At 59.6% G+C, this 114,890-nt stretch carries 96 protein-coding genes, 1 tRNA gene and 2 riboswitches (2 of these 99 running past the window's edge); of the genes, 57 read left to right on the top strand and 40 right to left on the bottom strand.

Annotated elements, in window-relative coordinates; genetic code table 11:
• Positions 1-118, top strand: the 3' end of a protein-coding gene (gene mtaB / locus ACP7AJ_RS04955) for a tRNA (N(6)-L-threonylcarbamoyladenosine(37)-C(2))-methylthiotransferase MtaB (protein ID WP_426059089.1). 1,217 nt of this gene lie to the left of the window's left edge; 118 of the gene's 1,335 nt are visible here — the last part of the coding sequence; its start codon lies beyond the left edge, outside the window; its stop codon occupies positions 116-118.
• Here mtaB and ACP7AJ_RS04950 read toward each other — a convergent pair.
• A complete protein-coding gene (locus ACP7AJ_RS04950; protein ID WP_426059088.1) occupies positions 115-936 on the bottom strand; it encodes a hypothetical protein in 822 nt (273 codons plus the stop codon). The genes mtaB and ACP7AJ_RS04950 overlap by 4 nt on opposite strands.
• Before the next feature lie 141 nt (positions 937-1,077).
• Positions 1,078-2,316, bottom strand: a complete 1,239-nt coding sequence (locus ACP7AJ_RS04945) for an ABC transporter permease (protein WP_426059087.1) — start codon at positions 2,314-2,316, stop codon at positions 1,078-1,080.
• A gap of 159 nt (positions 2,317-2,475) precedes the next feature.
• Here ACP7AJ_RS04945 and ACP7AJ_RS04940 point away from each other — a divergent pair, with 159 nt between their 5' ends.
• The 5 genes from ACP7AJ_RS04940 (at position 2,476) to ACP7AJ_RS04920 (ending at position 8,842) form a co-directional block, all read left to right on the top strand.
• Positions 2,476-3,777: an asparagine synthetase B gene (locus tag ACP7AJ_RS04940; protein WP_426059086.1), complete on the top strand. Its 1,302-nt coding sequence runs from the start codon at positions 2,476-2,478 to the stop codon at positions 3,775-3,777.
• Between the two features lie 325 nt (positions 3,778-4,102).
• Positions 4,103-4,909 carry a phosphatase PAP2 family protein gene (locus ACP7AJ_RS04935; RefSeq protein ID WP_426059085.1) on the top strand — a complete coding sequence of 269 codons (807 nt, stop codon included), beginning with the start codon at positions 4,103-4,105 and terminating at the stop codon, positions 4,907-4,909.
• 176 nt (positions 4,910-5,085) lie between these two features.
• Positions 5,086-6,939 carry a glycoside hydrolase family 2 protein gene (locus ACP7AJ_RS04930; protein WP_426059084.1) on the top strand — a complete coding sequence of 618 codons (1,854 nt, stop codon included), beginning with the start codon at positions 5,086-5,088 and terminating at the stop codon, positions 6,937-6,939.
• A gap of 536 nt (positions 6,940-7,475) precedes the next feature.
• The gene (locus ACP7AJ_RS04925; RefSeq protein ID WP_426059083.1) at positions 7,476-8,579 is read left to right on the top strand and encodes an Mrp/NBP35 family ATP-binding protein; all 1,104 of its coding nucleotides are present in this window, start codon (positions 7,476-7,478) and stop codon (positions 8,577-8,579) included.
• Positions 8,579-8,842, top strand: a complete 264-nt coding sequence (locus ACP7AJ_RS04920) for a NifU family protein (RefSeq protein ID WP_426059082.1) — start codon at positions 8,579-8,581, stop codon at positions 8,840-8,842. The genes ACP7AJ_RS04925 and ACP7AJ_RS04920 overlap by 1 nt, the downstream gene beginning before the upstream one ends.
• A gap of 319 nt (positions 8,843-9,161) precedes the next feature.
• On the opposite strand, the gene ACP7AJ_RS04915 is transcribed toward ACP7AJ_RS04920, so the two are convergent.
• The 5 genes from ACP7AJ_RS04915 to ACP7AJ_RS04895 form a co-directional block, all read right to left on the bottom strand.
• A complete protein-coding gene (locus ACP7AJ_RS04915) occupies positions 9,162-11,804 on the bottom strand; it encodes a M14 family zinc carboxypeptidase (RefSeq protein ID WP_426059081.1) in 2,643 nt (880 codons plus the stop codon).
• 39 nt (positions 11,805-11,843) lie between these two features.
• Positions 11,844-13,199, bottom strand: coding sequence for a RagB/SusD family nutrient uptake outer membrane protein (locus tag ACP7AJ_RS04910; protein WP_426059080.1), 1,356 nt, complete (start codon positions 13,197-13,199; stop codon positions 11,844-11,846).
• A gap of 14 nt (positions 13,200-13,213) precedes the next feature.
• Positions 13,214-16,246: a SusC/RagA family TonB-linked outer membrane protein gene (locus ACP7AJ_RS04905; RefSeq protein WP_426059079.1), complete on the bottom strand. Its 3,033-nt coding sequence runs from the start codon at positions 16,244-16,246 to the stop codon at positions 13,214-13,216.
• A gap of 496 nt (positions 16,247-16,742) precedes the next feature.
• A riboswitch (SAM riboswitch) is annotated at positions 16,743-16,839 on the bottom strand.
• A 282-nt stretch (positions 16,840-17,121) separates the two neighbouring features.
• Positions 17,122-17,250 (bottom strand): hypothetical protein, encoded by a 129-nt coding sequence (locus tag ACP7AJ_RS04900; protein WP_426059078.1) that lies wholly within the window; start codon positions 17,248-17,250, stop codon positions 17,122-17,124.
• A 60-nt stretch (positions 17,251-17,310) separates the two neighbouring features.
• On the bottom strand, positions 17,311-17,793 hold the full coding sequence (locus ACP7AJ_RS04895) for an SET domain-containing protein (protein WP_426059077.1): 483 nt from the start codon (positions 17,791-17,793) through the stop codon (positions 17,311-17,313).
• Positions 17,794-17,862: 69 nt separating this feature from the next.
• Between ACP7AJ_RS04895 and fahA the strand changes: the two genes are divergently transcribed.
• Positions 17,863-19,149 (top strand): fumarylacetoacetase, encoded by a 1,287-nt coding sequence (fahA, locus tag ACP7AJ_RS04890; RefSeq protein WP_426059076.1) that lies wholly within the window; start codon positions 17,863-17,865, stop codon positions 19,147-19,149.
• Positions 19,150-19,241: 92 nt separating this feature from the next.
• Here fahA and ACP7AJ_RS04885 read toward each other — a convergent pair whose 3' ends face one another.
• The 5 genes from ACP7AJ_RS04885 to ACP7AJ_RS04865 all read right to left on the bottom strand — a co-directional run bounded on the left by ACP7AJ_RS04885 (position 19,242) and on the right by ACP7AJ_RS04865 (position 24,966).
• Positions 19,242-19,838, bottom strand: a complete 597-nt coding sequence (locus tag ACP7AJ_RS04885; RefSeq protein WP_426059075.1) for a tRNA-(ms[2]io[6]A)-hydroxylase — start codon at positions 19,836-19,838, stop codon at positions 19,242-19,244.
• 10 nt (positions 19,839-19,848) lie between these two features.
• Complete coding sequence (locus ACP7AJ_RS04880; protein ID WP_426059074.1) at positions 19,849-21,843, bottom strand: putative porin; 1,995 nt, start codon at positions 21,841-21,843, stop codon at positions 19,849-19,851.
• A gap of 82 nt (positions 21,844-21,925) precedes the next feature.
• Positions 21,926-23,017, bottom strand: a complete 1,092-nt coding sequence (lpxK, locus tag ACP7AJ_RS04875) for a tetraacyldisaccharide 4'-kinase (protein WP_426059073.1) — start codon at positions 23,015-23,017, stop codon at positions 21,926-21,928.
• Positions 23,018-23,184: 167 nt separating this feature from the next.
• On the bottom strand, positions 23,185-24,156 hold the full coding sequence (locus ACP7AJ_RS04870; protein ID WP_426059072.1) for a ferritin-like domain-containing protein: 972 nt from the start codon (positions 24,154-24,156) through the stop codon (positions 23,185-23,187).
• 42 nt (positions 24,157-24,198) lie between these two features.
• On the bottom strand, positions 24,199-24,966 hold the full coding sequence (locus tag ACP7AJ_RS04865) for a ferritin-like domain-containing protein (RefSeq protein WP_426059071.1): 768 nt from the start codon (positions 24,964-24,966) through the stop codon (positions 24,199-24,201).
• A gap of 474 nt (positions 24,967-25,440) precedes the next feature.
• Here ACP7AJ_RS04865 and ACP7AJ_RS04860 point away from each other — a divergent pair, with 474 nt between their 5' ends.
• The 12 genes from ACP7AJ_RS04860 (at position 25,441) to groL (ending at position 39,068) form a co-directional block, all read left to right on the top strand.
• The gene (locus ACP7AJ_RS04860) at positions 25,441-26,133 is read left to right on the top strand and encodes a uracil-DNA glycosylase family protein (protein ID WP_426059070.1); all 693 of its coding nucleotides are present in this window, start codon (positions 25,441-25,443) and stop codon (positions 26,131-26,133) included.
• 83 nt (positions 26,134-26,216) lie between these two features.
• Complete coding sequence (locus ACP7AJ_RS04855; RefSeq protein ID WP_426059069.1) at positions 26,217-27,338, top strand: Nif3-like dinuclear metal center hexameric protein; 1,122 nt, start codon at positions 26,217-26,219, stop codon at positions 27,336-27,338.
• Complete coding sequence (locus ACP7AJ_RS04850) at positions 27,328-28,089, top strand: zinc ribbon domain-containing protein (RefSeq protein ID WP_426059068.1); 762 nt, start codon at positions 27,328-27,330, stop codon at positions 28,087-28,089. The genes ACP7AJ_RS04855 and ACP7AJ_RS04850 overlap by 11 nt, the downstream gene beginning before the upstream one ends.
• Positions 28,090-28,213: 124 nt before the next feature.
• A complete protein-coding gene (locus ACP7AJ_RS04845) occupies positions 28,214-29,773 on the top strand; it encodes a tetratricopeptide repeat protein (RefSeq protein ID WP_426059067.1) in 1,560 nt (519 codons plus the stop codon).
• 105 nt (positions 29,774-29,878) lie between these two features.
• Positions 29,879-31,132, top strand: a complete 1,254-nt coding sequence (gene pabB / locus ACP7AJ_RS04840; protein ID WP_426059066.1) for an aminodeoxychorismate synthase component I — start codon at positions 29,879-29,881, stop codon at positions 31,130-31,132.
• Between the two features lie 125 nt (positions 31,133-31,257).
• Positions 31,258-32,694, top strand: coding sequence for a tRNA (N6-isopentenyl adenosine(37)-C2)-methylthiotransferase MiaB (miaB, locus tag ACP7AJ_RS04835; RefSeq protein WP_426059065.1), 1,437 nt, complete (start codon positions 31,258-31,260; stop codon positions 32,692-32,694).
• A 65-nt stretch (positions 32,695-32,759) separates the two neighbouring features.
• Positions 32,760-34,055, top strand: a complete 1,296-nt coding sequence (locus tag ACP7AJ_RS04830; protein ID WP_426059064.1) for a sigma-54 interaction domain-containing protein — start codon at positions 32,760-32,762, stop codon at positions 34,053-34,055.
• Between the two features lie 88 nt (positions 34,056-34,143).
• Positions 34,144-34,617: an LptE family protein gene (locus tag ACP7AJ_RS04825; protein WP_426059063.1), complete on the top strand. Its 474-nt coding sequence runs from the start codon at positions 34,144-34,146 to the stop codon at positions 34,615-34,617.
• 219 nt (positions 34,618-34,836) lie between these two features.
• Positions 34,837-36,318: a hypothetical protein gene (locus ACP7AJ_RS04820; RefSeq protein ID WP_426059062.1), complete on the top strand. Its 1,482-nt coding sequence runs from the start codon at positions 34,837-34,839 to the stop codon at positions 36,316-36,318.
• A 27-nt stretch (positions 36,319-36,345) separates the two neighbouring features.
• Positions 36,346-36,792 (top strand): preprotein translocase subunit SecG, encoded by a 447-nt coding sequence (secG, locus tag ACP7AJ_RS04815; protein ID WP_426059061.1) that lies wholly within the window; start codon positions 36,346-36,348, stop codon positions 36,790-36,792.
• Between the two features lie 272 nt (positions 36,793-37,064).
• On the top strand, positions 37,065-37,355 hold the full coding sequence (groES, locus tag ACP7AJ_RS04810; protein ID WP_035563022.1) for a co-chaperone GroES: 291 nt from the start codon (positions 37,065-37,067) through the stop codon (positions 37,353-37,355).
• Between the two features lie 63 nt (positions 37,356-37,418).
• Complete coding sequence (groL, locus tag ACP7AJ_RS04805; RefSeq protein WP_426059060.1) at positions 37,419-39,068, top strand: chaperonin GroEL; 1,650 nt, start codon at positions 37,419-37,421, stop codon at positions 39,066-39,068.
• Between the two features lie 103 nt (positions 39,069-39,171).
• Here the strand turns inward: groL and ACP7AJ_RS04800 are convergent, their stop codons facing one another.
• The 3 genes from ACP7AJ_RS04800 to ACP7AJ_RS04790 form a co-directional block, all read right to left on the bottom strand.
• Positions 39,172-40,539, bottom strand: coding sequence for a TrpB-like pyridoxal phosphate-dependent enzyme (locus tag ACP7AJ_RS04800; protein WP_426059059.1), 1,368 nt, complete (start codon positions 40,537-40,539; stop codon positions 39,172-39,174).
• A gap of 275 nt (positions 40,540-40,814) precedes the next feature.
• On the bottom strand, positions 40,815-42,641 hold the full coding sequence (locus ACP7AJ_RS04795) for a peptide MFS transporter (protein ID WP_426059058.1): 1,827 nt from the start codon (positions 42,639-42,641) through the stop codon (positions 40,815-40,817).
• A gap of 84 nt (positions 42,642-42,725) precedes the next feature.
• A complete protein-coding gene (locus ACP7AJ_RS04790) occupies positions 42,726-43,667 on the bottom strand; it encodes an AraC family transcriptional regulator (protein WP_426059057.1) in 942 nt (313 codons plus the stop codon).
• A gap of 229 nt (positions 43,668-43,896) precedes the next feature.
• Here ACP7AJ_RS04790 and pckA point away from each other — a divergent pair, with 229 nt between their 5' ends.
• Complete coding sequence (pckA, locus tag ACP7AJ_RS04785; RefSeq protein ID WP_426059056.1) at positions 43,897-45,537, top strand: phosphoenolpyruvate carboxykinase (ATP); 1,641 nt, start codon at positions 43,897-43,899, stop codon at positions 45,535-45,537.
• Between the two features lie 158 nt (positions 45,538-45,695).
• Here the strand turns inward: pckA and ACP7AJ_RS04780 are convergent, their stop codons facing one another.
• Positions 45,696-46,811 carry an SDR family oxidoreductase gene (locus ACP7AJ_RS04780; RefSeq protein WP_426059055.1) on the bottom strand — a complete coding sequence of 372 codons (1,116 nt, stop codon included), beginning with the start codon at positions 46,809-46,811 and terminating at the stop codon, positions 45,696-45,698.
• Positions 46,812-46,963: 152 nt separating this feature from the next.
• Here ACP7AJ_RS04780 and ACP7AJ_RS04775 point away from each other — a divergent pair, with 152 nt between their 5' ends.
• Positions 46,964-47,674: a 16S rRNA (uracil(1498)-N(3))-methyltransferase gene (locus tag ACP7AJ_RS04775; protein WP_426059054.1), complete on the top strand. Its 711-nt coding sequence runs from the start codon at positions 46,964-46,966 to the stop codon at positions 47,672-47,674.
• Positions 47,675-47,834: 160 nt separating this feature from the next.
• On the opposite strand, the gene ACP7AJ_RS04770 is transcribed toward ACP7AJ_RS04775, so the two are convergent.
• The 3 genes from ACP7AJ_RS04770 to ACP7AJ_RS04760 form a co-directional block, all read right to left on the bottom strand.
• Positions 47,835-48,674, bottom strand: a complete 840-nt coding sequence (locus tag ACP7AJ_RS04770; protein ID WP_426059053.1) for a hypothetical protein — start codon at positions 48,672-48,674, stop codon at positions 47,835-47,837.
• A 177-nt stretch (positions 48,675-48,851) separates the two neighbouring features.
• On the bottom strand, positions 48,852-49,583 hold the full coding sequence (locus ACP7AJ_RS04765) for a hypothetical protein (RefSeq protein WP_426059052.1): 732 nt from the start codon (positions 49,581-49,583) through the stop codon (positions 48,852-48,854).
• Between the two features lie 80 nt (positions 49,584-49,663).
• Positions 49,664-50,254 carry a Crp/Fnr family transcriptional regulator gene (locus tag ACP7AJ_RS04760; protein WP_426059051.1) on the bottom strand — a complete coding sequence of 197 codons (591 nt, stop codon included), beginning with the start codon at positions 50,252-50,254 and terminating at the stop codon, positions 49,664-49,666.
• A gap of 176 nt (positions 50,255-50,430) precedes the next feature.
• Here ACP7AJ_RS04760 and ACP7AJ_RS04755 point away from each other — a divergent pair, with 176 nt between their 5' ends.
• On the top strand, positions 50,431-51,093 hold the full coding sequence (locus tag ACP7AJ_RS04755; protein ID WP_426059050.1) for a DUF4159 domain-containing protein: 663 nt from the start codon (positions 50,431-50,433) through the stop codon (positions 51,091-51,093).
• A 49-nt stretch (positions 51,094-51,142) separates the two neighbouring features.
• Here ACP7AJ_RS04755 and ACP7AJ_RS04750 read toward each other — a convergent pair whose 3' ends face one another.
• From ACP7AJ_RS04750 to ACP7AJ_RS04730, 5 genes are all read right to left on the bottom strand, one after another.
• A complete protein-coding gene (locus ACP7AJ_RS04750) occupies positions 51,143-51,718 on the bottom strand; it encodes a hypothetical protein (protein WP_426059049.1) in 576 nt (191 codons plus the stop codon).
• Positions 51,719-51,745: 27 nt separating this feature from the next.
• A complete protein-coding gene (locus tag ACP7AJ_RS04745) occupies positions 51,746-52,318 on the bottom strand; it encodes a 1-acyl-sn-glycerol-3-phosphate acyltransferase (RefSeq protein ID WP_426059048.1) in 573 nt (190 codons plus the stop codon).
• A gap of 100 nt (positions 52,319-52,418) precedes the next feature.
• Entirely contained in the window at positions 52,419-53,183 is a 765-nt protein-coding gene (locus ACP7AJ_RS04740; RefSeq protein ID WP_426059047.1) for a patatin-like phospholipase family protein, read from the bottom strand.
• A 117-nt stretch (positions 53,184-53,300) separates the two neighbouring features.
• Positions 53,301-54,149 carry an MBL fold metallo-hydrolase gene (locus tag ACP7AJ_RS04735; protein ID WP_426059046.1) on the bottom strand — a complete coding sequence of 283 codons (849 nt, stop codon included), beginning with the start codon at positions 54,147-54,149 and terminating at the stop codon, positions 53,301-53,303.
• 105 nt (positions 54,150-54,254) lie between these two features.
• Entirely contained in the window at positions 54,255-55,202 is a 948-nt protein-coding gene (locus ACP7AJ_RS04730; RefSeq protein WP_426059045.1) for an acetyl-CoA carboxylase carboxyltransferase subunit alpha, read from the bottom strand.
• A gap of 306 nt (positions 55,203-55,508) precedes the next feature.
• On the opposite strand from ACP7AJ_RS04730, the gene ACP7AJ_RS04725 reads away from it, so the two are divergent.
• Positions 55,509-55,582, top strand: a tRNA-Asp gene (locus tag ACP7AJ_RS04725).
• Between the two features lie 87 nt (positions 55,583-55,669).
• On the opposite strand, the gene ACP7AJ_RS04720 is transcribed toward ACP7AJ_RS04725, so the two are convergent.
• Complete coding sequence (locus ACP7AJ_RS04720; RefSeq protein ID WP_426059454.1) at positions 55,670-55,747, bottom strand: winged helix-turn-helix transcriptional regulator; 78 nt, start codon at positions 55,745-55,747, stop codon at positions 55,670-55,672.
• Between the two features lie 537 nt (positions 55,748-56,284).
• On the opposite strand from ACP7AJ_RS04720, the gene ACP7AJ_RS04715 reads away from it, so the two are divergent.
• From ACP7AJ_RS04715 to ACP7AJ_RS04685, 7 genes are all read left to right on the top strand, one after another.
• Complete coding sequence (locus tag ACP7AJ_RS04715; RefSeq protein WP_426059044.1) at positions 56,285-58,558, top strand: heavy metal translocating P-type ATPase; 2,274 nt, start codon at positions 56,285-56,287, stop codon at positions 58,556-58,558.
• A gap of 4 nt (positions 58,559-58,562) precedes the next feature.
• A complete protein-coding gene (locus ACP7AJ_RS04710) occupies positions 58,563-58,940 on the top strand; it encodes a cupredoxin domain-containing protein (protein WP_426059043.1) in 378 nt (125 codons plus the stop codon).
• A 9-nt stretch (positions 58,941-58,949) separates the two neighbouring features.
• Entirely contained in the window at positions 58,950-59,573 is a 624-nt protein-coding gene (locus tag ACP7AJ_RS04705) for a helix-turn-helix domain-containing protein (RefSeq protein ID WP_426059042.1), read from the top strand.
• A gap of 416 nt (positions 59,574-59,989) precedes the next feature.
• Entirely contained in the window at positions 59,990-60,469 is a 480-nt protein-coding gene (locus ACP7AJ_RS04700) for a DUF6122 family protein (RefSeq protein WP_426059041.1), read from the top strand.
• A 516-nt stretch (positions 60,470-60,985) separates the two neighbouring features.
• Positions 60,986-61,582, top strand: coding sequence for a sigma-70 family RNA polymerase sigma factor (locus tag ACP7AJ_RS04695; RefSeq protein WP_426059040.1), 597 nt, complete (start codon positions 60,986-60,988; stop codon positions 61,580-61,582).
• Positions 61,583-61,605: 23 nt separating this feature from the next.
• Complete coding sequence (locus ACP7AJ_RS04690) at positions 61,606-61,878, top strand: hypothetical protein (protein ID WP_426059039.1); 273 nt, start codon at positions 61,606-61,608, stop codon at positions 61,876-61,878.
• Between the two features lie 402 nt (positions 61,879-62,280).
• On the top strand, positions 62,281-62,997 hold the full coding sequence (locus ACP7AJ_RS04685) for a spondin domain-containing protein (RefSeq protein ID WP_426059038.1): 717 nt from the start codon (positions 62,281-62,283) through the stop codon (positions 62,995-62,997).
• A 318-nt stretch (positions 62,998-63,315) separates the two neighbouring features.
• Here ACP7AJ_RS04685 and ACP7AJ_RS04680 read toward each other — a convergent pair whose 3' ends face one another.
• Both ACP7AJ_RS04680 and ACP7AJ_RS04675 read right to left on the bottom strand, forming a co-directional pair.
• The gene (locus ACP7AJ_RS04680) at positions 63,316-64,383 is read right to left on the bottom strand and encodes an isochorismatase family protein (protein WP_426059037.1); all 1,068 of its coding nucleotides are present in this window, start codon (positions 64,381-64,383) and stop codon (positions 63,316-63,318) included.
• Between the two features lie 176 nt (positions 64,384-64,559).
• A complete protein-coding gene (locus tag ACP7AJ_RS04675; RefSeq protein WP_426059036.1) occupies positions 64,560-65,375 on the bottom strand; it encodes a DUF1223 domain-containing protein in 816 nt (271 codons plus the stop codon).
• 207 nt (positions 65,376-65,582) lie between these two features.
• Between ACP7AJ_RS04675 and ACP7AJ_RS04670 the strand changes: the two genes are divergently transcribed.
• The 3 genes from ACP7AJ_RS04670 (at position 65,583) to ACP7AJ_RS04660 (ending at position 67,976) form a co-directional block, all read left to right on the top strand.
• Complete coding sequence (locus ACP7AJ_RS04670; RefSeq protein ID WP_426059035.1) at positions 65,583-66,101, top strand: DUF417 family protein; 519 nt, start codon at positions 65,583-65,585, stop codon at positions 66,099-66,101.
• An 86-nt stretch (positions 66,102-66,187) separates the two neighbouring features.
• Complete coding sequence (locus tag ACP7AJ_RS04665) at positions 66,188-66,955, top strand: SDR family NAD(P)-dependent oxidoreductase (protein ID WP_426059034.1); 768 nt, start codon at positions 66,188-66,190, stop codon at positions 66,953-66,955.
• A gap of 100 nt (positions 66,956-67,055) precedes the next feature.
• On the top strand, positions 67,056-67,976 hold the full coding sequence (locus ACP7AJ_RS04660) for a carbon-nitrogen hydrolase family protein (protein WP_426059033.1): 921 nt from the start codon (positions 67,056-67,058) through the stop codon (positions 67,974-67,976).
• Positions 67,977-68,259: 283 nt separating this feature from the next.
• Here the strand turns inward: ACP7AJ_RS04660 and ACP7AJ_RS04655 are convergent, their stop codons facing one another.
• Positions 68,260-69,048, bottom strand: a complete 789-nt coding sequence (locus ACP7AJ_RS04655) for an SDR family NAD(P)-dependent oxidoreductase (RefSeq protein ID WP_426059032.1) — start codon at positions 69,046-69,048, stop codon at positions 68,260-68,262.
• A 16-nt stretch (positions 69,049-69,064) separates the two neighbouring features.
• Positions 69,065-69,829: a DUF6503 family protein gene (locus tag ACP7AJ_RS04650; RefSeq protein WP_426059031.1), complete on the bottom strand. Its 765-nt coding sequence runs from the start codon at positions 69,827-69,829 to the stop codon at positions 69,065-69,067.
• 255 nt (positions 69,830-70,084) lie between these two features.
• On the opposite strand from ACP7AJ_RS04650, the gene yjjX reads away from it, so the two are divergent.
• From yjjX to ACP7AJ_RS04615, 7 genes are all read left to right on the top strand, one after another.
• Positions 70,085-70,645: an inosine/xanthosine triphosphatase gene (yjjX, locus tag ACP7AJ_RS04645; RefSeq protein ID WP_426059030.1), complete on the top strand. Its 561-nt coding sequence runs from the start codon at positions 70,085-70,087 to the stop codon at positions 70,643-70,645.
• A gap of 168 nt (positions 70,646-70,813) precedes the next feature.
• Complete coding sequence (locus ACP7AJ_RS04640; protein WP_426059029.1) at positions 70,814-71,194, top strand: hypothetical protein; 381 nt, start codon at positions 70,814-70,816, stop codon at positions 71,192-71,194.
• 345 nt (positions 71,195-71,539) lie between these two features.
• On the top strand, positions 71,540-76,822 hold the full coding sequence (locus ACP7AJ_RS04635; protein WP_426059028.1) for a PAS domain S-box protein: 5,283 nt from the start codon (positions 71,540-71,542) through the stop codon (positions 76,820-76,822).
• A complete protein-coding gene (locus ACP7AJ_RS04630) occupies positions 76,819-77,472 on the top strand; it encodes a response regulator (protein ID WP_426059027.1) in 654 nt (217 codons plus the stop codon). Before ACP7AJ_RS04635 ends, ACP7AJ_RS04630 begins: the two co-directional genes overlap by 4 nt.
• Positions 77,473-78,342: 870 nt before the next feature.
• Positions 78,343-80,712, top strand: a complete 2,370-nt coding sequence (locus tag ACP7AJ_RS04625) for a TonB-dependent receptor (RefSeq protein WP_426059026.1) — start codon at positions 78,343-78,345, stop codon at positions 80,710-80,712.
• Positions 80,713-80,722: 10 nt separating this feature from the next.
• Positions 80,723-81,628, top strand: a complete 906-nt coding sequence (locus ACP7AJ_RS04620; RefSeq protein ID WP_426059025.1) for a DUF4249 domain-containing protein — start codon at positions 80,723-80,725, stop codon at positions 81,626-81,628.
• 264 nt (positions 81,629-81,892) lie between these two features.
• A complete protein-coding gene (locus ACP7AJ_RS04615) occupies positions 81,893-83,122 on the top strand; it encodes a multidrug effflux MFS transporter (RefSeq protein WP_426059024.1) in 1,230 nt (409 codons plus the stop codon).
• 277 nt (positions 83,123-83,399) lie between these two features.
• Here the strand turns inward: ACP7AJ_RS04615 and ACP7AJ_RS04610 are convergent, their stop codons facing one another.
• On the bottom strand, positions 83,400-83,759 hold the full coding sequence (locus ACP7AJ_RS04610; protein ID WP_426059023.1) for a hypothetical protein: 360 nt from the start codon (positions 83,757-83,759) through the stop codon (positions 83,400-83,402).
• Between the two features lie 177 nt (positions 83,760-83,936).
• On the opposite strand from ACP7AJ_RS04610, the gene ACP7AJ_RS04605 reads away from it, so the two are divergent.
• On the top strand, positions 83,937-84,551 hold the full coding sequence (locus tag ACP7AJ_RS04605; RefSeq protein ID WP_426059022.1) for a hypothetical protein: 615 nt from the start codon (positions 83,937-83,939) through the stop codon (positions 84,549-84,551).
• Between the two features lie 106 nt (positions 84,552-84,657).
• Here the strand turns inward: ACP7AJ_RS04605 and ACP7AJ_RS04600 are convergent, their stop codons facing one another.
• On the bottom strand, positions 84,658-85,083 hold the full coding sequence (locus ACP7AJ_RS04600) for a winged helix-turn-helix transcriptional regulator (protein WP_426059021.1): 426 nt from the start codon (positions 85,081-85,083) through the stop codon (positions 84,658-84,660).
• A gap of 79 nt (positions 85,084-85,162) precedes the next feature.
• Between ACP7AJ_RS04600 and ACP7AJ_RS04595 the strand changes: the two genes are divergently transcribed.
• From ACP7AJ_RS04595 to ACP7AJ_RS04560, 8 genes are all read left to right on the top strand, one after another.
• Entirely contained in the window at positions 85,163-86,008 is an 846-nt protein-coding gene (locus ACP7AJ_RS04595; RefSeq protein WP_426059020.1) for an SDR family oxidoreductase, read from the top strand.
• Between the two features lie 528 nt (positions 86,009-86,536).
• Entirely contained in the window at positions 86,537-86,665 is a 129-nt protein-coding gene (locus tag ACP7AJ_RS04590) for a hypothetical protein (RefSeq protein ID WP_426059019.1), read from the top strand.
• A gap of 69 nt (positions 86,666-86,734) precedes the next feature.
• Positions 86,735-87,013, top strand: a complete 279-nt coding sequence (locus tag ACP7AJ_RS04585) for an ArsR/SmtB family transcription factor (RefSeq protein ID WP_426059018.1) — start codon at positions 86,735-86,737, stop codon at positions 87,011-87,013.
• A gap of 206 nt (positions 87,014-87,219) precedes the next feature.
• Positions 87,220-88,287 (top strand): LLM class flavin-dependent oxidoreductase, encoded by a 1,068-nt coding sequence (locus ACP7AJ_RS04580; protein WP_426059017.1) that lies wholly within the window; start codon positions 87,220-87,222, stop codon positions 88,285-88,287.
• A gap of 199 nt (positions 88,288-88,486) precedes the next feature.
• Positions 88,487-89,554 (top strand): SDR family oxidoreductase, encoded by a 1,068-nt coding sequence (locus ACP7AJ_RS04575; RefSeq protein ID WP_426059016.1) that lies wholly within the window; start codon positions 88,487-88,489, stop codon positions 89,552-89,554.
• 43 nt (positions 89,555-89,597) lie between these two features.
• Positions 89,598-90,770, top strand: coding sequence for an efflux RND transporter periplasmic adaptor subunit (locus ACP7AJ_RS04570; RefSeq protein ID WP_426059015.1), 1,173 nt, complete (start codon positions 89,598-89,600; stop codon positions 90,768-90,770).
• 63 nt (positions 90,771-90,833) lie between these two features.
• A complete protein-coding gene (locus ACP7AJ_RS04565; protein ID WP_426059014.1) occupies positions 90,834-94,019 on the top strand; it encodes an efflux RND transporter permease subunit in 3,186 nt (1,061 codons plus the stop codon).
• Positions 94,020-94,060: 41 nt separating this feature from the next.
• Positions 94,061-95,452, top strand: a complete 1,392-nt coding sequence (locus ACP7AJ_RS04560) for an efflux transporter outer membrane subunit (protein WP_426059013.1) — start codon at positions 94,061-94,063, stop codon at positions 95,450-95,452.
• Positions 95,453-95,668: 216 nt separating this feature from the next.
• On the opposite strand, the gene ACP7AJ_RS04555 is transcribed toward ACP7AJ_RS04560, so the two are convergent.
• Positions 95,669-96,739: an LLM class flavin-dependent oxidoreductase gene (locus ACP7AJ_RS04555; RefSeq protein WP_426059012.1), complete on the bottom strand. Its 1,071-nt coding sequence runs from the start codon at positions 96,737-96,739 to the stop codon at positions 95,669-95,671.
• Between the two features lie 305 nt (positions 96,740-97,044).
• On the bottom strand, positions 97,045-98,277 hold the full coding sequence (locus ACP7AJ_RS04550) for a PQQ-dependent sugar dehydrogenase (RefSeq protein ID WP_426059011.1): 1,233 nt from the start codon (positions 98,275-98,277) through the stop codon (positions 97,045-97,047).
• A 326-nt stretch (positions 98,278-98,603) separates the two neighbouring features.
• A riboswitch (Fluoride riboswitch) is annotated at positions 98,604-98,676 on the top strand.
• A gap of 57 nt (positions 98,677-98,733) precedes the next feature.
• On the opposite strand from ACP7AJ_RS04550, the gene ACP7AJ_RS04545 reads away from it, so the two are divergent.
• Entirely contained in the window at positions 98,734-100,071 is a 1,338-nt protein-coding gene (locus ACP7AJ_RS04545; protein ID WP_426059010.1) for a voltage-gated chloride channel family protein, read from the top strand.
• Between the two features lie 99 nt (positions 100,072-100,170).
• Positions 100,171-100,659 (top strand): GNAT family N-acetyltransferase, encoded by a 489-nt coding sequence (locus ACP7AJ_RS04540; RefSeq protein WP_426059009.1) that lies wholly within the window; start codon positions 100,171-100,173, stop codon positions 100,657-100,659.
• Positions 100,660-100,706: 47 nt separating this feature from the next.
• Here the strand turns inward: ACP7AJ_RS04540 and ACP7AJ_RS04535 are convergent, their stop codons facing one another.
• Entirely contained in the window at positions 100,707-101,783 is a 1,077-nt protein-coding gene (locus tag ACP7AJ_RS04535; protein ID WP_426059008.1) for an NAD(P)H-dependent oxidoreductase, read from the bottom strand.
• Positions 101,784-102,119: 336 nt separating this feature from the next.
• Here ACP7AJ_RS04535 and ACP7AJ_RS04530 point away from each other — a divergent pair, with 336 nt between their 5' ends.
• Together ACP7AJ_RS04530 and ACP7AJ_RS04525 are read left to right on the top strand one after the other, a co-directional pair.
• Positions 102,120-102,716 carry a carboxymuconolactone decarboxylase family protein gene (locus tag ACP7AJ_RS04530; RefSeq protein WP_426059007.1) on the top strand — a complete coding sequence of 199 codons (597 nt, stop codon included), beginning with the start codon at positions 102,120-102,122 and terminating at the stop codon, positions 102,714-102,716.
• Positions 102,717-102,767: 51 nt separating this feature from the next.
• Complete coding sequence (locus ACP7AJ_RS04525; RefSeq protein WP_426059006.1) at positions 102,768-103,712, top strand: ketopantoate reductase family protein; 945 nt, start codon at positions 102,768-102,770, stop codon at positions 103,710-103,712.
• Between the two features lie 12 nt (positions 103,713-103,724).
• Here ACP7AJ_RS04525 and ACP7AJ_RS04520 read toward each other — a convergent pair whose 3' ends face one another.
• A complete protein-coding gene (locus ACP7AJ_RS04520) occupies positions 103,725-104,678 on the bottom strand; it encodes an alpha/beta hydrolase (protein WP_426059005.1) in 954 nt (317 codons plus the stop codon).
• A gap of 133 nt (positions 104,679-104,811) precedes the next feature.
• Between ACP7AJ_RS04520 and ACP7AJ_RS04515 the strand changes: the two genes are divergently transcribed.
• From ACP7AJ_RS04515 to ACP7AJ_RS04505, 3 genes are all read left to right on the top strand, one after another.
• On the top strand, positions 104,812-105,258 hold the full coding sequence (locus tag ACP7AJ_RS04515) for a DUF1810 domain-containing protein (protein WP_426059004.1): 447 nt from the start codon (positions 104,812-104,814) through the stop codon (positions 105,256-105,258).
• A gap of 296 nt (positions 105,259-105,554) precedes the next feature.
• A complete protein-coding gene (locus ACP7AJ_RS04510; protein WP_426059003.1) occupies positions 105,555-106,097 on the top strand; it encodes a GNAT family N-acetyltransferase in 543 nt (180 codons plus the stop codon).
• Positions 106,098-106,353: 256 nt separating this feature from the next.
• A complete protein-coding gene (locus tag ACP7AJ_RS04505) occupies positions 106,354-106,830 on the top strand; it encodes a hypothetical protein (protein ID WP_426059002.1) in 477 nt (158 codons plus the stop codon).
• 502 nt (positions 106,831-107,332) lie between these two features.
• Here the strand turns inward: ACP7AJ_RS04505 and ACP7AJ_RS04500 are convergent.
• The 3 genes from ACP7AJ_RS04500 to ACP7AJ_RS04490 all read right to left on the bottom strand — a co-directional run bounded on the left by ACP7AJ_RS04500 (position 107,333) and on the right by ACP7AJ_RS04490 (position 109,081).
• The gene (locus ACP7AJ_RS04500; protein WP_426059001.1) at positions 107,333-107,866 is read right to left on the bottom strand and encodes a GbsR/MarR family transcriptional regulator; all 534 of its coding nucleotides are present in this window, start codon (positions 107,864-107,866) and stop codon (positions 107,333-107,335) included.
• Positions 107,867-107,880: 14 nt separating this feature from the next.
• Positions 107,881-108,798, bottom strand: coding sequence for a TIGR01777 family oxidoreductase (locus ACP7AJ_RS04495; RefSeq protein ID WP_426059000.1), 918 nt, complete (start codon positions 108,796-108,798; stop codon positions 107,881-107,883).
• A gap of 127 nt (positions 108,799-108,925) precedes the next feature.
• Complete coding sequence (locus tag ACP7AJ_RS04490; RefSeq protein WP_426058999.1) at positions 108,926-109,081, bottom strand: DNA polymerase beta superfamily protein; 156 nt, start codon at positions 109,079-109,081, stop codon at positions 108,926-108,928.
• Positions 109,082-109,271: 190 nt separating this feature from the next.
• Between ACP7AJ_RS04490 and ACP7AJ_RS04485 the strand changes: the two genes are divergently transcribed.
• Entirely contained in the window at positions 109,272-111,011 is a 1,740-nt protein-coding gene (locus ACP7AJ_RS04485; RefSeq protein ID WP_426058998.1) for a M28 family metallopeptidase, read from the top strand.
• 144 nt (positions 111,012-111,155) lie between these two features.
• Here the strand turns inward: ACP7AJ_RS04485 and ACP7AJ_RS04480 are convergent, their stop codons facing one another.
• Positions 111,156-112,343: a hypothetical protein gene (locus tag ACP7AJ_RS04480; RefSeq protein ID WP_426058997.1), complete on the bottom strand. Its 1,188-nt coding sequence runs from the start codon at positions 112,341-112,343 to the stop codon at positions 111,156-111,158.
• 47 nt (positions 112,344-112,390) lie between these two features.
• Positions 112,391-114,890, bottom strand: the 3' portion of a protein-coding gene (locus tag ACP7AJ_RS04475) for a polynucleotide kinase-phosphatase (RefSeq protein ID WP_426058996.1). Its footprint extends 290 nt past the window's final position; only the last 2,500 of its 2,790 coding nucleotides appear in the window; its start codon lies beyond the right edge, outside the window; the stop codon is at positions 112,391-112,393.

The raw sequence follows: 114,890 nt of genomic DNA, 5'->3' as shown, positions 1-114,890 counted from the left end.
CATCCGCGTGGCCGCGAAATACGACCCGCTATTGGTGGGCGAAATGAAAGCTCTGCGACTGGCCGGCGTCAATGCCCTGGGGCTGATGGAGGCTGAAGAAATGGGCGTGCTGGCCTAAACCATAGCTTGCCGGGCCATGGCGAGCATTTCGCGCAGCATTTGTTGCTGTTCCAGAAGGTGCTGATTGCGCACTTCGGCCAAGGCTAGCTGGTGCTGCAGGTGCTGCGCATGCAGCGCTGCGGCCACATACGTTTCGGGGCCTGGCCCCGGTACCGCCGCCACAGCTGCCTGCAGGGGGGCGGCGGGGGAACTTGGTGCCAAAGGCGCAGCCGCAACAAAAGCGCCAGACTCCGAAGCAGCCGATGCTTGGGCAGGCGTAGCCACCTGGGGCTCGAAGTTGGGAGCGGGCGTGGCGGTGGCAGCCGCAAAAGCAGGCGCCTCCGCCACGGCGGGTGACTTCAGGACAGGCTCGGCAGGTGCTGCCTCAACGGGGGCCTGAGCCGCTGCCCGAGCAGGATGAGCTGCAGCGGCAGCCAGCGCCAACGTAGCCGCAATTTCGGTGGGCTGCAGGCGGGTACCCGCCACGCCGGGGCCCGAACGGCGATGCAGCGGCACTTCAATCTCCTCCAAATCGATAGGCTCGAGGGCAGGCTCCGCAGCCGGCAGAGTGGTTTGAGGCGCGACCTTAGGAACAGGTTCGCTGCTTACCAACATGGGGCCCCGGCCGAGCAGCAGCCAGTCTCTTGATACATTTGGGTAAATCTCGAAAACCTTGCAGAGCAGGTCGTAGCCCGGCTTATTACGGCCGTCAATGAGGTGTTGGACTACGCTTGCTGTCTTACCCAGCGACATCGCAAAGCTGTTTTTCGTCAAGCCAAACTGCTGGATAAGTTGGGCAAAGCGCTGGTCGATGGGAACGGGAATGGGGGCAGCCATGGTGTTTGCACAAATGAGTACTTGCGCAAATGTATAAAAATAGTTTTAGCCGCCTTTCAAATCTCGCATAAACGAAGCGGGCCCCGGCGTGCCTACCAACAATGGTAGTTCATGCCGGGGCCCGTAATGGCTGGGACTCCGCTACTCGTAGCGGAGCGAATCAATGGGGTCGAGCGCCGCGGCTTTGCTGGCGGGGTAATAGCCCGAGGCCAGCCCCACGCCCACACAGATAACCAGGCCCGCAATCATCCACACCCACGGCACCAGAAAGGAGCCGGAGCCCACAAACTTGGCCACGCCGTTACCGCCCAGCACGCCCAGCACTATGCCCAGCGTGCCCCCAAGCAGGCAGATTACAATGGCTTCGATAAGAAACTGCTGCCGAATCTGGACGGCCGTTGCTCCCAGCGCCTTGCGGATACCGATTTCGCGCGTGCGCTCCGTCACCGAAACCAGCATAATGTTCATGAGGGCAATGCTGGCGCCAAGCAGCGTAATAAATGCCATGATGCTGCCGCCGATTTTCACCTTGCCCGAAATAGCATCCAGGTCGGAAGCCAAAGACTCGCTGCTCTCAACCACAAAGCTGTCTTCCTGGCCCAGCTTGTCGTGGCGCACAGCCCGCATCACGCCAGTGGCCTGGCCAATGAGAAAGTTGAGGGTGCCCTGCTCGTCGGTTGCCGTTTTGATGTCATAGGTGAGGGCGCGCTGCCGGGGCATCTGGTTGCCGGTTTCCAGTGGCAGCAGGGCTAGGCGGTCGGCGCCCCCGCCGCCCATGCTGCTCCCGCTTTTTTCGAGCAGGCCGATTATTTGAAAGCGCCGCCCTAGGGCCGACACGTACTGGCCAATCGGGCTTTGCCGGGGAAACAGCTTCAGGCGAATCTCTTCGCCTACTATCATCACGTTGGCGCCGTTGCTGAGCTCGGCCTGTGAAAAGATGCGGCCGCTAGCCAGGTTGTACCCCTGGATTTTGAGGTAGTTTTCGTCGCCGGCCACCACCTGCATGTTGGGGTTGGTTTTGGTGCCGTTGGCCTTCATCTCCACGGCGCCGGCGATGAACGCGGACACCCCCACCTGGGCATCATCGCCCATGGCTTTCTTATAGAGCTTGGCTTGCAGATAATTGACGGGCGCGTATTGCTTGGCCTGCACGCCCCCGCGCCGCCCCCGGTTGCTGTAGCCCTTGGCACGAATGTCGAAGGAATTGGCGCCGAGGCTGGCAAAGGTTTCAGACAGCGAGTTTTTCATGGCATCGATACCGGTCAGAATGCCCACCAAGGCAAACAAGCCGATGCTCAGAATCAGCGCCGTCAGAATGGTGCGCAGCAAATTGGCCCGAATGGAGCGGAACGCTTCGCGGACGTTTTCGAAAGGACTCATGGGCTGGTATGTGGTGCGAAGCCAGAGCTTCGCGGCGTTGAACGGCCGTTGAAGTGGGAGATGGGGCCAAACACGAAGCCAAGGCTTCGCGCCACCGGTTCCAAAGTTCGGCGACCGAGCCTTAACTTGAACCACCGGCGCCGCAACCCCGTTGGGTTAATGCGTTTCTTTCTCTCAAAAATCATGTTGCTCAAGCGTCTTCTGTTCTCTCTGCTCGTGGCTGTGGCCGGTGTAGCGGGCCCCTTAGCGGCCCGTGCCAACCACGTGTTCATCCCCATGGATAACACCCAAAAAGAGTGCCTGAAAGCCTATGGGGTTGCTTTTTGGCTGCTCCAGCGCGAGGTACCGGTCGACTGGCTGCTAAACTACCGGGGGGGCGCTTTCGCGTTTGAGTCTACCGCCGGGGCCGAAAATGAGCTCGCCGTGCGCGGAGTTACCTTCCAGGTAATCAGTGAGGCCGAGTATACCAGCATTCTCCAGGAAATAGCCGACCCCAACGCCAACATGGACGTAATGAAGCTGGAGAAAGTGCCCAAAATTGCGGTTTATACCCCCAAGGGCAAGCAGCCCTGGGACGATGCCGTGACCATGGTCCTTGCCTACGCGGAGATTCCCTACACGCAGATTTACGACGACGAAGTACTGGCCGGCACCCTGCCCAAATACGACTGGCTGCACTTGCACCACGAGGATTTCACGGGCCAGTACGGCAAATTCTACGCCTCTTACCGCAACTATCCTTGGTATCAGCAGCAGCAGCGCGACGCCGAAGCCACCGCCAAGCGCAACGGCTTTGCCAAGGTGAGCCAGATGAAGGGCGCCGTTACCGTGAAGATGCAGGAATTCATTGCCGGTGGCGGCTTCATGTTTGCCATGTGCTCAGCTACCGATAGCTACGACATCGCCTTGGCCGGCCTGGGCGTCGACATGGTTGAAAGCATGTACGACGGTGACCCCGCCGACCCTGCGGCCCAGTCCAAGCTCAACTATAACCGCAGCCTAGCTTTCGAGAATTTCCAGCTGGTGCGCAACCCCTTCGAGTACGAGTACTCCAACATCGACATGCAGCCCAACGAGCGCGGCCTCGGTGAGCAGAACGATTACTTCTCGCTTTTCACCTTCTCGGCCAAGTACGACCCGGTGCCTACCATGCTGTGCCAAAATCATGAGAAGACCATCCACGGGTTTATGGGCCAAACCACGGCCTTCCGAAAGCGCCTCATCAAATCCGATGTGGTGGTAATGGGCGACACCAAGCAAACCGGCGAGGCGCGCTACATCCACGGCACCCTGGGCAAAGGCACCTGGACTTTCTACGGCGGCCACGACCCCGAAGACTACCAGCACCTGGTGGGAGAAGACCCCACCGATTTGTCCCTTCACCCCAATTCGCCGGGCTACCGGCTGATTTTGAATAACATTTTGTTTCCGGCAGCCAAGAAAAAGAAGCAAAAGACCTAAGCGGCCTAGTGGACCTGTACTTAGCTGGCTCCTGCCATGCCTTCCATATGATTGGCAACACCTATTCGTTTGCTTATTCTCGGTATGCTGACGGGGGTGCTGTACGGCTTTTGCTGCATGCTGATGATGAACAGCACCCATAAAGCTGTTTTAGCAAAACAACCTAAATTATGTTAAAAAAGCCCGGCCACGATTATTGCTAATCGTGGCCGGGCTTTTTTAACATAATTGAAATAAAAAATTTATTCATTCCACCACTCTACATTAAATTATTTCCAATAAATGCATAACTTTCATGGCCACAACTCTGGTCAAATTATAATTTATGCATATCCGCAGCATTTTGCTCTTGTTGTTTCCCTGGTCCGTTTTTATCTCGCAAGTACAACTTGCTAAAGCGCAGGTACGCATTCCTCTCTCTGCTGCCGACTCCGTAAAAATTATTGAGCACAAGCAGCACCTGCGCTCGGCTGCTTTGCGCGTGTTGGTGCCTTCGGTTGTGTTGGGAGTGGGCATATTAGCCCACAGCCCGGTGTACAGCTACACCCTATGCCAAGCCAAGCAAGACATGCAGTTGCGCACGCGGCAGTTCTTTCCAAAATTCGACGCCAGAGGCTTGGACGACTATACCCGCCATGCGCCGCTCGCAGCTGCTTACGCCATGCTGGCCACCGGCCACAAGGGCACGCGCACGGCAGCCGGGTTCACCATTATCTACTTGCTTGCGCATGAGCTGGACGGGACGGTGGTAAGTAACATGAAGCGCATCACTGCCTCGGCCCGCCCCGACAACGCCCGTGACTTAACGTCATTTCCGTCGTCGCATACCTCGCAGGCATTTCTGACTGCCACCCTGCTGCATGAGCAGTACGGGCGCCAATACCCGTGGCTGAGCGTGAGCGGCTACGCTGTGGCCGCCGCCACCGGCACCATGCGGGTGCTAGGCAACAAGCACTGGGCTACCGATGTGCTGGCCGGAGCAGCCGTCGGATTTCTGTCGGCAGAAACGGTTTGGCACATTTACCCCGCCCTTACCAAGCTATTGCCCCAGCGCCTGGCGCAAAAGATGCTCCTGATTCCGACCTATGTGGCGGGGGGTGGCGCAGGGCTAGCAATGGCCATTCAACCCTAGCGGCTCAGCGGCCCTTATACAGGTCAAATAAACAGCTCTTTTTCGGGGGAGGTCACTTAATAGGGGCACAATTTGGGCTTGTTGCATCATTCCGGCCGTTTGGGCCGTTAGATGCTTTCAGGCTGAGCTTTGAATCTGTCAAAGCATTGCTGCCCTCTCACCCTCCTTCGCTCCGCATGGAAGACCTGCATTCATCCAACTACTCACTCTCTGCAATTCGCACCGAAGAGGTTCAGACTGAAGAGCCTGCTGTAAACCCCTTGCCTCGAGCGGTTCTGCGCATGAACAACCACGTGCTGCTTGATGGCACGTGGCGCTTTGCCCACGACGATGCCGACGTTGGATTAAGCGAAAACTGGGCCCTGGGTCATAATTACGAGCACACGGCCCAGTGGCCCGGCTCGGTGGAAGAGCACCTCGCGCAGGCGCGCGGCCAGCAAGGCTCCGCGGCTTGGCAAGACCAGGTTGTGGTGTGGTACGAGCGGGAGTTCAACCTGCCCGAGGTAGACGAGCCCCAGGCCCGCTCGATGCTACAGCTCACTTTTGGTGCCTGCGGCTATGAAACCCGGGTGTGGCTTAATGGACAGCTCCTTAAAACCATCGAAGGCGAAGACGTGCACTACGGTGAATACACCTCTTTTACCTACGAGCTCGACGAAAACAACCTGCACCTGGTAAACCGGCTTACCGTGCGCATTGCCGACACCATGGATGCTGAAACGCCCCGTGGCAAGCAGGAGTCGCACGTGTACAAGCGCGGCGGCATCTGGTACCAAACCTATACAGGGGCCGTGCGCAGTGTGTGGCTGGAAGTGGTGGAGCGCAACCGCCTCCGCTCCCGTGTGGGTGTGGTCAGCATCGTGGAAGACCAACTGGTGCGCTTCAACATGACGCTGCGCATTCACGACCCAGGGCACTACACCATTCGCCTGCAGGTGTTTGACCCGCAAACTCACGGTCGGACAGAGCCGCTGGCGTCTTCCGACTTCCCTTTGTACCTCGAACCCGGTCAGTGGCAGCAGCGCCTGGTGCTGGAGGTGCCCAGCGCCGAGCTGTGGTCGCCGGAGGCCCCGCACCGGTACCGACTCGTGGCCCAGCTCATCGACAGCGAAGGGTACGAAGCCCAGATTGAAACACTGTTTGGCCTGCGCAAAATTGAATCCCGCGGGCGCTACGTGTACCTGAACAATGAGGCCGTTTACCTCGACGGCATCCTGTACCAGCCCGGCCAGGCCACCTTTGAGGAGATGCAGCGCCACATGCACGCTATGAAGGCACTAGGCTGCAATCTGGTACGCGTGCACATTGCGGGGGTCGACCCCCGCATCTACAACCTGGCCGACGAGTTGGGCCTGCTGCTGTGGGTGGAGGTACCCAGCCCGCACAGCTCCACGCCCCGCAGCCGCGAAAATCACCGCGCCGAGTTGCTGCGGCTCGTGACCTTGAGCGAAACGCACCCCTCCATTATTATCTGGAGCTTGTACAACGAAGACTGGGGTGCCCAGGACATTGCCACCAACCCGGAAACGCGCCAGTACATTGTGGACGCCTACCACTTCATGCAGATTTCGTATCCGCAATTCCTGGTAGTCGATAACGACGGCTGGCACCACATTTCTTCCAGGGGCCGCCTGAAGTCGGACCTGCTCACGGCCCACCTCTACACGCCAGACCTGGCCCGGTGGAAAGAGTTGCTTGACCGCCTGGTGGGTGGCGAAATGGAAGGCACGGCCGCGTTTCCCCTGGTCGTGGGCGACCCGTTCTTCTACCGGCGCCAGGTGCCCCTGGTAGTGAGCGAATGGGGCGGCTTCGGCTTCCCCGATTATGGGGGACCGCAAGACGCCGAGTCGCGCACCAACAGCATTCGCGCGTTCAAGCAGGAGTTGCGCAGCCGCCCCATCGCCGGCGACGTGTACACCCAGGCCACCAACATCGAAGACGAGCGCAACGGTCTAATCGACCCGCACACTGGCGAACTCAGTGTGCCGGCCGGCCTTCTGGCTTCGCGTCAGATGCAATACCTGAAATAGTGCAACCTTCCTTACAAGACAGTCGGCTCGGAGCTACCGGGCCGACTGCGGGGCGGTCAGTGTAGCAGTAACACACCACGCTGCGCTCATTGCCGTGTTATTAACCCGAAGCGGGGCGGCAGCTTTAGCGGGTACGGTGCTAGTTATAGAAGTCTGGGAAACGACCAGCTTTGCCATTTCCACGTGCTGGCGGGGAGCCGGAACTTTGGCACCTACGGGTACCACAAGCTCGAATATGACTAATTGCTCCTCCTCGGCGAACATATCAATAAGACAGCTTAGCTCTTCGTGGCTGATGCTTGGATTTTTGTCAACGTGCTGCATATAAGGACGGAGTAAAAAAGAAGTAGAGATAGAATGCAAATGTTATAAAAAATGATGACTACAATGAGACGGTAAAGATGGGGGGCAAAACTGGATTTATTGCAATTAATTGAATGAGTTCATAAAAAAGCAATATCCATGCCGTGCGAACCCGGCCGGCGCTTCCGGGGTTATCTTTGCACCGCGCCATTTCCGGGCGCGATGCTTGCAACATGACCATAACCAAAGAAGCAGTTCTCAAAGCACTGAGCTACGTGGAAGAGCCCGACCTGGGCCAAGACCTCGTTACGCTCAATATGATTGAGAACATAGAGATTAGCGGCCTGACCGTCGCGTTTACGGTGGTACTGACCACTCCTGCCTGCCCGCTTAAGCAGCTCATTCACGACGCTTGCGAGCGCGCCATACACACGATGGTGGACAAAGATGCGAACGTCGTTATCACGATGACATCGCGTGTGACCACGCTGCGGAACAACCGCGGGGACCTTTTGCCCGGCGTAAAAAATATCATTGCCATTGCTTCGGGCAAAGGCGGCGTGGGCAAAAGCACGGTTACGTCCAACTTGGCGGTAGCCTTGGCGGCTACCGGTGCTAAAGTGGGTTTGGTGGATGCCGACATTTCCGGCCCGAGCATGCCCGTTATGTTTGGAGTCGAGAACGAAGCGCCCCATGTGTTTCAGGGTCCGAATGGTAAAAATCTAATTCGCCCCATTGAGAAATATGGAGTAAAGCTGATGAGCATCGGCTTTCTGGCGCCGGCCGAATCGGCCATTGTGTGGCGCGGCCCTATGGCTTCGTCGGCGCTAAAGCAGTTTATCACCGAAGTAGACTGGGGCGAGTTGGATTACCTGCTGCTCGACCTGCCGCCTGGCACTTCTGACATTCACCTCACGCTGGTGCAAACCGTGCCGGTAACAGGAGCCGTCATCGTGACGACGCCGCAGAAAGTAGCCCTGGCCGACGCCCAGAAAGGTCTGCAGATGTTCCGCCAGCCGCAAATCAACGTGCCCGTGCTGGGCATTGTTGAGAACATGGCCTGGTTCACGCCCGCCGAGTTGCCCGAGAATAAATACTTTATTTTTGGTGAGAACGGCGGTCAGCGCCTGGCTACCCAACACGATGTGCCCCTGCTGGGCCAGTTGCCGCTGGTGCAGAGCATCCGCGAGAACGGTGACCAGGGCCAACCCGCCGTACTGGACCCCGAGTCGGTGGTCGGCCGCCTTTTCTCTGACTTGGCTGAGGCAGTAGCCCGCCAAGTTAGTATTCGAAACAACGTGGCCCCTAAAACGGCCGTCGTGCAAATGAATCCATAATGTCTCTGGACATCCCAACCTCCGCCCCTGTTTTCGACCACCCGCTGATGCCCCGTGTTGAGGCAGCTCTGGACACCCTGCGCCCCTACCTGGCCACCGACGGCGGCAACGTGCGCGTAGCCAACATCACGCCGGAAGGCGTGCTCCAACTTGAATGGCAAGGGGCCTGCGGGGCTTGCCCCATGTCGACCATGACGCGAGCTGGCCTTGAAGACACGGTGAAGAAAGCCGTGCCTGAAATCATAGCAGTAGAAGCCCGGTAGTAGCTTACTAACTTAAAATTTAATGCCTCCGAAACAGGCCCCTTCTCCAATGAGAAGGGGCCTGTTTCGGAGGCATTAAATTTTAAGTGCTAGCGCAAAAATATTAATACCGAAAAGGTGGTCATGCGGAGCTTGTCGAAGCATCTCTACCTCACATTTGAGTTACTCTCGTGGCAGAGATGCTTCGACAAGCTCCGCATGACCGTTCTGTTTTATTCGGTTACTTGTGCACGAGTATGCTGGCTATTGCGCTAAAGCCTATACCCATGCGCAATTCAAGTTTGCGCGGCTGATGCCGACCAGTTGCTTAACCGGCTGCCTATTCTTCCTCGGCCGAGATTGCGGCGGGGCCTTCCGGCAAATTCACCAGCGAACCCAGCAGCAGGGCATTTATGAACAGGCGGGAAGTACCGTGCCAGTAGTGCCGGAAGTTGGGGTCGTCGGCAAAAAGCACTACGCGCCCGGCCCCTGTCTTGCTTACTACTACCGCAGCGGAGTTGCCAATTTGCCGCAGGTTAGCCTGAGAAACATATCCACTCACCAAGGGTTTGGCGTTGTACTGCACCACGGTTGCGTAGGGGTTGCGGCTGGGCTTTAGGAAGGTGGTGCCGTTGCGGAATACGTACAAGCGGCGGCTCGTTAGTCCGAAGCCGATGGGGTTGGTGATGTCGATATCGGCCATGTAAATGGAGCCAGCAATAGCGCGGGTCCCCTCCTGCTCCTGCTGCACAAAGTCGGCCCGGCGCGGAGCAGCTGGCTTGCCATTGGCGGTGGCGGTGGTATCGGCCCAGCCAGCATTGGCAGAAGTCAGCAGCTTTTCTTTGACAATGCCCTGCTTGATGGCCCACTCGGAAGCGTTTTTTAGGGTGATAAGGGTGCCTCCCTCTTGCACCCAGCGGCGCAGCTTGTCCACGGCGGCTTTGTCCAGGGTTGCATAGTTGCCGCCTACCAGCACTATGCTGGTGTAGCGGCCCAGGGGCGCCCGCCCAAAATTGCCGACCTCAATCCGGCTCAGGGGCAGCCCGAGTTGCTGGCTGGCCACAAACCAGGCCTCGCCTACTTCCGAAGCATTAGTGCCTTGCCCCACCAGTATTGCCGCTTTGGTTTCGGGCACGGTGCGCACGTTGTTGGACCCCAAATCGATGCCACTCAGGCTGAAGCCCGTGCCCACGCTGGTAAACGCAACCTGATTCTGCCGGCTCACGCGGCTTACAATCTGAAACACTGAGTCGGCTGGGAGTTGCTGAGTGGCCACGGGAATCACCAGCGTTCCATAGCCGAAATCGGTATGGCTCTCGGCCGTGCCCGCGCTGAAGGGCTTGAAGCTGACTTTGGTCACGAGGCCGGCCCGTTGCAGGGCAGTGAGAGCACGGGGCGCGTTGTAGTCCGACCAAGGTAAGAGGTAGGCATAGCTGCTTTGGCCACCGCGCACAGTGCCGGTCAACGTTTTGGGAGCCTGCACCGCAGCCCCCTGCACCAGACTGGCATTTTTCTGCTTTGACACGGCCAAGCCATAGGCGTGGGCCTGGCTCCACCCCGTGACGTCGTAAAACACGCTGTCGTGAAAGGTGGTCAGCTCTTCAAACAGGGAATTCACAATGCGGTACTGCGGCTGGTTGGTGGGCACCACGTAAGCCTTGACCTTTTCAAAGCGCTGCTTATCGAGGGTCACGTTCTGGCTCAGCTCGTGTACCTGAATTTTGTGCTGCAGCAGGAGCTCCAGAAACTTGTTAGTCAGCGTTTCATCCTGGGCGTTGCCGAAGACATAGGCTTTGGTCGGAAACTTCCGCGCATCGGTCAGAGCCGAGGTAAAGAAATCGCGTTGATGACGCAGGTAAAGCTCTTTTTCTTCCACCGCCCCACGCACGGTGGCCAGGCCCGTAGCCACGTGGTTGCGAATAGTGAATGGGAAAGTCACCACGCCGTTTGTGCCTTCCTGGGCCAAACCGCGCGAGCTGCCCACCTCAAATGTGATGCCCACGCCACCCTGAAAATCCGGATAAGTAGAGCCATAAATGGGCGAAAGATTATCGAACTGCTCTTTGGTCCAGTACAGGGAGCCCAGGTTGTCCAGAGCCTTGGCAAAGTACTTAGCCATGTGCACGTTCAGCACCTCGTAGGTAGCCCGTGGAATGAGGTCATTTTCGGTACTTAAGGGCTTGGATGGCTCAAAGTAATAGGTGCCGTTGGTGCCCATTTCGTGAAAGTCTATCATCACGTTGGGATACCACTCGTGGAAGAAAGCCATGCGGGCGCGGCTTTCGGGCTGGGTTAGGGGCAGCCAGTCGCGGTTTAGGTCGGTGTAGAAGTGGTTGGTACGGCCGCCGGGCCAAGCCTCGGTGTGCTCCCGGTCGAGCGGGTCGGTCACATTGGGCCACGACTTATTCTGGTCAAACCAGTGCGAGGCGCGGTCGCGGCCGTCGGGGTTTTCCAGCGGGTCGATGGTGATGACGGACTGCTCCAGCCACTGCAGGGTTTCGGGGCTGGTAGACGCCGTGAGGTAATATGCCAGCAACAAGGCTGCTTCCGAAGAAGAGCTTTCGTTGCCGTGCACTCCAAAGTTCAGGCTCACCACCACGGGCAGCTTGCGGTAGTCGGGCGCCGCCAGCTTGGGGTCAACGAGCGCGCGGCGGGCCTGCTGCAGCTTAGCCAGATTCTGCTGGTTCTCGGGCGTGGTGATAGTAGCTACCACCTGGGGCCGCTCCTCAAACGTGGTGCCGAGCACCCGCAGGCTCACTCGGTCCGACACGCGGTCCAGCTCGCGCAGGTAGGCTACAATCTGGTCGGTGCGGGTGTAGTGCGAGCCAATAGGATACCCCAAAAACTGCTCTGGCGTGGGCACCTTGGCATCGAAGCTGCCGGCTTGGGCCGTGGGGAAGTAGTAGCTGGTCTGGGCCACAGCCGGTGCCGTGAAGCCCAGGCCAAGCGACAAGAGAGCAATTGCAAAAGAAGATTTCAACATGAGAATGGGTGCTCAGAAGAAGTACTGGGGCATTAAGAATTAATACCCGGGGTTCTGTTCCAGGTCGCGGTCGGCAACTAGGTCGTTGAAGGGAATGGGAAACAGCCAGCGGCGCTGGTCCGTGACGCCGAGCACCTCGCCGGCGCGGCCGGTGCGCACCAAATCGAACCAGCGGTCGGCCTCAAAGACAAACTCTATTTTTCGCTCGTTTTCAATGGCCAGCAGGAGCTGGTCAGCGGTAGTGGCGGTGGTTGAGGACAGGCCGGCCCGGGCGCGCACCGCGTTCAGGTCGGCAATGGCCTCGGGCAGTTTGCCTAAGCGGGCACGCGCTTCGGCACGGATGAGGTATTGCTCAGCAAGACGCAGCACGTAGCTGGGGTCGTCGCGTTGGGCCGAACGGCTATAGAGGTTGCCATAGGTGACACTGGACCCGGCAATAATTGTGGAAGCTAACAAAGCGGAGCGGGTGCCGCCCACGGCGGGGTCGTTCAACTGCGCTATGGCAGCGGGCACGGGCTGGAAGTTAAACTGCCCGCCCAGCGCGCTGGGAAACCAATTGTTCCACATGGTGTTGGCGTCGGAATTGCTGAACGTAAGCTCAAATACCGATTCCTGGCTCAGGAAGGGCGCCGTAGAGAAAGCCCGATAAGGCGTAACCAGCCGGTAATTGCTACTGCCAATAACCTGCGTTGCATAGGTTTCGGCGGGGGCCCACTGCTGGCGGTAGAGGTGCAGGCGGGCGCGCAGGGCACGGGCCGTGGCTTTCACGGCACGGTTGCGGGTGGCACCGTCGGGCAGCAAGGTTTCGGCCTGGGTCAGGTCGGCCAGCACTTGGTCGTAGGTCTGGGCCAGGGTGCTGCGGCGGATACCCTGCCCATTTTCCTTGGTGCGGGTAGGCGTAAGCACTAAGGGCACGCCGCCCCAGCCGCGGCCTAGGTCGAAGTACACCAATGCCCGCAGGAAATGGGCTTCGCCCAGCAGCTGGTTTTTCTCGGCAGCAGGCAGCAGCGGGTCGTTGATACCCGGCAGGGCAGCAATCAGGTTATTGGCGCCGTTCACGGCCTGGTACATCTGCGTCCAGGCTTCGGTAATGAGCACGTTGTCGGCGCTGAGCTGGTTTTGGTCGATTTGTAAAAACTGGTTCAGCGTGCCGTTGAAGCGCACGTTTTCGCCGGGCAGGAAGCCGAGAACGGGCCAATTGAGGCGGTAGTAGGCCTGCACCTGGTCGTAGACGCCAATGGTGGCGGCGCGGGCACTGCCGGCGTCCGTTATCGCCTTATCGGCCGGGAGCTGCTGGGCCGGCGTGGGCTCGAGCAGGCTGTCGCAGGCCGCGAGGCCCAGAGAAGCCGCAGCCAGGTGCGAAACAACAAGCAGGCAGGTGATGGTCTGTTTCATCTTGATTGATAGGATTAAAGTCCGACGGTCACGCCCACCTGCACAGTGCGCGGCTGGGGCACGGTGGCCCAGTCGAAGTTTTTGGTATTGCTTACGCCGCTTTGGGAGTTCACCTCCGGGTCGAGGCCCGAGTAGGGCGTGAAAGTGAATAGGTTAGCGGCCTGCACGTACACCCGCAGCGAATTCAGGTGCACACGGGCAATGGTTTCTTTGGGCAGGGTGTAGCCTAGGGAAAGGGTGCGCACGCGCAGGAAAGAACCATCTTCTAGGTACCGGTCGCTCAGGTTCTGTACTACGCCGCCGTAGTTGTTGCTGGACGCTACCGAAGTCAGGCGCGGGATTTCGGTGACATCGCCGGGCTTCTGCCAGCGCTGCAGCTGCTCGCTTAGGTAGCCAATGTTGCTTTGCGTGCCGCCGTGCACCAGGAAAAAGCGGTTCATATTCATGATTTTCGCTCCTTGCTCGAAGTTGAGCGTGAAGCCAAAATCGAGGCCTTTGAAGTTGACTGAGTTGGTAACTCCGCCGAAATAGTTGGGCCAAGCATTGCCCACCAGCTTGCGGTCGGCCACGGTTATGCGGCCGTCGCCGTTCACGTCTTCGTACTGGGCGTCGCCGTTTTCGCGGCTCACGCCGGTCTGGTTGTACAGCCAGAACGAGTAGAGCGGGGCACCCTCTTCCAACCGGAAAATATCGCGCGAGCCCGTGGTGATGGGGGCCGCCAACTTTTCAATCTTGTTCACGTTGCGGGCCACGTTGAAGGTGGTGTTCCACTGCACGGCGGTGGTTTTGGGTAGCCAGCTAGCGGTAAGTTGTACTTCGATGCCCTTGTTGCTCACAGCGCCGAAGTTTTCTACTACCGAGGAGAAGCCGGTTTTGCGCGGCACCGGCACGTTCAGCAGCAGGCCTGAGGTGTACTTGTCGTAATAATTAAGCTCCAGCAGCAAGTGGTTTTGCAGCACCGCCGCGTCGAGGCCCACGTTCCACTGCTGGGTCGATTCCCAGCTCAGGTTGGGGTTGGCAAGCTGCAGCGGGGCCGTGCCCGGCAGGTCGAGGTAGTTGGCTCCACCCTGCACCAGGCCCAAGGATGCGAAGTCACTGATGCCGGCCTGGTTGCCCGTACGGCCTAAGCTGCCGCGCAGCTTCAGCTCCTGGAAAATATTCAAATCTTGAATGAAGCTTTCTTCGCCCAGGCGCCAGCCCAGGCCCACAGCCGGAAAATAGCCCCAGCGGTTGTCGCGCCCGAAGCGGGATGAGGCATCGGCACGCACGCTTACATCGGCGGTGTAGCGCTCCTTAAAGGAATAAGTGGCTTTGCCGAAAAACGAAACAAGCCCAGCCTGTGAGCGCGCCGAAGAACCCGTTTGGGTAGCGGCCGAAGCAATGGTGGTCAAGTCATTGCCGGGAAACTGCTGCCCCGCCAGGCTGGTCCGCTGGAAGGTGTTTTGCTGCAGCGTATTGCCCACCAGGGCTTGCAGCGAGTGGTTTTCACCAAAGTTGACGTTGTAATTCAGCGTCTGCTCGTTGAGCAAGGTGATGTCGCGTGACAGAAACGAGGACGCCGTGCCCCGGGGCTGACCAGCCAGTATCAGGGTGTTGTTGAAGTTGTTCTCGTACATGTCGTTGAAGTCGATGCTCCAACTGCTGCGCAGGGTCAGGTTCTTGAGCAGCGCATACTGCCCGTACACATTGGAGATGACGCGCGAGCCCACAGCGTCATTGTTCAGGTTGTTGATGAGGGCTAGGTGGTTGTCGAACGAACCGTATTTGGCATAGCTGCCATCGGGGTTGTAAATCGGCAGATTGGTGCGCGGAAACAGAGCCGAGTTGATGACGCCCACGGGGTTGTTATCATTGCTGCTCACGTTGCGGTGGGTGCGGGCCAGCGCGGTGCTGGTGCCGATGCGCAACTTGTCCGTCACCGAGTTATCCAGGTTTACGCGCAAGCTAAACCGGTTGAAGGCGCTGGGCCGGGCGATGGATTCCTGGGAGAAGTACCCCGCCCCTATGTAAAACTGGGTTTTGGCTGAGCCCCCGGCTGCCGACAGCTCGTAGCTGTGCGTTTGGGCCGTGCGGAAAACGTCGCTGAGTCGGTCGTAAGTCTGCTGTTCTTCTGGTAGGCCCCGGCCGCCAGCCGCCTTGGCGCGGAAAGGCAGCTGCGAAGGGTTGCCGCCGTCGTTCAAAAACCGCTCATTTTCCAACGCTGCCAGCTCTGGCCCGGTCACCAGGCTGTACTGCTTCGCCGCCTTCGACAGCGCGTGGTAGGTGTTGAAGGTGATGCTGGTTTTGTCGCCGGCTTTGCCACGCTTGGTGGTGATGAGCACAACCCCATTGGCGCCCCGCGAGCCGTAGATGGCGGTGGCGTTGGCATCCTTAAGAATCTCAATGCTCTCGATGTCCTGCGGGTTCAGGTCGGCCAATGGGTTGGCGGATACCTGGTTGCCCAACCCCGTAGCAATGAGATTGGTGTTGTTGATGAACACGCCATCGACCACATAGAGTGGGTCGTTGCTGGCATTCACAGAGTTGCTGCCCCGTATGCGGATGAAAATGCCGCCGCCCGGTACTCCCGAATTGGCCGATACCTGCACGCCAGGCGCCTTGCCCTGCAACAGCTGGTCGGGGCTGGCGGCGGGAATGTCCTTGAGCGCATCGCCCTTCACGGAGCTAATGGCGCTGGTGAGCGTTTTGCGGTTTTGCTCGCTGTAGCCCGTCACTACTACTTCGGCGAGCTGCTGCAAGTCTGGGGCAAGGTCAATGGCGAGTGGCGTGCTGCCAGCTTGCACTTCCTTTTTGGCATAGCCTACGTAGCTGAAAATGAGTGCAGAGCCTGCCGAAACGTGCAGCGCAAATTGGCCATTCGCGTCGGTGGTAGTGCCGGCACTGCTGCCCTTGGCCATCACCGTAACACCGGGCAAAGGCGTATGGCTGGAGGCGTCAGTAACAATGCCGCTCACTTGCGGCCCGCCTTCCGACTGTGCGTAGCTGGTGGCGGTGGCCCCTCCCCAGAGCAGGGTAATCAGCACCCGCCGAAGCGTATTTGGTTTCATCAGATTTATAAGTTGGGGGTGGTGGGTCCCGCGCTGCCAGCCGTCACGTAGTGGCGACGCGGAAGAGACCCGAGAGGATTAAGGGGAATAGAAAGGGTCGCTGGCTTCCAGCGCCTTCTCTCCCGAGCAGGAGACAGAAGGCAGCCTTAGCAGCATTCCGCTGCTGGGCCGGGCTGCCATTGGTGCACAGCGGCGCTCGGCCCAAAGCCGCAGAATTACCCGGAAAAAGAAAGAATTGACCTGCGCCTGCCACCTGGCAGACACTAACACGTTGGCCCGCAGCCGCAAACGGCCAGAACAAACGTGCGCGACCCCGCTGCTACTTTGCTGCGGTAGTCACTACGGCCGGTGAGGAATCTAAAAGCTTACTAAGCCCAACATCCCCGACCGGCCCGCCGCATACACGCGGCTGCGCTCGACGCACAACAACACTGCTTTGCAGCAAGTGAGGTGGTTGGTGAAATGCGGAGGGGACGTAATAAGTCCATGGCTTTTGTTTTTATATGGTCAGGACTTGGCACCGTTTCGGGGCGGATGCCCCGTTGGTTGCCGGCGTTTCGTCGAGCCTGTCTCTCCACGCCTCTGTATAAAAACAACCCTTTGGTTGGAAGGAATTGTGGGACAAATGTAAAGGAGCTTTTTTTAGAATTGCTCATTACAGGCCCGAATTTTATTCAAATCCTAGAATAATCTAGTCGTTAAACCAGTATTCAAATACCCGCTAAACATGAATAAAAAGGGCATTTCAAACGATATTGTTTGCCTGGGATTAAGGACATTAAAGTCTTCCCTAAACCCGGAATTTTGCAATTATTTTTTTATTGTGTTTAAGCACTGCCACCCAGTGTTTCTCACGATTTCCCTTTGCTTTGGTATTAGCCAAGCACCTGGCCGCTCAACTTTAGCTCCTGGCGGGCATCGTAGTAGCACTGCAGAATGGAGTCCATCGGGGCGGTGCCGGCAGCTACGGCCTGCACGCGAGCTCGGTACTCGGGGGCCAGCAAGCGCAGCAGCGGCTGCGCTACCCCGGTGAAATGCTGAAAGGCATCCAGCAGCTGCGCGTTTCATTCAGCATGGTAATTCAGCAAATCGTCGGGCAATACCTGGGTGCGGGCACAGCCCGGCTCGGGCACGCAGTAGAACGGCTCGCTGGGATTGAGGTACCCGTAGTCGTCGGTCAATTCCTCACCAAGAAAACTGTCGCGCACGGCCAACTCGCAGTCGTAGGCGGTGCTCATGCAGCTCGAGCGAAAGCTGTAATTGACAAAACGGGCATGGTCGCCGCAGAGCGCATAGTTCCCGTGGTGGTCGCGGTAACAATACTTATCCAGAAATACTCTTTGGAGTGGGTCCATCCTTTCAAAGCATGGCGGCGAAATAATTTGGTCCAAAGAGTCGAATATCCAAGCGATAGTGCCCTTGGGAATAAGCTTGGTGGCGACCACGCCTAAGCCGATTTCGGGGCTGATGAAGCGCAATTCGGTGTCAGGATGAATCATGTGAATTTGGCCGATAAAGGAGGTGGCAATGTTAGAAAAAACGGGCACCAAACAAAGCAGAACAGCGCACTAGCGGCCTACTGCCCTACTTTTGCCAGCACACCCCACCCCACCCCCATGGCTACCTCCCCGAACTCGCCTGCACTTCGCTCTTGGATTGACATTCCGCCCGGCAACGACTTTCCTATCCAAAACCTCCCCTTTGGGGTGTTCGAAACCGACGAGCGGGGGCCGCACCTGGCAGTGGCCATCGGCGGCTATGTGCTCGACCTTTATGCTGCCAGCCAGTACGGCTTTTTTGAGGACCTGACCGAGTTGGGGGAAGCCCAGCCCAAGGTGTTTCGCCGGCGTTCCCTCAACGCCTTCTTGCGGCTGGGTCGCCCCGCGTGGCGCGCTGTGCGCCAGCGTGTGAGTGAGCTGCTGCGCCACGATGCCCCCGAGCTGCGCGACAACGAAGAAGCCATGCGCAGCTGCCTATTGCGCCAAACCGAAGTGCGCATGCTCCGGCCCGTGAAGCCCAACAACTACACCGACTTTTACAGCAGCATCGAACACGCCACCAACGTGGGCACCATGTTCCGCGACCCCGCCAATGCCCTGCTGCCCAACTGGCGCCACCTGCCCATTGGCTACCACGGCCGCACCAGCAGCATAGTGGTATCAGGCACCCCCATCCGTCGCCCCAACGGCCAGCGCAAGGCTCCCGACGAAACGACCCCCACATTTGGCCCTAGCCGCCAGCTCGACTTTGAGCTGGAAATGGCCTTCGTGGTGGGCACCGGCACCGCCCTGGGCAGCACAGTGCCAATTGACGCAGCTGAAGACCACATTTTTGGCCTCTGCCTGTTCAACGACTGGAGTGCCCGCGACCTGCAAAGCTGGGAATACGTGCCCCTGGGCCCGTTCCTGGGCAAGAACTTTGGCAGCAGTCTGGCCCCGTGGGTGGTCACGCTCGATGCCCTGGAGCCCTTCCGCATGGCGGGCCCTGTGCAGGAGCCCACGCCCCTGCCCTACCTAAACCACGGCGGTGAGCACAACTTCGACATCAACCTCGAAGTAGGCCTTGCGCCGGCGGGCGGCCCCGAAACCACCATCAGCCGTTCCAATTTCAGCCTAATGTACTGGAGCATGGCCCAGCAGCTCACCCACCACGCTTCCAACGGCTGTAACCTCGAAGCTGGCGACCTCTACGCGTCCGGCACCATCAGCGGCACGACGCCCGACTCGCTGGGCTCGATGCTGGAGCTGGCGTGGCGTGGCACCCGTCCCGTGCCCCTGGCCGACGGCTCAGAGCGCAAATTTCTGCTTGATGGCGACACCGTAACCATGCGCGGCTACGCTGAGAAAGATGGCGTGCGCATTGGGTTTGGGGAAGTGCGCGGCGCCATTCTTCCGGCTGAATAGGGCAAGGGTGCGCCAAGCAGAACGAGGTTTCGCAAGGGTTGATTAATTGTCAACCCTTGCGAAACCTCGTTCTGCTTGGCGCACCTCTGCTTTTAATGAATTCGGTCGTCCCGCACGGGCAGGTTCGTCACAATTTCGCCCTCTATTTTCAGCAACTCCTGCAGTCGCTCGTCAACCAGTTTTGGGTCACAATATTCCTTGGCTAAATCAACGTAGCTCACGAAATGCGCTGCTTCCGAGACCATTAATTCGTAATAGAATTTACTCAGTTCCTGGTCGGCGATATTTTGCCATAGCAGTTTAAAACGCTCGCAGCTGCGTGCCTCAATTAAGGCCGAAACCAACAGTTGGTCCATGAGCTGGCGCTCGCGGGCGCCGCCTTTGCGCACGTGGGCCAGCAGTTGCACCACGTACTCGTCTTTACGGGGCCGGCCCAACTCAAAACCGCGTTTGCGCAGCTCCAGGAGCACTCTTTCGAAGTGGCTCCATTCCTCGGCCACCAGGTCTGTCAGCTCATCAACCAGCCGGGTTTTCTCCGGATAATGGATAATCATGCTGATGCCCGTGCTCGCGGCCTTCTGCTCGCACCATGCGTGGTCAACTAAGATATCTTCAATATTTTTTCCAGCAATATCTACCCAGCGCGGGTCAGTATTCAGCTTTAATTTCAGAATGGTTTTCTCTTTCATTTTCGTGTTTCTAATTAAAGAAGTCCCATCTCAACCCTAATTGAAAACGGCGCGGATAGCCAGTATAATAAGGCGTAGTGAAATAGCCGTCGCCCATAATTCCCTGATTGACATAAGCCACCTTTAGAAATACAGTTACGGCTTTGATGTCAGCCGAGAAAAACACGTCTACTACCGGGTAATTGCGAATAGTGAAAGTGTTTTGTTGGTAAAACTGCTGGGTGCTAGGGCTGTAATTAAACGCCCGGTATCTGGACTGATAATACATTTCGGCGCCGACTTGGCTAAACAGCGCTTTGCGGAATATATAGCTCTCATAATACACACGGGTGTTAGTTACGAGCGCGGGTATGCGAATACCATCGACGTCGCCGCCGCGGGTGTAAGTGGCTTCGTTATCGAAGTTTACCCGCCCGAAGCGCACCTGGTGCCGGGCTCTGCCGATAAGGAGGTTGCGGGCAGTTTCCGTTTCCTGAACTGGCTTGGCATCGGTGCCATAATACACCAGATTGCTAATATTCACCCCACTGACACTGGCTTCGAAACGTTGCTGCGTGAGGCGCCCCAGGCTGGGCAATTTTAGGCGCAAGCGGCCGGTAAGCTGCGTGGTATTGGTATTATCAAAGTCATTGTCGCTGCCGGGGAGGTGGTTCCACTGGTAGTGGTTGCCCACAAACTGCTGCTGGGTGAGCGTGGGTGAATAGGAACTGCGCAAAAGCTCGCCTGAAAGCGGCCCCGTGCGGACTGATGCCCGCAGCCAGTATTCCGGAAAGTTGGGGTAGGGATTGCCAAAGGAATAAGCCAGCACTTCGCCGGCCGTTTCCACGGCATATATGGTGCGGTAGTTAAACGCGGCAGTGCCCCCAAAAAAAACCTGGTTGAAACTGCGTGGGCTGGCAGCCTGCGTCAGGTTGATTATTGGATTTCCAACCACGGTTGAGGAATCGGCCCGCTTGGTGTTGAGGCCCGCGATGCGGTCGCGGGCGTACAGGCGGTATTCCACGGCATTGGTGCGGCCCAGTACCCCCACTGTGTTTTCGACCTGCCGAAACTCGGCCCGGTCGATGGTGGCGTTCACGTTGTATGGCGGTGTGTTAGGGTAAAACAACAGCGCGCCGTTTTCCTGCCGCCGCAGCTCCGAGTCGGAGTAGTTGTTGTACTGACGCTTGGCGTCGAAGGTGTGATAAACGGTAAGCCCACGCCCCAGCAGCCGGTAGGTTTGGGTGAAGTATACTTGGTCGCGGTCCTCGTTGTTCACGGCATTATTGAGGTACACCCGCTCGCGGCCGTAGTTGAACAAGTCCTCGGGGCTGGTCTGGCCGGGGGCTGTGTCAGTAGGCGGCACCGGCCAGATTCCGCCCTGCTCGATACCGCGGTGGCGCACGTTGGTAAAGTTGAACAACAGATGGTACCGCTCGTCCTCGGTCTGAAACCGGCTAAAGAATAGCAGATTGGAATGCTCGACCAAGCCATCGCGGGAAGAGCGAGCCGCCAGAATCTTGTTCGACGCAATCCGCTCGTAGGACACGCCTACGCTGAAGTTTTTGCGCAGGCTGCGGCTGTAGCTGAACTCAAAGACCTGCTCGCCAGCACCCGACTGCAGCACTCGAAAAAACGAGTACGGCGACCTCGTGTCGTAGTAAGGCACAGTAGTGGCATCGCGAGCGTACTTATCGAAGACATTGCGCCCATACCGGGCTCCGAGCTGCAGATTGGGCCGGTAGAGCAAGGGGCGCGAAGCTGTGCCCACGGCGCCTAAGTCTTGCTGAAACGTGGTGTCGTGAAACCAAAACCGGTTCTGTGGCCAGCGCGTGAGCGTGGTATCGAGGGGCGTGCCCGAAGTAGAATCACGCAGTATTTCGGCCTCGTAGATGATGCGCGTGGTTTTCGGGCCGTACACAACCTTGGTGGAATCGTCGAGCACCTGGGCAGCAGCACGAGGGCCTGCCAACCACCCAACCAGCACCAACAGTCCGGCTAGCGCCTGGAGCCGCGGCCAGGTCATCAAAAATCCTCGTTGCAGAGCCTTCAAACGGGTAGTGTATAAGCCGCGGCACACAAAAAGCACGGCTGAGTCAAAGTAAAAATCAAGTTCCCAGTGCTGGCCTGCTGGGCAGAAGGTGCTGCAAAACCGCACCGCCATTGCCCAAAAATGCCACCAGCACCGGAATGGTATAGAAAGGCAAGCCCGCCCGCACGTCCCGTAGTTCGGGAGCCATCAAACGGGTTGCGTCCTTTTCGGTGGTAAAAATAGGCCAGCCCGGCTGCCAATGCGCTCGCAAGGCTACCAAGTCGGCGGGCCGGAAGCTATGGTGGTCGGGAAATACAGCATGGTGCTGAATGGCGTAGCCCTGGCTTTCAAGGTACTCATGCAGCGGACCAGGCTGCGCAATGCCAGTAAGCAGAAGCGCTGGCAGACCCGCGCCCCTCTCATAGTTGCCCGCCGCTAATTGGGCAGGCACAGCAACTGGCTCGGCCGTCAGTGGCTGCGGCTGCCCATACCCATAGGCGGAAAAAAGTACGGGCGCCGCTGGGCGGCTGTAGCGCCGGACACGCTGTGCTACTTCGGCCTGGGCTGCGTCCGACAAATCGGACGGGCATTTGGTCACAATGACTACATCGGCCCGGCGCGCACCGTGCCGGCTTTCGCGCAAGCGGCCCGCAGGCAGTACGTGGTCGGAGTAGAAGGGTCGGGCCAGCTCCGTGAGCAGCACGTTGAGTGTGGGGCGTACGGCGCGGTGCTGGTATGCATCATCAAGCACGATGACGGTAATTTCTGGGTGGGCCTGCTGCAGTAGCTGCACTCCTAGCCGACGCGCCTCGGCCACTGCTACCGGCACAAGCTGCGTAGCAAATTGCTGGAAGTAGTACCACGGCTCATCGCCCACGGTGGCCGCCGAATCGGTGGGTCCGGCCAGCCGCGGGCCGTGGGTGCTTCGGCCGTAGCCTCTGCTCAATATGGCCGGCCGCTGGCCCTGGCGCAACAACTCTACTACCAGCCACGCTACATGCGGAGTTTTGCCAGTGCCGCCTACTCGCAGGTTGCCCACATTGAGCAGCGGCACACCGAAAGCATCTGACCGCTTCCACCCGACGTCATAAAGCCGGTTGCGAACAGCAAGCACTGCCGCATAAAGCCAAGAAAAAGGCAACAGTAAAAAAGCCAGAACGGACTGCATACGGGGCAAAGAGCCAAGGCAAGGGCGCGTAAAAGTACGGCTTAAGCTGGGCAGGCTACGCAGCAGCAAAAGCTGCCCGGCGCTGGAGGACACCGGCCGCTTCTCGTAGGCACTAAAAAAGGGCAACCCGGCTGGGGCTGCCCTTTTCGTGACTAGCACGGCTAAGCCTAGTTGAACAGTGCCGCGGGGTTGGTGGCGAAGTTCTTGCCGATGGCCTTCACCGTAGCCGCGTCCAGCGGTTCGTCGAAGGCTTCGGCGCCGGCCGTAGCCGAGCCACCCGAGGGCGTTAGCCCCTGCACGTTTACTCCGGGCGCTGCGCCTTGTGTGGCATTGTTTTCGGCCGGGAAAGCCACTGCTGGCGTGGCGCCGGTGGCGGGGTTGCCAGCAAGGTATGGGCCTACCGAAGCCGGGGCATTGGGCACGCCGTTGTTGGGCAGCGGCGGGGTGGTCGTCGTTTCATTGGGCATAATCCAGCTTTTGGGAGCCCCCACGTTTTGTACGCCGCCCCGCAAAAACGAACGGATGCGCGAAGAGTGTCGGGCCTCCACCGAGTGAATGTTGAGGGCCACTTCCAGCAGGTCTTTGGTGGTGCTCGTGTTCAAGTTGGGGGCGCCGCCTTTGTAGGCCCGCACGCCGGTGTCGACAAAGTTTTTGGCTGCCAGCAGAAACTCGCCCGTGTTGGTGAAAGTGTTGCCCAGTGAGGGGAAAAGTGCCGCCCGCCGGCCGCCCTGTGAGCCGGTGTAGTCGAAGCCGGCGCGGGTGGGGTCGGGAATGGCTGCTGTTCCGAGCGCCCCAGTCAAGGTTCTGATGTGCAAGTTCTCGTCGTTGAGAATAATCTCAAATGCCCGGGTTTGCTCGGCGTTAAGGATATTGGACGCTAGCACCGTTTGGTAGAAATACTTTTCGAGGTACTCCAACTGCAGGGCCAGGTTCAGGGTATCGCGCACTGGCGCGGGCAAGGTGGTGGTTTGGCCGTAGGCCTTGGTAAACAAAGTACTCACAGCCAAGGGTAGGGCACTGGCGGTCACTTTCTTGCCGAAGCCCAAAAAATTGCGAAAAGCCGCGCGGCGCGAATCGAACCGGTCATATACTTCGGGGTCGACTTTAGCGATGTCGTCGATAATTTGAAAAAAATCCATGATATAGCGGAAGTTGAAGTTGGGAGAAAAACGGCGGCAGCTCTACACGAAGCTGTTGGCGCTGAGCTTGGAGCTAGCGGCCAGGAAATTATTGGCGGTTTCGAGCACGGCCTGCGGGCGCTTCGAGCGCTCGGTGCCCTTCGCATTGGTCCCACTGATTTCCACCACGTCGTCGGCCACAAACGTGTTGGGCGCGATTAACTCCCGAATGAGGGCGGCGTGCCGGGCTTCTACCGAAACGATTTTGCCGGCCAGCACTAGGTTGTCGTTGCTGCTGATGAAGCGTCCGGCTCCGTTATAGGCAGCCACTCCCAAGTCTTCAAATGCTTTGGCAGCGTCAAGCACGCCCATGCGGGTAGCCCCCGTAGCAGCGGCGCGCACGTTAAAATCGATGCCGCTGAAGTCTGCCTCCAGCGTCTTGATGGCTGCAGACCCCAATGCCGCCTTGAAAAAATCGCGGTGGATGACTTCGTGGTCGCGCAGGTCGGTCATAATGGCTTTTTCAGCCGCCGAAGCCGAGGCGAAGTACGAGCCCGCGCCGCCGGCCACCACCTGCGTGTAGAAGGCCGCCTCCAACTGCTCTAGCGCGTAAGCGTAGTTCAGGATGCCGGTGTCGCCCGAGCCTACGTCGAGGCGGTTGGCATTGGGGTCAATTTGCGGGTCATCGTCGTCGCACCCGGCCAGCAGGAGGCCGCCCAAGGCGAGGCTGGTACCCGTGTAGCGCAAAAACGAGCGTCGCGCTACCGGGCTAGTCAGCAGGCGTGCGGTTGCGTCCGCATCGGCCAGCGGAGCAGTTGGTTGGTTTTTCATAAAATATGGAAAGGGGGGTTGAAAAGGCAGATAACTTCCTCCCCTACGCTGGCTTTTAGCTCACCGCTTTAATGTCCGACGACAAATAGGTATTAACCCGCACGCATTTAAGTACTAACCCTTAATCACTAATTATGAGGCATATACACCAAACTCAACCGTAAAAACTTTAACTCTTTTGGCCTGTTTTGGCGTGTTCGGCCAGCAGGATTTTCTCATCGGAGACAAGTCGGAAATTGGTAGCGTCAGGCTCTTCGAAACACTGGCTGAATACTGAGCAACCACGCCTGTTAGCAGGCAGTATTTTGTTTAAATTTCGACGTGTGCATTCTTCGCCCGCCATCGGGCACGGACGCGGTCTTCAACCCACGGCTGAGCTACCTCAATATGGGCCCGTGTGCGGTGGCTTTTGTTGTGCTGCCACTGGTTGTGGTTTCGCGGCCACCTCGGCCACTCCCTCTCCATCATAAGTTTATGCCTGACCTCGCCCAACAGCTATTTCGCTTTCTCACCACCTTCCCCCTACCAGCAAACCTGCCCGAAGGAGTGGAGACGCTAAGCCCATTCCGCGAGCCGCCAGTGCAGGAGCTTTTCGAGCAGTTTGGCAAAAAATTTTACGCCGATAACGCCCCTCGCGTAGCCCTCCTAGGCATCAACCCCGGCCGGCTGGGCATGGGCCGAACCGGCGTAGCCTTCACCGACCCCGCCGCACTAACTGAGTTTTGCGGCATCAACCACAGCCTTCCCCGACAGCGTCCCGAGTTGTCGACTCAGTTCGTTTACCGCGTGGTAGCAGCGCTGGGCGGCCCGGAAGTCTTCTACCGTCACTTCTATTTGAGTTCGATATATCCGCTGGTTTTGCTGAGGCAGGGGCTGAACTATAATTATTATGACTCCCCAGTCCTCACCAAAACTCTTTGGCCTGACATGCAGCTTTCCCTAAAGCTACAGGTAGCGGAGCTGGGCCTGCGCACCGATGTAGCTGTGAGCTTGGGCCAACGCAATGGCACTTACCTAAAACGGCTGAACGACGAGTTGGGCCTGTTCGACCGCATCATCGTACTCGACCACCCGCGCTATCTCATGCAGTATCGGCGCGCCCATTTAGAGGCAAATGTGGCCAAGTACGTCGCCGAGCTCGGCCGCTTGGTCAACGCTGAAGATTGAGTATTAAAACGCAAGAACTAGAGGGCAAGCTTTAAATGACGGTTATTTGCAGTGTCCTTCACCGCCAACCGTTCCCTGCATCCATGCCCACCGTTCAAGATTTGGCCCGCCTGCTGGAAGCCGCCGCCCCCCTCGCCTACCAGGAAAGCTACGACAACGCCGGCCTGCAATGCGGCGACCCCCAGGCCGAAATAAGGGGCGTGTTAATTGCGCTCGACTGTACGCCCAACGTAGTGGCCGAAGCGCTGGCCCGGGGCTGCAACGTGGTAGTGTGCCATCATCCGGTCATTTTTCGGCCCATCAAGCGGCTCACCGGCGCCAATGAGGTCGAGCAAACCATCATCGCGGCGCTTAAAAACGACGTGGCTATCTACGCCGCTCACACCAATCTCGACAACGTGCGCGGTGGCGTGAACGACAAATTAGCCGAGAAGCTCGGCCTTACCAAAACCCGCGTGCTTGCCCCTCAAAGTGGCACCCTGGCCCGGCTTATCACCTACGTGCCCCATCGCCCCGAAGACCAGCAAGCCGACGTAGCCAGCCGCGTGCTGGCCGCCCTATATGCAGCGGGAGCCGGCCAGGTTGGGCAGTATTCGGAGTGCAGTTTCCGGGCCGAAGGCACTGGGACTTTCACGCCTGGCACCGGCACCATTCCGGCCATCGGCACCCAAAATCAGCCCGAAACCGTGCCCGAGCTGCGGGTGGAAGTGTTGCTGCCCTTGCACCGGCAAGCAGCTGTGTTGCGTGCCCTGCGCATCGCGCATCCTTATGAAGAAGTCGCTTACGAGTTAGTTAAACTGGAAAACACGCACCAGGATGTTGGGGCTGGACTGGTGGGCGAACTGCCCGCTCCCATGTCGCCAGCCGCGTTCCGGGCCATGCTAAAACAGCAGCTGCTGGTGCCCGTGGTAAAGCACACGCCATTTGAGAAGGACATCAAAACCGTGGCCATCTGCGGCGGTGCGGGCGCCTTCCTCATTGGCGCCACGCGGGCGGCCGGGGCCGATGCCTACGTGACCGGCGACGTGAAGTACCACGAGTTTTTTGGGGCCGAAGGGCGGCTTATGCTCTGCGACGTGGGCCATTTTGAGAGCGAGCAGTTCACCTACGAGGTGTTCAGGGATTTGCTAACGGCCGGATTTGGACGTACTTTTGCGGTCTTAATCGCTGAAACCCCTACGAACCCCGTTCAATATGACTGCTAATAGTGCCGCCGTGGCTCACGCCGACGTTCCCGTAGCCGCCAAGCTCGAAGCCCTGCTCACCTTGCAGCACCTCGACTCGCAGCTCGATGAAATCCGGCGCGTTCGTGGCGATTTGCCCGAAGAAGTGCAGGACTTGGAAGATGAAATTGCTGGCTATGAAGTGCGCGTCAAGAAGTTTGACGAAGAAATTCAGGGCCTGAACGACTTCATCAAGAGCCGCAAGCAAGCCAGCAAAGACGCTGAGTCGCTCATCAAAAAGTACGACGAGCAGCAGCAGAACGTCCGCAACAACCGCGAGTTCGAAGCCATTGCCAAGGAAATTGAATTGCAGCGTCTGGAAATCCAGATTGCCGACAAGAAAATCAAAGAGGCTCAGTACCAGATTGACGTGAAAAACGCCGAAATCAGCGGTACGAAGTCGAAGCTGGAAGAGCGTCGCAAAGACCTCGACAACAAGAAAAGCGAGCTTGAAACCATCGTTTCTGAAAACGAGGAAGAAGAGCGCGGCATCATGACCCAGCGCGAGGAAGCCACCAAACCGGTGGAAGAACGCCTGCTCACGGCCTACACCCGCATCCGCGGCAACGTGCGCAACGGCCTAGCCGTGGTGCTGGTGCGGCGTGACGCCTGCGGCGGCTGCTTCAACACGGTGCCCCCGCAGCGCCAGGCCGACATTATCTCCCACAAGAAAATCATCGTGTGCGAGCACTGCGGCCGTATTTTGGCCGACGTGGAAGCCCGCGCCGTTTAAGCAAGGCCTTTGGCTAGTCCAAACACCAAGCTTACCGATTGAAATCATGAAAAAGGAACGGCCCGGTGTCGTTCCTTTTTTTGTTGAATAGCTAATGGCAATTGTGGCTGAAACAACATCGCGTGTGCATCCTTTCAAACGGACGCTGGCCCTTAGGCGCTGGCGCCGAGCAATGGCGTGTGCAGGTGGTTTTCTGGCTTTCGCGTCCTTTGCCCCTCCTGCACCGCCCCAAGCTGTCAGCCAACCAGAACAAGTAGCGAACACTGAGGCCAGTGCCGGTCAGCTCACCGCCGCCAGCCGCCGGGCTTACGCCGAAGTGATGAAGCTGCGCCTGGGCCCAGCGCGGGAGCTGCTGCGCACGGAGCTGGCTGCCACTCCTACGGCCCCCTCGCCCCTGTTGGTGGCCAACTGTGCAGATTTTGCCGAGCTCATCATTACACAGGATGCCGGCCGATACACAGCCCTAACCAATGCCCAGGAAGCTCGCCTATCGGCTTTGGGCCGGGCCCCGGCCAGTGCCATGCGCGACTATGCCCGGGCCGAAATCACCCTGCACCTAGGCCTGAGCCAGCTGTTGTTCCGGCATCTGGTGGCCGGTGGGTTTCACTTGCGCAGCGGTTTTCATCAGATGCAGGCAGTGGTGAAGCGGTACCCTTCGTTTGCGCCGGCTCGCAAAACCTTAGGGATATGTCAGTTTGCAGTGGGCTCATTGCCGGAAGGCTACCGCTGGCTTCTGACCCTGCTGGGGTTGAGCGCTGATGTAGGCGTGGGACTGAAAAATCTCACGCTGGCCGCTTCTCAGCCCAACGACTTTCAAACCGAAAGCCAGATTTACCTCACCTTGATTCGGGAGAGCTACTACAAAAAGCCCGAAGAGGCCTTGCGCTTGGTTGAGCGTCTGCACACGCAACACCTCGACAACCTGCTGTATTCTTACCTGCTCATGAGCGTGCAAAAGCGACAGCGGCACGGCGAGGCGGCCTTGGCGGCCTACCGCAGCCGCCCCACCGGGCCTGAATACCTGCCGGTGGCCTACCTACACCACATGGCGGCCGACTTGCTGCTTTACAAAGGCGACTACGCCAATTCAGAGCGCGAGAACCTGATTTTCCTGCGTGAAAACAAAGGCCAGCACTACCGCAAGGACACTGCTTTTAAGCTGTACCTGGCGGCGTGGCTGAGCGGACAGCCTGCTGCCACGCTGGCCCGGTACCGCGAGCAAATTAATCAGCCCGGCCCCACCGATGTAGAGGAAGACAACTACGCCCAACACTACTACCACCAGGCCCAGGCCCTTCACCCCATCCTGACCCGCGCCCGCCTGCAGATTGATGGAGGCTACCACCGGGCGGCGCTGGCCACTCTTCGCAATTTCCAGGCAACGTCGGCCACGCTCCTGCGCGACCGGATTGAAGAGCCTTACCGCCGGGCCCGCGCCTACCAGGGCCTAGGGGTGCTCGACTCTGCCAAGCTCGCCTACGAGCGCACGCTGGCCGTGTCGGGCGATGCCGCGCCCTATTATTTTGCGCCGCAGGCTGCCTTGCAGCTAGGCTACATGGCCCAGGAATCCAAAAACCCCGCGCTGGCCCGCTCCTATTTTCAGAAAGCGTTGCGCTACCCTTGGCACGAGTATAAAAACAGCACCGATGCCAAAGCCAACCTCGCCCTGCGGGAACTGAAGTAGCCATTTTGCGCTGTTGGCTGTTTCACGGCGTGCCCGCCGTTTCATTTATTTCCAGTGTCTGCTTCACCCTCTGCTTCCGCCTGCCTCCGATTTCCACTAACCGAATTGCCTGCGGACTTTCGCGTACGGGCCTTAAACTGGGCTGCCGGATTCCCCTATTGCGCGTATTATGAGCCCAACGACCTGGCTTATCCTCAAGGGCCATTCAACCGCATTTTAGCTGTAGCGCCAACCACGGCAGCAACCATAGGCAGCCTTGCTGACCTAAGCCAGTTGTACAGCCAAACGGCAGCAGCGGAGCTGCACTGCGGTTTCATCAGCTATGAGGTTAAGAACGACATTGAGGCGCTAACCAGCGAGAATTTTGATGGCTTTGACTGGCCGAAGCTACACTTTTTCAAGCCGGACACCTGGCTGTGCTGGCGCGCTGATGTAGTAGAGGTGCACGGGCAAACGCTGGGGGTAATAGAGCAGATTCTAACCCAAGAGCTGCCTCGTGTTAATGCGCCGGTGGTGCCCACCCTGCGTCCCCGGCTGGCCAAAGCCGACTACTTGCGGGCAGTAGAAGCCATTCGGGAAGACATTCTGAACGGGGAAGTATACGAGCTCAATTTATGCCAGGAATTTTATGCTGAAAACGTTGCCCTTGCCCCGGCTGATGTTTTCTGGCGCCTGGTGGAGGCCTCGCCTGCTCCTTTCGCAGGCTTTGTTCGCTGGCACGACCACTACCTACTTTGTGCTTCGCCCGAGCGTTTTTTATTGCGCCACGGCTCCCAAATCGTTTCCCAACCCATCAAAGGCACCATCCGCCGCGGCGCTACACCAGCCGAAGACGAGCAGCAGCGCCAAACCCTGCTGCACGACGAGAAGGAGCGCGCCGAAAACCTAATGATTGTGGATTTGGTGCGCAACGACCTCGCCCGCGTGGCCCAAACAGGCACCGTGCGCGTGCCCGAGCTTTTTGGTCTCTATCCCTTCCGTCACCTCTGGCAAATGATTTCGACCGTAGCTGCCGACCTTCGGTCCGACGCCCTCTTGGAAGACATTCTCCGCGCAACCTTTCCAATGGGCTCGATGACTGGCGCCCCAAAAATTCGCGCCATGCAACTCATCGAGCAGTACGAAAGCAGTCGGCGCGGACTCTACAGCGGCAGCATGGGCTACGTATGGCCTAACGGCGAGTTCGAGTTCAACGTCGTCATTCGCAGCCTCCAATATCGCCGCGACACCGGCTACCTCAGCTTCCAGGTGGGTTCCGCCATCACCTTCGACTCTGACCCTGAGCGGGAATACGAAGAATGCTTGCTTAAAGCAAAAGCCCTGTTGGAAGTGTTAGGCGCCAGCATTGCGGAGCGCTGAACGAAAAACTCCCCTCCTTGATACGGAGGGGAATTAGCTTCGCCAACCCCCAAAGACGTTCTGCCATTCTGTCATTTTAGCTTAGCCTGCCGTATCTTTGTGTTCCGCCGAAATGCGCTTATATTATGTCCCAAGCCCTGTTAACCCTTGATTTTTTAGATAAAGAGACGCCTACACCTGAGGCTACGCCCAGCGGTGAGGTGCGCGTAAGTGCGGCCACCCGCACTGGGCGTCAGCGCAAGCTCTACATCGAGAGCTACGGCTGCCAGATGAATTTTTCGGATTCGGAAATCGTGTCGAGTATTCTGTTTAATGAGGGTTTTGATACCACTGATGACCTAGCCAGCGCCGACCTGGTGCTGCTTAACACCTGCTCCATCCGCGAGAAGGCCGAGCAGACGGTGCGCATGCGTCTTTCCCAAATCAACTCGCACAAGAAGCGAAACCCCGGCCTGCTGGTGGGCGTGCTCGGCTGCATGGCCGAGCGCCTGAAAAGCAAGTTTCTGGAAGAAGAGAAAATCGTGGACCTCGTGGTAGGGCCCGATGCTTACCGCGACCTCCCCCAGCTCATCAGCCAGGTAGATGGCGGCCAAAAGGGCGTGAACGTGCTGCTCAGCCGGGAAGAAACCTACGCCGACATCACACCGGTGCGTTTAAATTCCAACGGCGTGTCGGCCTTCATCAGCATCATGCGCGGCTGCGACAACATGTGCTCGTTCTGCGTGGTGCCCTTCACCCGCGGCCGCGAGCGGAGCCGCGACGCCCACAGCATCCTGCGCGAAGCTGCCGACCTGGTGGCGGCCGGCTACAAAGAAGTAACCCTGCTGGGCCAGAACGTGGACAGCTACAAGTGGGCTTCGGCTGACGGCACCGAGCACGTCAACTTCGCCCAATTGCTCGAAAAAGTGGCCCTCGTGAGCCCCGAGCTGCGCGTGCGCTTTTCCACCTCGCACCCCAAGGATATTACCGACGAAGTGCTCCACACCATGGCGCGCTACGACAACATCTGCAAGTTCATTCACCTGCCGGCCCAGAGCGGCAACTCGCGCGTGCTGGCCCTCATGAACCGCACCTACGACCGGCCTTGGTACGAGGAGCGGGTGCAGGCCATCCGCCGCATTCTGGGCGACGACTGCGCCATTAGCTCCGACATGATTTCGGGCTTCTGCACCGAGACCGAGCAGGAACATCAGGATACCCTCAGCCTGATGGAGTTTGTGAAGTACGACATGGCCTACATGTTCTTCTACTCGGAGCGCCCCGGCACCCTGGCTGCGCGGAAATTGATTGATGATATTCCACTGGAAGTGAAAAAGCGCCGCCTGCAGGAAATTATCGACTTGCAGCAGATTCACAGTGCCCAGCGCAACCAGCGCGGCGTGGGCCGTGTACACCAAGTGTTAGTCGAGAACTTTTCGAAGCGCTCGAAAGAGCATTTGAGCGGGCGCAACAGCCAGAACCAAGTAGTCATCTTCCCAAAGCAAAACTTCAAGAAGGGTGACTATGTAAATGTATTGGTGCACAGCAGCACCGCTAGCACAATGCTGGGCGAAGCTGTTTAATGCCCAACGAAGGCCTAACCTAAGCCACTTGCTTTTTTCGCCTTTTCCACGAACTGCTACCAACCTTGACTACGCAAGAAATTCAATCCATCAAGCTCCGGTTCGGCATCATCGGCAACGCGCCGGCGCTGAACTATGCCATTCAGGTGGCCGCGCAAGTTGCGCCGACTGATATGACGGTGCTCATTACCGGCGAAAGCGGGTCGGGCAAGGAGTCGTTTTCGAAGATTATCCACGCCTTGTCGCCGCGCAAGCACGGGCAGTTCATTGCCATCAACTGCGGGGCCATTCCGGAGGGCACCATTGATTCGGAGCTGTTTGGCCACGAGAAGGGTTCTTTTACCGGTGCCAACGAGGCCCGTAAGGGCTACTTCGAGGTAACCAACGGTGGCACCATTTTCCTGGACGAAATCGGCGAGATGCCGCTCGGCACCCAAGCCCGCCTTCTACGCGTACTTGAGAACGGCGAGTTCATCCGGGTGGGCAGCAGCAAGGTGCAGAAAACCGACGTGCGTGTGGTGGCCGCCACCAACGTGAACCTGCTCGACCGCGTGCAAGCCGGCACCTTCCGGGAAGACCTCTACTACCGCCTCAACACGGTGCCCATCACGGTGCCGCCCCTGCGCGACCGTGGCGAAGACATCTACCTCCTGTTCCGCAAGTTTGCTTCAGATTCGGCCGAGCGTTATCGTTCCCGTCCCATTACCCTGCTGCCCGACGCAGTGCAGGCGCTTACGCGCTTCCGCTTTCCAGGCAATATCCGCCAGCTAAAAAACATTGCCGAGCAGATATCCGTGCTCGAAACCGAGCGCGAGCTCGACGCTCGACGCCTCGCCCCCTACCTGCCGCAAGACCAGGTGAGCCGTCTGCCCATGCTGCTGGGCCAGGGAGCCCCCGACAGCGCCACGGCTGGCTACTCCGAACGCGACCTGCTTTACAAAATCCTGTTCGACATGCGCCGCGACATGACGGACCTCAAGAAAATGGTGCTGGAACTGGCTACCGGGCAGCGGCCGCACGAAGCCCAGGAGCTGCTGCGTCAGAACAGCCACCTCTTCAACAATACCGCGCCATCTGGCACGTTCGAAGGCGGTCAGGGTTCTGAATACTTTCTGCCCGCCGCGCCCAACCCTTACAAAAACGAGCCCGCGTCGGAGTACGACGACGAAGAGGCGCCGGTAGAAGATATCTCGCACGAAACCGAAGAAGAAACGCTTTCGCTGGATGTGAAGGAACGGGAAATGATTCTGAAGGCGTTGAAAAAGCACAACAACAAGCGCAAGTACGCCGCGCACGACTTGGGCATTTCGGAACGCACGCTGTACCGCAAACTAAAGCAATATGACTTGGAGCAAGTATAAAGCAGGGCTGCAATCCATAAGCTACAGGCTACAGGCCAAACGGTCTATAATCGCAGCTTGCAGCTTGTGGCTTGTAGCCTGCAGCCTAATGAGTGGCTGTGGCATCTACTCGTTCAATGGCACCAATATTGACCCGTCTATCCGCACCATTTCCATCGGCACCATTCAGAACAACTCGCCGCAGGGTCCGGCGTTTCTCACACAACGCTTTACGGAGGATTTGAAGGACTATTTCCAGCAGAATACCAATCTGAAGCTTGTGCCGCGCGACGGTGACCTGCAGTTTGAAGGCAACATCGTAGCCTATGATTTTGCGCCCGCCTCGATTCAACAAGTGAATGGCGTGGACCAGGCAGGCGCCAACCGCCTGACCATTCAGGTCAGCATCCGGTTCACCAATACCAAGGACGACAAGCAGAGCTTCGAGCAGCTCTTCCAGAATTTCGATGACTTCCCGGGCAGCCGCAACATCGCTACGATAAACAGCGACCCCAATGCGGTGCGCCCCACCACCACCAAAATCATCACCGACATTTTTAACAAGTCGGTGGCTAACTGGTAACGGCCGAATCAGTTGCGGCTTGGTTGAGCGAGTATCGACAGGCCAAACGCTGATTTTTCAAGTAACCGCGGCCGTTGCTGCGGGCACATTTGCGTAAATTAGCGTAATGTTGCGCCCCGTTAATCTGTTCGCAGCGCAGGTTTTAGGAAATCAATTCTAAAGCTGCTCCTCTTAAAAGACGCCCCATCACCCGTGACTCGCGCCACGCTTCTGCATGTTTTGGACCACACCTCGGCCATTGGCCCGGCCGAAGTGCGCGAGCTGGAACAATTGGCCCAAGCCTTTCCGTATTGCCAAACGGCACACCTGCTGCTAGCCAAAGCCGCCCACGACCAAGGCACCATGCTGGCAGGCCAGCGCCTGCGCCGGGCCGCCACCTACGCCGCCGACCGGACCCTGCTACGCCGCCTCATCGAGCACGCTGAGCCCACCAAAGCCTCAGAAGAGCCTTCCTTTGAGCAAGTTCCTGTTGAAGTAACGCCAGCAGCCCTGACAGCGCCTTCTTCCCTCTTGCTTGTCGATACTGAGATGGAAGCGCCTGTTGCTGAGACTACACCCGTCCTCCAGCAAGCTCCTCAGGAAACTGCCCCTGTGCACCCCGAGCCTGAGGCCGAGAGCACTATTCCGCTTCCCAGCGCCGAGGCCATCCCAACAACGCCGCTGCCCATAGTGGAGCCAGCACCGGTTCAGGAACAAGCTCCGGTAAGCCCGCCTGCGCTTGATGAAACTGCTCCTCCTACTCCGCTAGCAGAAGAGCCGCCGGTTGAAGAATTGCCGACACAGGAGTCATCTGTAGAGGAGCCGCCGGCAGAAGGACCCCAAGCGGAATCAGCACCAAGCCCTCCGGAAACTGATGTGGCCCTGCTGCTAGAGGTAGAAGGGGCTGATATTCCTGCAATTGAAGGCGGCTCCGATATTTTCCCGGAAGCCCAGGAGGCGATTGAAACAGAGGAAGACTTGCTGCCCGCACAGGCGCCAGCCGTGCGCCCACCTGTGGAAGTAGGAGAAGCTCGGTTTGAGTTTGGATTGGCCGAGGCTCCTCCGCCCGCCCGTCCTACGTATGAGCTACCCGGCCTGGTTGATGAATGGGCTGCCTCTGCTGTTACCCGCAGCCTGGGCAGCGTGGAGCCGCTGCCGGAAATTCCGGCCTTATATGGCACAGCATCCGCTGCGGCCCCTGTTTTTACGCCGGCTGCCTTCACCGGCGACGAGGCCATTGGCTATGCTTTCGGAGAAAGCAGCCGCCTGGGCTTTTCCATGCAATTGCTCGACTTACTAACCGACAAAGCTGCAGATGCCACTGTCATACAAGCAGCTGTAGGCCAGCCACCAGCAGCACCTTTACCCCCTGCAGGTGCCTTTTTTGAGCCCGACCCGCTGCTACTCAGCCACTGGGCCACGCATTGCCCTCCGCCCCCTGCCCTGCCTTCGTCGCTCGACCTTATCAACAACTTCCTGCGCCGCCAGCCCCGCCTCACGCGGCCGGCTATGCTGCCACCCCCCTCGGGCGTGCAAGCCGACCTCAGCATGCGGAGCAGCCGCCCCGAGTCCGATTTGGCCTCCGAAAGCCTGGCGCGTATCCTCGTCCGGCAAGGCAAAACTGCCCGAGCCATTGAGATTTATGAGAAGCTGATGGTGAAACAGCCGGAAAAAATGGCGTACTTTGCGGCCCAAATACAATCTTTGCAACCCCCGGCATAATTCGCCTTTCAGTTTCTTTAGTTCCTCATGTACACTGCTATCATCGTTCTAATTCTTCTCGTGTGCTTTTTGCTGGCCCTGGTGGTGCTGGCCCAAAACCCCAAGGGTGGCGGACTCTCCAGCCAGTTCAGTGCCGGTGGTGCCGCCAGCATGATGGGCGTAAAGCGGACCGGTGATTTGCTTGAGAAACTGACCTGGGGCTTTGCCATTGGCTTAGTCGTACTGTCGCTCGGCACGCACATGCTGACCACGAACAATGCTGGCCCGACCCGCAGCGTGAACCAGCAGCGCGCCCTGGAAACGCGTTTGCCTGCACCGGCCCCTGCTCCGGGCACGTCGGCCCCTTCCCCCGGCGCAGCAACCCCCGGTGGTATTAGTGCCCCTGCTGGCAGTGCTCCTGCTCCCGGTGGTGCTCCCGCTACCAATCCGGACCAGCCCAATTCTAGCACGGCCCCTGCCGGCAACAAAGAATAAACGCAACGCACATCTTGCGTAAGTACCGCTAAAGCCGGTGGCTCCTCAAAGAGCCACCGGCTTTTTTCGTTGTTTCGCCGTTGTCTGGGGGCCTGACCTTGCAGGGTTACTGCCACTGCTTCGCTGGCGCTTTAACCACTGCCATCGGCCAACTCTGCCACGTTTGAGTTCCTAAAGCTGCCCATTTTGTCAGGTTTACGGGGCTGGCACGGGAAGTGACACTGGGGCGTACACCCTGATTTTTCATTCAATTCAATCCAAACACACACAGAATGGCACTTAGCATGAAACCGCTGGCCGACCGCGTTATTGTTCGCGCCGCCGCCGCCGAGGAGAAAACCAAGTCCGGCATCATCATTCCTGACACTGCCAAGGAGAAGCCGCAGCGCGGTGAGGTAGTGGCCGTGGGCGAAGGCAAAACCGCTGACAGCGGCTCCCTCATCAAGCCCCAGGTGCAGGTGGGCGACCAGGTGCTTTATGGCAAGTATGCCGGCACTGAAATCACCGTCGATGGCGAGGACCTTCTCATCATGCGCGAGTCGGACATTTTCGCCGTGTTGTAAGCCATAGGCTTCGCAGCGAAAATTTCAAAACACCACATTACTTAATAACTACATCACCCAGAAATGGCTAAGAACATCCAATTCGATACCGAAGGCCGCGCCCGCTTGCAAGCCGGTGTGAACAAACTGGCCAACGCCGTAAAAGTGACGCTCGGTCCGAAAGGCCGCAACGTCATCATCGACAAGAAATTTGGCGCGCCCTCCATCACCAAGGACGGCGTGACCGTAGCCAAAGAAATTGAGCTGCGCGACCCCATCGAGAACATGGGTGCCCAGCTCGTGAAAGAAGTTGCATCCAAGACGGCCGACCAGGCTGGCGACGGCACCACGACTGCTACGGTATTGGCCCAGGCCATCTACACTGCTGGCTCGAAGAACGTGGCCGCCGGTGCCAACCCGATGGACCTGAAGCGCGGCATCGACAAGGCGGTTATCGCCGTTGTTGCCAACCTCAAGGCTCAGTCGAAGAAGATTGAAAACTCGGCTGAAATTGCTCAGGTAGGTACCATCTCGGCCAACAACGACGCCGAAATTGGTAAGATGATTGCCGATGCCATGGAGAAAGTGGGCAAAGAAGGCGTTATCACGGTAGAAGAAGCGCGTGGCACCGAAACCGAAGTTAAAACGGTGGAAGGCATGCAGTTTGACCGCGGTTACCTCTCCCCTTACTTCGTGACCAACCCCGAGAAAATGGAGGTTGAGTTCGACTCGCCTTACGTTCTCATCTACGACAAGAAGGTGAGCACCATGAAGGAGCTGTTGCCCGTGCTCGAGCAAGTGCTCCAGACCGGCAAGCCCCTCGTCATCATCTCGGAAGATGTGGACGGCGAAGCCCTCGCTACCCTGGTAGTGAACAAGCTGCGCGGCTCGCTGAAAATTGCTGCTGTGAAGGCTCCTGGCTTCGGCGACCGCCGCAAGGCCATGCTGGAAGACATTGCTACCCTCACGGGCGGTACCGTTATCAGCGAAGAGCAGGGCTACAAGCTCGAAAACGCTACCCTGGAGTACCTGGGCACGGCTGAAAAAATTATTATCGACAAGGACAACACCACCATCGTCAACGGCAAGGGCGAGAAGGAGAACATCCAGAGCCGTATCTCGCAGATTAAGGCTCAGATGGAAACCACCACGTCGGACTACGACAAGGAGAAACTGCAGGAGCGCCTCGCAAAGTTGAGCGGTGGTGTGGCTATTCTCTACATCGGTGCTAGCACCGAGGTGGAAATGAAAGAGAAGAAAGACCGGGTTGACGATGCCCTGCACGCTACCCGCGCCGCCGTTGAGGAAGGCGTGGTACCCGGCGGTGGTGTTGCCCTGGTGCGCGCCATTGAGTCGTTGGCCGCTGTGGACACCCACAACGCTGACGAGCGCACCGGCGTGAACATCATCCGTACGGCCCTCGAGTCGCCCCTGCGCTGCATCGTGCAGAACGCCGGTGGCGAAGGCTCGGTAGTAGTGCAGAAGGTGCGCGAAGGCAGCGGTGACTACGGTTACAACGCCCGCGAAGACCGCTACGAAAACCTGGTGGCCGCTGGTATCATCGACCCAACTAAAGTAACGCGTCTCGCCCTCGAAAACGCTGCTTCCATCGCCGGCTTGCTGCTGACGACCGAAGCCGTTATTTCGGACGAGCCCGAGCCTAAAGACAACGGCCATGGCCATGGCGGCGATGGTGGTATGGGCGGCATGGGTGGCATGGGCGGCATGATGTAAGTCAAGCCGCTTACAGCCCTTCGCTGTTAGCAATGAAAAGCCCCGCTGGCAATGCCAGCGGGGCTTTTTTGTGTTTAAGGATTATGGTATAATACCGCTTGCATCAGGCTGGAATAAGCGGTGTGGTAAGTGTGGCCAGGGAGGCGTTGATTTCCGCTTGTGTCACTTCATGTTCTACCAGGTTGCCCGCCAGGTACTGCTCGTAAGCACCCATATCAAAGTGGCCGTGGCCGCAGAGGTTGAAGAGAATGGTTTCGGAGCGGCCGGCTTCTTTGCAGCGCAAAGCCTCCTGGATGACAGTAGCAATGGCGTGGTTGGCCTCCGGCGCCGGAATAATTCCCTCGGACCGGGCAAACTGAATGCCGGCTGCAAAGCAGCTGAGTTGGTCGTGGGCCTGGGCTTCAATCAGGCCATCATGCAGGAGCTGGCTCACGATGGCCCCCGCGCCGTGGTAGCGCAGTCCCCCGGCGTGAATGGGGGCCGGAATGAAGTCGTGACCCAGGGTGTACATGGGCAGCAACGGGGTCATGCCCACTGTATCGCCCAGGTCGTAGCGGAACACCCCACGCGTAAGCTTGGGGCAGGAAGTGGGCTCGGCTGCGATGCAGCGGATTTTCTTGCCTTCTTTGAGGTTGTGGCGCAGGAAAGGAAAGCCAATGCCGGCGAAGTTAGAGCCACCGCCGAAGGGAGCCACCACAATGTCGGGAAAGTCACCCGCCATTTCCAGTTGCTTTTCACACTCAAGCCCGATGATGGTCTGGTGCAGCAGCACGTGGTTGAGCACCGAACCGAGGGCATACTTGGTATTCTCGTCGTGCAGGGCCATTTCTACGGCTTCCGAAATGGCAATCCCCAAGGAGCCAGGCGAGTCGGGATGCTGCGCCAGGATGCCGCGCCCGGCCACCGTACGGTCCGAAGGCGACGGATACACCGTAGCGCCCCAGGTGTTCATCAGGACTTTGCGGTAGGGCTTGCCCGTGTAGGAGGCCCGCACCATGTATACTTCGCATTCCATGCCAAAATGCTGACAGGCAAAGCTCAGGGCCGAGCCCCACTGCCCGGCACCGGTTTCGGTGGTGATTTTCGTGACGCCCGCCTGCTTGTTATAATAGGCCTGGGGCACGGCGGTGTTGGGCTTGTGCGAGCCAGCCGGGCTCACGCCCTCGTATTTATAGTAGATTTTGGCCGGCGTATCGAGCAGCCGCTCCAGGCCATAGGCACGGAACATCGGCGTGGGACGCCAGATGCGGTAGATATCGCGCACCTCGTCAGGAATGTCGACGTAGCGGTCCTGTGTCATTTCCTGCTCTATCAGTGCGGGCGGAAACAGGGGGGCCAGCATTTCCGGCCCAATGGGCTCGTGGGTACCGGGGTGGAGCGGTGGCAACGGCTTGGTGGGCATGTCGGCCACGATGTTGTACCACTGCCGTGGCATTTCAGATTCGGGTAGCAGGATTTTCTTATTATTCATGGCGGAGCAATGAAGTAAGGTGGTAATGCAGAAAGGCAAGCTAATAAGCCGGACTCAAAGCGGCATCATGCAGGCGGCCTTTTGCCTTGGTACTACTGCCCACCCCGGAGCCCGGAACAAGTAATATTCTTGTCAATCCCCACTTTCCATTCAACTCAGTCGCCGCAAACGGCTGCATACCAGCGCGGCTTATTCAAAACAGTGCGCATAAAAAAGCCCCCTGAATTATCAGGGGGCTTTCAGTAAGCTCGATTAAGAATCAGGCATTCATACCGCTAAACTGCCGGTGCTGTTGCTGGCTCCTCCATCATGGTGAAGAGGCGCTTGTAGATAACGAACAAGATAACCGAAGCGACAGCCGACATCCCCACGAAAATCATGAAGAAGTCGTAGAGGCTGGTGATTTGAAAGCCCAGGAATGAAGGCCAGTTTGAAGTCAGCTCCAGCGAAGCCAGCTTGGCCGTTACATCGGCAGTGGCCTGCGTGGTGCCGTTGAGGATGGCGGGCAGGTTGATGCCTTCTTTAGCTGCTTTGGCAAATTCGCCGGGGCCGGGAGGATACAGGCCCGACAGCACGCCGGCCAGCTTGTTGCCGGCGGCGGTGGCCAGGAACCACACGGCCATTAGCAGCGAGGCGAAGCGGGCCGGGGCCAGCTTATTCACCAGCGCCAGGCCGATGGGCGACAAACACAGTTCAGCGAACGTGTGCATGAGGTACATAGTGAGGAGCCAGAACATGCTCACTTTAGTGGAAGCGTCAACGCCCTTCACGCCGAAGGCAATGATTAGGTAACCTAACGCCATAAGCATGAGGCTGAAAGACATTTTCAGTGGGGAAGAAGGCTCAATACCACGCTTGCCCATCCAGGTCCATAGCACAGCGAAAATGGGCGCAAAGACGATAATGAACAAAGCATTGGCGGACTGGAAATAGGAAGCTGGCATTGCCAGGTTGGGATTGGGCTTATAAAACCAGTCATGTACCGTAGTAACAATACTTGTGAGCCAACCAGGAAAATTTCCGACCTGCCGCTCAGTCTGCTCATCAGCGAAGAAGGTGAGCGAAGCGCCGGCCTGCTCAAATGTGCCCCAGAAGAAGATTACGAAGAAGCTGAGGATGAAAATGACGTAGATTTTCTGCTTTTCGCGGGAAGTCAGGGAAGTATCGGTGAGGATGGTTATCGGAGCCACAATCATGGCGGAGAACACCAGTGCGCCAATCCAGTCGTGGTTCATAAGCCAGGCAATGGCGGCGTACACAATCATAAACAGGCCCAGTAGCATGGGCACTTTGTTGGCATAGCTCTTGGGAACGGGTTGAGCAATGGTTTCGGCGCGAACCGGAGCATCGGTTTGCACCGGCACTACTTCGTTGTTGGCTACCAGTTGCTCGGGGGTGTTCCGCTCGGGACGGGCGCCGAGGGGAGCACCTTCGGCGGTTACCACGTACTTGTTTTTCAGCAGCTCAAAGGTGAGGCTGCCGATGAGCATGCCGATGCCGGCAGCCAGGAAGCCCCACTTAAAATCGGCCGGGTTGCCGGTGTCGCCGAGGGTGCCGCACACCAGCGGCGAGAAAAACGCGCCCAGGTTAATGCCCATGTAGAAAATGGTGTAGGCCGCATCAACGCGGGAATCGCCTTTAGGGTAAAGCGAGCCCACCATGGAAGAGATATTCGGTTTGAAGAAGCCATTGCCAAAAATCAAGCAACCCAAGCCCAGGAAAAAGAATAGCAGCTGGGCTTGCGGCACGGCGGTTTGGCCAGCCGAGTACATGGAAGCGGAAGCAAACAGGCTGAACTGGCCCACGGCCATCAGCAAGCCACCTACCAGAATAGAGCGGCGGTTGCCCCAGTAGCGGTCGGCCATGTAGCCGCCCAGCAAGGGGGTCAGGTACACGAGCGAGGTGTAGTTGCCGTAGATGAGCGACGACATCTCCTTGTTCATCAGGAGGGCCTTGAGCATGTACAGCGACAGCAGAGCCCGCATGCCGTAGTAGCTGAACCGCTCCCACATTTCGGTGGCGAACAGGACGTACAAGCCGCGGGGGTGGCTCGTGGATTCCGATTTTAGCGGTTGCTCGCGTAGAGCAGAGGCTGGTTGCATTAGGGAAGGTTAAGTGTGGGGAAATGAAAAGAAGGATGGCCCCCAGCGCAATGCGGGGACGGTAAATCTAGGAAAGTTTCGGCATTATGAAGTTTGGGGTAAGCTTTTCCAGTCGGGCAGGCCGGGCTTGGACGACTTGAGCGGGGCATCGTTGCGGTAAGCCTTGGCGCGGTAAGCGCCGGGCGAAAGCCCGGTTTGCTTCCGGAAAAACCGGGTGAAGTAGCCCGGGTCGACGAACTGCAGCTCGTAAGCAATTTCGGCTACCGAGAGCGAGGTGTACAGCAGGTAGTTGTGGGCTTTGCGGATGGTGTGGGCCTGCACAATCTGCTGCGCCGTTTTGCCTTTCACAGCCTGGCAAATACGGTTTAAGTGCACCTGCGTGATTCGCAGTTCCTGAGCGAATTGTGATATTTTTTTCTCAAAAGGCGCTGTGCGTTCAATAGCTTTCTGAAACTCGCGGAAGTAATGGAGCGCGCGGTTGGGGCTCTCTTCTTTGCGGCGGTTGTGTTGCAGCAGCCGAAATATCTTCACGAAGAGCAGCTTGAAGTAGCCATTCAATGCGAGCTGCTTGCCGGGCAGCTCGGAGTAGATTTCCTCATGAATCTGCTGCTCGAGCGCGAGCAAATCGGCAAACCGCACCTCGGAATTAAAATCGGACAGGATGTGCACGGAGTTAAGCTCGACCAGCACGCCGGGTGTGGCTTGCAGAATGGTATCGAGCAGGGCCTCGGCCAGGGTGAGCGTGCGGCCCTTCACCTGGGGGCTGAAGGTGAAGCCGTGCACGGTGTTGGCCGGGATGATGACGAGGCACGGGGTCTTCAAGTCAATGGGCTCGGCCGCTTCAAATGAGGCCTGGCCGGCTTCGAGAAAGAAGAGCTGAAACAGATTTTCATGCAGGTGCGGCTTCAACCCCCAGTTGGTGAGGCGCTGCCGGGGCACAATGAGCTGACTCTGCAAATAGTCGTGCGAAATCTGCGCTTTGCTGTCGCCGTATATGCCATTGAAACGGGCGATGTCGGTAGGCATAGTCTTGGACTAAAGTAGGGACAAAGGAAACCTAAGCGAAGCCGGTTGTTAAATTTTTACTGCCTTTTCAGGGGCATAGCGCCGTCTTTGCTGCTCAAAAATAACGAATCAATTAGACAAGGTTTAATTTGTCCCGTTAAAGGAACGAATTGTTTCACTCCTCACAGACTGAATAATTCTACCTTTGTGCCCTCACACACGAAAACTCCCACCCAACACTTTTCTCACCATGCAAGAAGCCTCCACCCTTGCTACCACGCACCACAATCGTTTGCAGCCACTTGGCTTCAACGAAACGGCTACTGTACACCTCAACCTGACGCCAGCCGAGCTGATTGAGCACGCGCTGCGCAACGGCGAAGGGCACCTCACCGACACGGGCGCGCTGATGGCTGATACGGGCAAATTCACCGGCCGCTCACCCAAAGACCGGTTTGTGGTGAAGGACGCCAACACCGAAAACAGCGTGTGGTGGGGTGATATTAACATTCCCTTCGACGCCGATAAGTTTGACCAGCTGCACCAGAAAATGGTGGCGTACCTGGCCGACAAAGAGCTGTACGTGCGTGAAGCTTACGCTGGCGCCCACCCCGACTACCAGCTCAAGCTGCGCATCGTGAACGAGCAGGCCTGGCACAACCTGTTTTGCTACAACATGTTCCTGCGCCCCGAAGAGGGCGCGGATACCACTTGGCTGCCCGACTTCAGCATCATTTGCGCTCCCGGCTTTGAGGCCGACCCGGCCGTAGATGGCACCCGCCAGCCCAACTTCGCCATCCTCAACTTCACCAAGAAGATGATTCTGATTGGCGGTACGGGCTACGCCGGCGAAATGAAGAAAGGCATCTTCGGCGTGCTGAACTACCTGCTCCCCCACGAGCAAAGCACCCTGCCCATGCACTGCTCGGCCAACGTGGGCGAAAGCGGCGACACCGCCATTTTCTTCGGCCTCTCGGGCACTGGCAAAACCACTCTGTCGGCTGACCCTAACCGCGGCCTCATTGGCGACGACGAGCATGGCTGGACGCCCGACGCCGGCATCTTCAACTTTGAAGGCGGCTGCTACGCCAAGGTGATTGACCTAAGCAAGGAGAAAGAGCCCCAGATTTGGGACGCCATCCGCTTTGGCTCCATCGTGGAGAACACCCGCTTCATCCCCGGCACCCACACCGTGGACTACGCCAACAAGTCGGTAACGGAAAACACCCGCACCGCCTACCCCATCAACTTCATCGACAACGCCATTGAGCCCTCAGTGGCCGATGCGCCAAAGAACATCTTCTTCCTCACTGCCGATGCCTTTGGCGTGCTGCCTCCCATCAGCAAGCTCGACAAGAGCCACGCCATGTACCTCTTCATGTCGGGTTACACCGCCAAGGTGGCCGGCACGGAAATGGGCGTAACCGAGCCTCAGACTACGTTCTCCGCTTGCTTCGGCGCCGTGTTCCTTCCCCTGCACCCCACCAAGTACGCTGAGATGCTGGGCCAGAAAATGGACGAGAACCCCGACATCAACGTGTGGCTCATCAACACCGGCTGGACCGGCGGCAGCTACGGCGTAGGCTCGCGCATGAAGTTGCCTTATACCCGCGCGATGATTACGGCAGCTCTGAACGGCCAGCTCGACCAGGTGAAGTTCACGAAGCACTCCATTTTTGGCGTGGAAGTGCCCGGCGCGGTGCCCGGCGTACCCACCGAAATCCTTGACCCCCGCAACACCTGGGCCGACAAAGCCGCTTACGACAAAACGGCCTCCGACCTCGCCGAGAAGTTCGTGGAAAACTTCAAGAAGTACGCTGACTTTGCGAGCGAGGAAATCTTAGCTGGTGCGCCCAAAGCGAAAGTGGCCGCTGAAGCTACGGTAGCTTAAGTAGCACAAGCCTAACAAAAAAGTCCCGCCGACCTAGTGGTCGGCGGGACTTTTTTGTTAGGCTTGAATAATTTGAACCCAAAAATGAGCTAGTGCTACTGCCACGCAGTGCATAGCTGCTTCTTGGAGCCAAGGAGTAAACCAAATTAGGCCACGCCTTAGCCGACGGCGTTTGTTCCTCTAGGAGGCATGGAGGGTGTTGCGGCCCCGCTTGTTGCTTTTCCGTTGCTGTCATTGCCATTGCTGGCTTTCGCAGTGCCACCCTTGCTGGTGGTAGAGCGTCCGAGCCAAGCAGCTAGTCCTACACCTGCGCCGGCGATAACCGCAGCTGTCACTAACGGGTGCATAGTAGCCGAAGTATAGACGCTGGTTTCGCGGGTGTGGCCGGGGTAGTTGCCGCGTTCTTTCAGGCGGGCGTTGCCGTGGTCGAGGCCGTTATTGCTGCGGGGTCCGGCGGGGCGGTCCGACTTGGTTTGCTTAGAGAATACTTTCTCCATGAACAAATCGGTCAGGCCGGGGGCGTAGTGGTTCATGGCGTTTATCATCTTGCCGCCACCGCCAACAGTCACTTCGCGATGGCCGGTTTCGGCACAATGCAGAATAGTCTCGGCAACGAGGTCGGGGGCATACGCGGGCGGTGCATGCTGCAGTTCGTGGTCCATGTAGTTTTTCGCGTTAAGCGTATAAGGCGTGTCAATGGCAGCCGGTTTCACCAGCGACACATGAATGGGCGCTTCATCTAGCTCCAGTTCCATGCGCAGGCCGTCGGTAAAGCCTTTCACGGCGTGCTTGCTGGCGCTGTAGATGGTCTGGTGAATGGCCGTGGTTTCGGACAGGATACTGCCGATGTTGATAATGGCACCACCGCGCATCCGGAGGTGCTTGGCAGCCTCAAGCGAGCCGTAGACCAAGCCCCACACGTTGGTGTCAAATAGCTTACGCATGTCCTCGATGGGCATTTCTTCTACTTTGCCGTAAATCGATACGCCAGCATCGTTCACCCAGGTATCGAAACCACCAAAGCGCTCGATGGCAGCTTGCGAAATGCGGCGCACGTCGTCTTGCTGGCTTACATCGGCAACCACGTAAATAGCCTGGCCACCGGCTTGGTTGATTTCATCGGCCAACCGACGCAGCGCATCTTCGGTGCGAGCGGCCAGCACCAGGCGCGTGCCTTTCTTGGCAGCCAAGCGAGCGGTGACGAGGCCAATGCCCGACGAAGCGCCGGTAATGACCATGACTTGGTCCTGCAGTTTTTTGAGGGTAGGTTTCATGAAAGTGTGGAAAGGAAGTGATGTGGAACTTAGGTTACGACGCGGCCAACAGAGGAGTTGTGGCAACTGCTAATGGATAACGATGCCTGGCTACGGAGCCAGGCCGCAGTTTCGGCAACCCAGCATGGCGGCTCAATGCCGTTCTTTGCCCCATGCACACCTTTTATGCTCCCGACCTCAACGGCCCCACTTTCACCTTGCCCGAAGACGAAAGCAAGCACGCCGTCCGCGTGCTGCGCCTCAGCGTGGGCGATGCCGTGGAGCTGCTCGACGGCTGCGGCGGCCGCTACGCTGCTGCAGTGGCCGATGCCAACCCCAAGCGCTGCCAGCTGCGCATTGGCCACCACGAAACGGTGGCGCCCCGCTCCTACTTCACACACGTAGCCGTAGCCCCCACCAAGAACCTCGACCGCATGGAGTGGTTCGTGGAAAAGGCCGTGGAAGTCGGCGTGGAACGCATCACCTTCCTGCGCAGCGCCCGCTCCGAGCGCCGTGAGTTGAAACTGGAGCGGCTGGAAAAGATTGCCATCAGCGCCATGAAGCAATCGGGCCAGGCGTGGCTGCCGCAGCTGGATGAAATGACCGATTACGCGGTTTTTGTAGCAGAAGCAACTCCCGAAACCACTTTTATTGCCCACCTGGAGGAAGGCGAACGCACGGCGCTGGCGCAGGTGGCAGCGGCTGGAGCGGGCTGTTGCGTGCTCATTGGGCCGGAGGGTGATTTTACGCCTGCGGAAATAGCGCTGGCGCTAAGCCGCGGCATTCGGCCCGTAACGCTGGGCGGTTCCCGGCTGCGAACAGAAACGGCGGCGTTGGCAGCAGTATTTACCGTGCATATTAGCAGGGAAAAGGCTTACAACTAACTATTATTTTGCAGGTGTGATGATGGCGTAAGGTTACGTTTCGTATCGTTCATTCGTAAACCTTCAGCTTGCGACATTAAAATACGAGGCTATTGGTGCCAGCTATAAGCAGGCAGATGTCTATACTAGGAATAGGCAGGCGCAATCACGAGCAGCTATTTTAACGAGAGTTCTTGATTTTTTTCACAATGCGCCTTTCAAACTGCTTCACCGCCTGCGTTTTGTAAGCTTCTTCGTTTTGTTTATCACCCGGTTTAAAAAAATAGCGCACTGAAACCAGCTTTAATACTGAGGTGGCACTATCTCCCGAAACCTGGATTTCAGCTAGGGCGTTGCGCAGGCGCAGGGTGTCGCCGGGCTGAACGCGGCGGTAATCAAGCAGCACGGCCAGCGTGTCACCCGTAGGATGGTAGTAATAGATGTTACTTCCGCTGTCGAAGTCCACGTCACCACTAAGCCGGTTAATATATTGAGTTTGCAGCAAATTCAGCCGAGAAACCAATTCACGCTGCGAAAATGCAAATCGGTATTCTTTGTTAATACCAACATATTTCCTAGTTTGTATTCTGGCCATGGTGGTGGCCATAAACGCCACGCTCGATATACAAATCACCGCCGTAAACTGGCGATGATTGAGTTGTAGTGAAGGTGCCCTGCCAATAACAAAATAAGACACCGGCACACTCAGAAGGGCCATACAATCGGTGTAATCCACAGTGCGGCCAATCGGCAACCCCCAACTGTTGAGCAAGTCAAGTAGCGGTTGTACTGCTTCGCTTTTCCACATCAGGAACAATAAGGCTATTGTCCAATGCACGGTTTTCACGTACCGTGGAAGCAGCAGCGAGAAAACAAACGGAAATGCGAATAGCCCTGCGAAGTCAGACAGCTTGCCGGTTAGTGCGTTGGCGAACATTGTCTTGCCAAACCAATCGTTACCGATTAGTGTGAGCAAACACAGTACAAAGCCTACTGCTCCCAATTTGCTAATGCCTTTCATAGTCTTGAAAATTGTTAGCAAACTTTTGGCCTGAGTCCATACTCAACTCAAGCAGTAGCTTTGTCGCCACTACAGCTACAAGCTAAATATATGCTATAACCCGGTGTAGAGATGTGCCCCTTCACGTCTCTACTTCGTGTACCCAAAGCTGAAGATTGTTTCGGCTGGGGCTAGCTGTTAGTTAACCGCTGATACTACTTGGCTATTTGCCGCCCGCACTGTACTCGGCACTGCAGTCTTTTGCAACAAAAGCTGCCGAATAGCGGCCAGGTGGGACAGCAAAGCCAGGGGCACTACACAGGCGGGCAGCCAGACGAAAGGGAAGTACTGAACCGCCACATTGGGCTGCGAGAAAGCGAATTGCTGAAATGGAGATGGCGCCGACAACACCGCGTTTACCACAATGGCCACCGCCAAGCCCATGCAAATGAAGTTCCAAGCTAGCAATGCCTTACGCCCCAGCTGCCTTTTAGAAAAGATGAGATAAAACACAATCGGCGCGCTTAAGCCCGATAAGATGTCCCAATTGCGGCCTTCAAAGGTCATCAGCTCAGGCACCGCTCCGTGTAGGAACAGCCAATACAGCACCATCTCTAACGGCACCCGCACGACGTGCAGCAGCGTTAGAATATCGATTCGAAGCCCATCCAAAAATGCTTGCCCCCGCGTTGTGCAGAAAAGCGCTGCAATGGCCAGTACCGGCGGGCCGACCAGCAGCAGGAAACGGGGCGGCAGTGTATCCGTCACCGTGTAGAAGCCGCTCAAGCCCACCACTCCCTGAACCAGTAGCCACATCAGCAGAACGCCAAGCAGGCGCCGAGACTTGTTAGCGGCCCGGTAGAAAAGCCAAACCATCAGGCCCGTAGTGAGCCCGAAGGTGATACCAACGTAGGCGGGTAAGTTCTCCATCGTGTTGCGCAGTAAGTGGGTGATTTGCTACATAAAAGAACTTGACTACCCGGAAGAGCCACTTGCCAAATGACAAGAAATCACAGCGATGAAGCATTTTTTGTCCCGGCCCGAATGCGGCTCAGGGAACTATCGGTGATACCCAGATAAGACGCAATGATTTTGAGTGGCGCATGCTGCACTATTTCCGGGCTCTCCTTCAAGAGCCGCTCATAACGCACCGTGGCCGATTCGGTAATCATGGCGAGCATTCGGCTTTTGAGCCCTGCGTAGCCTTTCACCAGTAGCGACCGGCCAAACTCGCGGAACTCCTCCCGCGAATGAAACAAGCCATTTAGCTGCTGATAGGTGATGAACCACCCCGTGCAATCGGTGAGGGCCTGTATGTTTTCCTGCGAAGGAATTCGATTGAAAAACGACGAAACTTCAAACACCACCTGCCCGCCGCCATAAAAGGCGGTTGTTACCTCATCGCCCGCTGGGTTGTGGGCATAGGCTCGCATGCAACCAGTGTCCATAAAAAAATACTCGTCGCTGACTTTACCTGCTCGCAGGAAAAAATCATTCTTTTCGACGCGTCTGCCCGTAAAACTGCTGGCGATTTCCCGGGCCTGTTGCGGGGCAATGCGTCCGGTGCTTTGCAGGAACTGAATTAGCTGCTCACTCGCCATTTTAGTGGGCCTTTGCGGTGCTCCTGAACTGAAACTCCACCGCGAAGTAAGGGCACGAAGGCAGAAATCGCCGCTTGCAACTCCTAGCAGAGGGCTGGGTCTCTGCAACAAGCCTGAACTTTGCGCGGCAGGTCTTACTTTGTAAAAAGGGCGGGCAAGACCTGCCAATCAGAAATATGTTTAAAAACTTCCTTTTATCGGCGTTTCTGCTGCTGTCTCTCACCGCAGCCGGCCCCAACTACAGCTTTAAAATTGCCAAGCTGCACTACGGTGGCGGGGGTGACTGGTATGCCAATAAAACCTCGCTGCCCAACCTCATTCAGTTCTGCAACCAGACTCTGAAAACCAACATTGCCCCCGAGGAGGCCACCGTGGAGCTCGACGCCCCCGAGTTGCTCACCTACCCCTTCATCCACATGACCGGCCACGGCAACGTGACCTTCACGGCCTCGGAGGCCAAGAACCTGCGGCGCTACCTCATTGGCGGCGGCTTCCTGCACATCGACGACAACTACGGGCTGGACAAATTCATCCGCCCCGAGATGAAGAAGGTGTTTCCCGAGTTGGAGTTTGTAGAACTTCCCTTCTCCCACCCCATCTACCACCAGAAGTTCTCTTTTCCGAGGGGCTTGCCCAAGGTGCACGAGCACGAAGGAAAACGGGCCCAAGGCTTTGGCTTGCTCTACAAAGGCCGCTTGGTGTGCTTCTATAGCTACGAGTGCGACCTCGGTAACGGCTGGGAGGATGTGGGCACTTACCCAGAAGATTCGCCGGCTGCCCACGATGCGGCTCTGCGCATGGGTGCCAACTTAGTGGCTTACGCTTTGACGCAAAACTAAAACAGGTACTTCATAAGCTACCTACCTTTCTTTACGTTACCAGCCGCGGCTAGTACTTACGCTGAAAGATTTCGCCAAGAATAAAAGCCGCGCGTGCGCTTTCTGGACGCGCGAGCATTTGGCGAACGGTTTCATTTAGTGGAGAAACGGCGGGCGCATCGGTGGGCTGCCGGCTGCGTACCGCGGGTGCTTCTGCCGAAGCGCGGGGCAAAGCAGCCGAACGACGCACGGGCGGCCCCAAGTGGGTATGTGGGCGGGCCGTGGCCGGAGCTTCAAGCGATACCTGGCGCACGGTGGTGCGTTCCTGCGAACGCGCTGGCCGGGCAGTTTCCCGGGGCATCAAGCGGCCACCTGGCGTGCGTGTAACCGTGGGCTTTGGCAGTACTTCGGCGGGACGCGGGGCGGGCACAGGGGCTTCCGTAGCTGTTTCCCCGGCATTCCGGGACTGCATCTGTTTCAGCAATTCCTGAAAAGTAGCCGTGGGAAGCTCTGGGGCAGTGTTGCCGGGGCGGCGGGGCCGTTCCTGGCTTTCCCGCACGGTGTTTTCGCGCGCCTTCATTATCAAGCGAAACACGAAAACTCCGATACCAAAGAGTATCCAAAGCAGGGTGAAGACTTTTTCCATAGCAGGAAGATAAGGCCAAGCACGTGGCTAGCGCACTCCCTTCTCGGGAAAGCGCCCGGTTTTGGTGCGGTAGAAGGCTTTGATTCTGGCTTCGTCGGCCTCGTAGTCACCCGTTGGGTACACCGCTTCGCCAATACCAGCCTCTTTAAGCTTGTAGTCGAGGTAACCCAGGCGAATGGGAACACCTGCGCCCAGGGCAGCAAAATAGTAACCCTTGCGCCAGCGCGGCTGGTAGGCACGGGTGCCTTCTGGGGTGATGAGAATCACAAGCTCCTCATGTTGAGCGAATAGCTTCACCATGCCGTCGACGAGGCTGTTGTTCCTGCTGCGGTCTACGGGCAAGGCCCCCACGGCCCGCACCATGCCGCCGAGCAGCCAATGTTCGGTCCACTCTTTCTTCACGGTGAAACGCACGTCCACGTCCATCAGGTAGAAGGCAGCCCGGGCCATGATGAGGTCCCAGTTGCTGGTGTGCGGGGCCGCAATCATCATGCTTTTCTTAATTTCCGGATTATGGATTTCGCCCAGTTTCCAACCGGCCACCCAGAAGACGAATTTGGCGATGTAATACCAGGTTGCGGAGGTTTTGCGGGCGGGCATTTGGATAGGCTGGTGGTGTTAAAGTCAGGCGATGCTGCCACTAGAAAAGCCGGCAGGGTACAAAGATGGCAAGTTGTGGGCAAGCTTGTATGCCCCGCGGTTAAAGCAGGGCTTGAAGGGCAGCAGCTTGCCCAAGCGTGTATTGGTAGCCGATGTCAAAGAGCACTGCTCCGTGCTTATAGCCCAAGGGCCGGTAATGGCGCAACTCGGTCGGCTCCAGCAACAAGTGGCACTGGGCTTTGCGCGAAGTGGTATTGGCGTTGATGGCCAAGTGCAGGGTCCGCTCAATCAGGCTCCGAAAATTGGGGATGTGAGCGGCGGGGTTGATGGGGTTGCAGTTCACTCCCACCACCCGTATGTCGTCCTGACCTAATAGCGGCTCAATAGGCAAGTTGTTGAGCAAGCCGCCGTCGACCAGTTGCCGTCCCTGGAATTCTACGGGCCGGTACACAATGGGCACAGCCGAGGATGCCAGCAGCGGCGGCAACAATGGTCCCGTGCTAAAATAGACCGACTCTCCTGCCATAAGGTCGGTGGCGACGAGCGTGAGCGGCAGAGCCAGGTCCTCAAAATTGGCTTTGGAGCCCAACTGCCGGGCTATCAATTCTGCCACCGCATCGAGACGCAGCAAGCCAAACCGGCTAAAGGCTGGCCGCGTCAGCCGAAACAGGTTGGTACCCAGCAGCAGCTTTAGAATCTCCTGGGGCGGAAAGCCCGCCGCATAAAACACGCTGGCAATGGCTCCGGAGCTCACCCCGGCCAACTGCCCCACTGGCAGCTGCAATTCGTCGAGAGCGGCCAGCACACCCAAATGAGCTATGCCGCGTGCGCCGCCCCCCGATAAAGCCAAACCCAGTTGGGCCATGGTATTAGTTTTTGATGAACAGCCCTTCCGGGAACGCTATGTGCCGGCATCACAACAATACCAACAAAAGCCTTGCTGGGCGATACGCAAAACCAGTCTCAACATTTACAGTCAGGCTTACAAATCAGCCAAGCGAAGGGTTTCGCCCAGGCGCACCCCCTTTTCTGTGTGCTGCACGGTGCAGGCTTCGTTGGTGGGGTCGTGCTCGAGCAGCAGCACCCAGTTTTCATCGGCAGCACGGCGCAGCACAGCCTCTTTTTCACTTAAGGTGATAAGCGGGCGCATGTCGTAGCCCATCACATAAGGCAGCGGAATATGGCCCACACTAGGCAGCAAATCGGCCATATAAGCCAGCGTGCGGCCCTTGTGCTCCATCACGGGCACCATCATTTTCTCGGTATGCCCATCGGCCATGATGATTTCGCGGAACTGCGGCAACGCTGCGGGCACGCCGGCCTGCAGGTCTACAAACTTCAAGTGCCCGCTTTCCTGAATCGGCAGAATGTTCTCCTTCAAAAAGCTGGCCTTCTCGCGTGGGTTAGGGGTTACGGCCCAGTCCCAGTGCGCTTCGTTGCTCCAGTAGGTGGCATTCGGGAAGGCCAGTTGCAGCGTTCCGTTGGGCTGGCGCAGCACCGAGCCACCGCAGTGGTCGAAGTGCAGATGCGTCAGGAAGACGTCCGTGATGTCAGCGCTCGTGAAGCCCAGCTTGCGCAATGATTTTTCCAGCGTGTCGTCGCCGTGCAAGTAAAAATGGCCGCGAAACTTCTCATCCTGCTTATCACCAATGCCATTGTCAATCAGCAGCAGCCGGCTACCGTCCTCAATCAGCAGGCAACGCATTGCCCAAGTGCACATATTGTTATCATCGGGCGGGTTGAGCTTCTGCCACATGCTCTTGGGCACTACACCAAACATGGCGCCGCCATCTAGTTTAAATAAACCGGTGTTGAGGGTGTGGATTTTCATTTAACAATTGTCATTTAACACTTAACACTGGAGCAAAACAATTATCTGATTCCACAAACTGCAGACACAGTGAGTATTAAGTGATAATTGTTAAATGATAAAAGACTATTCCACAACCACGCCCATGGCCGAGAACTTGTCAATGCGCTGGCTGATGCGCTCGGATGCTGGAATGGCAGATAGCTCCTTCAGCGTTTTCAGCAGGGTATTCTTCAAGGTGTCAATCATTAGCTCTGGTGCAGTATGAGCTCCGCCGAGGGGCTCCTTCACGATGCCATCCACTAGGCCGGCTTTCTGCATATCGATAGCCGTGAGCTTCAGCGCCTCAGCGGCTTGCTCTTTGTAATCCCAGGAACGCCACAAAATGCTGCTGCAAGACTCCGGCGAAATAACCGAGTACCAAGTGTTTTCCAGCATCAGCACCCGGTCGCCAATGGCAATGCCCAGGGCTCCGCCTGAAGCGCCCTCACCGATGATGACGCAGATTACCGGCACCTTTAGCATAAACATTTCCTTGAGGTTGCGGGCAATGGCCTCGCCCTGGCCCCGCTCTTCGGCTTCCAGGCCAGGGAAGGCGCCGGGCGTGTCAATGAGCGTGACGACGGGTACATTAAACTTCTCGGCCAGCTTCATCAAGCGCAGGGCCTTGCGGTACCCCTCGGGGTTGGGCATGCCAAAGTTGCGGAACTGGCGCTGCTTAGTATTGTGGCCCTTTTGTTGCCCGATGAACATGACGCTCTGGCCCTCAATCTCGCCAAACCCGCCCACCATGGCCTTGTCGTCGCCCACGGTGCGGTCGCCGTGCAGTTCGACAAACTTATTGGCCATGCCTTCGATGTAATCCAGCGTGTACGGCCGGTCGGGGTGGCGGGAGAGCTGCACGCGCTGCCAGCGGGTTAGGTTGGCGTACGTTTCCTTTTTGAGGGCCTTGATTTTGGCTTGCAGGGCCACAACGGCCTCACTCACGTCGACGTCGCTCTCCTCGGCCAGCTTTTGCATTTCGAGGAGTTTGCCTTCGAGGGCGGCAATGGGTTGTTCAAAATCGAGGAGCATGGACTACAGAATATTTCGGATGGAAAGACGGATGGATAGCAGGCAAACAGGTTTAGCCGACGGAGCTGAGCACGAAGCTATGCTCTTCCCGCCAGAAAATGCCCTTCGCCGGTCGGATGGCAAAGGTAAAACATCCGTAGCAGCGGCAACCCAGAAAAATTAATGAGCCTGAAAAACAACCAACAACCTTTCTCAACCACCCATTTTCAGAAAAACTTTGGCCCTATGCTTGCAGGCCGTTGTTTTTATCCCCTACCTTTGCATCACCAAAACGGAAAAACACACGGTTTTTCCACCAAGGCAAACGGTTTGGTAGTTCAGTTGGTTAGAATGCCGCCCTGTCACGGCGGAGGTCGCGGGTTCGAGTCCCGTCCAGACCGCTACCGTTTGCGAAAAAGGCCATTTCCATTACGGAAATGGCCTTTTTTATTGTCCAAACAAAAAAGGTAGCAGACGCACAAGCGCTTTTAGGCTAGAGCAGCTAAATACTTGGTCACTGTGCTGGGCGAGATAGAGCACCTCCGAGCAATAGTCCCGTTGGACATCCCCTCCCGCCGCCAAACCCAAAGGCAATGGGCACCGGCTCGCCTTTGATAGTCACTTTTAAGTCATTGCGTGGCAAGGGCGTGGTGTGCGTGGCTTGGGCTTCTACGTAGGTGCCTTTTTTACCCATAGCCGCCTCGATAGCGGCAATTTCAGCGGCCGTGAGCGCCGGCGTTTTTCCGGCTGCCGGCACGGCGGCACTCCCCGCCACCGGAAGGGTACCCAGTAGCACCGGGGTGGTAGCCAAGGCGGCCGTCTTGAGCCAGTCGCGGCGGGTAAAGCGGGAATCAGTCATGGGAAATCAGGGAAGCGTTACAGGGGAATGGCTAGCAGCCGCCTACGTAAAGCGTGGGCAGAAGGTGCCGCCCACTGACTGGACGCCAACTTGCACGACCTGGGCGGCGCTTCAAATTATGCAAGTTTTAGGAGAGATTCCGTACCAACTCCGGACTGGACTTCCCGTTCCTTTGTAGAAATGATTTAAGGCTGCGCGGCGGGGCTTAAACACCCTAAGACCAGCTAATAGGCCCGTGAATTTTATGGAACCAACCACCAAAACCGAAACCCTGGACATCGAAGGCATGACCTGCGCCTCCTGCGCGTCCTTCGTGGAGAAGTCGCTGACCCGCACGCCGGGCGTGCAGCGGGCCGTGGTCAACTTCGCCACCGAGAAAGCCACCGTCGACTACCTGCCCACGCAGGCCTCGCCAGCCGCGCTGAAAGAGGCCGTGGTCAAGGCCGGCTACGGCGTCACCGAGCGGGCCCCCGACACCAGTGCCGCCGACCGGCAGGCCGAAATCGACCAGCAGAAAGCCTTGGCGTATCAAAAGCTCAAGCGCCGCTTCTGGGTGGCGACGGGACTGGCCATTGTGATTATGCCGCTGAGCATGCTGATGCTCTGGCCCGCGCTGATGGCCCACGTGAACATGCAGTGGCTGAACTACGGCCTGCTGGTACTTACCCTGCCGGTGCTGCTGTATAGCGGGCGGGAGTTCTTTACCTCGGCCTGGAACGGCTTCAAGCACCGGGCGGCCAACATGGACACGCTCATTGCCGTGGGCACCGGGGCGGCTTTTCTCTACAGCTTGGCGGCCACGGTGGTGCCCGGCTGGTTTATGCGCCGGGGCCTCATGCCCGAGGTGTACTACGACACCACCGCCACCATCATCGCCCTGATACTGCTGGGCAAGGTGCTGGAGTTGCGCGCCAAAACGCAGACCTCGGCGGCCATTAAAGCCCTGATGGGCTTGCAGGCCAAGACGGCCCGGGTGGTGCGGCCCGGCGGGCAGGAAGTAGATGTGCCGATTGAGCAGGTACAGTTGAATGACGTCATCGTGGTGCGGCCCGGTGAAAAGGTCGCTACTGATGGCATTATTGAGGAAGGCCACTCGGCCGTGGACGAGGCCATGCTCACGGGCGAAAGTTTGCCGGTGGAGAAGAAAACCGGGGACCCGGTGTTCGGGGCGACGCTCAACAAGACAGGCTCTTTCCGCTTCCGGGTGACCAAGGTGGGGGCTGACACCATGCTTGCCCAGATTGTGAAGCTGGTAGAAGACGCCCAGGGCAGCCGGGCGCCGATTCAGCGGCTGGCCGATAAGGTCAGCGCCATTTTCGTGCCCACGGTGGTGGTCATTGCCATTCTGACCTTTGTGCTATGGTTCGATTTAGCACCCGTAGAAGCGCGCCTGCCGCTGGCGCTGGTCAACTTCGTGGCCGTGCTCATCATTGCCTGCCCCTGCGCGTTGGGGCTGGCCACGCCCACGGCCATCATGGTGAGCACCGGCAAGGGCGCCGAGCACGGCGTCTTGATTCGCAACGCCGAGGCGCTGGAAAAAGCCTACCAGGTGAACACCGTGCTGCTGGACAAAACCGGCACCATCACCCGCGGCGAGCCGGCCGTGACGGACTTTGTGCCAGCCGAGGGGCAGGACGCGGGGCAGCTCCTGCAGGTGGTAGCGGCCGTGGAGCGGCAGAGCGAGCACCCGCTGGCGGAGGCCGTGGTGCGCTACGCCGATGCCCAGCAGACGGCGGTGATTCCAGCAACGGGTTTCCAAGCAATTGAAGGCAAAGGAGCGCAGGCGTCCGTAAACGGGCAGGCGGTACTCATCGGTAATTTCCGTCTGCTAGATGAGGCCGGCATCAGCCTCGCCCCGGCCGTGCGCCGCCAAGCCGAGGAGCTGTTGGCGCAGGCCAAGACGGTGCTCTACGTAGCCGTGGCCGGACGCGCCGCAGGCGTTATCGGGGTGGCTGACACGGTGCGCGACACCTCGGCCGCGGCCATCAGGCGGCTGCAGAGCATGGGCATTGAGGTGGTGATGATGACCGGTGACAACCCGCAGACGGCTGCGCAGGTGGCCGGGCAGGTAGGCATCAAACGCTACTTTGCCGAGGTGCTGCCCCAGGACAAGGCCGGCAAGGTCAAAGAGCTGCAGGCCGAGGGCCGCATCGTGGCCATGGTGGGCGACGGCATCAACGACGCACCCGCGCTGGCCCAGGCCGACATCGGCCTGGCCATGGGCGGCGGCACCGACGTGGCCATGGAGGCGGCCGGCATCACCCTCATGCGCTCGGATTTGCAAGGGGTGGTGACGGCCATCGACCTCTCGCGCCAGACCATCCGCACCATCAAGCAGAACCTGTTTTTCGCCTTCATCTACAACACGCTGGGCATCCCGGTGGCGGCGGGGTTGCTGTACCCCTTCTTCGGCATTCTGCTCTCGCCCATGCTGGCGGCGGCCGCCATGGCCCTGAGCTCGGTTTCAGTGCTCACCAACTCGCTGCGGCTGCGCGGCTTCACTCCTATCAAGAATTAACGTTATGGATACCACTGAAATCATCGTGACCCTGACGGGGCTGGCGTTATGCGCCTTCGTCATTTGGTACTTCTTCTTCTCGGCCCGGCAGACGGCCAGCGCCGTTTCTACCTCCAGCGGGGTGCAGGAGGTGGACATCACCGTGAAGGGTGGCTACTCGCCCGACGTAATTGAGGTGGAGCGCGGCAAGCCCGTGCAGCTGAGCTTCTACCGCGACGAGGAAAACTCCTGCTCCGAGGAGCTGCTGATGCCTGACTTCAGCATCCGACGCGACCTGCCGGCTTTTAAGACGACCTTGGTGGAACTGCTGCCCCAGCAGGCGGGCACGTTTACGTTTACCTGCGGCATGGGCATGCTGCGCGGCAGCTTGGTCGTTAAATAAGGGAAGCTTATGAATACCGAACTCCGCGCTGGCTATGCGCTGCCCGCCCCCGGCACCCACCGGCTGCTGATAAAGAACATGGTGTGCCCCCAGTGCATCCGGGTGGTGCGGGAAGACTTAAGCGCGCTGGGCCTGCAGGTGCAGCGCGTGGTGCTGGGCGAGGCCGACGTGAGCACCCCCGACGGCCGGGACCCGGACCTGGGCGCCGTGCGCACCAGCCTGGAAAAGGCGGGCTTTGCCCTGCTGGAAGACCCGCGGGCCCAGCTGGTGGAGCAAATCAAAACCCTCCTGGTCACGCTCATTCACTACCCCGCGCCCGGCCCGCGCCTGCTCAAATACTCGGACTACCTAGTCGAGCATCTGGGACGCGACTATCACTATCTGTCCCATCTGTTTTCGGCGGAGGAAGGCCTAACCATTGAGAAGTTTATCATCCGCCAGAAGGTGGAGCGCGCCAAGGAGCTCATCGGCTACGGCGAGCTGAGCATTGCCCAGGTGGCCGAGCAGCTGGGCTACAGTAGCCCGGCCCACCTCTCGCGGCAGTTTGGGCAAGTGACGGGCCTGACGCCCTCGGAATTCCAGCGGCTTGGGCCCGCCAGCCACGCTCGGCGCAGCCTGGACGCGTTGCTGTAGCCGTCGAAATTATGCAAGCAAAAAGGCCAACGGTGTATAAACCGGAGGGTTGGGCTGGGCTAAGCGTATTCTCTGGAGATGGTAACCGCACCGTAGTCGACCCCGTGGCAACAAGAAATAGCATGCTCTCCTTGCCTGTTTTCCGCCTCATCTTAGCTATCGTCGCCGGCCTGGCCTTGGCCGGCTGCCGGTCATCGGCTGTTGTGCCTAGGTTTCCAGCTGTCCCCGGGTACCGCCACCCGCAGCCGGCCCCAAGCATTGACTCGGTGACTGTCGTCCCCGCCCCGGAGAAGCCCACTATCCCGCAGCAGCGGCTAAAGGCGGAAGTGCGGCTTCCGGACGCGGGCACGCCGGACCGTGAACCCGGTAAGTGTAAGGAACTGGCGAGCGAGCCGGGCCAGAGGCCTGTAAAAGCAATGGAAGGGGATACCGTGCGCAGCACCACCCGGTTGATGGCACCGCGCGGGCCCCGCCAGTATGCATCCCCCAAGCTCTTCAGCGCCCAAACCCTGGTGCATTATGGCCTGCACTTTGTTTTCCCGGCCGTGCTGGCGCTGGTGTTTTTTCCCGGGATGTGGCAAACCGCTTACCTGATTCTGTTGGCCACGATGGCCATAGACCTGGACCACCTGCTGGCCAAACCCATCTTCGACCCGCTGCGCTGCAGCGTGGGGTACCACCCGCTGCACTCCTTTTATGCCATCCCGGTGTATGCGCTGCTGCTCCTGCTGCCGGCCACGCAAATTGTCGCCGTGGGCCTGCTTTTTCACCTGTTAACGGATACGGTGGATTGCTTGTGGAACTTCAGCCACTGCCAGGAGTGCTACGCCAACTCCCGCATTCGTGGATTGCGCAACTGGGTGCGGAAGCTACTCGGACGTGAGGTAATTGACTAACTCAGCACCGCAGAGTAGACGAAAGCACCTGCCGGTTAATACGGATTAGCAGACCCGGGACGAAAACGGGAACAGGCATTCTTCACATCATCAACAAGCTAAAAAGTCACCAATACCTAAGCTACCATGAAGCGCTGCTTTGCTTTTACTAAGTGTAAGCCACGCAGGCCCTGGTTTAAAGCTTAGTCCAGAAGTTAAGCGAATAAGTGCGCACTATTCAACAGGCTCTCTGCGGCAGGTCCCGGCCACGGCAGGGGATTGGCAACTGCTTCCGCTGCCGCAAAGCCATCCAAGCTAGCGTAACAAACAGCGCCAGGGACCAGGGCTCCGGTTCGATAAAGCCGGAGCACGGAAATGCGGCGGCTCCTTACTGCTGCCTGCCCCAGGGAATGATGGATGCCATTGCCTGCGCAAGCACTCACCGAGTGGTAGCCCGGCTGCTACCTTTGAGGCAAGGAGCCTGCTGGTGCTGGTCAAACCTTGTTTTTTCTTCTTGCTGGTTTCAGGCTGTTGCCCATGCCCCCTGCTTCTCCGATTTCCGCCGCTGACCCGGAGCCGGCCCTGTGGCTGAGCCGCTACGGCGACGAGCTGTTTCGCTTTGCCCGCCACCGGGTGGCCTCGGCGACGGTAGCCGAGGAGCTGGTGCAGGAAACCTTCGTGAGCGCGCTCGGCGCGCTGGCTTCTTTCCGGCAGGAAGCCTCGGAGCGAACCTGGCTGTTTGTAATTCTGCGGCGCAAGCTCGTCGACTACTACCGCCAGCAGGCCCGTAGCCCGCTCGTGCCGCTGCCCGGTGCCGGCGACGAGGCCGGCCACGGCCCGCACTTCGAAAGCGATGGCCGCGCGCACTGGCAAAAGGGCCAGGAGCCCCGCGAGTGGGCGGCGGTTGATACCGAGCTGGAACGGCGGGAACTGGCCCAGCAGCTACTACGCTGCCAGGACCAGCTCCCGCCCCAGCAGCAGGCCGTGTTCAACCTGCGCTACGTACAGGAGGTGTCCAGCGAAGAAATTTGTCAGGAACTAGGAATCACTGCGTCCAACTACTGGGTCATCATCCACCGGTCCAAGCTACAGCTGCGCAAGTGCCTGGAAAAGCACTGGTTTTCGGCCTCTTAACCGCACAATCGCACCTCCCTGCTATGTCTGCCCTCTTTAACTGTAACGAAGCCACCCTGCTCATCGAAAAGCGGGCCGAGCGCCCTCTGACCCTGGTCCAGCGCCTGAGCTTGTGGGCTCACCTGCTGATGTGCGTGCTCTGCCGGCGCTACGCCCACCAGACTGCACTGGTGGCCCAGCTGGCCCGGCGCCTTGGGCGCGGCGAGGCCTCGGCCGAAAAGCTCTCCGCCGAGGCGCGCGCCAGGCTGGAGCTGCTGGTGCGCAACGCCGGCTGGGACGGAAAAGCGGCCCAGTAAACCAATTCGGGCACCTGGCCCAGAGTAATTCTTCCTTTGTCGGCACCATGGCGCGGTTGGTTTAGCGGATGGTCGGCCAGGTTGTCATGATTGTCTGCCCAACCGGCGGGGGCTCACACGCCATCCAGAACCGGGCCTGCTCTACCTCGTGCGCCCCCTTCTAGCTGCTGCGAACCAACACGGGCCCGCCATTTTTCGGCGCCGGCTGTAAGGATATGTGGACCGCTGCGTCTACTGGAACAAACCATTCCCGTTGGCAAGGCACCCAATTTTTCTCCTGATGGCCGCGCTACTGCTTCCCCCGCCCCTGGCGGACTGCGCGCCACCTGACCCGTTGCCGTTACGGGCAGCCACGGACATCGGCTCCTTTCCTCATAGTACGTTCACAGCTAGCACCTTCACATGGAGCACGACCGGAATTTAGCCCTACCACGCTTACTCAAAACCTTTGCGCTGCTGGCAGTGCTGGCGGGAGCGGGCTGCCAGAAAGAAACCGCCGCTCCGGAGCCCGCCGTGGCGGCCCGCGACGCGGGACCAACGTTGTATCGCGTGACGTTTGAGGCCAGCTGGAGCGCGGCGACGCACGCCAACTTTCCGGTCGGGGCGCATTTCTCGCCCCTGATGGGAGCCTCGCACCGCGCCGAGGAACTGCTTTTTCAGCCTGGCAGGCTTGCTTCCACAGGCATTCAAAACATGGCCGAGCGGGGCAACAACACGGCGCTACGGGCCGAGATAGCTGCCTGGCGCGGCGATGGGCGCGCCTTGGGCTTGCTCGACGGGCGTGGCAGCACCGCCTCGCCCGGCCAGCTCGCCGACACCGTCCGCCTCGACGCTGGGCACCCGCTCTTGACAGTAGTAACCATGATTGCACCCAGCCCCGACTGGTTTGTGGCCCTCGAAAACGAAAACATGCTGGGCGCGGATGGCCAGTGGGCAACGCTGCGCACGGTTGCCGCTCGCACCTACGACGCTGGCACCGACAGCGGCCCGGCCTTCACCTCGCCCGACCATCCTACCCGGCCCGCCGCACCCGTCGTACTGCTGCGCTTGCCCCCGGCCACCAGCAACGCCGCCGACGGCCCGCCGCTGGGCATGTGGCGGGTGGAGCGCATCAAGTAAAAAGCCGGTTGACTGAACTAGGCTTAAGATATGGGATGACAGAGGACGCGGTTGGAAGCGGGCGTTCCCAGGGTGAAGCTTTGAAATAGTGGGGCGCGAATGGGCGCGCAGACTGGCACAGCGGGCAGCCAAGACATGGCCTTGGTGAAAAGTTTGGTTCAAATGCTGGGTTTGCAGGTAGCTGCTCTTTAAAAGCACATCGGCTTAAACCAGCTGGTTGAAAAACGAAGGTTCAAGGCCAAAGCGCCCGCTCGATTCCCGGCCGGGACCCACGCACTAAAGGCAATGCGGCACGGGCCCCCGCAGAAAACCTTCGAGCTATTCTGCTCCCGCGCTTGCCGGCGGGGAACCATCAGTGGTTCCAACCGGCCGTTCCAGCGCTGACGGGGACCGAGACCCGTACAGAGCGCCGGCTTCCTGGGCCGGCGGGCCGCTTTTGGCCCGGCGCCCGGCGGGGGTGGGCGGCTGGCTCCAGGGCATGGTGCCGACCACAATTTTGGGGACGTTAATGAACACGTCTGTACCGGACCGTTTGGCGACCGCATCCAGGGGAATGTAGGTGTCAGTGTGAAAAATAAGGCCGCTCGATACGTGGAGGTGGCCTTCTGTGTCGTCGTCGCCGGCCACGACGTGGCCGATGGTGCCGATTTCCAGGTGGTCGGACCCGAAGACCCGGTCCCCCGGCTGCGCAGCCAGCGCGCTGGGCGCCGCGGCGTCCACGGCAGCCAGAAACTCGGCGACTTCCAGCACGGCGTTGGAGAGCAGGGGGAAATTCACCAGCACCGCGGCTTCGTAAGCCGGCATGCTCTCGGCCCCTATGGCGTTGCTGATGTAGGTCACGTCGTAGCCTTCTTCCACGGCGCGCCGCCCCGTCGACTCGCAGCACAGGTTGGCGGCCATGCCGGCAATGACCAGGTGGGTGGTGCCCAGGCGCTGCAGCTGGGCGGGCAAATCCGTGGTGAAGACGTCGCAGGTTTTGTGGGGCAGTAGCACCACTTCGTCGCCCAGGGGCTGCAGGTCGGGGTGGAAGTCGGCGCCCCAGCTGCCGGCCAGAAACATCTTCTTCTCGAACATGATGCGGTTGATGCCGCTGCGGCGCTGGAGCTGGTGGGTGGCGTAGTCGTCTTTGGTGTAGGCCATGGGCCCGAACAGCACCGGGATGCCCCGCTCGCGGGCGCCGGCAATCAACTTTTTCAGGTTGCCCACCACGTCGTGCAGTTCGACCGTGCTTTTGGTCAGCTCCCAGCCGGCTCCGCCTTCGGATAGGAAGTCGTTCACCGGGTCAATGACTAGCAGCGCGGTGGTTTGCAGTGGATAGGAAACGGCGCTTTCTCCCTTGGGCAGGTAGGTTGCGCGGCTGGATGGGCTGTTTGGCTGGGGGTTCATCGGACGTGGGCTTGGAAGTGGGATGAAACATAAGGCGTCGGCGTCGTTGCAAAGCGGAGTAGCTGCTCCGGCATCCTCTCCTACGGGATTCTTCTTTTCCGAGGGCAGATTCTTCCGCTCCGCCATCGGGGCGCCGGGATGGCAGAGCGGGCCGCGGTGCCCGGCAGGAACAGGGCTTAATTCGGCACGGGGCCACCCAGCGGCAGGCTGGCCACGCCCACTATGTGGCGGGAGGCGGTTTCTTGCACCAGCACCACGGCTTTAATGTTGGCCAGTTTCCAGCCGGCGCCGAGGGTGAGCGGGACAGAAGCCGCGAACGTACCGTCGGCGGCTACGGCCCCCAGCGGGCGCAGGGCGCGCACCACGCCGGCGTGCTGCAGCAAGCGCCCCGAGTTTTCGCCGCGGCCCACCTTTGAGGACAGGCCGGCCTCGGTCAGAGCCAGCTGCACGGTGGTTGCTTTGGTGCCGGCGGGCAGGTTACTGACCTGCACGTTCAGGTTGCCGTCGGCGCCCCGGGCCAGCGTCACGGTGGCGCGCGGGGCCTGGGCCGCTTGCGTGACGGCCCGGGCCAGGGTCTGACGCTGGCTGCCCACGAACTCATAGCGGCCGTTTACCACGGCCTGGGGCGTGTAGTTGCCTTCCCTAAAACTTTCGGCGTACCAGCGCTGGCGCTCGGTGAACTGGGGCGAGGAGAACGGGTCTTTCCAGCCCAGGCGGTTCCAGTAGTCGACGTGCTGGCCCAGGGCAATGACTTCGACGCCGGGTACCGACTGCGCCATTTCCAGCTCGCGCAGTGCGGCATCGGCCGAAGGGCAGCTGGAGCAGCCTTCCGACGTGAATAATTCTACCACCACCGGCACCCGGGCCGGAGGCCCCGCCACCGGGGGCGCGGGTTCAGGCCCCGTTGCCGGGTCCACTGGGCGGGAACTCATCAGGCCCAGGGCCGTGACGGCAGTAAGCAAAGGCGTTACCGCCAACATAATGCGTTTCATAGCAAAAGGAATAAATGAAACAGTGGTGTTTCCAGGTGGGTGGACGTGGTCAGGTGCCAATCCTTACAAGAGCCAAGGCGAACAGGTGGCGCGGGCTACCCGCCCGTAGAGGCCCCGGAAGCAGGCGAAAAAAAGAGTTGGGCCGGCTGTAAGGGATGTGAAGACAGCGCGTCCATCGAAACCAATCACCCGTTCCCCTTGCTGGCCATGAAAGAATCCCTGCTGGTCGACCAACCCACGACGCCCCTACCCTATTTGGCTCCGGCCCAGACTCTGCCCACCGCCTCCCCGCTGGCGCGCGTCGGCGTCTTTCTGCTGCGCTACAGCCTGGTGCTGGTGCTGGCTTGGATTGGCTTGTTCAAGTTTACGCCCACTGAGGCGGCCGCCATCCAGCCGTTGTTCACCCACAGCCCCCTTTTTGCCTGGCTCTACGAGGTGCTGAGCGTACGCACGGTCTCGAACCTAGTCGGCAGCACGGAAATTCTGGTGGCCGGGCTGATGGCGCTGCGTCCCGTGGTCCCGCGGCTGTCGTACTTCGGAAGCTTGGGTGCAGTGGTAATATTTCTTACTACGGTTTCCTTCCTCTTCACCACGCCGGGCGCGTTTGCCGTTGTCGACGGCCTTTGGGTGCCGGGCGACACGGGAAGCTTTCTGATTAAAGACCTGACGCTGCTGGGCGCGGCGTGCTATACTGCCGCCGAAGCTCGCGGGGCGCGGCAAGTCTAGTTCAGGCTGCGGGTACGTTCCGTGACTGGTCGGTTATCAACTGGCTTACTTTTACCAAAAAAAAACTATTCCCCACCCCACCTAACATGGCAAACAACTTCGCCGGTCAATCGGCACTCATCATTGGCGGCAGCAGCGGCATCGGCCGGGCCGTGGCCCAGCAGCTGGCGCAGGCCGGCGCCGTCGTGCGCATCGTCGGCAACCGCGCGGATAAACTCGACGCCGCCGCGCAGGAGCTGCAGACGCACGGCGACGTGACGGCCCGGCAACTAAACCTGCACGACCGTAGCCAGGTGCAGGACTTTGCCGCCGAGCTAGCCGCCGAACCTGCCCTGGACCTGCTGGTGAACGCGGCCGGTGTGTTCACGCCCAAGCCCTTCTGGGAGCATACCGAGGCTGACTACGATACTTATCATGAACTCAACCGGGCCACTTTTCTGCTCACCCAGGCCGTGGTGCGGCCCATGATGCAGGCACGCCGCGGCGCCATTGTCAACGTGGGCTCGATGTGGGCCCAGCAGGCGGTGCTGGCCACGCCGTCGTCGGCCTATTCCATGGCCAAGGCCGGGCTGCACGCCCTCACCCAGCACCTGGCCATGGAGCTCGGGCCCTACAACATCCGCGTCAACGCCGTCTCGCCGGCCGTGGTGGAAACGCCGATTTACGAATCCTTTATTGCCCCTGCCGAGGTGCACACGGCGCTGCAGGGCTTCAACGCCTTTCACCCCATCGGGCGGGTGGGCCAGAGCACCGACGTGGCCCAGACCATTTGCTTTTTGCTGTCCGAACAAGCCGCCTGGGTGACGGGGGCGGTCTGGGACGTGGACGGCGGGGTAATGGCCGGCCGCAATTAACGACGGTCGTACTACGCAGTGATAGGCTGGTTTCTTTTATTGGCCCATGTCTGGGCAAAGGCATGGGCCGCTTTTTTCGTATTAGTATTTCATTGAACGTATGCGTGTGACCGTTGCGGCTGTGCAAGCAGCCCCCGTTTACCTGAACCTCGCCGCCTCGCTGGCCAAAGCTGAGACGCTTATCGCCGAAGCCGCCGCCCAGGGCGCGCAACTGGTGGTGTTTCCCGAAACGTGGCTGCCCGGCTACCCGGCCTGGCTCGACTGCTGCCGCGACGTGAACCTGTGGGATTCGGCCCCGGTGAAGCAGGTGTACCGCCGCCTGGTGGAAAACAGCGTGGTGGTGCCCGGCCCCGTGACCGAGAAGCTGGCTGCGGCCGCCCGCGCCCACGGCGTAGTGCTCAACATGAGTGTGCACGAGCGGGTGCTGGCCGGCGCTGGCCGCGGCACGCTCTACAACAGCATGCTCACCTTTGGGCCCGACGGCACCTTGCTGCACCACCACCGCAAGCTGATGCCCACCTACACCGAGCGCCTTATCTGGGGGCAGGGCGACGGCCGCAGCCTGTACGCCGTGGACACGCCCGTGGGCCGGGTGGGCGGCCTCGTCTGCTGGGAGCACTGGATGCCGCAAGCCCGCCACGCGCTGCACACTTCCGGCGAAGACATCCACGTAGCGGCTTGGCCGCAGGTAAAGGAAATGAACCTGGTGGCCAGCCGCCACTACGCCTTCGAGGGCCGCTGCTTCGTCATCGCCTGCGGGGCCATTATGCACGCCCGCGACCTGCCCGCCGAGCTCGAGCCGGCCGGCGAGCTGCTCGGCAACCCCGACGCGGTGGTGCTCAACGGCGGCAGCGTCATCATCGGGCCCGACGGGGCCATCCTGGCTGGCCCGGTGTACGACGTGGAGACTATCCTGACGGCCGAAATCGACCTGGCCCGCATTCCCGAAGAGCAAATGGCGCTGGACGTCACCGGCCACTACGCCCGTCCCGACGTATTCGGGCCCACCGGACCGCGTTAATCTCGGCCCGCCTTTTTCTTGGCCTACCACGAGCGGGCTTGGGCGCGGAACGCGCTCACCAGCGAGTCGGGCAACGAACTGCCGCCTCTGTCGATGCCCCTGCAGGGCCCCGCGCTTGTGGCAGCTGGCGTGGGCGGGCACGCTCCACGGGGCCGCAGCATCCGTCAGCGAATGGGGACGGCTCGACGGGGCCGTGGAATCCGGCCGCCATGTTGCCTCGCAGGTGCTGCGGCAGCATGGCGGCGCGCGTAGCGCAGCTTTCTGCGCCAGGCCGAGCCTAAGCCTACATGGAGCGGTGGGTTTGCGTGCGTTCGCGCAGGGCCTCATAATTGGCGGCCGCAAACGCGTCAATCTTCTTCGGCTCCAAGAAGTTCGTTTTAATCTGCTCTTCCCGGTCTTTCCCACCCAGGATGACGTTGATTTCCCGAATCAGCAGCCCTTCCAGCGCCGCGCGGGCCACGTCTTCGGCCGAGTCCATGTTGTGCACCACGGCCGTTTTCATCATGTCAGTGTCGGTGGCCGAAGGATAAACCGTCATCACGTGCAGGGGGTACTGGTGCAACTCCCGGCGCATGGCGTCCGAAAACTGGCCCACGGCCGCTTTGGTGGCGGCGTACACGCTGTAGAAGGGCATGGCAATGTAGCCGTAGCCGGAGGAGATGTTCACGATAGCCCCTTCCGGACTTTGCTGAAGCAGCGGCAGGCACTTTTTGGTGAGCAGAATCAGGCCTGTCAGGTTGATGGTTATCTGGTTGACGACGTCCTCGTCGCTCTGCTCCGTGAGCAGGCCCGCGCTCACCACCCCGGCGTTGTTGATGAGAATGTCGAGCCCGCCCCAGGCTTCGGTTACGGCGGCCACGGCCCGGTCCAGGTCGGCGGCCCGGCCTACGTCGCCGGGCAGCAGCAGGAAGTTGACGGCGGGAAATTCGGTAGCCAGCGCGTCGAGCGGCTCTTTTCGACGGCCCACAACGGCCACGTCCTGTACGCCGCGGCGCACCAGCTCGGCCAGAATGGCCTTGCCGATGCCGGCACTGCCGCCGGTAATCAATACTTTCTTGTTTTTCAAATCCATGGCGTTTGGCTTATTCCTAGTTTTTCGTGGCATTGGCCGGCTCAGGTGCCGGCAGCCGGCGGGTGGTCAAGGGCTCGGCCTTGAGCAGCAGGTCGGTGAACAGGAAGGAGTCATCTTTGTTGAGGTACCATTTCCGCTCTTTGGGGAGCTTCACGCCGCTTACTACCAACTCCTGGTCGAGCACGACGTATTCGCCGTCGTTGGGCTCTTTGTGCTGGTAAAAGCGGTAGGCCTGTAGCGCGTAAGTGCGCGGGTTCAGGTAAAAGGACCAGGTATCCTGGCCCACGGCCGGGTCGTAGCTCACCTGCACGGTGGGGTAGGTTTTGCCCAGCAGCGACTGCATGGGCGCTTCTTCGGCCACCCGCGTGCCCGCGTCGCGCAGCTTCATGGGCAGGCCGTAGAGGTAGGTGTAGAAGTTGCGCGTGCCCTGCGCCGCCCCAGCCGCCAGACGAAACTGCTTGCGGTCTTCGTCTGTGAAGTCTGGTTTGCCATCGAGCAGCAATACTTCCTGCCCGTTGACCACGCCCTTGACCACTTCGCGCCCCCCGGGGTGGCTGATGTGGCAGAAATAGCCGGTGGCATTGTCGAGTTCCACCTCGAAGGTGTTGACCTTGCCCTGGGCTGTGGTCGACTGGAAATACAGCCGGGTCTTGAGCGTGGACCATTTTCCTTTGGGGTCGTGATAGGCAATGGACTTCTGCACCAGCTGTGGGCCCGTGAGCGGACGGGGCTGAGCGGCGAGCAGGGCAAGGCCAACGAGAAGAAGCAGCAGTTTTGGCATCGGTGCGGGAAAAAGGAAAATAAGTTACTGGCTGCTGCTGGTAACGCAAGGAAGCCGGCTTGCCCTCTTACGCGCCCTCCCGGCTACGGTTGAACGCCTGTTAAGAGCTTACGTACGAAAGGCCCGACCGGGGGCTGCGCGACGCTTCATAATTTTGGCTTCTGCCTTTCGTACCAGCCGGTACGGCATAAGTAGCGGGAGCTTCCAATAAGGAGCCGGCTTTATTTTTTTATTGTACTCTATATTTTTTGGTCCATGGACGAAAATGAACAAACGATAGCCGTGGCTTCCGGAAACCCCGTGAAAATAGCGGCGGCCCGGGCGGGTTTTCAGCTGATGTTTCCGCTCCTGCGGTTCCAGGTGGTTTCGGTGGTCGTAGCCTCGGACGTCTCCAGCCAGCCCTTGTCGGATGAGGAAACGTTAACCGGTGCCCTGAACCGGGTTAATCATGCCGTGTCGGCCAACCCGACCGCGGATTTCTGGATAGGGATTGAGGGCGGGGTGCAAACACTGGCCGCCGAATTAGGGGCTTTTGCCTGGGTGGTCGTGCGCTCCCGGAGCGGGCTGGGCAAAGCCCGCTCCGGCACCTTCTTTTTACCGCCGGTCATCGCAGACCTGGTCGCGCAGGGCATGGAGCTTGGCCACGCCGATGACCTGGTGTTCAAGCAGTCGAACTCCAAGCAAGCCGCCGGCGCCATCGGCCTGCTGACCGATAATGCCGTTGACCGCCGGCAACTCTATGAGCAGGCCGTGGTGCTGGCGCTGGTGCGCTTTAAAAACGAAACCTTGTACCAGCAGTCCTCGCCCGGTACCTGAAAAGGCAGGACTGGGAGGTTAACGGCCGCGAGTGCTTTTTTATCTTGTCGATTTATAGATTGATGACTGAAGAAAGCTCGGCGGGACGCCCTGGTTTCTAGCCCCAGCACTCCCCACCACTATTAATAGCACCTAATAGCACCACCAACTCCCTAGAAATAGATAGAGTTGTTCACCGCCCTGGGCATCCAGCACGTCGAAGTGCTCAACGTCCAGAGCCGCGAGCACGCTAACCACCCCGACACGCTGGCTCTGCTCGAGCGGGCCAGCGACGTCCTGTTCACCGGCAGCGACCCGCTCCGCCTCACCGCCGTGCTCGGCGGCACCCAGTTCCTGCTTCGGCTGCGCGAGCGCCACTACACGGAGAGATTCGTCATCGCCGGCACCAGCGCCGGAGCCGCCATGGCGACGGCCATGAGTTCTCAGGGGCACAACGATGCGCGCTACCGCAAAGACGAAATCCACCTCTCTGCCGGCCTGGCCGGTGCCTTGCCCACCCCCGGCTCGTCGCCGAACTCCAGTCCTACGTCGACGGCACCCAGAGCCTGAACGAGTTGACCCGGGCTGCCCCGCCCGTGGGAAAGGTCCTCCAGGCCGTAGCCCACCGCGCCCAAGCCACCGAGTAGACCATTCCAGCAAACGCATTAAACCCTGCTGGGGCCTCCCGATAGGATTTTTTAAGTGGTTTTTGGGGAAAGTAGTGATGCCGAATGAGGGCCTGGGGAAATCCTCCAAATGTGTGAGCGCCAACAGGAACGGAGCAGCTAAACACCGGTTTATTTTTCGTACCTTTTGGTACTTTTTATTGCTCTGCCTGGCTTGTTAAGCAAAGCCATGCGAGCTGGGGCCGTAGGGGGCTGCCTATCAGTTACCACCCTCCTCATGCCCGCCCCCATGCTTCCATCTCCAAATTATACCTCATCGGCCTCATCCCCGCAGGGCCCTGGCTTCGATGCCAACTTGCTGCTCGAAACCCTGCCCTGGGGCGTGCTGGGCCTGGCGCCCGATGGCACCTTGGCCATGCTCAACCCTGCGGCCGAAGCCTTGTGGGGCGTGCCCGCCGCGGCCGTGCTGGGCCACGCGCCGGCGCAGGTGCAGCCCGCCGTGCTGCCGCCCGAGCTGCTGCAGGCCCTGGCGCAACCCGCCACCGCATCGCCAGACGCCACGTACTGGCTGCCTCACACCCAGCAGTGGATAGCGCTGCGCATCGCGCCGGCCGCCGACGGCAGCCAGTGGGTGTATTGGGAAAACGTCACGGCCAACAAAGAGGCCGCCCGTACGGCGCAGGAGCACCGCACCCAGCAACGCCACACCCGCGAGCTGCTGGCCGCAGTGGAAGTGGTAGCCCACACCGGCAGCTACGAGGCGGAGCTGGCCACCATGAGCTTTCACTTTTCTGAAGGCATGTACCGACTGTTTGGAGAAGAGCCCGGGGCTTTTACTCCGAGCCTCGACTTTATTGATGCCCGCTCCCACCCCGACGATGTGGGCCCGGTGATGCAGGTGCTGGAACAGGCCATCGCCGAAAAGCGGCCCTACCAATACGTGCGCCGCATCTACCGCGCCGATGGGCAGCTGCGCACCCTGGAAGCTCACGGCAACGTCATTTGCAACAAGGCGGGCGTCCCCGTCAAGCTGCTGGGCCTGGTGCAGGACATTACGGAGCGCCAGCAGGCCGCAGCCGAAGTACTGCGCGTACAGCAGGAGCTGGCCCACCGCGCCACCGACCAGTACCGGACGCTGTTCATGGCCCTCGACCAAGGCTATTTCCTGGTTGAGGTGGAGTTCGATGAGCACCACCAGCCCATCGACATTCTGTACCTCGACGCCAACCCCGCCGCTGGCCGCATGGTGGGGGAAGACTTCACCGGCCGCCGGCTCAAAGACATCGACCCAGCCTACGAGGCCTACTGGTACGACATCTTCGGTCGCGTGGCCCGCACCGGCATCAGCGAGCGGTTGGAGCAATACGCCGACCCAGACAAGATGTGGTACAACTTCTACGTGTCTAAAGTAGGCGACGAGACCAGCCGGCGCGTGGCCGTGGTGTTTCGGGACATTACCGAACGGAAGCAGCACGAACAGGCGCTGGAGGAAGGCAAAGCCCAATCCGAGGCCGACCTGGCGGGAATGCGCCGCCTGTACGAGCTGCAGTCGAGGCTGGCCCACCATAACGATGTCCAAGCGGCCTTTCAGGACGTGCTCGCCCTGGCCTGCGAGTTCACCAGCACCGACCGCGGCTGCGTGCAGTTTCTCAGCACCGACGGGGCGCGGCTGGAGATGTTCGTGTGGCAGGGCTACCCGGACGACAGCCCTTTTATCTCCTACTTTCGGTACGAAGGCCTGAAAACCGGCTGCGAGGTAACGCGCGTGCAGCGGCAGCGCCTCATCATCGAAGAGACGGTGGGTTTCGAGGGGCTGGAAGGCACCGAGGCCGGCGCGGCCACCTACGCCGACGAAATTCGCGCTGCGCAGTCTACCCCCATGACCAGCCGGACGGGTGAGACCATCGGCGTCATCAGCACGCAGTTCCGCCAGCCCCACCGGCCCAGCGACCACGAGCTGCGGCTGCTGGACATGCTGGCCTGGACGGCGGCGGAGTTTTTGGAGCGCCACCGGGCCGATGCGGCGCTACGCCATTCCGAAGAAAAATACCGCACGCTGTTCGAGACGATGGACGAAGCCTATCACGTCATCGAAATGCTTTTTGATGCGGAGAATAAACCCGTCGATTACCGCTTTCTCGAATCCAACCCCGCGTTTGAAAAATTAACCGGACTTCAAAACGCCGCCGGCAAAACAGTGCGCGAACTCGTGCCGGAAATCGGGGAATACTTGATTGAAAAATACGGCACCGTCGCGTTAACGGGCGAACCCAGCCGCTACAGCAACCGCATGGCCGGACTCCAGGACCGGTGGTACGACGGCTATGCGTTTCGTCTCGGCGGCGAGGGAAGCCGGCGGGTCGCCGTTATCTTCAGCGAAATCACGGAGCGCAAGCGCGCCGAAGAAGCCCTGCAGCAAAGCGAGGCCCAGCAGAAGTACCTGCTCCAGCTCAGCGACGCGCTCCGGCCCCTGGCCGAACCCACCGCCATTCAGAACGCAGCCTGCCAGGTGCTGCGGGCCCAGCTGGGCGCCAGCCGGGTAGACTTCACCGAGGCCACTGGCTGTGGGGAGTTGAGGGTAGTGGCCACCGACTGCACCGCCGGCGTGGCCAACCGGCTGGGGCTGTGTTACCACATTGCCGACTACGGCTCCGAAATAGCGGCTGAATTTGAAGCGGGCCGCATCAGCTGGCGCGACGACGTGACCACCCAGCCGGGCATCTCGCACGCGGAAAAGGCCGCTTACGCGGAAGTGCATGTCCGAGCCTGGGCCAACGTGCCGCTGGTCAAGCACGGCCGGCTTGTGGTGATGCTCTCGGTGCACTTCCCCGAGGCCCACGCCTGGACTGCCGACGAGCTGCGCTTGCTGGAGGAAACGGCCGAGCGCACCTGGGCGGCTGCCGAGCGGGCGCGGGCCGAAGCAGCCCTGCGGGAGTCGGAAGCGCTGTTGCAAAAGGCGTTTTCCATAAGCACCGTGAGCCAGCTCTACTTCACCCTGGACGGGGGCATGACGGCGGCCAACGAGGCGTTTGTGCGCACGAGCGGCTACCGCCGCGAAGAGCTGCTCACCCTCAATTGGAAAGCATTGGCGGCCCCCGAGTTTGGGGACATGGCGGAGCGAGCCGCGGGGGAGCTGGCCGAGCGGGGCGAAACCGCGCCCTACGAGACGCAGTTTGTGCGCCCGGACGGCTCGCGCTGGTGGGGCCTGTGCGCACCCACCCGGCTCAAGGGAGAGGGCCCGACCGCGGAATGCATGGAGTTTATCGTGGACATCAGCGAGCGCAAGCAGGCCGAAGAACAGTTGCGGGCGTTTACGGCCTCGCTGGAAGCGCTGGTGGCGGAGCGCACCCAGGCCCTGCAGGGCAGCCACCAGCGGCTGAACACCATTTTTGAGGCCGTGCAGCTGCAGCTGGGCTACTACGAGGCCGTGCGCGACGCCAACGGGCAGGTAGTGGATTTGCGCGTGGTGCTTGCCAACCAGGCGGCGAGCGAGTGGCTGGGCTTACCTGCCGCCGATGCCCCGGGCCTGCTCCTGTCCAACCAATTGCCGGGCCTGCGGGAAATGCGGGTGTGGCAAACCATCACCCAGGTCATCGAAACCGGCCAGTTCCAGCGCCTGGAGGTATGCGACCAGGCGGACGATACCGGGGCGTGGTTCGATGTGCAGTACACCCGCCTCGGCGACGGTATTATCTTGGCTTCGCGCGATATCACGGTCCGCAAACAGCGAGAGCAGGACCTGCGCGAAAGCCAGGAGCTGCTGCAGTCGGTGTTCGACACGAGCCTGATTTCCATGTCGGTGCTGAAGGCGGTGCGCGACGAAACCAGCGCCGTGCAGGACTTCCGCATTGCCATGGCCAATAAGGAGCTGGCGCGAGAAACCGGCCGCACCGACCTGGAGGGCAAGCTGTACGCCGAGGAATACCCGGGCATCAAGCTCGCCGGCATCTACGAGCTAATGCTGGGCGTGCTGGAAACCGGCAAGCCGGCCGGGCGGGAATACTTCTACCCCTACGAAGGCATTAATAAGTGGTACGCCTGCCAGTTCGTGAAAATGGACGATGGCCTGGTGGCCATCAACCTCAACATTACCGAACGCAAGCTGGCTGAGGAGAAAAGCCAGGAGCAGGCCCACTTCATTGCCCGCGTCAACGAAACCATTCCCGACCTGCTGATGGTGACGGAGCTGGCCTCGGGCCGGGTGCTGTACCTCAACCGGGCCCCGCTGGATGCCCCGGGCTTCAAGCACGAAGAGCTGCCGCACCTCTCGCTTCAGGAACAGACAGCCTTGCTGCAGATGCACCCCGACGACGCGGCCTTGCGGCCCGATTACTTAGCCCGTGCGGCGGCCCTTGCCGACCACGAAATCGCAGAATTCAGCTACCGGGTCCGGTTCAATACTCCTAACTGGCGCTGGTTTCAGGTGCGGGGAAGCGTGTTTCAGCGCGACCCAGCTACCGGCGCCGCCACCCAGATTCTGAGCGTAGCGCAGGACGTGACCGCCCGGAAAGAAGCCGAGCTGCAGCAAGCCAAGTCGTACCAGCTGCTCCAGCAATCCGAGGAAGTAGCCAACCTCGGCTCCTGGGAATACGACCGCGCCACAGGCGAGTTTCTGTGGTCGGCGGGCATGTACCGGCTGTTTGGCCTGCCGCTGGGCAGCCCCATCCGGCCGGAAACCTACCTTGACTTTGCCCTGCCCGAAGACCGAACCGTGGCCGAGCGCATCGTGCGGGGCCTGACCACCGGCCGCACCGGTTTTGAGGAAACGCTGCGCATTCAAGTGGGCGAAGCCGTGAAAACGGTGCGCGTGAAGGCCGCCGGGGCGTTTGATGACGACGGCAAGCCGCTGCGGATGCTGGGCGTGGACTTGGACATCAGCGACGTGCGGCGCCTCGAAGCCGAAAACCTGCGCATGCGCCTCACCCAGCAGCAGGCCTTGTTTAACGCCGTGCTGGAGGCCCAGGAAGCCGAGCGCGGGCGCATCGCCGAAAGCCTGCACAACGGCGTGGGCCAGCTGCTCTATGCCACCAAGCTGCAGCTAAACCAACTCGGGGCTGGCTACGGGTCAACGGCCCTAAACCGGGCCGACGAGTTGCTGGCCGACGCCATTCGCCAGACACGCACGCTCTCGCACGAGCTGGTGCCCTCCGTGCTGAGCGAGTTTGGCCTAGCGGCGGCCTTGCGCGACATTGGCCGCAGCCTGCGCGGCCCCAACCTGCGGTTTGTGTGCACCGTAGAGCTTGACGAGCAGCAGCCGCTGCCCCAGCCGCTGCAAGTGGCCCTGTACCGCATAGCACAGGAGCTGGCCCAGAACGTGGTGAAGCACGCCCAGGCCACGGAAGCCAGCCTAGCGCTCGAAGTCGTTCCGGGCTTTGTGCTGATGCGGGCCGAAGACAACGGCGTGGGGTTTTCTTCCGCGTCGGCTTCGAGCACCGGCATCGGGCTGCGCACCACCCGCGACCGGGTGGCGCTGCTTGGCGGCTCAGTATATATGGGCTCCTCGCCCAAATTTGGCACCTACGTACGTATTCGTATTCCCTTACCTTCCACTTCTGCCGCGCCCTCCGCATGACAAGAGTTTTTTTAGTAGACGACCATACGGTGCTCCGCAAGGGGCTGCGCAGCCTGCTCGACGGCCAACCCAACATCACCGTGGTGGGCGAGGCCGCCAACGGGCAGGAGCTGCTCGACCAGCTGCACGCCACGCCCGCCGACGTGGTGCTGCTTGACCTGCACATGCCCGTGCTTGACGGGCTAACCACCACCCGGCGCCTACGCGAAGAATTCTCCGACGTGCGGGTGCTCATTCTGTCCATGGAAGAGCACGAGCTCAGCATCGACCAGGTGCTGAAGGCGGGCGCGCTGGGCTACGTGCTCAAAAACGCCGACAAGGCGGAAATCCTGGTGGCCATTCAGTCCGTAGCGGCAGGCAAGCGTTTTCTCTGTTCCGAGCTGGGCTTGCTAATGCTCGATAAACTCGTGGGCACGCCGCTTGTCAGCCCCGAGCTCGCGCAAACCGACAAAGCCCTGTCGCAGCGCGAGCGGGAAGTGCTGCAATTGATAGCTGACGGCCTGACCAACGTTGAAATATCGGACAAACTCTTCACCAGCAAGCGCACCATCGAAACCCACCGCCAGAACATCCTGGAGAAAACCGGCGCCAAAAACACGGCGGCCCTTGTGCGGTACGCCATGGGCCGCGGCTGGCTGTCGAAAGAGTAAGGAAGCATTGTCAATTCTCGGCTCCCGCGTAGGACCACTGGGTTCTGCTGCCAGTGCAGGCGGCCGAAGTGTTCCTGCAGCACCTGGATAATTTTGTGGCGGGTGAGGGGTTTGGTGAGGTAGCCGTCGATAGGCACGTGGCGCATCTGCGCCACGCCTTTGGAGTTGAGGGAGGTGGTGAGCATGATGATGACCACCGAGGGGCCGCGCACGTCGACGTGGGGCGTCCGGGCGGTCCGAATGCCAATACTTCACGTCGTTGCTGAGCAGGTTGTACACCCTCCGAGAATTTAAAAGGTGGCTGGGCTGCTACGTCGACGACGAGTTTGGTCCTGCCCGGTTCCCTCCAGCAGGGGCAGCAGGTCCTGGCGGACGTCCTCGACGGCGGCGGCTAGGTTGACCAAAGTGTTGGCGGGCGCGTGCTCTTTCTGCAGCTTGGAGACGGCGGTGAGGTGGTCGATGGTGGGCTTGAAGCGTTACACCGCCTCGGGCTTGACCCGCTCAAATTCGTCGAGATGGTACTCCAGGTGGAAAAGCAATTCAACATTCGGTTTTTAGACCCCGAACTGCAGAAGTTGCGCATGGTCCATGCTTTTACTAAACAACTATCGAGCAGCCTTTGCGGCAGCGCTTGTCTGCCGAGTTCTTCGCGCAGCTGCTGCAAAACGGCCAGTGGTTATGAAGGGAACTTATCCTGTGCGACACAGGTAGCAAGGCCCCTTCACTAACCTAGCAGCCGCTTTTCTGTTTGTCGATTAGGAACTGGTTGAATTCAGCCCCCTACGAAACGCGGATACCGGAAGCACACTATTTTTTACAGCAGCGGATGGGTAGTGCACGTCCGGCGCCACTTATACTTATTAATTTTTGATGCTAGAACTAACCGGATTTCGTGTGCTCGTGGTGTGCGCGCTGCTGGCGCTGGGACTGCCCCGGCAGAGCTGGGCCCAGGCGCAACACGTGCTCAGGGGCACGGTGCGCGACCCCGCGGGTGCGGCCCTGCCGGGCGCTACCGTGGCCGTGCCGGCCCTGGGCCTGGGTGCGGCTACCGACGAGAAAGGCCGCTATAGCCTCCGTCTGCCAAGCGGGCCGCAGCAGGTGACGGTGTCCTTTGTGGGCTACCTGCCGCAGACCTTTCAGGTGAACCTGAGCCGCCCGCAGCAGCGCGACCTGGTGCTGGCCCCGAATGCCAATGAGTTGAACGAAGTGGTGGTGCAGGGCCAGCAAACGTTGCAGGAGAAGCTTGAAACCACACAAATGGGCACTGAGCACCTCAGCATTCGGGAGGCCAAGCTGCTGCCGGCCTTGTTTGGCGAAGTTGACATCCTCAAGACCCTGCAACTCAAGCCCGGCGTGCAAAGCGGCGGGGAGGGCAGCAGCGGCATCTTCGTGCGTGGCGGCTCGGCCGACCAGAACCTGGTGCTACTCGACAACGCATTGGTCTATAACCCGAACCACTTGTTCGGGCTGTTCTCCGTGTTCAACTCCGACGCCGTGCAGTCGGTGGACCTGTACAAGTCGGGCTTTCCGGCCCAGTTCGGCGGGCGTCTCTCCTCGGTGATAGATGTGAAGATGCGCGAGGGCAGCCGCGAGAAGTTTACCGTGAACGGCGGCATCGGCCTCATTGCCTCGCGCCTGAGTTTGGAAGGACCCATCAACAAGGGCAACCAAAGGTCGGCGCCAGCCAAAGGCTCGTTTCTCGTGAGCGGGCGCCGCACCTACTTCGACGTATTCACCCGCGCCCTCAACCGGGCCAACAAGGACGACGAGACCTGGCGACCCATCCCCGACTACTACTTCCACGACTTCAACGCCAAGGCCAACTACACGCTGGGCGAGAAAGACCAGGTGTTTGCCACCGGTTACCTGGGCCGCGACGTGTTTGGGTTCAACTCGTTTGGCAACCTGCAGGCCAATTTCTCGTGGGGCAATACCCTGGGCACGCTGCGCTGGCAGCACACTTTTTCGCCCAAGCTCACGGCCAACACCCAAGTGGGCACGACCAGCTACCGCTACTCGCTGGGCAGTGCGGTCGATGTCCTCTCCTTCGGCCTGACGTCCACCATTCGGGACTACAACGCCCGCGTGGATTTTGACTACGCCCTGGACTCGGCGCATCAGGTGCGTTTTGGGGGCAGCGCCACCCACCACACCTTCGGCGTGGGCCGCCTGCAGGTGGAAACGGGCGACAATTCCCTTAACATCGACGACAACATCTCCTACCCCGGACTGGAGGCGGGCATTTACGCCAGCGACAACTGGAAAATCAGCGACAAGTGGCAGGCCGAGCTGGGGCTGCGCCTGAGCGGCTTCAGCAGCGAGGGCCGCACCTACGGCGGACTGGAACCGCGGGCAGCGGTGCGCTACGCGCTCAACCCCACCGTGTCGCTCAAGGCCAACTACGCCCTGATGTACCAGTACGCCCACCTGGTGAGCAATTCGGGCGCCTCGCTGCCCACCGACATCTGGTACCCCACGCGCCTGTCGGTGAAGCCCCAACGCTCGCAGCAGGTGAGCACCGGCGCCAGCTTCCTGTTGTTCGGCGGCAAGTTTCTGCTCACTAACGAGGTGTACTACAAGTGGGCCGCCAACCAGGTGGACTTCCGCGACGGAGCCCAGATTTTCGCCAATCCCAACCTCGACCAAGAGTTTCTTTTCGGCCGCGGCTGGAGTTACGGCAACGAGCTATACCTGGAAAAGCAGAGCGGCAAAACCACCGGCTGGATTGGCTACACCCTGGCCTGGGCCTGGCGGCGGTTTCCGCCCCAGCGCGGCACCGACGGCATCAACGACGGGCGCGACTACGTGCCCAGCTACGACCGGCGCCACAACCTCAACGTGGTGCTGCTGCACCAGCTCAATACCCGCCTCAGTCTGACTTCCAGCTTCGTGTACACCAGCGGCGCGCCGGCCACGCTGCCGGCCGGCCGCTTTCCGCTGCAAAACGTGCAGGGCGGCGACCTGCTGGCCGTGCCCGTGTTCCCCGACCGCAACACCTACCGCCTCATCCCCTACCACCGCCTCGACCTGGGCGTGGTCTGGAAACTACGGCCCGTGCGCTTCGGCACCGAGCGCGACCTGACCTTCAGCGTGTACAACGCCTACGACCGGCGCAACGCCTACTTCGTGTACTTCGAGGTGATGCGCAACCGGGACACCGACCTAATCACCGGCTTCCGGGCGCAGCAGGTGTCGTTGTTTCCCATTATTCCGTCGGTCACCTACAACTTCAAGTTCTAACCCCGTGCGTATGTCTATCAAGCAGTTATTTGCCACGATTGGCCTGGGAGGACTGCTCCTCACTCTAGCAGGTTGCAACCTGGAAAAAGAGGTCGACGTCGTGCTGCCCGCCTACACCCCCGAGCTGGTGGTGGAGTGCTACCTGCAGGCGGGGCAGGTGCCGCGCCTTACGGTGGTGGAGTCGGGGGCGTACCTGCCTACGGCAACGGGTACCGACCAGCCCACCATCACGCTGCCCACCGCCACGACGCCTACCCTGGGGATAGGCATCAACGGCATCACGATTCAGGTGCCCGTGAACGTCACCGTCCGCCTCACGCTGCCCAACGGCCAGGTGGTGCCGCTGCTGTTCGCCCCGGGCATCGACCCGGCCACGCGCAAGGTCTTCACCCACATCGGCACGGCGCCGCTGGCCATGCAGCCCGGCCAGCGCTTCGCCCTGGACGTGCGCGACACCCGCAACCACCACGTCACAGGCACAGCCATTGTGCCTTCCTTCATTCCGATTGACACGGTGCGCTACGAATTCAACGGCGTGAGCGGTCCGGACCGTAGGGCCAATATTCTCACCCGCTGGACCGACCCGGCTGCTACCGCCGACTACTACTACCTGCTGCTCAACAAAATCAGCGAGCCCAACGATGAGATTGGCGACTACCTGCTCAACGACCAGCTGTTCAACGGCCAGACCTACACCGCCCCGACCACCTACCGCTTCATGCCTGGGGACACAATGGTTGCCACGCTCTACCACCTGGAGCAGGCCCATTACAACTTCCAGCAGAGCGTACTGGGGGCCGTCTCGGCCAACGGCAACCCCTTCGCCCAGCCCGCCCGCATCCGCAGCACCGTGCAAGGCGGCCTCGGCGTGTTTGCGGTGCTGGTGGCCGACCGCCGAACGGTGATATTGAGATAGAAAACGCAAGCATCCTGACTGCTAACCCGTCGCGTACCTGAGTTGCCTGTTACCCCGGATTACTGGTTTTGGCATTCTGCTTCCCGCTGCTCAGAGATTGGCCCCGCCAACGCAAAACCGGCGCATCACTTGTCTATAACTGAACTACAACGTCTGTTTCTGGCTTATGACCAGCACCTCGCCAACAGCCGCCCCTACGAGAACCGGCGTAGGGGCGGCTAAACCCCATGGCCTTTGCCAGCATGGGAGACCAACAGTTAATACATGACCAAACAACGCTATTTCTCCCTCATCCTGATTCTTGGCGGCCTCACGGCGCTGGGGCCCTTTTCCATCGACATGTACCTGCCCGGCTTCCCAGGCATAGCCAAGGACCTGAACACCACGGTGGCGCGGGTGGGGCTGTCCTTGTCGAGCTTTTTCGTGGGTATTTCCGCGGGGCAGCTGCTGTATGGCCCGCTGCTCGACCGGTATGGGCGCAAGCCCCCCCTTTACCTGGGCCTGGCGCTCTACGTGGTGGCCTCCCTGGGCTGCCTGGCAGTGCACAATATTGAGGTGCTGATTGCCCTGCGTTTTGTGCAGGCCATCGGCAGCTGCGCCGCAGCGGTAGCCTCGATGGCGATGGTGCGCGACCTGTTTCCCGTCAAGGACAGCGCCAAGGTCTTTGCTCTGCTCATCCTGGTAGTGGGTGCGTCGCCCATGCTCGCGCCCACCTTGGGCGGTTATGTTACGGATGCGTTTGGCTGGCGGGCTGTTTTTGTGGCCTTAGGAGGACTCGGGGTGGTCCTGCTGCTGGCCAGTGCGCTCTGGTTGCCCGTGAGCTACGCGCCGGACACCACGCTCTCGCTCAAGCCCCGGCCCATCCTTACCAATTTTTGGGCGGTGCTGCGCGAGCCGCAGTTCACGGCCTATGCCCTTACGGGGGCCGTGTCGTTCAGCGGACTCTTCGCCTATGTTTCCGGTTCGCCGCTGGTGTTCATGGACATTTTCCAAGTCGACGGCAAGGTGTACGGCTGGATATTCGCCTTTCTTTCCGTCGGCCTGATTGGTGCCAGCCAGGTCAACAGCTGGCTCGTGCGCCGCTACACGAGCGAACAAATTGTCTTCTGGGCGCTGGTGTGCCAGTCGCTCACCACGCTCGTCTTTCTCGGGCTGACCAGCGCTGGGGTGCTCGGCCTGGGCGGTACGGTGGCGCTGCTCTTTGTGTTTTTGAGCTGCGTAGGCTTCACCAGCCCCAATACCTCGGCCTTGTCGCTGGCGCCGTTTATGCGTAACGCCGGCAGCGCGTCGGCCCTGATGGGCGCGCTTCGAATGGGCATGGCCGCGCTGGCCTCGGTTGGGGTGAGTTTGTTTAATGCCCGCTCGGCGGTGCCGATGGCCGCCATCATGGCTGTAACCTCCGTGCTGGCACTGCTCATTCTGCTGGCTGCCCGGCGGCGGGTGGAAGCCATGCAACCCGCCCCGGTACAGGCGGCGGGCGGCGCGCTCCACTAAGCCGGGAGGGAGGCCATGCTTGGCCTTTTTATAGCAGTGAGGGGGTGGAATTACCCTAAGCCAAAATTAGTCCCCGTCCATGCCGGTTTGTAATGCCCTGTTCAGGCCTGCCTAAAGCACGGTTTCACCTCTACGGGACGGGGGTTCACGAAACTCATCCCTTCGGCGCGTTTGGTAAACTTTGAATCGTAGACGGGTTTCTTAAACTCCCTTGGCACCGCAGTAGCTTGCGGGGCACTTGGTGTCCGGCCCCTGCTAGTGGTACGGAAAAAGGAGCCTATTGCTTGCTGGCTTTTGTTTTCTCTTTAGCTAGGTACCACTGCGATACATAGCCTTCCACGCCCACGTCTTCGCTCATGAACAGCACGAGTGCCCAGTTGCTATTGGGCAACGCCGTGACGGTCCCTCGTGCGTTTCGAACCACGTAGAGGCCGGGTTCTGCGGGCCCTTCGGCCCGGGGCCGGGGTCGAATGTTGAGGACGCTGGCGGCCACGTAGACGGTATCGCCAACCTGGAACGGCGGCCGCTTCGACGCTAGAGCCGCTTGTGGCGGGAGGTGGCTGGCAGCAGGTAAAGAAGGGATGGTGGCGAACACCAAGCCCAGCAGGCAGTAGGGCCGCAAATGTGGCAGGAGCATAGCCCAAAGAAAGCGGGCAGCAGGAATATCTGCTGCCCAGGGCTGACCACCGCATCAAGTTCATGAAAACGGTCCCAAGGTAAACGCGGGCATTCCGTTGAAGGAGCCATTATCTTTCAAGCCTGGAAAACGGAATGCTTGGTTTTCTGGTGGCTGCTTTTCGAATACTCTTCTGCCATGACCTACTTACTGAAGGGCCGGGTTCGCTTCTCGTTTGTAGCGGCCGTGCCGTGCGCCCTGCTCGTCGCTGTGTTACTCGGCTGCACAGACCCGCCCCCTTCCGTCCCCGGTGAATTGGGCACGAGGTCGCAGGACTCGTCATCTCGCGCCGATACGGTGGCGCTCCGTTATACCGTACTGGGGGCCGATTGCGGCTTATTTCCCGCCGCGGCCCGCCTACTCACCGACGAGCAAGGCAACGCCCCGCCCCATCTAGACCGCTTCACGCCCACGCTGCCACAAGCGGCCCGCGTTGAATTGGCCCTGCGCACCTTGCCCCTGCACCGGGTTCCCGTGCTAGCGGGCTACCGCATTCTGCCCAATTACCCGCTGCTGATTCACCAAAACCTGCACCGCTACAAGCGCCAATACTTTGGCTTCTACAATCTGCAGCGGCAGCCGTGCTTCTATGTACATTTCTTTGCGGCAACCGTCGAAGAACACCCCGGCTATACGCCGCAGTGGTTGCGCGAAGCCTTCCAGGTAGTGGACGGAGGGGCCGCATTCTGGTCCATCAAATACAATTGGACGACCCACCAATTTTACGATTTTGAAGCCAACAGCGAAGGGTGAACGCAGCAGGTGTGTTCCTGCTCTAAGTGTCACTTAGCAGTTCAGAAATACGGTGGTTTAGACACGCAATGAGTAGAGCAGACCTCACTTCAAGCGAGGGTTCTCTTTACAGCAGGGCGGAAGTGTCATTCGCTGGCTTTTCCCGGTGCTGAAGAATCGCGGGGATGCTTACTTCCACCCAGTCGGCCAGGGCGCGCACGGCGGGAACCGCCTGCTGTCCCAAAGCAGTGAGCGAGTATTCTACATGGGGCGGTACCACTTCGTAGGCTACGCGGAGCACGAGGCCATCGGCTTCCAGTAATTGTAGCGTCTGGGCCAGCATTCGTTCGCTCACCCCCTCAATGGCGCGGCGTAGCTCGCTAAAGCGGTAGGTGCGGCCATCCAGCACCAGCAGCACCAGCAGGCCCCATCGGCTGGTAAGGTGCTGGAGTACGGCACGGGAAGGGCAGGCCGCCGCCAAAAGGTCGCCGCGCTGTAGCTTATTGGAGAGGGTTGTTGCAGCTGGCGCGAGGGAAATCTCACTTTTTTTCATACTTACCTTTTTGTACGTACTTACGTTGCGTAAGTATACAGCCTACCTTTGATTCATCCTTGACCTAACCAACTACATCATGCGTATTGCCCTCACCGGCGCCACGGGCCAGCTCGGCCGTCTTGTGCTGGAACAATTGAAAACTCGTGTGCCCGCTACCCAAATCGTCGCGCTGGTGCGCAACCTCGCCAAAGCCGAGGACCTGGGCGTGGAAACCCGCCTCGCTGATTACAACCAGCCGGAAACGCTGCCCGGGGCGCTGGCAGGCGTCGGCACCTTGCTGCTCATTTCGTCGAGCGAGGTAGGCCAGCGGACCGTGCAGCACCGCAATGTCCTGGAAGCTGCAAAGCAGGCCGGTGTACAGCGAGTCGTTTACACCAGCGTGCTACGCGCCGATACCTCCCCGCTGAGCCTAGCGGTGGAGCACCGGGCCACGGAAGCCGACCTCAAAGCCTCCGAGCTGCCGTTTACCATCCTGCGCAACGGGTGGTATACCGAGAACCATACCGCGGCAATACTCGGCACCTTGGCCACTGGGGCCATTTACGGGAGCGCCGGGGAGGGCCGGTTTTCGCCGGCTACCCGGGCCGATTTTGCCGAGGCCACCGCGCGCGTGCTCACGGAGGAAGGCCATGTAGGCCAGACCTACGAGCTGGCCGGAGACGAATCGTATACGCTGGCCGAACTGGCGGCGGAAATCTCGCGCCAGACCGGCAAAACCATTCCCTACCACGACCTGCCGATGGCCGACTATGCCGCCGTGCTGGTGAAAGTGGGCCTGCCCGAAGGCCTCGCGCACGCCATAGCCAGTTGGGATGCCGATGCCGCCGCAGGAGCCCTGTTTGACGACGGCCACCAGCTTTCCCACTTGCTCGGCCGCCCGACCACCTCGCTGGCAACGGCCGTGGGCGCCGCATTGAACTAAGCGGTTGGCGTAATTTACTTAACTAAAAAGCCCCGTCGACTGCCAGGCTAGAAGTCGACGGGGCTTTTTAGTGGTTGATTGGGTCTTAGACCACGCGCTACACCGGCTGGTGCTTGGCATCCTGTACCTTGTTGGATGTCATCGGAAGGGAGCGTAAACGATGGCCGGTGGCATAGAAGACTGACGGCTTTCGGCGTTATTGTTTCTCGAAGCACTTCTCCAAACTAGCACATGAAACCAAACATCATCTGCCACATGATGACCTCGCTCGACGGTCGCATCATCACCCAGCGTTGGGATTAACAAGTTGACACCAGCGCTTACGAAACCACGGCCGCCCACTTTGACGCGCAGGCCTAGCTGTGTGTTCACGCGTGACAATGGAGCAAGATTTTACTAAAGGGGTGGTCCGCAACCTGCAGCCCGGCAGGGTCATACCCGAACGCCACGTCCTTGGCCCTCGCCATTGATGCCCACGGCAAGCTGGGATAGCAATCGGCTTATATCGACAAAGACCATATCATTGCCGTGCTCAGCGAGCAGGTGAGCAACGAGTACATGGCTTACCTGCGTCGACAGGGCGTATCGTGCCTCTTTGGCGGGTCGAAGGAACTGAATTTTGCGCTCGTGCTGAATAAGCTAGGGCAGCGCCACTAGAACCTAATCTATTCTCGATGGGTTACACAAACATAAACCAATGCGCATGTGTTACCTTTGTCGAATTGTATGGATACGAAGTCCCTGGTCAAATTAGCTAAGTCCCTGAGCGACCCGCACCGCCTGCGCCTGGTGCGGGAGATTGCGCGGGGCACTAAAATGGGATGCGTCGATTTGTTTGAGTTCGTGCCCATCAGCCAGCCCTCCATGTCCCAACATCTTAAGGCGCTGGTTGATTCGGGGTTGGTGGAGTCGCACAAAGAAGGCCGCCACATGTATTTGGCCATCAATCCAGACAAGCTCCGGGAGTTGGAGGACTTCCTGCAACTGCTCAAAGTAAACCTTTAACTAACAAATCATCCCAACCAGCTGCCCTCGGCTGGTTTTTATTTCTCCAAACGCATTAGCAATTGCTTATGCGTTTATGAAATCATGTGAGTACCTGCCGGCCGTCAACTGCTCGGTGCACTCGGTCAATCCTTGAACAAGGCTAAGCCGGGGTGCGGCAGCCCTACCACTTTGCCGCAGCAGCACCGAGTAGCGGCGAACACTCTATGGTTCTGCCCATCAAAAAAGAAGATATGCCTATCAACGACATCCCCGGCACGCACAAGCAACCGGTCGCTTATTCTATTTTGGACCTTGCCATCGTTTCGCAGGGGAACACGATAAAACAGACCCTGAACAATTCGCTGGCCCTGGCCAAAGCCGCCGAAGCAGAGGGCTACACCCGGTATTGGCTGGCCGAGCATCATAATTCCGATAACATCGGCAGCAGCGCTACCTCCCTGCTCATCGGGTACGTTGCCGAAAATACGACGACCATTCGGGTGGGCTCCGGGGGCATCATGCTGCCCAATCACTCGCCGCTCATCATTGCCGAACAGTTTGGAACGCTGGCCCATTTATACCCCAACCGCATCGATTTAGGGCTGGGCCGGGCGCCGGGTACCGACTCGCAAACCGCGCAGGCCATCCGGTCAGATTTCATGAAGGCCGCCCACTCCTTTCCCCGGGAAATCAGCAAAATTCAGGAGTACTTCTCGGTGGAAAACAAACAGGCCACGGTCAGAGCACCCGTGGCCGAGGGCACCGAAGTCCCCCTGTACATCTTAGGCTCCAGCACCGACAGTGCCCACTTAGCGGCAAAGCTGGGCCTGCCCTATGCGTTTGCCAGCCACTTTGCCTCCACCCACCTATTCAACGCCCTGCGGATTTACCGCGATGAGTTTAGGCCTTCTCAGCATCTTCAGCAGCCCTATACCATCGTCGGCATCAATGCGTACGTGGCCGATACCGATGCCGAAGCACAACAACAGTTTACTTCCTTAATCCGAATGTTTGTCGCGCTCTTAACCGGTGGGGCGAAAGAGGCGTTGCAGCCTCCCACGGAAATGACTGAAGAACTGGAAGGCATGTGGCAACATCCGGTCGTGCAGCAAATGCTGAAATATTCCTTTGTGGGCAGTAAGCAAACCGTGAAGAAGCAGCTACAGGCGTTTCTGGCCGAAACACGAGCAGATGAGCTCATCACAGCTTCCACTATGTACACGCCGGAAGACCGGATAAAATCCGCCCGTCTATTTGGAGAAATTATGCGGGAGATAAACGAGGCTGGCTAAAGGGCTACCTCTCTTTGGGTGCAAAAAGTCCGTCAGCAGTCGCGACGGCCGCATCGAAATCAACCCCATCTACACAGTTGGGAACCAATCCTGCTCAGCCAATAGCCCGCACCAGTTTGGTCAACACTCTTTCCGAAACAGAGTATTCATTGGTGGCAGGCTCCACACGAACGTCGAGCTTCACCTTTCCTTATTTCAAATGAATAGCATTGCATTAATAGTTGGGGCCAGCGGCATCATCGGCAGCAACCTGGCCCGCGAGCTGCTGGCTTCGGGCTGGACGACCTACGGCCTGTCGCGCAACCCCAAAGACGACCAGCCCGGCCTGCGCCCGGTAGCTGCCGATTTGCTCGACCCAGTCAGCCTCGATTCTGCCCTAGCCGACGTCGCTCCTACTCACGTCTTCATAACCACCTGGATGCGGCAGGACACCGAAGCGGAGAACATCCGCGTCAACGGCGCCCTGGTGCGCAACATCCTGGCGGCCCTGGCTCCCAAGCACTCGGTGCAGCACGTGGCGCTGGTTACCGGCCTCAAGCACTACCTGGGGCCGTTTGACTCCTACGCCCGGGCCGGCTCCCTGCCCCCTACTCCCCTGCGGGAAGAGCAGCCCCGCCTGAATGTCGAGAACTTTTACTACGCCCAGGAAGATGAGGTGTACGCCGCCGCGGCCCGCGACGGCTTCACGTGGAGCATCCACCGCCCGCATACCATCATCGGCCAGGCCGTGGGCAACCTTATGAACATGGGCACCACGCTGGCCGTGTACGCCAGCCTCTGCAAGGAAACGGGCCGGCCGTTTCAGTGGCCCGGCTCAGAAGCGCAGTGGAATGGCTTGTCTGACGTGACCGATGCGCGCATCATCGCCAAGCAGCTGGCGTGGGCTGCCACCACCGAAGCCGCCCGCAACGAGGCCTTCAACATTACCAACGGCGACTACTTCCGCTGGAGCTGGCTCTGGCCGCGGTTGGCTGCTTGGTTTGGCGTGAAGGCCGCCGGCTTCGATGGCACGGTGCGCCCGCTGGAGGAAGCCATTGCCGGTGATGCACCCCTGTGGCGCGAGATGGCGTCCCGCTACCAGCTGGCCGAAGCCGACCTGAGCCGGCTGGCCTCGGCCTGGCACACCGACCTTGACCTGGGCCGGCCCATTGAGGTAATGACCGACATGTCGAAGAGCCGGAAGCTGGGCTTCACCGCTTACCAGGCCACCGAGGATTCTTTTTTCGACTTATTCGCTCAGCTGCGCACCGACCGGCTCATTCCGTAGGCATCGGATTATTTATTCACCATTCTGCTGCTCTTTAATAAGTATGCGTACAAGACTCCCGGTTTTAGGGGCAGCCCACCTACTGGTGCTGGCCATCCTCGCCTCCTGCGGAAATAAGGATGAAAAAGCTGCTGCCGCAGCGGCAGCTGAAGCACCCAAAGTATACCAGGTACTGACCCTGACGCGGCGCGCCACTACCTTAAATAGTGACTATCCGGCCACCATTGAGGGACAACAAAACATTGAGATTCGTCCGATGATAGACGGCTACCTGGGCCGCAGCTACGTGGACGAAGGCGCCACCGTCCGGAAAGGCCAGGTGCTGTTCACCATCACCGCCCCGCAGTACGAGCAGGAAGTGCGGACGGCGCAGGCCAACATTAAGATTGCGAAAGCCAACGTTGACGCAGCGCGGATGGAAGTCAACAAGGTGCGGCCGCTGGTCGAAAAAAACATCATCAGCGCCTACGAACTGCAGTCGGCTCAGTTCACGCTGCAGTCGCGGCAAGCCGCGCTGGCGCAGGCGCAGGCCACGCTGGCCAACGCCCGCACCAACCTGGGCTACACTTCCGTGACCAGCCCGGTTAATGGCGTGGTAGGTACTATTCCTTATAAAATCGGGAGTCTGGTGAGCCGTAGCACGACGCTGCCGCTCACCACCGTTTCCAACATCGGCAACATCTTCGCTTACTTCTCCATCAACGAAAAGCAGGCATTGGCGTTTTCCCACGACACCAAAGGCGCTACCACACAAGAACGACTGGCCACCCTGCCCCCGGTTACCCTGATTCTGGCCAACGGGGAGGTGTTTCCCGAGCAGGGTCGCGTGGAAACGGCCAGCGGCTCCATCAACACCGAAACGGGTTCGGTGCGGGTGCGGGCGGTTTTCCGCAACCCTGGCAACATCGTTCGGAGCGGAAGCAGCGGCATTGTCCGCATTCCGACCACTGTGGACACGGCCATCATCATCCCGCAGCAGGCGACCTACGAAATCCAGGGCAAGAAATTCGTGTACGTGGTGCAGGACAGCGGCAAGGTCAGCAGCAGCGAAGTACGCGTGCTGGCCAACAACGACGGCCGCTTTTTTGTGGTGGAGCGCGGGCTCAAACCCGGCCAGCGCATCGTGCTCGAGGGCGTGGCCACGCTGCGCGAAGGTGCCGCCATCAAACCCAAAGCCGTGAACGCCGACAGCGTGTACGCGCAGCCGGCACAATAAGCCTTTGGGGCGCCGGCAGGTTCGCATTACTAGTATTCACGCGTCCTTACTAATCTGGAAGCTATGTTCAAACGCTTCATCGAGCAACCGGTCTTATCCACCGTCATTTCCATTATCATCGTTCTGTTGGGGGTACTGGGGTTGATGTCGCTGCCTATTGCGCAGTACCCCGAAATTGCCCCGCCCACGGTGGTGGTTTCCACTTCCTATCAGGGGGCCAACGCCGACGTGGTGCTCAACAGCGTGATTGTGCCGCTGGAAGAGCAAATCAACGGCGTGGAAGGCATGACCTACATGACGTCCTCGGCCGGCAACGACGGCAGCGCCAGCATTACGGTTAATTTCAAGCTCGGCACCGACCCCGACCTGGCCTCGGTGAACGTGCAAAACCGAGTGGCGCGCGCCACGGCCTTGTTGCCTCAGGAAGTGACCCGCTCGGGCGTGACCACGGCCAAAAGCCAGAGCAGCAACCTCGTCATTTTCACCCTCTACAGCGACAACCCGGCCTACGACCAGACCTTCCTGCAGAACTACGCCGAAATCAACCTCATCCCGCTCATTAAGCGCGTGACCGGGGTGGGCCAGTCCAGCGCATTTGGCCAGATGGGGTACTCCATGCGAATCTGGCTGCGGCCCGACGTGATGGCCACCTACGGGCTGATTCCCGCCGACATTACTGCGGCCCTGGCTGAGCAGAACATTGAGGCGGCGCCCGGCCAGTTTGGCGAGCAGGGCCGGCAGTCGTTTCAGTACGTCATCAAGTATACCGGGCGCCTGAAGGACGCCTCGCAGTTTGAAAATGTGGTGGTGAAGGCCACGCCCAACGGGCAGATTCTGCGGCTCAAGGACATTGCCCGCATCGAGTTGGGAGCCATGAGCTACGCCAGCACCACCACCACCAACCGCCGGCCTTCAGTGGGCGTAGCCATCAGCCAAACGGCTGGCTCCAACGCCAAAGAAGTAATCGAAGGCAGCCTGAAAGTGCTGGAAGACGCGTCGAAAACCTTCCCCAAAGGCATCAAGTACGTGACGCTGGTCAACGCCAACGACTTCCTGGACGCCAGCATCGAGAAGGTAATCCACACGCTGATTGAGGCATTTGTGCTGGTATTTCTGGTGGTGTTCCTCTTCCTGCAGGACTTCCGCTCCACGCTGATTCCGGCCATAGCCGTGCCCGTGGCCATTGTGGGCACCTTCTTTTTTCTGCTCTTATTCGGCTTCACCATCAACCTGCTCACGCTCTTTGCCCTGGTGCTGGCTATCGGCATCGTGGTCGACGACGCCATTGTGGTGGTGGAAGCCGTGCACGCCAAGCTGGACGAGGGCTATACCTCGGTGCTGGAGGCCACCAAGGACGCCATGAGCGAGATTTCCGGGGCCATTATTTCAATTACCCTGGTGATGGCGGCCGTGTTTGTGCCGGTGAGCTTTATTGCCGGCTCGGCGGGGGTGTTTTACAAACAATTCGGTCTTACGCTCGCCATCTCCATTGTGCTGTCGGCCGTCAACGCCCTGACGTTGAGCCCAGCTCTGTGCGTGCTGTTTCTCAAGCCGCACAAGCCGGGCGAGCATAAAAAACAGAGCCTGCTTCAGCGGTTTTATGCATGGTTTAACCGCGGGTTTGACAAAACGACCGAGAAATACAAGCAGGGCGTCTCCTTCCTGATTGGCCGCAAGTGGCTGGCCTGGGCGATTATAGCGGTTTTCTCCGGGGGCTTCTACTACCTTATGCGAACCACCCCGGCCGCGTTTGTGCCCAACGAGGACATGGGCACGGTGATGTCGGACATTTCCTTGCCGCCTTCGGCCTCGGCCGAGCGGACCCTGGCCATTGTCAAGGAAGTGGAAGCCATTGCCCGCACCATTCCGGAAGTGGAAAACATCCTGAAAATCACCGGGCGGGGCCTCATCAGCGGCACCGGCAGCAACTACGGCATGGTGATTATGCGCCTGAAAAACTGGGAAGAGCGGGGCGGCAAAGGGCAGGACGTGCAATCGATAATCGGGAAGATGTTTGCGAAAACGGCCGGCATCCGCGACGCCAAAATCATCTTCTTCTCCCCGCCCACCATCTCGGGGTTCGGTGCGTCCAGCGGCTTCTCTTTTGAGCTCCAGGACAAGAGCGGGCGCGACATTGCTATTTTCTCGAAAGTCGGCAACGACTTCTTGGCGGCCCTGAACCAGCGGCCCGAAATCCAGTTCGCCTCCACGGCCTTTAATGTCAACTTTCCGCAGTACCAGATTGAGGTAAACGTGGCCAAGGCCAAGGTGGCCGGCTTGTCGGTCAACGACATTCTGAGCACCATGCAGGGCTACTACGGCGGCGTGTACGCGTCCAACTTCAACCAGTTCGGCAAGCAGTTTCGGGTGATGTACCAGGCCGAGGCCGCTTTCCGCGCCAACCCCGAAGGCCTCAGCAACATCTTCGTGCGCAACGCCAGAGGCACAATGGCCCCCATCACCGAGTTCATCACCCTCACGCGGGTGTACGGGCCCCAGGCCATTTCCCGCTTCAACCTCTTCACGTCCATTAGCGTGACCGGCTCGCCCAAAGCGGGCTACAGCTCCGGCGACGCCATTACGGCCATTCAGCAGGTGGCCGAACAAACGCTGCCGGCCGGCTACGGCTACGAGTTTTCGGGCATGACCCGGGAGGAGCTTTCGGCCGGCGGCCAAACCGTAATGGTGTTCGGGTTGGTGCTCGTGTTCGTGTACCTGCTGCTGAGCGCCCAATACGAAAGCTACATTTTGCCCTTCGCGGTGCTGCTGTCGCTGCCTATTGGCCTGGCCGGGGCCTTCATTTTTGCCAGCCTGTTCGGCATCACCAACAACATCTACCTGCAAATCACCCTGATTATGCTCATCGGCCTGCTGGCCAAAAACGCCATTCTCATCGTGGAGTTTGCCGTGGAGCGCCGACGTCACGGCATGCCGCTGGTGCAGGCTGCGCTGGAAGGCGCCCAGGCCCGCCTACGGCCGATTCTGATGACGTCCTTCGCCTTCATTCTCGGGCTGGTGCCGCTGATGATGGCCACGGGCGCCGGGGCCACGGGCAACCGCTCCATTGGGACGGGCGCGGTGGGCGGCATGCTCATTGGCACGCTCATAGGCGTGTTTGTGATTCCAGTGTTGTACGTCGTTTTCCAGGGCTTGCAGGAACGCATTAGCGGGGCGCCACCGGAAGCGCCATTATCCGAAAACGCGGCACAAACACAGCAGCCAGCGCCCGCGACGGCGCCCGTCGCATGAACACGGGCCACCACCCCACCGGGCCTTTAACTACAAAGAGAATGAACAACAGAACCTGCCGGCTTGGGCTTTTTACGCTTCTGACGAGCTTGCTGGCGGCTTCGTGCAACATCACGAAGCCCTACCAGCGGCCAGTAGCGCGAACGGCTAATCTGTACCGGGACGTCGCCACCACCGATACCACCACCCTGGCCCGTCTGCGGTGGCAGCAGCTGTTTACGGACACCACTTTGCAGCGCCTCATCGGCCTGGGCATCGCCCAAAACCTAGATTTGCGGGTGGCCTACACCCGCATTGAGCAGGCGCAGGCGTACTACCAGCAAAGCCGGGCGGCCCTCTTTCCTACCCTGAATGCCGACGCCGGGGTCAATCGGTCGCGGCTTTCCCAGGCCCAGGATTTTGGGCAATTCGGCCAAATCACGCAGTACCGGCTGGGGCTGTCGTCGGGCTGGGAAATAGATATCTGGGGGCGGCTTCGCAGCAACCGCCGGGCCAATCTGGCGAGCCTGCTGCAGTCGGAGGCGGGGGCGCGGGCCGTGCAAACCAGCGTGGTGGCCAACGTGGCCACCTATTACTACCAGCTCCTGGCCCTTGACCAGCAGTTGGCCATCACCCGGCTTACCGTGGTAAACTGGGACACGACTGTGCAAACCATGCGGGCCCTGAAAGTGGCTGCCCGGGTGACCGAGGCCGCCGTGGTGCAGAGCGAAGCCCAGCGCTACGCGGCCGAAGTCACCATTCCGGACCTGAAACAAAACATCCGCGAAACGGAAAATGCCCTGAGCATCCTGCTGGCCTTGCCGCCGGCCGCCATTCGCCGGGGCCGGCTGGAAGACCAACCCATGGTGGAGGCGCTGCAAACCGGCGTGCCGGCCCAGCTGCTGGCTTACCGCCCCGACGTGCAACAGGCCGAGCAGAACTACCGGTATTTCTTCGAGTTCACCAACGTAGCCCGCGCCAGCTTTTACCCGGCGCTGACCATCACCGCCTCCGCAGGTCCATCGGCGCTGGGGCTCACAAATTTATTTAACCCGGGCTTCCTGGCCGCCAGCATTGGGGCGGGCCTAACCCAGCCCATCTTCAACCAGCGCCTCAACCGCACCCGGCTAGCAGTCGCCCAAGCTCAGCAGCAGGAGGCTGCGCTCAACTTTCAGAACACGCTGCTGAATGCGGGGCGGGAGGTGTCCGATGCGCTTTCCTTGCACCAAACGGCGCTCGAAAAAATACAGGTGCGCAGCCATCAGATTGATGCGCTGGATAAGTCCGTGCGCTATTCGCAGGAGTTGCTGCATAACGGATTTGCCACTTACAACGAAGTGATAACGGCCCGGCAAAGCTTGCTACAGGCCGAACTAGGCGGAGCCAACGACCGGTTACAGCGGCTGCAGTCGGTGGTAAACCTATACCGTTCCCTGGGCGGAGGCTGGCGGTAGTCTTTTTATCATGCATTAGGGCACATGCACCGGCCCACTCCCATAACGGCCCGCGCGGTTACTGCGATATGACGTGGCGGGTCGCTAGACTGCTCCAACGAGCCGGGCATTTAAGAAACAGCCGCACTTTGAGGCGTAAAGCAGAAAAGGAAACGAGCGGGCCAGAGGGTCCGCTCGTTTCCTTTTCTGCAAGTGAGCACATGCTCGGGCTGTCGGCTATTGTCCGCTTCGCGACAGGTGTCCCGAGTCAATAAGCCCGGCTTCGGGCTGGGCGGGGGCAATGCCGCGCAGCACTTCGGCGAGCAGTTGATAGGAATAAACCCGCGCCTCGTGGCTGAAAATGTTGGAAACGGCCATGAGCTCGTTCACCTGCGTCTGGTCCACGAATTCCTGCAGGTCGCGCTGGAGGGTGGCTTTGCTGCCGATAAACGAATACGCCAGCATCTGCCCCACGGCGTGTTGCTGGGCGGGTTCCCACAGCGCGTGCATGGACTCGACGGGGGGTTGCAACGGCGCGGGCCTCCCCTTGATGACGCCGAGCATGAACTGCTGCAGGGACGTGGCAAGCCACTGCGCCTCCGCGTCGGTGTCGGCAGCGACCACGTTCACGCAGGCGATGACGTACGGGGCGGCCAGGCTCGCCGAGGGGCGGAAGTTCTGGCGGTATATCTCCAAGGCCGGGAAAAACTGGCCCGGGGCAAAATGGCTGGCAAAGGCGTACGGCAGGCCCAGGGCGGCGGCCAGGTAGGCGCTGTCGGTGCTGGAGCCCAGCACGTAAATCGGAATGTCCAGCCCTTCGCCCGGAATAGCGCGCACCGTGCTGGTGCTATTAGCGGCGGAGAAATACGCCTGCAGCTGCTGAATGTCGCTTGGGAAATCCTGCGCGCCACCGAAGCGGCTGCCCCGGATGGCCTGGGCCGTCACCTGGTCTGAGCCGGGGGCGCGGCCCAGGCCCAGGTCGATGCGGCCCGGGTAGAGCGAGGCCAGCGTGCCAAACTGCTCGGCGACTACCAGCGGGGCGTGGTTGGGCAGCATTACGCCACCGGAGCCCACGCGGAGCGTGGTGGTGCCCCCGGCAATGTGCCCGATGAGGACCACGGGAGCTGAGCTGGCCACGCTGGCCATGTTGTGGTGTTCGGATAACCAAAAGCGGGTGTAGCCCAGCTGTTCGACCTGTTGGGCCAGGTCCAAGCTATGGCGGAAGGTATCAGCCGGCGTGCTGCCGGCGGCGATGGGGGCCAAATCCAACACGGAAAAGGCCAGCGGAGAAGAAAAATCAGATGTCATGGATAACGGAGATACGGACCAGCTGCTGAGGACCAGTTACCCACAGGCAAATCCCAGAGGTTGTAACGGGACGTCCTTGCCAAGGCCGTGGTGCGCTTAAAGCACGCAGGCGATGGTGTCGACCGGCAGGTGGCATACATAACCACCAACAGGGCTGATTGATTACCTGGCTAGCAGAGAAGGTCAAAGGGGCGATGTTCAGAGCCTCCAACCCGCAGCTGCTCCTGCATGAGGGCTGCCTTGGCCGTAATCTCCTGTTGCGGCCAAGGCAGAAAGCCATGGCACGATGCCTTCCGCTGCGGGCGTTACGGTTGGTCAATTCGGTATAACCGGCCTTGGTCCGTGATGGCATACAAGGCGCCGTCGGTCCCCTGGGCGATGTCCCGGAAGCGCTGGCCTTCGCTAGCCAGCAGCCGTTCCTCCCCCACTACCCGGTTGTTTTCAATAACCAGGCGAATGATGTGCATCCCGCTGAGCGTGCCGATAAACAGATTGTTTTGCCATCCCCCCACGCGGTTACCGGTGTAGAACGTCATGCCGCTGGGCGACACAACCGGGTCCCAGTAGTAAACGGGCTGCTCCAGGCCGGTGCTTTGTTGAATCCCACCGCCCACGGGTTGGCCACCGTATTCGAGCCCGTAGCCAATGGTCGGCCAGCCGTAGTTAGCGCCTGCCTGGAGGCGGTTGAGTTCGTCGCCCCCGCGGGGGCCGTGTTCGCTTTGCCATACCTCCCCGGTTCCGGGATGAATGGCCAATCCCTGCGGGTTTCGATGGCCCAGGGTGTACAATTCGGGGCGGGCGCCCGTTTGCGCAAACACCGGATTGCCGGGAGCCGGCTGCCCCTCCCGGGTAATGCGCATAATCTTGCCCAAGCCGGAAGACACCGATTGCGCCTGGGGCCGGGTAACCAAATCAGAACGCTCGCCGGTGCTCACCAACAGATTGCCTGTTCGGTCAAACACCACCCGGCCCCCGTAGTGCAGAGTGCCCGCGTACGCCGGCTCTGCCCGGTAGATGACGGTGGCCCCTTCGATGGTCCGTTCGTTGTCGGCTAGCCGACCTTTGGCGATGGCCGTCAGATTGCCCCCTGGACGGGATTCCGAGAACGACCAATACACCATCCGGTTGGTGGCAAAATTCGGGTCGAGGCACACGCCCAGCAACCCGCCCTGCCCACCAGCATTAACCGCCGGCAAGCCCGTGATGGGCTCACTGACCGTGCCAGACGGCGTGACAATCCGCATCCGGCCGGCTTTTTCGGTCAGCAGCAAGCGGCCATCGGGCAGTGAAGTAATGCCCCACGGGCTGGTCAACGAAGAGGTGACGACGGCCGCCCGGTAGCTGCTGGGCGCGGTCGTGAGGCCACCTATCCTGGTTTGGCCGGTGAAAGCCGGGCGATAATTCGCATTGGGGGCGTTGGTTTCCACCGGAGCCCCGGTTGGGGAAGGGGTTGTTTGGTCAGGAACTGTATCCTCCTGGCGGGAACACGACAGCAAGGCAATGGAGCAACCAAAGAAGAGTATGAGGTGCTGTTTCATTAAGTTTCTGTTTGGATGGGGTAGAATCTGTACGAGAGTCAGGGGGCGCGACTTTGCTTAAACAATGGCTTACAGCGTAACGCGGAGCTTGCTGTTTAGTTCTTTCCTGGGCAGTGTAGTAAGAAGCGAGCCTCGTATAGAACCACCTGAAACCAGATACTAACGTAGACTGGTGCCGCTTTCTGCGTGTTAGCCAAACAATGCTGCGCTCTGCATGACCGTTCCAAAGACAGCAAGCAGCACAACCATCCAGCCGCCTACTTTCCACACACCCCAGAATGATGAGCGTAGACAATACGCTTCACGCCAATCCTCTTATATTCGCCCTATTATTAGGTGATGGATTTCCACCGTGAACCGCCAAAGCCCTGGCTTTGAGCTGATGATTCCTACGCAACCTACGGGCCTCGAGTCCGCGGCGCGTAGGCTTTTTATTGGCTTTAACTTTCCTCGCCGGTGGCCTTTCGTCCTTCCCGCTTGTTTCGGCCCGCGCTGGCCATCGAGCAAACTCCGCACTTGTTGTTTCTGGGCCGCTGGCTGCTGATTTGTGCCGCCGTGGGCGTGCTGGTGGGGTCGGCATCCGCTTTTTTTCTGCTGTCGCTGGACTGGATTACCGACTGGCGCGAGGCCCACCGCTGGGTTATTTGGCTGTTGCCCGTGGGGGGCCTGGTGATTGGGGCCAGCTACCACTATTTGGGCGAAAACGTAGTGCGCGGCAACAACCTGCTGCTCGATGAGATTCATAACCCCCGAACGGTCATTCCCTTACGCATGGCCCCGCTGGTGCTGTTCGGCACGCTGGCTACTCACCTGTTTGGCGGCTCAGCGGGGCGCGAGGGCACAGCCGTGCAGATGGGCGGCACACTGGCCGACCAGCTCACCCGCCGCCTCGGCCTGCGCCCCCGCGACCGCAAGCTGCTGCTCATTGCCGGTATCAGCGCGGGCTTTGCCTCTGTATTTGGCACCCCGCTGGCCGGGGCGATATTTGGGCTGGAAGTGTTTCTAATCGGGGCCATTCGCTACGATGCCATCGTGCCCAGCTTTCTGGCCGCCACCAGCGCCGACCTGGTAACGCGGGCCTGGGGCGTGGGCCATACCCACTACCCGCAACTTCACGTGCCACCCATTACGCTGACTGGCTTGCTGCTGACCGTGGGCGTTGGCATTTTGTTTGGCCTCACGGCCCGGAGTTTTGCCACCCTCACCCACCGCATCACGCAAGGCTTCAAGCGTATCGCCTACCCGCCGCTGCGCCCGGTGGTAGGCGGGGTTTTGGTGGCGCTGGCGGTGGCCGCCCTGGGCACCACCAAATACATCGGCCTGGGGGTCCCGACCATCGTGGCTGCGTTTCAGGCGCCGCTGCCCCCGCAAGATTTTCTTATCAAGCTGGTGCTGACGGCCCTTACGCTGGGCTGTGGCTTTAAGGGCGGGGAGGTGACACCGCTCTTTTTCATTGGCTCGGCGCTGGGCTCGGCACTGGCCTTGGTGTTGCCGCTGCCGGTGGCGCTGTTGGCCGCAATGGGCTTTGTGGGCGTGTTTGCTGGCGCGGCCAACACGCCCCTGGCCTGCACGCTCATGGGCATGGAGCTGTTCGGCTCCCAGGCCGGCATCTACGTGGGGCTGGCCTGCGTGGCGTCTTATCTTTTTTCCGGACACACCGGCATCTACTCGGCCCAGGTTATCGGCCATGCCAAGCACTTGCGCTACGGGCGTGAGCAGGGCAAGCAGTTGGGCAACATTCCCACGCACCGCCAAGCCAGCGCGGCGGATTCTGTTCGCAAACCCGGGCCTTGAAGCATTGCCCACCCCTAGCCTACTGACTTGCCGTGGCCCGGCTCAATGGAGCCGGGCCACGGCAAACCACTTTCTCATCGCCACGCTCTGCTTTCTGTTATGACCATGCCCACCCTGCGCACCGCGACCCTGGCCGATCTGGACATTCTACTGCCCCAGATGGCCAACTTCTACGCGCATTTTGGTTATCCCTACCACCCTGCTACTCAGCGCACGGTGGTAGCCGATTTTCTCGCCCACCCGGCATGGGGCGAGCTTTTCCTGATTGAAGAGGCTGAACAGCTGGTAGGTTATGTAGCGCTGACCTACGGATTCTCGTTTGAGCTGCGGGGCCGTTTCGGGCTGGTCGACGAACTATACGTGTCAGCGGCGGCCCGTAGTCGGGGCGTGGGGCGTGCCGCATTGCAATTTCTTCAGCAGCAGACCCGAGCGGCGGGACTCGTGGCCCTGCACTTGCAAACCGAGCCCGGCAACACCCGCGCTCAACAACTCTACGAGTCTCTGGGCTTCGCCGACGACGGGCGCCGCAACCTGACCTGGCACTGCGACGCAGCGCCTGCCCTCCCACCCGTTGGCTTGCCGGAATAAGGTTTTTACCCGGCCACGGGCCTAAGCACGGCGAAGCGGCCGCGAAATCAGGACTTGGACGGGTATTGCCGCTCGGTTTCCGACTTACCCGGGCGCAGGGTAACGTCCTTATTTAAGCCCTGCTTTTGCTGCTCGGCGGGCGAAGAGCCGTCGGGCGGCAAGCCCAGCCGCATGCTCACATCGCGCCAGCCCAGCTTGATTTCGTTCCAAGTGTGGCCGGGGGCTTCGTAGCCCCAGGCGCGGTACTGGCCGGGCGGCACCTTGCCTTTCTGCCGCACGAAGGTGGCAAAGGCCTGGGCCCAGTCATCGAAATGAGCCATGCCGTCGGTTTCCTTCACCATGTCTTCGGCCTGGTCGTCGGAGTACTTTTTGCCTTCGCCAAATACCTGGTAGCGCCACAGCGCGTCGGGCACCTCGATGCCGGCGTAGCGGCACTGCCACACCAGCGGGGCGTAGGCGTCGCGCTGGTTTTCAAAGGGCTCCTGCTTGGGGTCGAAGTATTCTTTGTGGCGCAGCAGCTTGGGACGGCCCTCGGCGTCGAGCTCGTCGCCGCCTTCGTCGCCGTAGCAGAAAAAGGCAGCAGTGCGGCCTTCCAGGTGGTTCTGGCTGAGCTCCTGCCACTCGGGTTGGTGCTCCAGGGCCATGGCCTTCTCGGGGTTTTTGTGGTCAATGGTTTCCTCCTTGGGGTTGCCGCCGTTCATGCACACGAGCCGGTCGAAGAGAAGCTTGAGGTTGGCCGAGGGGCCGTACCAGTTGTGTGGGCCGATGATGGCCCAGGCGTCGGCCGCGTCGAGGCGGGCGTACAGGTCCAGGTCCCACAGTAGGTCGGGCTCGGCTTTGCTGTCTTTCTCGTAGCAGTTGCAGGGCCACACGCACAGGGCCATACTGGTACTCACGCATGCGTTGCAGCTCTGGATGCGGGCCCGGCCGTACACGTTGCCCAGGTCTTCTATGTCGATTTCCCACTCCTGGGGCAGGCTCTCGGCCAGCCGCAGCATCAGGGTGCGGGCTTTTGAATCCACGCCGGGGCAGTTATACTGGCGGCGGTTGGAGCCGGCCAGGAGCAGCACCCGAAACGGGCGTTGCTCAACGGGCAGGTTGGGGCTGGTGTCGGAAGGCTTCATGGAAGAGCGTATGGGTTGAAACAGATGGCTGGCCGTGGAAATGGGAGCTCGAAAAACCAAGCATTAATACAACATCAGGCCGGGCGGTATTGAGCAACTGGCAGGCCATGCCGGCTCCACCTACCAGACCAAGGAGTCAGCAACGCGCACTGCCTTAATTAGAAGTACGCACCGTTCAGCTATTGGTGTCGTTCATTCAGGCTTTTGTCGTTTGCCCAATAATAGCACCGGCGAACCCAGCCCACGCACCGGGCGCCAGCGTCCGGCGCTGCTCGCCATTTTAGTGGTAGCATTGCTCCCTGAAACCACTTTCTGTTCGTTGCTTTTTGCCTGCCCATGTCAGCTCCCCTGGTTGCCCCTTTGCCTGCCGATGCCAACCCCGAAGTGGCTGCACTGGCTGCTTTTTTCAACGAAACGCTGGGTTTCTGCCCCAACAGTGTGCTCACCATGCAGCACCGCCCGGGCATTGCCACAGCCTTTATTGAGCTCAACAAGGCCGTGATGCACAACCAAGGGCGGGTGAGCAGCGCCCTTAAGCGCCTGATTGGCTACCTGAGCTCCTACGCCGCCGGCTGCCGGTACTGCCAGGCCCACACCATGCTGGCCGCCGGCCGCTACGGCGCCGCACAGGAGCAGCTGGACCACATCTGGGAGTATGCCACCCACCCGGCTTTCAGCGCCGCCGAGCGGGCCGCGCTGGACTTTGCCGTGGCCGCCTCCGCCGTGCCCAACGCCATGAACGAAGCGCTCAGCGTCAACCTGCACCGGCACTGGGACGCGGGCGAAATCGTGGAAATCCTGGGCGTTGTGAGCCTCTTCGGCTTTCTCAACCGCTGGAACGACTCCATGGGCACCACCCTGGAGCCCGGCGCCGTGGCCCTGGGCGAGCAGCAGCTGGCCCCGCAGGGCTGGAAACCGGGCAAGCACTCCTAAGGTGTTGGCACAAACGGCCGGTGAATGTTCTATTTTAGAAATGAAACAACCATGAAAGCAACGGAAATTGCCGTCGTAGGACTGGGCGGCGTAGGTGGGTATTTTGGCTTTAAGCTGGCGCAGCACTACGCCGATAACCTAGCCGCCAGGGTCACCTTTGTGGCGCGAGGCGCCACCCACGCCACCGTGCAAGCCCAGGGGCTGACCCTGCTCTCGGCTGAGCATTCCCTGAGCAGGGTTAGTCCGGCGAATCTCGTGGATAATGTGTCGGCGCTAGGCGAAGTCGACCTAGTGCTTATCTGCGTAAAGGAATATGACCTGGAGGCGGTATGCCGGGAGCTGAAGCCCCGGCTTTCGGCCGGTGCAGTACTGCTGCCCCTGATGAATGGGGTGGACATCTACGACCGCATCCGCCGGATTATTCCCCAGGCCATCATCTTACCGGCCTGCGTGTACGTCGCCTCCCACATCAAGCAGAAGGCCGTGGTGGAGCACAAAGGCAACCCCGGCAAAATCATTGTGGGCCACGACCCTCAGCACCCCGACTACGCCCCTCGCTCCGTGGTTTCGCTGCTGGCCCAGGCCGGCATTACTATTGAATTTCAGCCCAATGCCTTCCCGGCTATCTGGACCAAGTTCTTCTTTATTGCCAGCTTTGGCTTAGTGTCGGCCCGGCACAACAAGCCCATTGGGCAGGTGCTCGAAGAGCCGGAGCTGCACGAGCGGGCCCGGCGTATCATGCAGGAGATAGAGGCCATTGCCCGCGCCAAAAACATTGCCCTACCGACCAATATCGTGGCCCAAACCTTCCAGAAAGCCGCCACTTTCCCCTACCACACGCCCACGTCGCTGCAGCTGGATGTGCACTTCGGCAAGGCCCAAACTGAGCTGGAATTGTTTGCCGGCGCCATTATCGCCTTCGGTACCGACCTGGGAATTGACGTGGTGGAAACCCGCCGGATTTACACCGAAATCAAAAGCCTGGCCCCCGCCTAAGCCCGGCAAGCTTTATTCACCCAGCGTGGTGGCAAGCCAGGCAAACAGCTCGCGGTAGGCGTGCTCCCGTGCGGGCTGGCGCGATAGCATCAGGTCGTGTATGCCGCCAACTATGGCCCGGACAGTTACCCGCGTTCCCAGCCGCGGCGCCAGGGTTTGCATGTCGCGCACGTTCAGTACCCCATCGGCCTGGAAGTACTCTTCGCTCCAGCCCCGGGCCTGCACCGTGCGGTCGGCGTGCAGCACCAGCACGGGCAGCTCCAGGCCCAGCCCGCACCGGATGCGCCGGTGGCCCTCGGCAATGGCCCGCAGCCAGCCCATGTTCACGGCAAACACTTCCACGGGCTTCCAGGCCAGGTGGTAGTCCCACTCGCCGCGGTGCTGCCGGTGCAGGCTTTCGCCGTAGGTGGTGAGCCGGGTGCCCGGAATGGTCAGGTCGGGGGCAAAGCGGCCCACGGCGGCCAGCGACAGGGCCAGGTGCCGGACCCCACGGGGCAGGTGCAAGGCCAGAAAAGGACTGTTGAGAAACAGCGCCGACACCGCGGCCCGGCCCGCGCCCTCGCGGGCGTAGAGCGCCGTGACCAGCCCGCCGGTGGAGTGGCCACTCAGCAGCACCTTGCCGTAGCCCTGGGCCTGCATGTGGGCCAGGGCCGCGTCCAGGTCGGCGAAGTACTCGCGCAGGTCGCGCACGTTGTTGGGGCGCTGGTGCGGGAGCCAGGAGCGGCCGTACTTGCGCAAGTCCAACGCATAAAAATGGTAGCCGTGCTCGTCGTAGCGCTCGGCCATTTCGCGCTGAAAAAAGTAGTCGTTGAACCCGTGCACGTACAGCACGGCGCGGGCTGCTGGGCCAGTGGGCCGCCGCCGCACCAGCGTGCTGTGCACAGGGCCTTCGTAGTCGGGTGGCTGCGGCAGCACCCGCTGCTCAAAGTCGGGGCCGAGGATATCGGGCTGGTAGGAAGTAGTCATGAGGCGTGTAAGAACCCGTGTTTAACGGAGAAGGTGAAGCCTTGGCTTCCCTTCCCCGCAGAAGACCTGCCTGGTGGGGTCGTTCACGCTCCGTCTCGTTCAGCTTTTTCCCAGCAAAGGCCGTAGAAGCGTTATGAGCCAGGAAACCTCTCTGCAACGATTTATCGACGCCCAGGCCACCTCTTACCCTGTGGCCTTATCAGAAATTCAACGGGGCCGCAAGCAAAGCCATTGGATGTGGTACATCTTTCCGCAGCTCCGCGGCCTGGGCGTCAGCGCTACGGCCCAGCACTACGGCATCCAGGGCCGGTCGGAAGCCCAGGCTTATGCCCAGCACCCCGTGCTGGGCCCCCGGCTGGTGCACATCAGCGAGGCTCTGCTGGCGCTGGCTGACAACAACGCCACCCGTATCCTGGGCAGCCCCGATGACATGAAGCTTAAGTCGAGCATGACTCTGTTTGCGGCCTTGCCCCAAGCCCCGCCGGTCTTTCAGCAAGTTCTCGACAAGTTCTATCAGGGAAAGCCCGACGAGCAGACCCTGCGCCTGCTCGGGCCAAGTGCCACTGGTCAGGCCACCTGATGCGCAGGTACGATTCATGTTACTGTAGAGCCCATCCGAAAAATACCTTTCCTGCAAATTAGGCCGTCATGCTAAGCTTGTCGAAGCATCCCTACCGCTTCGTTGAAATTAATCTCACGATAGATATGCTTCGACAAGCGGATGCCAGATGAGGCATGACATGCAAACAAAGTTCAAAAAGGTTCAGCTATTGGGCGGTGGCATGTACTACCACGCCCATCGGTAAGCCAACTCGGGTTCTGAGCCCGGCCCGAAATTTTCCAGTCGCATCTTTGGCAAAAGCTTCCCCTTTACCAATGATTACCCTTGCCCCTTTGCTTCCGGAAAATGTGGTTTCCTTTTACCGGTGGGTTCGCGACAAGCAGGTCATCGAATATTCCTTGTCGGCTTTTGCTGCCCTCCATAACGAGGAAGAGATTGACCGCTGGTATGCCGCGACGCTGCAGGATGCGAAGAGCATCAATCTGGGCATCTATTTGCAGCAGACCAAGGAGTTAATTGGCTACGCCGGACTGGCCAACCTCTCAACGCTCAACCAATCGGGGGAATATTTTATTCTGCTCGGGGAAAAAGCATGCTGGGGCCAGGGCATCGGCACCGAAGTCACCCGGCAGGTTTTAGCGCTGGGCTTTACAGTACACTGCCTCAACAGAATCATGCTCACGGTGTCGGAACCCAATGTTACCGGACTGAAAGCTTATACGAAGTCGGGATTTGTGGTGGAAGGCCGCCTGCGGAAGGCCTGCTTTAGAAATAACGAGTTTCATGATAAAATTCTCATGTCGGTCCTGAAATCCGAATGGGTAAACCAGGCAGCGGCGGCAGTCCTGCCGGCCTAAGCACAGGGATAAGCCCCGAAGCTCGATACACTTGCCCGGGGCCTGCTGGGACGAGGCCAAGTCGCGTCTGATTCATTTTTACCTCCTTTTCTAGATTAATTAAGCGGCCAGTCATCTGAGGCAGCACTATAATCATAAATAAATGTGATATTTGATTTTTAGTATACAAATCATTCTGCACTTAGCCCTACCTTAGCCTTTTGCTGAGCTCATCCGTAGCAGTGCTGTTCACCTTAATTTAATCTTATCTATGACCATGCGTTACGCCTCCCTTCTACCGCTAGCCCTGCTGATGAGCTGCGCTGCAACTGAACAGCCTACTTCTGATAAACCAGCCACTTCGACAGCCATTTCGTCGGGCATGAAAGTAGACCGAGCTTTCGACGTGCCCGCGTTGCTGGGGATGAATGCCGACCAAATAGCCAAGCCCCTCACCGGCCAATCAATCCGGCCCGACCATGACCGGACGCCCCGCGAATTGCCAACAGGTGGCACAGAAGCCCTTTACACTTACTGGCGCGACACAACAGCCCTGGTGGTCAGCTACGACCCATCCACGCTGCACGTGAACAGCTATTTCATCAAAACGAAACATTCGCTCACGCCTGATTACACCGACTTGCTGAAGCTGGCCAACATCAGCAAGTATGATAAGCGCTGGAACATTGAGCCCATCGCCTCGGTGAGCCACCCGCAGCTATACACGGGCGTGAAACTGGTGCCGAAGCAGTAAGGTACTCAAGCTGCAAGGGGGCAACTACTGGGCAGTATGCTCAGTAGCGGGTCTGTAATAGCCTAGTTAGAGGGCAAACCTATTGCTTAATAGGAACTTACTACTGGCTGTAACAAGCACGGCGTAGCCCTATTACGGCCCACGTCACGGGCATAATCCGTTTGCCGGAAGCTGGAGAAAGTGCCCATTGATGTAGAATCACCACCAAAAAGCTGCTAATGCCCGGCACAGGCAAAAATCACACCCCGTATACAGAAAATACGCCCACCGAAAGCCACATTCATGGCGCAGCCAATTGCTCCGGTGCTCATGATGGCCAGAATGGCGCAAAACAGGGACTGCTGCGTAGCATATTCCAGCTGCTAAGTGGGGCTTCGGAGATGTCGCCCCTTTCAAAGATTGGTGTGGCCTGGGGTCGGGTTGTTACTCTAAGGCTCCATGGTTGTGGTGGTAAACTACCTGCACAATAATGAAAACAGCCGAGCCGACCGCTTAGCAACCATCACATAAAGAGCATAATAAATTTTTCCCAAAACCAGCTTTTCTCGGCCTGCATCAGGCGATTCAGCAGCCGGTCCGACACATGGGCCAGCTGCTGGATGTCGGTCATGACTGAGTGGAAGGCGCGGTACTCGGCGTCGGCGGGGTCGCCGGGCAGGCTGGCCAGCGTGTCGAGCGAGCGTTTCATGTGGTCGAGCTCGCGGCGCTTACGGGCCCGAATGATGCAGCGCGTGACTTGCAGCATGTCCTTTTCGGCCACGAAATACTCGCGACGCTCTCCGGGGCGCAACTCTTTGTAAATCAAGCCCCACTCTACCAGCTCGCGCACGGTCATGCTGGCGTTGCCGCGCGAAATCTTAAGCTGCTCCATGATGTCCTCGGTGCTCAGTGCGTCCGGGCTCACCAGCAGCAGGGCGTGTACTTGGGCCAGGGTTTTGCTAACGCCCCAACCGGCGCCGGATACGCCCCAGGTATGAATAAACTGTGCTTTGGCCTCGGCCAGGGTGAGCGCGGGTGGGTTTGGGGTAGGGTTCATTGGTGGTAAATAGGCTAAGCAGGCAGCAGGTCGTTCAGGGCCTGCTCGCAGGTGGGAAAGCGAAAGGCGAATCCCAAGTCCAGCAGCCGCTGCGGGTACACCTTGCGGCTTTTGAGAATAAGTTCGGTTTCGGTGCGAAGCACAAAAGCGCCCACTTCCAGCAGCCATTTGGGCTGCGGCAGGCGCAGCAGTGGGCGCAGCTTCCGAGCCAGCAGGCCGTTGAAGTCCCGATTGGGCAGTGGGTGGGGCGCGCAGAGGTTGAATGCCCCGGATTCTGCCGTTTGCGTGGCCAGAAACTCCACGGCGCGGCAAAAGTCTTGGACGTGCAGCCAGCTTACCCATTGCGCCCCGGTGCCTTGCGGGGTGCACAAGCCCACCTTAGCCAGCTTCGCCATCACCGGCAAAGCGCCCCCATCGCGCCCCAACACAATGGAGGTGCGTAAGGCCACCTTCCGGGTAGCTACCGCGTCACAGGCGGCAAAAGCTTGCTCCCAAGCCGTGGCAACCGCTACCGAAAACCCAGTGCCAATGATGCCCGCGGCTTCGGTGTTGGCAGGCTTCTCGCCTTCGGTGTCGGCATAAATGGTGGCGGTAGAGGAATTGAGCCACACTTTGGGCGGTTGGGCGCAGGCGGCGACGGCCTCCCCCAGCACGCGGGTGCTGTCGACGCGGCTGGCGATGATGTCGCGCTTGTTGGTGTCGTTGTAACGGCAGTCAACAGTACGGCCGGCCATGTTCACGAGCAGAGCGGCACCTTCTAGCTCGGCAGCCCAGGGGCCCAGCGTGCGCGCGTCCCACTGCAAGCAGTCAGGTCCGGGCTTTACACCTCGGCTTAAGAGAACTACCCGGTACCCCAAGCGACTGAAGTGCTGGCGCAGGTGATTCCCTAGAAAACCGTTGCCGCCTGCGATAACCATTTTGGGCTTTTCCATACGCTCTTGCCTTATTCGGGTGGCAGCAGCCCGGCTAGTTCCGGCGCGTTCCCGTTGGACGGGTCAAATGTATCACAAGTTTCAATAATTTCTGAAACTTGTGATACATTTACTTTAAGGCCTGTTATTAAGTTGTATAAAAGGCATTGCGAACCCGTCGCAATAGTTGCGCTGCAAGCGAGTGAAAGCCCCAGGCCCGGCTCCCCGACTCGCAGGCGTAGAGAATGCGAATGCCATGAGTGGCTTCGAGCTGCGTGAGCGCCGTGCGGATGCGGGTTTGCATAAAGAAAGGTGAAAAGGGCAGCGTTTCTGGCTTTGGTGGCCCGAAAGTACCAGGCCCAGCTAACACGTGTACCTAGCTAAGCACAATACCATATGGTGGCATCAACGAAATACCATATGGCAGCATCAACGAATGTCAAGTACCTTGAGCCCGTTAACAACGGTCCTTCGGCAGCTAGCTCTAATTCCCTATGCCCCTCCTCACTCCTTTGCGCACCCTCCCTTCACTGTTGCTCCCGGCCGGCGTGCTGGCCCTGTGCCTGGCCGGATGCCAGTCCAACACCACTTCCGAAACAACCTCTACTGCAGCCACCACAGCTGCTTCAGACACTCCGGGGGCGCTCACAGACACGACCAACACAATTAAAGCCACTGAGTTAGGCGCCTACCTCCAGGCAGTATCGTCGGATGAGATGCAGGGCCGCAAGCCGTTTACGGTGGGCGAAGAGCGCATCACCAACTACCTGGCGGCGCAGTTCAAGCAGTTGGGCCTGCAGCCAGCGCCTAACGGAAGCTACTTTCAGTCGGTGCCGATGGTGGAAATCAGCGTCACGCCCGCTTCGACTATGCAGATTACCGGCAAGGGCCAGAAGCTGACCTTGCAGTACAAAACCGATTACGTGGTGTTTACGCAGCGCGAGCAGCCCACCGTGGCCGTCACCAACTCGCCGCTGGTGTTTGCCGGCCACGGTGTGGTAGCACCCGAATACGGCTGGAACGACTACGCTGGCCTCGACGTGAAGGGCAAAACCGTGGTGGTGCTGGTGAACGACCCCGGCAATGCGGGTCAGGACTCTACCCTCTTCAAGGGCAAGGCCATGACCTACTACGGCCGCTGGACCTACAAATACGAAGAAGCCGCCCGCCAGGGCGCCGCCGGCATCCTCATCGTGCACGACACCAAGCCCGCCGCCTATCCCTGGAGCGTGGTGCTGAGCGGCGCCGTGGGCCCCAAGCTGCGCCCCCAAACGCCCGACCGCGGCGCCAGCAAGTGCGCCGTAGAAGGCTGGCTGACGCTCGACGCTGCCAAACGCCTCTTCACCGCCGCCGGCCAGAACTACGAGGCTCTCTACACTGCCGCCAACCAGCGCGGCTTCCGGCCCCGGGCTTTGGGGCTGAGCATGAGCACCAGCCTCCAAAACAAGCTCCGGCGCCAAACCTCCAAAAACGTGCTGGCCGTGCTGCCCGGCACCACCCGTGCTGGTGAATACATCATCTATTCGGCCCACTGGGACCATTTCGGCGTGGGCAAAGCCATAGCCGGCGACTCCATCTACAACGGCGCCGTGGACGACGGTACCGGCTTGGCCGCCCTGCTCAGCATCGCCAAAGCCTTCCAGACGGCCAAGGAAAAGCCCGCCCGCAGCATCGTGTTCCTGGCCGTAACGGGCGAAGAGCAGGGCCTGCTGGGCTCTGCCTACTACGCCCAGCACCCGCCGTTTCCGTTGGCCAAAACCGTGGCTGACCTCAACATGGACATGCTCTGGCCCTACGGCCGCATGAAGGACCTCACCGTCATCGGTTACGGGCAGTCGGAGCTAGAGGACTACGCCCGCGCGGCAGCCAAGGAGCAGGACCGGTACGTCCTCCCCGACCAAACGCCTGAAACCGGCATGTTTTACCGCTCCGACCACTTCAATTTCGCCCACGTAGGCGTGCCCTCACTCTATGCCAGCGGCGGCTTCGAACACCGCACCCAGGGCAAGGAATACATCGCTGAAAAGCGCCAGAACTACACCACCAACATGTACCACAAACCCGCCGACCAGATGGACCCCAGCTGGGACCTCACCGGCGTGGCCGAAGATGCACAGCTCTACTTCCGCGTCGGCCAGCGCCTAGCCAGCGAAACCACGTTTCCGAAGTGGCGCGAAGGCTCAGAGTTTAAGAGCGCGAGGGATAAGACGGTAGGAAGTAAGCCAAACCCATGAAACATGCGAGCTATAGTTGCCTAGCTTAATTAGTGACGCTAAACTATCATTACTCAATTTACATAAGACTGTCATGCAGCGTTTAGTTAGCAATGCTGTTATGAATACCTTGCTAACATTATCTATCTGATGTAAAAAATATTTTCAGTATTTTTCATTGCTCCAATTTATTTTAGTCAATTTATTATCTACAATAATAATACAAGCTACTTCTTTCTCTTTCCCAACTCCATAAAAATCAAGGTTCATCAAAACTAGATTAGGTGAGTAATTAATTGTAATTGGGTTATGGGTGTAAAACGCATTGTTAAATAAGGGGTCAACTAAAGAAATAACATCTTTTTGTATTGTGGCCAAGAAGGTTTGGTCCTGCCAGTAAATCATATAATACTGATGGTCCTTTAACTTAAAAGTCGAAAACATTTGCAAGTCATAAAAACTAAAAACAGATTTAATATGGCTTGCACCGGTCGAATCTGGCGCCTGTTCTCCATATGAAAAGTTTCTATCCTGTGGCTTCTGTTTCCCTTTCCAGAGTCTGAGTTTAGTTGGGTCTGCAATCATCTGCAGGCCCGCACTACCCATCATGTGCCCTAATGAGGAAAGCACAAAGTACTTACCATCCAGCTTGAAAACAGAGTTTGGGCAGGTTGCCCCGGTCATGTAGTAGTCGCGTCGCAGCTTATCATAGAAATAAACCTCGCCCCCAAACTCCCCATTACACGTCATAAACGACATGTACTGCTCATCCTCAAACAACTTAGGTTGCTTGTTGAACGGAATTTCGGCGGTATAAGGAACCCAATTATTAGTAGAAGTGAAGGCATAATATTTACCTTTAGACAAACCAACTAATTGGTCGCCTATTATCCAGTGATATTGAAACTTCTGTGAATTAAGCTGACGCTCAAGGCTCTTATTCCTAGCATGATTATTAATATTATAGCAGGCAAAATAACCTGGTTCAAACAAAGTGACTAGGTCACTTTGAAGGATAACCGAGTTTGACAAGGGAAATGGCTTGTCTGAATATGGATTGCGTAGCACCATCTCAGACTTGATTAACCCTAACGCCTTTTTGCCAGCCACTATTTTATAGCTCATCCTTATACTTCCACTATCTCCCTTATATAGAAGTGGCAATGGCAATGGCAATGGCGCTATTTTAAAAAGGATTTGCAGCTGTTGCTGCCGCTCCTGTTGATGCTTAATAAATGTGCTAAACTCTGGCGGAGCAACGTATTTTTCCGTCTCATGATTGATTTGACTGCACTGCTGTAAGCCAAAGCAGAGTACGAGAATTGCAAAAGCTCCTTTTCTGAAATCCATCATAGTCCAACAATCAAGAGTAAGAGGCGCGCATTATACAGCCGAAATAATTACAACCTCGGGTCCACGGCCTCGCTTTCCAACGCGAGGACGCCGAAGACGCACTGATGCACCCGGCGCAGGTGCTGGCCGGCCACGAAGCGTTCTAGGCCCTCCACTCCTAGCGCGAACTCGCGCAGGGCGAGCTTGCGCTTGGCTTTCACGTTGCGCTGGCGGAGGCGGTCGAGGTTGCCGGGCAGCAGGTAATCGGGGCCATAGATGATGCGCAGATACTCGCGGCCCCGGCACTTGAGGGCGGGTTGGAGCAGGCCGCTTTTGCCCTGGGGCACGAAATCGTAGGGCTTAACCACCATGCCTTCGCCCCCGGCGGCGGTGAGGTCGGTCCACCACTGGATGGCGGCTTCAACTTCGGCGGGGTCGTGGAGGGGAACGACGCGGTAGGGCGTGGCGCGGAGCAGGCCCGGGTCGGCCAGGGCGAGGGTGCGCAGGGTTTCCATGTGCCAGGCGTGGTCGCGGTCGAAGTAGGTGCGGCCTTCGGTGGCGAGCAGGTGGAAGGGCGCCAGCTTGAGGTCGTAGAGGGAGTGCACGGGCCAGCAGTAGCGGCGGTAGGCGTCGGCGTAGTGGGCGGCGGCTTGGCGGCGGGCCGTGGTGCGGGCCAGCAGGGCTTCGGCGCCGTCGAGGTTGCGGGCGGCGGCTTCGGTGAGGGCGGCTTCGACCTGGGGCAGAGCGGAGTTGGCGGCAGCCACGGCGGCGTACTGGTTTTTCACCAGCTCCTGGGCCTTGGCCGACCACGGCAGCAGCTCGGCATCGAGGCAGACCCAGTCGGTGTCGAATTTCTCCCAGAAAACGGCCGCACTCAGTGCGTCGCGCAGGCGGGCGAGGAAGGAGGCTTCGAGGGCAGCGTCGGTGAAGAAGTTGCGGCCGGTGCGGGTGTAGCACTTGCCGATGCCCTCGCTCACGAGGCCGAGGCGGCGCTGAATGGCGGCTTCATCGCGGCCCAAAACCACTACCACGCGGCTGCCCATGTGCTTTTCCTCGCACACCACGCGCTCCACGCCGAGGCGCTTGTAGTAGTCGAGGGCTTCGGCGGGGTGTTCGAGCAGGTCGGGCAGGGCTGAGGTTTCAGTGGGCGACATGGTGGGCGGCAGGTACAGCAGCCACTTGGGGTTCAGGGCGAAGCGCGACATCACCTCCAGGGCGGCCACGGCGTTGTCTTCGCAGATGGTGACGCCGCGCATCAGCCGGGTTTCGATGAACTGCTTGCCGGTGACGTCGCGGATGTCGAGCAGGTCGTCGTGCTGGTGCTGGGCGGTGAGTAGCGCGGACTCTGTAGTCCGCGTTTCCGCGCCGTTATCATCGTTCGGGTTTCCCTCGGGGACGCGGACTACAGTGTCCGCGCTACTCGCGCTACTGCGGCGGTAGCTGAGCGGGCGCACAGGCTCGCAGTAGACCTGCGCGGCGGGCACTGCCACCAGTTCACGCTCGGGGTAGCGCAGGGCGGTGAGGCGGCCGCCGAACACGCAGCCGGTGTCGATATCGATGGTGTTGTTGAGCCATTCGGCATCGGGCACGGGCGTGTGGCCGAAGGCAACCATGGCGCGGCCCCGGTACTCGCGGGCCCATTCGTAGCGCACGGGCAGGCCGAATTCGTCAATCTCGCCGGTGCTTTCGCCAAACAGCGCGAAGGCCCGCACGGCGCCCGAGCCGCGGCCCTGCATCTCCTCGATGAGGCCGGCGTGGGCCACCACCAGCTTGCCGCCGTCGAGCACGTAGTGGCTCACCAATCCGTCGAGAAACCGCCGCACCTCACTTCTAAACGCTTCGGGCTCGGGTTCGAGTTGGGCCAGGGTTTCGGCCAGGCCGTGGTTCACGGTTACTTTCTTGCCATTGAGGTGGCGCAGGAGCTTGATGTCGTGGTTGCCGGGCACGCAGAGGGCGCTGCCGTCGCGCACCATGCTCATCACTAAGCGCAGCACTTGCGGAGAGGCGGGGCCGCGGTCAACCAGGTCGCCGAGGAAAACAGCCTTGCGGCGGGCCCCATCTGCCGATTGTAGAGACGCGACACTTCGCGTCTTCTCGTCCGCACCGTCCGAACCTTCCATTCCCGCATCGTCCAACGCCGAGACGCGAAGTGTCGCGTCTCTACCCACGAGCGGCGCGATTACCCGAACGCCCAAATCACGCACAACCTCAATCGGCTCCTCAAAAATCTCATACCCCAGTTTCTCCAGCAGCGCGCGCAGCTCCTCGTAGCAGCCGTGCACGTCGCCGATGATGTCGAAGGGGCCGGTTTCCTCCTTGCGGTTGTTGTAGAGCCGGTCGCGGACGATGCCCTGGATGGCGTCGACTTCCTCCACCCCGCGCAGCACGTGAATGTGCCGAAAGCCCTCCTGCTTGAGGTTGCGCAGGCTTTTGCGCAGCAGCTGGCGGTGGCGGGCCACCACGTGCGGGCCCATGCCGCGCCGCTCGGGGCGCAAGGCGTTGCGCTCGTAGGCCACGGCATCGGGCACGTCGAGCACTATGGCTACGGGCAGCACGTGGTACTGCCGG

This window comes from Hymenobacter sp. B1770 (genome assembly GCF_049896385.1).
Classification (GTDB): Bacteria; Bacteroidota; Bacteroidia; order Cytophagales; family Hymenobacteraceae; genus Hymenobacter.
Note: the sequence above shows the minus strand (reverse complement) of the source record. Positions and strands in the feature narration are given on the sequence as shown.

Bases quoted from the DNA above. Each gene is read 5' to 3' on its own strand.
- ACP7AJ_RS04675 (WP_426059036.1), bottom strand. From the start codon at position 65,375: ATGAAACGCATTATGTTGGCGGTAACGCCTTTGCTTACTGCCGTCACG.
- ACP7AJ_RS04825 (WP_426059063.1), top strand. From the start codon at position 34,144: ATGAGTGGCTGTGGCATCTACTCGTTCAATGGCACCAATATTGACCCG.
- ACP7AJ_RS04550 (WP_426059011.1), bottom strand. From the start codon at position 98,277: ATGAAACAGCACCTCATACTCTTCTTTGGTTGCTCCATTGCCTTGCTG.
- ACP7AJ_RS04505 (WP_426059002.1), top strand. From the start codon at position 106,354: ATGCGTTACGCCTCCCTTCTACCGCTAGCCCTGCTGATGAGCTGCGCT.
- miaB (WP_426059065.1), top strand. From the start codon at position 31,258: ATGTCCCAAGCCCTGTTAACCCTTGATTTTTTAGATAAAGAGACGCCT.
- ACP7AJ_RS04740 (WP_426059047.1), bottom strand. From the start codon at position 53,183: ATGGCCCAACTGGGTTTGGCTTTATCGGGGGGCGGCGCACGCGGCATA.
- ACP7AJ_RS04770 (WP_426059053.1), bottom strand. From the start codon at position 48,674: ATGAAAGGCATTAGCAAATTGGGAGCAGTAGGCTTTGTACTGTGTTTG.
- ACP7AJ_RS04665 (WP_426059034.1), top strand. From the start codon at position 66,188: ATGGCAAACAACTTCGCCGGTCAATCGGCACTCATCATTGGCGGCAGC.
- yjjX (WP_426059030.1), top strand. From the start codon at position 70,085: ATGGACGAAAATGAACAAACGATAGCCGTGGCTTCCGGAAACCCCGTG.
- ACP7AJ_RS04525 (WP_426059006.1), top strand. From the start codon at position 102,768: ATGAAAGCAACGGAAATTGCCGTCGTAGGACTGGGCGGCGTAGGTGGG.
- ACP7AJ_RS04690 (WP_426059039.1), top strand. From the start codon at position 61,606: ATGTCTGCCCTCTTTAACTGTAACGAAGCCACCCTGCTCATCGAAAAG.
- ACP7AJ_RS04680 (WP_426059037.1), bottom strand. From the start codon at position 64,383: ATGAACCCCCAGCCAAACAGCCCATCCAGCCGCGCAACCTACCTGCCC.
- ACP7AJ_RS04945 (WP_426059087.1), bottom strand. From the start codon at position 2,316: ATGAGTCCTTTCGAAAACGTCCGCGAAGCGTTCCGCTCCATTCGGGCC.
- ACP7AJ_RS04630 (WP_426059027.1), top strand. From the start codon at position 76,819: ATGACAAGAGTTTTTTTAGTAGACGACCATACGGTGCTCCGCAAGGGG.
- ACP7AJ_RS04800 (WP_426059059.1), bottom strand. From the start codon at position 40,539: ATGAATAATAAGAAAATCCTGCTACCCGAATCTGAAATGCCACGGCAG.
- ACP7AJ_RS04490 (WP_426058999.1), bottom strand. From the start codon at position 109,081: ATGCAAACCCGCATCCGCACGGCGCTCACGCAGCTCGAAGCCACTCAT.
- ACP7AJ_RS04755 (WP_426059050.1), top strand. From the start codon at position 50,431: ATGTTTAAAAACTTCCTTTTATCGGCGTTTCTGCTGCTGTCTCTCACC.
- ACP7AJ_RS04925 (WP_426059083.1), top strand. From the start codon at position 7,476: ATGACCATAACCAAAGAAGCAGTTCTCAAAGCACTGAGCTACGTGGAA.
- ACP7AJ_RS04790 (WP_426059057.1), bottom strand. From the start codon at position 43,667: ATGCCTACCGACATCGCCCGTTTCAATGGCATATACGGCGACAGCAAA.
- groES (WP_035563022.1), top strand. From the start codon at position 37,065: ATGGCACTTAGCATGAAACCGCTGGCCGACCGCGTTATTGTTCGCGCC.
- ACP7AJ_RS04485 (WP_426058998.1), top strand. From the start codon at position 109,272: ATGCCCCTCCTCACTCCTTTGCGCACCCTCCCTTCACTGTTGCTCCCG.
- ACP7AJ_RS04855 (WP_426059069.1), top strand. From the start codon at position 26,217: ATGCCCACCGTTCAAGATTTGGCCCGCCTGCTGGAAGCCGCCGCCCCC.
- ACP7AJ_RS04570 (WP_426059015.1), top strand. From the start codon at position 89,598: ATGCGTACAAGACTCCCGGTTTTAGGGGCAGCCCACCTACTGGTGCTG.
- ACP7AJ_RS04940 (WP_426059086.1), top strand. From the start codon at position 2,476: ATGCGTTTCTTTCTCTCAAAAATCATGTTGCTCAAGCGTCTTCTGTTC.
- ACP7AJ_RS04780 (WP_426059055.1), bottom strand. From the start codon at position 46,811: ATGAAACCTACCCTCAAAAAACTGCAGGACCAAGTCATGGTCATTACC.
- ACP7AJ_RS04655 (WP_426059032.1), bottom strand. From the start codon at position 69,048: ATGGATTTGAAAAACAAGAAAGTATTGATTACCGGCGGCAGTGCCGGC.
- ACP7AJ_RS04720 (WP_426059454.1), bottom strand. From the start codon at position 55,747: ATGTCCAACGGGACTATTGCTCGGAGGTGCTCTATCTCGCCCAGCACA.
- ACP7AJ_RS04560 (WP_426059013.1), top strand. From the start codon at position 94,061: ATGAACAACAGAACCTGCCGGCTTGGGCTTTTTACGCTTCTGACGAGC.
- ACP7AJ_RS04775 (WP_426059054.1), top strand. From the start codon at position 46,964: ATGCACACCTTTTATGCTCCCGACCTCAACGGCCCCACTTTCACCTTG.
- ACP7AJ_RS04930 (WP_426059084.1), top strand. From the start codon at position 5,086: ATGGAAGACCTGCATTCATCCAACTACTCACTCTCTGCAATTCGCACC.
- ACP7AJ_RS04745 (WP_426059048.1), bottom strand. From the start codon at position 52,318: ATGCCCGCCCGCAAAACCTCCGCAACCTGGTATTACATCGCCAAATTC.
- ACP7AJ_RS04530 (WP_426059007.1), top strand. From the start codon at position 102,120: ATGTCAGCTCCCCTGGTTGCCCCTTTGCCTGCCGATGCCAACCCCGAA.
- ACP7AJ_RS04555 (WP_426059012.1), bottom strand. From the start codon at position 96,739: ATGACATCTGATTTTTCTTCTCCGCTGGCCTTTTCCGTGTTGGATTTG.
- ACP7AJ_RS04600 (WP_426059021.1), bottom strand. From the start codon at position 85,083: ATGAAAAAAAGTGAGATTTCCCTCGCGCCAGCTGCAACAACCCTCTCC.
- ACP7AJ_RS04610 (WP_426059023.1), bottom strand. From the start codon at position 83,759: ATGCTCCTGCCACATTTGCGGCCCTACTGCCTGCTGGGCTTGGTGTTC.
- fahA (WP_426059076.1), top strand. From the start codon at position 17,863: ATGGCTACCTCCCCGAACTCGCCTGCACTTCGCTCTTGGATTGACATT.
- ACP7AJ_RS04910 (WP_426059080.1), bottom strand. From the start codon at position 13,199: ATGAAACAGACCATCACCTGCCTGCTTGTTGTTTCGCACCTGGCTGCG.
- ACP7AJ_RS04750 (WP_426059049.1), bottom strand. From the start codon at position 51,718: ATGGAAAAAGTCTTCACCCTGCTTTGGATACTCTTTGGTATCGGAGTT.
- ACP7AJ_RS04705 (WP_426059042.1), top strand. From the start codon at position 58,950: ATGAATACCGAACTCCGCGCTGGCTATGCGCTGCCCGCCCCCGGCACC.
- ACP7AJ_RS04625 (WP_426059026.1), top strand. From the start codon at position 78,343: ATGCTAGAACTAACCGGATTTCGTGTGCTCGTGGTGTGCGCGCTGCTG.
- ACP7AJ_RS04515 (WP_426059004.1), top strand. From the start codon at position 104,812: ATGAGCCAGGAAACCTCTCTGCAACGATTTATCGACGCCCAGGCCACC.
- ACP7AJ_RS04635 (WP_426059028.1), top strand. From the start codon at position 71,540: ATGCTTCCATCTCCAAATTATACCTCATCGGCCTCATCCCCGCAGGGC.
- ACP7AJ_RS04935 (WP_426059085.1), top strand. From the start codon at position 4,103: ATGCATATCCGCAGCATTTTGCTCTTGTTGTTTCCCTGGTCCGTTTTT.
- ACP7AJ_RS04685 (WP_426059038.1), top strand. From the start codon at position 62,281: ATGGAGCACGACCGGAATTTAGCCCTACCACGCTTACTCAAAACCTTT.
- ACP7AJ_RS04765 (WP_426059052.1), bottom strand. From the start codon at position 49,583: ATGGAGAACTTACCCGCCTACGTTGGTATCACCTTCGGGCTCACTACG.
- ACP7AJ_RS04915 (WP_426059081.1), bottom strand. From the start codon at position 11,804: ATGTTGAAATCTTCTTTTGCAATTGCTCTCTTGTCGCTTGGCCTGGGC.
- ACP7AJ_RS04585 (WP_426059018.1), top strand. From the start codon at position 86,735: ATGGATACGAAGTCCCTGGTCAAATTAGCTAAGTCCCTGAGCGACCCG.
- lpxK (WP_426059073.1), bottom strand. From the start codon at position 23,017: ATGCAGTCCGTTCTGGCTTTTTTACTGTTGCCTTTTTCTTGGCTTTAT.
- ACP7AJ_RS04760 (WP_426059051.1), bottom strand. From the start codon at position 50,254: ATGGCGAGTGAGCAGCTAATTCAGTTCCTGCAAAGCACCGGACGCATT.
- ACP7AJ_RS04605 (WP_426059022.1), top strand. From the start codon at position 83,937: ATGACCTACTTACTGAAGGGCCGGGTTCGCTTCTCGTTTGTAGCGGCC.
- ACP7AJ_RS04865 (WP_426059071.1), bottom strand. From the start codon at position 24,966: ATGAAAAACCAACCAACTGCTCCGCTGGCCGATGCGGACGCAACCGCA.
- ACP7AJ_RS04730 (WP_426059045.1), bottom strand. From the start codon at position 55,202: ATGCTCCTCGATTTTGAACAACCCATTGCCGCCCTCGAAGGCAAACTC.
- ACP7AJ_RS04595 (WP_426059020.1), top strand. From the start codon at position 85,163: ATGCGTATTGCCCTCACCGGCGCCACGGGCCAGCTCGGCCGTCTTGTG.
- ACP7AJ_RS04795 (WP_426059058.1), bottom strand. From the start codon at position 42,641: ATGCAACCAGCCTCTGCTCTACGCGAGCAACCGCTAAAATCGGAATCC.
- ACP7AJ_RS04520 (WP_426059005.1), bottom strand. From the start codon at position 104,678: ATGACTACTTCCTACCAGCCCGATATCCTCGGCCCCGACTTTGAGCAG.
- ACP7AJ_RS04710 (WP_426059043.1), top strand. From the start codon at position 58,563: ATGGATACCACTGAAATCATCGTGACCCTGACGGGGCTGGCGTTATGC.
- ACP7AJ_RS04495 (WP_426059000.1), bottom strand. From the start codon at position 108,798: ATGGAAAAGCCCAAAATGGTTATCGCAGGCGGCAACGGTTTTCTAGGG.
- ACP7AJ_RS04735 (WP_426059046.1), bottom strand. From the start codon at position 54,149: ATGAAAATCCACACCCTCAACACCGGTTTATTTAAACTAGATGGCGGC.
- ACP7AJ_RS04575 (WP_426059016.1), top strand. From the start codon at position 88,487: ATGAATAGCATTGCATTAATAGTTGGGGCCAGCGGCATCATCGGCAGC.
- ACP7AJ_RS04535 (WP_426059008.1), bottom strand. From the start codon at position 101,783: ATGAAGCCTTCCGACACCAGCCCCAACCTGCCCGTTGAGCAACGCCCG.
- ACP7AJ_RS04615 (WP_426059024.1), top strand. From the start codon at position 81,893: ATGACCAAACAACGCTATTTCTCCCTCATCCTGATTCTTGGCGGCCTC.
- ACP7AJ_RS04695 (WP_426059040.1), top strand. From the start codon at position 60,986: ATGCCCCCTGCTTCTCCGATTTCCGCCGCTGACCCGGAGCCGGCCCTG.
- ACP7AJ_RS04905 (WP_426059079.1), bottom strand. From the start codon at position 16,246: ATGAAACCAAATACGCTTCGGCGGGTGCTGATTACCCTGCTCTGGGGA.
- ACP7AJ_RS04700 (WP_426059041.1), top strand. From the start codon at position 59,990: ATGGAAGGGGATACCGTGCGCAGCACCACCCGGTTGATGGCACCGCGC.
- ACP7AJ_RS04540 (WP_426059009.1), top strand. From the start codon at position 100,171: ATGACCATGCCCACCCTGCGCACCGCGACCCTGGCCGATCTGGACATT.
- ACP7AJ_RS04885 (WP_426059075.1), bottom strand. From the start codon at position 19,838: ATGAAAGAGAAAACCATTCTGAAATTAAAGCTGAATACTGACCCGCGC.
- ACP7AJ_RS04860 (WP_426059070.1), top strand. From the start codon at position 25,441: ATGCCTGACCTCGCCCAACAGCTATTTCGCTTTCTCACCACCTTCCCC.
- ACP7AJ_RS04850 (WP_426059068.1), top strand. From the start codon at position 27,328: ATGACTGCTAATAGTGCCGCCGTGGCTCACGCCGACGTTCCCGTAGCC.
- ACP7AJ_RS04565 (WP_426059014.1), top strand. From the start codon at position 90,834: ATGTTCAAACGCTTCATCGAGCAACCGGTCTTATCCACCGTCATTTCC.
- ACP7AJ_RS04670 (WP_426059035.1), top strand. From the start codon at position 65,583: ATGAAAGAATCCCTGCTGGTCGACCAACCCACGACGCCCCTACCCTAT.
- ACP7AJ_RS04620 (WP_426059025.1), top strand. From the start codon at position 80,723: ATGTCTATCAAGCAGTTATTTGCCACGATTGGCCTGGGAGGACTGCTC.
- secG (WP_426059061.1), top strand. From the start codon at position 36,346: ATGTACACTGCTATCATCGTTCTAATTCTTCTCGTGTGCTTTTTGCTG.
- ACP7AJ_RS04920 (WP_426059082.1), top strand. From the start codon at position 8,579: ATGTCTCTGGACATCCCAACCTCCGCCCCTGTTTTCGACCACCCGCTG.
- ACP7AJ_RS04660 (WP_426059033.1), top strand. From the start codon at position 67,056: ATGCGTGTGACCGTTGCGGCTGTGCAAGCAGCCCCCGTTTACCTGAAC.
- ACP7AJ_RS04480 (WP_426058997.1), bottom strand. From the start codon at position 112,343: ATGATGGATTTCAGAAAAGGAGCTTTTGCAATTCTCGTACTCTGCTTT.
- ACP7AJ_RS04580 (WP_426059017.1), top strand. From the start codon at position 87,220: ATGGTTCTGCCCATCAAAAAAGAAGATATGCCTATCAACGACATCCCC.
- ACP7AJ_RS04500 (WP_426059001.1), bottom strand. From the start codon at position 107,866: ATGAACCCTACCCCAAACCCACCCGCGCTCACCCTGGCCGAGGCCAAA.
- groL (WP_426059060.1), top strand. From the start codon at position 37,419: ATGGCTAAGAACATCCAATTCGATACCGAAGGCCGCGCCCGCTTGCAA.
- ACP7AJ_RS04870 (WP_426059072.1), bottom strand. From the start codon at position 24,156: ATGGATTTTTTTCAAATTATCGACGACATCGCTAAAGTCGACCCCGAA.
- ACP7AJ_RS04950 (WP_426059088.1), bottom strand. From the start codon at position 936: ATGGCTGCCCCCATTCCCGTTCCCATCGACCAGCGCTTTGCCCAACTT.
- ACP7AJ_RS04880 (WP_426059074.1), bottom strand. From the start codon at position 21,843: ATGACCTGGCCGCGGCTCCAGGCGCTAGCCGGACTGTTGGTGCTGGTT.
- ACP7AJ_RS04510 (WP_426059003.1), top strand. From the start codon at position 105,555: ATGATTACCCTTGCCCCTTTGCTTCCGGAAAATGTGGTTTCCTTTTAC.
- ACP7AJ_RS04650 (WP_426059031.1), bottom strand. From the start codon at position 69,829: ATGCCAAAACTGCTGCTTCTTCTCGTTGGCCTTGCCCTGCTCGCCGCT.
- ACP7AJ_RS04715 (WP_426059044.1), top strand. From the start codon at position 56,285: ATGGAACCAACCACCAAAACCGAAACCCTGGACATCGAAGGCATGACC.
- pckA (WP_426059056.1), top strand. From the start codon at position 43,897: ATGCAAGAAGCCTCCACCCTTGCTACCACGCACCACAATCGTTTGCAG.